This window comes from Phytobacter sp. RSE-02, assembly GCF_040578655.1.
GTDB lineage: Bacteria > Pseudomonadota > Gammaproteobacteria > Enterobacterales > Enterobacteriaceae > Phytobacter > Phytobacter diazotrophicus.
The window spans coordinates 57672-173014 of sequence record NZ_JBEULY010000001.1; the positions used below are offsets into that span (position 1 = coordinate 57672).

Genomic DNA, 115343 nt, shown 5'->3' on the forward strand with positions numbered 1-115343 from the left:
TGCGTATTGAGGTATCCAATACCGGTACGCCGATTCCTGAGGCGGAACGCAGTATGATTTTTGAACCCTTTTTCCAGGGGAGCCATCAGCGAAAAGGCGCGGTGAAGGGGAGTGGCCTGGGGTTAAGCATCGCCAGAGACTGTGTTCGCCGTATGCACGGCGAGTTGCATCTGGTGGACGTTGATCATGCAGATGTCTGTTTTCGCATTGAGCTACCGCTTAATGCGTCGGAAAAATCCAACAAATGAAGCGAAATCAGGTGAGTATGTTGCACGTTTTTTCCCGCGTGGCTGGCGCGGTGTTGTTGCCTAAGAAAATGCTTCGTGCATTACCCTGCCTGCTGCTGGCAGGTTGTGTATCCCAGACGCCTGAGCATGCTGTACATGAACAATTCGAAGAGCAGCTTCCGGAACATCAACTGGCCGATTTCCTGCTGACGGACTGCGGTAATATCTGGTCATTAACCGGCCAGGCTTTCGATACCAACCCGTTATTCTGGCTGCGCAGTATGGATTGCGCCGGGCGCCTGGCGCCAGCAGAAGCGCGTGCTGAGGCGCGCGTCTGGCCCGACGATACGTGGCAGGACGCCTTTAAGCGCGGCATTTTACTGTCGAGTGCGAAAATTACCCCACTGGAACGGCGTGAGAATATCACGCGTCTTGATGTGTTAAGCCCGCAAATTCCCGCACCTGTGCGTCCGCTTTATCAGCTCTGGCGCGATGGTCAGACATCACAGCTCCAGCTTGCAGAAGAGCGTGGTCGTTATGGCAAGCTCCAGCAGTCGACGGATGCCGAGCTGGATACCTTACGCCAGCAGCAACAATTTCTGCGTGAGCAACTGGACACGACCACGCGCAAACTGGAAAACCTGACCGATATAGAACGTCGACTCTCCAGTCGCAAACCGGCGGGCAATGATCTACCGGATAGCGCGCGCCCCGCAAGGACCGAAACGAAACAAGAGGACGCGAAACCATGACCAGCCGAAAACCTGCCCATCTGCTGCTGGTGGATGACGATCCGGGCCTGCTAAAACTGCTCGGTTTGCGTCTGACCAGTGAAGGCTACAGCATTGTCACTGCCGAGAGCGGGCAGGAGGGGCTTCGCGTGCTGGCTCGCGAGAAAGTTGACCTGGTCATCAGCGACCTGCGTATGGATGAGATGGACGGTATGCAACTGTTCACGGAGATCCAGAAGGTGCAGCCGGGTATGCCCGTCATTATTCTCACCGCGCATGGTTCCATTCCGGATGCGGTCGCCGCAACGCAGCAGGGGGTATTCAGCTTCCTGACCAAGCCGGTCGATAAAGACGCATTGTACAAGGCGATTGATGATGCGCTGGAGCATTCTGCACCCGCCTCAGACGATCAGTGGCGCGATACGATCATTACCCGCAGCCCGGTCATGCTGCGCCTGCTTGAGCAGGCGAGAATGGTGGCGCAGTCTGATGTCAGCGTGCTGATTAACGGCCAGAGCGGCACCGGGAAAGAGATCCTGGCGCAGGCGATCCACAATGCCAGTCCGCGCAGCAAAAATGCCTTTATCGCCATCAACTGTGGTGCGTTACCGGAGCAGTTGCTGGAATCTGAACTCTTTGGTCACGCGCGCGGTGCCTTTACCGGCGCGGTCAGCAGCCGTGAGGGGCTCTTCCAGGCGGCAGAAGGCGGTACGCTGTTTCTTGATGAAATCGGCGATATGCCCATTCCGCTACAGGTTAAACTGCTGCGTGTGTTGCAGGAACGCAAAGTCCGGCCGCTCGGCAGCAACCGTGATATCGACATCAATGTGCGGATTATCTCCGCGACCCACCGCGACTTACCTAAAGCGATGGCGCGCGGCGAATTTCGTGAAGACCTGTTTTATCGCCTGAATGTGGTTAACCTCAAAATCCCGGCGCTGGCGGAACGTGCGGAGGATATCCCGCTGCTGGCCAACCATCTGTTGCGTCAGGCGGCTGACAGACATAAACCCTTTGTGCGCGCTTTTTCCACCGATGCGATGAAACGGCTGATGACCGCAGGCTGGCCGGGTAACGTGCGCCAACTGGTCAACGTCATTGAGCAATGTGTCGCGCTGACCTCATCGCCGGTCATCAGCGACGCGCTGGTTGAGCAGGCGCTGGAAGGTGAGAACACGGCCCTGCCCACGTTTGTGGAGGCGCGGAATCAGTTTGAGCTCAATTACCTGCGCAAGCTGCTGCAAATCACCAAAGGTAACGTCACCCACGCGGCGAGGATGGCCGGGCGCAACCGTACTGAATTTTACAAATTGCTCTCGCGCCATGAGCTGGATGCCAACGACTTTAAAGAGTAATGGCGTAGTGAATATGGTAGTGTGAGCAACCGATTACGAAGTAGCTTACTGGCAAGCGTTTTTAAGGACCAACCATGAAAAAGATTGATGCAATTATTAAACCTTTCAAACTGGATGACGTGCGTGAAGCGCTGGCCGAAGTCGGCATTACCGGGATGACGGTGACCGAAGTGAAAGGGTTTGGTCGCCAGAAAGGCCATACCGAACTGTACCGTGGTGCAGAGTACATGGTGGACTTTCTGCCGAAAGTAAAAATCGAAATCGTTGTCACCGATGATATCGTTGAGACCTGCGTAGATACCATTATCCGCACGGCCCAGACCGGTAAAATCGGCGACGGTAAGATTTTTGTCTTTGATGTTGCCCGCGTGGTACGTATCCGTACCGGCGAAGAAGACGACGCGGCTATCTGATCCTCTCCCTCACCCTGTCGGGTGAGGGCTATTCCTCCTGCTCTTACAGCACCTTGTGGGGGCCAAAACATTCGTAATGAATGTTCTCTGCCTTTATCCCCAGCCCGACCAGTTGCTTCGCGGCAAACTGCATAAACGCCACCGGGCCACAAAGATAAAACTGCATGGCCGGATCGCTGAATGCTGACTCGTGCTTACTCAGATCCATCAACCCTTCGCTATCAAAGGCCTGCGCCTGCTTATCAAAATGGGTAGGCGCGCGGTACCAGACATGAGACGTCACGCGAGGCAGTTTGCTGCTCAGTGTTTTCACCTCATCGGCAAAGGCGTGAACATCGCCATTTTCTGCTGCATGGAACCAGTTTACCTGGGCTTTATGTCCAGCCCGGGCGAGTGTATCGAGCATTGCCAGCATGGGTGTCTGGCCGACGCCTGCGGAGATGAACGTAACCGGGGTGTTGCCCTCGACATTCATAAAGAAGTCGCCTGCCGGGGCCGCCAGATGTACCACGTCGCCGACCTGCGCGCGCTGATGCAGCCAGGTTGAGACCTGCCCACCTTCTTCACGTTTAACCGCAATACGGTAATGTTTACCGTCAGGGGCGCGTGTCAGGGAGTACTGGCGGATTTCCTGATAAGCAAATTCTTCCGGTTTGAGCCAGATGCCGATGTATTGTCCCGGACGGAAATCAGCAACGGGTTGCCCATCAACAGGGGCGAATTCAAAACTGGTGATTAACGTGCTTTGCCCGGTTTTTTCCACCAGACGAAATGGGCGCGTTCCTTCCCAGCCGCCGGTTTTGCTCGCATTTTCATCATACAGTTGCGCTTCTCGCTGAATAAAGACGCCAGCCAATACCCCGTAAGCTTTACCCCATGCGTCGAGGACTTCCTGGCCTGGGTTGAACATCTCATCAAGGGTCGCCAGCAGATGATGGCCGACAATATCGTATTGCGCAGGCTGGATCTGAAAACTGGTGTGTTTTTGGGCAATCTTTTCCACCGCAGGGAGTAACGCGGCGAGGTTATCAAGGTTGCTGGCATAGGCCGCAATAGCGTTGAACAACGCTTCGCGCTGATCGCCGTTACGCTGATTGCTCATGTTGAAAATGTCTTTGAGCTCGGGATTGTGCGTAAACATCCGGTCATAAAAATGGGCGGTCAGTTTTGGACCGGTTTCCAGCAGCAGAGGAATGGTGGCTTTCACTGTCGCGATGGTTTGAACGTCAAGCATAGTCGCTTCCTGTCAGGTGATTTATAAGATGTATTTAAAATGCATCTTATAGGCGAGGCTGCGGGGTTGTAAAGAGGAAAGCGGCTGTGGCGATGAATTTCAACGTGAAAAAGTTGCATCACAAACGTGAAAAGAATTCCGTTGCAAAGGCAAAGTGCATTATCTCTCAAACCCTTGTCTGGCGCGCAGCCAATCGTTTGCGTAAAAACCTTTGTCAAGACCTGTTATCGCGATATGAATCAGTTATACTGTGAGCCGTTCCCCAAAACGGGCCCTCAAATTTGAGTTGCTTTATTGTTAGCTGAGCAGGAGATGCGGATGTTAAAACGTGAAATGAACATTGCCGATTATGATGCCGAACTGTGGCAGGCTATGGAGCAGGAAAAAGTACGTCAGGAAGAACACATTGAACTGATCGCCTCCGAGAACTACACCAGCCCGCGTGTAATGCAGGCGCAGGGCTCTCAGCTGACCAACAAATATGCCGAAGGTTATCCGGGCAAACGCTACTACGGCGGTTGCGAGTATGTCGATATCGTTGAACAACTGGCTATCGACCGTGCAAAAGAGCTGTTCGGCGCTGACTATGCAAACGTACAGCCGCACTCCGGTTCTCAGGCTAACTTTGCGGTCTACACCGCGCTGCTGCAGCCGGGCGATACCGTGCTGGGTATGAACCTGGCGCAAGGTGGCCACCTGACTCACGGCTCCCCGGTTAACTTCTCCGGTAAACTGTACAACATCATCCCTTACGGTATCGATGAGTCCGGTAAAATTGACTATGAAGACATGGCGAAGCAGGCTCAGGAACACAAACCGAAGATGATCATCGGTGGTTTCTCTGCTTACTCCGGTATCGTTGACTGGGCAAAAATGCGTGAAATCGCAGACAGCATCGGCGCATACCTGTTCGTTGATATGGCGCACGTTGCCGGTCTGATTGCGGCAGGCGTTTACCCGAACCCGGTTCCACACGCTCACGTCGTCACGACGACCACGCACAAAACCCTGGCGGGTCCGCGCGGTGGCCTGATCCTGGCGAAAGGCGGTAACGAAGAGCTGTACAAAAAACTGAACTCCGCTGTGTTCCCAAGCGCACAGGGCGGCCCGCTGATGCACGTCATCGCCGCGAAAGCCGTCGCGCTGAAAGAAGCGATGGAGCCAGAGTTCAAAGTCTACCAGCAGCAGGTTGCTAAGAACGCGAAAGCAATGGTGGAAGTGTTCCTGAACCGTGGCTACAAAGTGGTCTCCGGTGGTACGGAAAACCACCTGTTCCTGCTGGATCTGGTGGACAAAAACCTCACCGGTAAAGAAGCTGACGCCGCGCTGGGCCGCGCCAACATCACCGTTAACAAAAACAGCGTGCCGAACGATCCGAAGAGCCCGTTCGTCACCTCCGGTATCCGTATCGGCTCCCCGGCCGTAACGCGCCGCGGCTTTAAAGAAGCGGAAGTGAAAGAGCTGGCTGGCTGGATGTGTGACGTGCTGGACAACATCAATGATGAAGCGGTTATCGAGCGCGTCAAAGGTAAAGTTCTGGATATCTGCGCACGCTTCCCGGTTTATGCATAAGCCCTGAAAGCATACAAAAATGCCCGCATCTTGCGGGCATTTTTTTACCTTATCGCAGGGTGAAATAGCCGTGAACGCCCATATAAATCCCTACCAGTGCAATCAATACGCTTGAGAAATAGGGCGCGCGCCGCGCAAGAGTATTGAATCCTGACCAGCGTTTCGCCGCATGCTGCACACTCACTGCCGCTCCCACGCCTACCGCAACCAGGGTTAATGCCAGACCGATGCTAAAACACACCACCATCGTAGCGCCCAGCGTTAACGCCTTAAGCTGAATACAGATCAGCAGCACGGTAATCGCTGCCGGGCAGGGGATGAGTCCACCTGTCAGGCCAAACAGCAGAATTTGCCCGTTGGTTACCTTTGTGCCGTTAAAGCGGCGCTCGATATCCCGGGCATGGGCCAGTTCGTGCGCGTCACGATACTCTTCTTGTTTCACCACTTTCCGCGCAGAGAGGATCACCGGCTGGCTCAGGCTGGCGGCTTGTGCAGGCTGGAAAATCAAACCTTGAACATGAGCATGAGGGTGGGGATGCGGATGATCGTGATGGTGGTCATGTTCGTGGTGATGATCATGGTGGTGACCCGCATGCCACTGGCGCTCACCTTGCCAGGTACGCCAGAACATCCATGCGGCTGTCCCCAGAATAATTACCGCTGAGATCATCTGCATCCACGGCTCAACGGCTTCGGCAGTGAACCGACGGCTGATAAACATCCCGCCCATCGCGATAAGCCAGACCACCGCCGTATGAGACAGCGTGGCCGCAAGACCGAGCATAACGGCCTGTTTTACGGTGCCTTTGATCGCCACGATAAAGGCTGCCATCATCGTTTTTGAATGCCCCGGTTCAAGGCCGTGCAGCGCGCCGAGCAGAATGGCGCTCGGAATGAAAAACCAGCCATTTCCCTGCTGAAAGAGGGTCGCAAAATCGGTCATGAGAATAATTCTCGCTAATTGTTATCTCTTTTAAATCTACTCCCCCCCAGTAAAAAATACTATCCCCCAGTAGAAAGAAACTCCCCCCCAGTTGTTCTGTGATATGATTTTTCCACTCAGCAGACGCGAAAGTGAGGCCAGTATGTCGCATACCATTCGGGATAAAAGAAAGCTCAAAGCACGGGCGAGTAAGATTGAAGGGCAAGTTGCGGCGCTGAAAAAGATGCTTGATGAACCGCATGAATGCGCACAGGTTTTGCAGCAAATCGCGGCTATTCGCGGGGCGGTTAACGGTTTGATGCGTGAGGTTATTAAAGGGCATTTGACCGATCATATCGTTCATGAAAATGACGAAGTCAAACGTGAAGCCGACCTTGATGTGGTGCTGAGTGTGCTGGATTCCTATATCCGCTAACGGTAAGGGAATAACACGCCTCTCCAACCTGTTATATAACTGTTACTTGCCAGTTTATTGATTTACCTCCAGACTATCGCCTCATTCAGGAGGGAATCATGGTTTTGCAGTCCACGCGCTGGCTGGCGCTCGCTTATTTCACCTACTTTTTTAGTTACGGCATCTTTTTGCCCTTCTGGAGCGTCTGGCTCAAAGGCACAGGACTCACGCCGGAAACCATCGGGATCTTGCTCGGTGCAGGCCTGGTAGCCCGTTTCCTCGGCAGCTTGCTTATTGCACCACGCGTCAGTAACCCCTCGCTTCTCATTAACGCCTTACGTCTCCTTGCGTTGGTTACGCTGGTATTCGCGCTCGCTTTTTGGGCCGGGACTCATGTGGCCTGGCTCATGGTGGTGATTATCGGTTTTAACCTCTTTTTCTCACCGCTGGTTCCCCTGACGGATGCGCTTGCCAACACCTGGCAGAAACAGTTTCCCATGGACTATGGTCGGGTTCGCGTTTGGGGCTCTATCGCCTTTGTGATTGGCTCGGCGGCAACCGGAAAACTGGTTAGCGAGTTTGATTATCGTGCGGTGCTGGCGATGCTGACGCTGGGGGTTGCTTCTATGCTACTGGGAATGCTGCTACGCCCGTCGATTTTACCGCAGGGAGATGCCCGCCATCAGGATGCCACCGGCTGGAAGGCATGGCGCGATCTGGTCGTAAAAAGCTGGCGTTTCCTGGTTTGCGTTTCGCTACTGCAGGGGGCGCACGCTGCCTACTATGGTTTCAGCGCCATCTATTGGCAGGAAGCGGGGTATTCCGCTTCAACGGTGGGCTATCTCTGGTCTCTTGGGGTGGTCGCAGAAGTCGTTGTCTTTACGCTCAGTAACCGGTTGTTCCGTCGCTTTAGCGCCCGCGATTTGCTTTTACTGTCTGCTGTCTGTGGGCTGGTGCGTTGGGGACTGATGGGGTGGACGACCGACCTGTCGTGGCTTATCGTCGTACAAATTCTGCACTGCGGAACTTTTACCGTCTGCCATCTGGCCGGTATGCGCTACATCGCTGCCCGCAAAGACAACGAGATAATCCGCTTGCAGGCCGTCTATTCGGCCGTCGCGATGGGCGGAAGTATTGCGGTGATGACCATGTTCTCCGGATTCTTATTCCAGCATCTGCATCAGGGGCTGTTCTGGGTGATGGCGCTACTGGCAGTGCCTGCACTGTTTTTGCGCCCGAAGATTGCTGCTCAGCCTTAAGCTTCAAGCATTTCGCGGATATGCGCCTGCTGATGACCGGTCAGCGGGCGATCCGCATGGATCAGCGGCGGTGAAAAGAGGGGGAGTGGGGTCGTGTACGGGGTCACGATCAGCGTGACATTGCGCGGAGCCCCCTGTTTCTGAAAGTCCTGTAGCGGAAGATATTTAATATTGAGCGGCAGCAGCGTGAGTTCGCGCAGTTGCAATTCAATTTCCTGTTCGCGCTCTGGCTCGTGGCCGGTAAGCAGTACGACCTGTTTTTCATGCAGGTCGCTTTCCTGCATCAGCCATGCCCCGAAGATGACCGCCACCAGTCCCGCTTCCTCATCGCTAAAACGCAGGCCATATTCTTTTTCCACCACCAATAACGCCTCGCGGGCGGTGCGCACCAGCCGTGGATAAAGACGGAAAATCTCCTCCTGCAGGCTGTCATCAATACCAATTCCAAAGAGATTACGATCCAGCGCCTGGGCCAGGTGAACATAGAGCTGTGCCGCCAGCCCTTGCTCATCGCTGAAACGCAGCCCGGCAAGCGCGCGAAAACGGCCAATCATATGCGCAATGGCTTGTTGCAGGCGTTTATCCTGTTGCTGACTGTCGTTCAGTGGGTCCGGGGTACGCAACATCATAAACAGCAGTGAGAGAAAGGCATGTTCGTTACCGGGAGGTAACGCGGTAACACGACGGCGCCAGTGACGCACGATTTCATGCGCCGCTGCGTATTCTGCGCGCATCTGTGTCCATGCCTGCTGAACCGGGTTAAACTCCGGCGTAAAACCGTAGTGGCTTTGCAACAGGCAGTACTGGAGATAGAGACGCAGAAACTGAATGTCGCGGCATTCAAATGACCGTTCTAAGCGCCGGGCGCAGAGGTTAATCAACGCGCGCAAATTTGTGTCGTCATACAGCGTGCGGGCAACCCCCTGTTGTTTAAGGGCGGCTTTGAGCGCTGGCGCATACTGCTGAGTGATAAAATGGGGACATAAGCGCAGCCCACGCCGGAGCCATTGCAACAGGCATAAACGTTGGTCGAGTGCTGTGCCTTCAATCCGGTAGCTGCCGTCCTGTCGGGACGTAATAGTCAGCCGATGAAAACGCTGGATCTCATGGTCGGTCTCGGCAATATCCTGCCGGGTGACCTCTTCATCCACGCCATTCATGGCACGTATGATTTCCGTGGTGACAGTGTGCCCTGGGAGTGCGAGCATCAAAAGCACCTGGCAGCGGCGCTGCGGACTGGAGAGCACAGATGGCGGTGTCATTTCTATAGTCATCTGTCAGGCTCCAGTAAGGTTGTTTGATAAGAATAGCTAAAGGTATGTCTGGTGAAAGCGCAGCCGCAGCCCTTTCCTTCAGGATTGCCGGAGAGCATCACAGAATTTTTCTCGTGAGGAACACATGCAAGCAGTTAAACAATGCGCTTTTGGGCTCTTTCTCGCATTTTTATCATTCAGTGCGCTGGCGCATCCGCACAGTTTCATCCGCATAAAAATGCAGCTTGTGGTGGATAGCGGGCAATGGACCGGGCTGAATATGCGCTGGACGATGGATGAAATTACCTCCGCAGATCTCCTCTATGATGCGGGTGATGCCAAACCGGGTGACGAGATCTGGAAAAAGCTGGCGGCGGAAGTGATGGCCAATGTACTGGGGCAGCATTACTTCACCGAAGTCTGGCATAACGGGCAAAAAGTGAAATTTCAAAATCGACCCTTAAGCTATGGCCTTGCGAGAGAAGGGCATAAGGCAGTGTTAACCTTTGTGTTGCCGCTGGCAGAACCACAGCCGCTGAGCGGGCAGACGTATACTTTTTCCACCTATGATCCGACCTATTTTGTCGACATGAGTTACGCCAGTGAGAGCGATGCTACGCTGCCGGATGTCGTACAGAAGACATGCAAACTTACAGTTAAAACACCGAAGCCGGGGGAAGATGTGCTGAACTATGCACAATCGCTGGATAAAGCGGATGCGCCGGAGGAAGACATGCAGTTGGGTAAACAGTTCGCGCAGACGGTGACGGTACAATGTCCGTAATTAACACAACACGCCGACCGCTGCGGCGCTGGCGGCAGTGGTGGCCTCTGGCCCTCTTTATCGTGCTCGCGCTGGCGAGTGTCTTCTGGCTCTGGCACGTCTGGCCTCAGGTACTGCGTGAAAGTGTCGGCTGGCAGCGTGCGTTTAATCGGCAAATGAGCGCCCTGATTCAGGCCGTGGCAGAAAACCCGACCACTGCGGGTGGCTCTCTGCTGATGGTGAGCTTTATGTATGGCGTACTGCATGCGCTTGGGCCGGGGCATGGCAAAGTGGTGATCACCACCTGGCTTGCAACGCATCCTTCACGCCTGAAATCCAGTATTGGGCTGACGCTGGCTTCTTCCCTACTGCAAGGGCTGGTGGCGGTGACGCTGGTGTTTGTCGTATTGAGCGTACTGGCGCTACCGGCCCGTCAGCTTCATTTAAGCAGCTTCTGGCTGGAGAAATGTAGCTACGCGCTGGTGGGGGTACTGGGCCTGTTGCTCTGCTGGCGTGCTGTCAATAAACTCCGCAGCCTGCTACGCAAACCTACGTTTACCGCATTCACGCCACATCATGAGCATCATGAACACTGCGGGTGTGGACATCAGCATCTGCCCACGGCGGAGCAGCTACAGCAGGGCGACGACTGGCGCGCGCGTTTGATGATCATTCTCTCGATGGGGATGCGACCCTGTTCCGGGGCCATTATGGTACTGCTGTTCAGTAAGGTGATTGGCGTTTTCGGCTGGGGGGTTGCCTCGGCGATGGCGATGGCGGCCGGGACATCATTGACTATCTCGACGCTGGCGCTACTGGTGCACAGTTTTCGTCAACTGGCGGTGAAATTGAGTGCGAATAAAGCCCCCGCCTTATGGAAGCAGGTTGGCTGGACGACGCTCGCGCTGGCGGGTGGGGCGATTCTTGTCACCGCATCGGTTGTGATGTGGCTCAGTGCGGAAATAATGGGAAGAGGGCTTCGGCCTTTTTGATTCGCCGAAAGAGAGTACCGCTTGCAGCCAGGCCGCAAGCGGTTATCAGACATTAACGCTTGAGCGCGTCGCTCAGCTCTTCGCGCATGTTTGCCAGCATCGCTTTCACGACGCGTGGGTTACCTGCAACGATGTTGCCGGTTGTCATATAGTTATGACCACCGGTGAAATCGCACACCAGACCACCTGCTTCACGAACCAGCAGTTCGCCTGCCGCAAAATCCCACGGTTTGAGGGCGATTTCGAAGAAACCGTCGACGCGGCCCGCAGCCACATAGGCCAGGTCCAGCGCAGCAGAACCGGTACGACGGAAATCCGCGCACTCAGTAAACAGTTTGCCAACGATGTTGATGTAGGTCGCCGCGTGTTGCTTGGCTTTGAACGGGAAGCCGGTCGCCAGAATGGTGCCGTCCAGGTCGCGCGCAGTGCTGCCACGCAGACGATAGCCGTTCAATTGCGCGCCCTGACCACGGGTCGCCGTGAAGAGTTCATTACGCATTGGATCGTAAACGACCGCGACTTCGGTGCGGCCTTTAATGCGCACAGCGATAGAAACGGAGAAGTGTGGCAGACGTTTGATGAAGTTGGTGGTGCCATCCAGTGGATCGATAACCCATTGAACATCCTGATCTGTGCCTTCATGCTCACCGCTTTCTTCGGTGATAATGGTGTGTTGCGGGTAAGATTTACGGATAGTGTCGATAATCACTGCTTCTGCAGCTTTATCTACGTTAGTCACGAAATCGTTACTGCCTTTCTGGCTCGCTTCTACAGCGTCCGGGGTTTCATAGTGTTTGGCAATTACATTACCCGCCTTGCGCGCAGCACGCACGGCGATGGTCAGCATCGGATGCATCGGTTTCTCTCACTGGATGTTAAAGAACGGAAAACGGCGCGTATGATAGCAGCGAATTCGGATTATGTCTTCGCTTTATGATAATATGCGCGAATATTCTTTAGCCGTTGAAAAAATATGCTGCAAAATATTCGAATTGTGCTGGTTGAAACCTCTCACACTGGCAACATGGGCTCCGTCGCCCGCGCAATGAAAACGATGGGCTTAACCAACCTCTGGCTGGTGAACCCGCTGGTTAAACCGGACTCCCAGGCAATCGCGCTGGCCGCAGGTGCCAGCGATGTGATTGGCAATGCGCAAATCGTCGATACCCTCGATGAGGCGCTGGCTGGCTGTAGCCTCGTTGTCGGCACCAGCGCCCGCTCGCGTACGCTGCCGTGGCCGATGCTCGACCCGCGTGAGTGTGGCTTAAAAAGTGTTTCCGAGGCACAGCATGCGCCAGTGGCGCTGGTATTTGGTCGCGAACGCGTTGGCCTGACCAATGACGAACTCCAGAAATGCCATTATCACGTCGCCATTGCGGCCAACCCGGAATACAGCTCGCTGAACCTGGCGATGGCGGTTCAGGTGATTGCTTATGAAGTCCGTATGGCGTGGCTGGCGACGCAGGAAAACGACAGCACGGAAGAACATGAAGAGACGCCGTATCCGCTTGTGGATGATCTGGAGCGTTTCTATGGTCACCTGGAAAAGACGCTGCTCTCCACCGGGTTTATCCGTGAAAGCCATCCGGGACAGGTCATGAACAAGTTGCGCCGCCTCTTTACCCGTGCGCGTCCGGAAAGCCAGGAGCTAAATATCCTGCGCGGAATTCTGGCGTCAATTGAGCAGAAAACGCAGGAAAAACAGTAGGGTTACTGTATTTTTTCATGCGTGTGTCCCGACTGCTTTAGCGGGCGAAAAATGCCCCTAAGCAAAACGGCACGTAAAGCCAAATACCTGACTAAAACAGTCAAGTAAATAGTTGACCAATTTAGTCAGGAATGTCAGACTTGCCCCTGCTATGCGACATTATTTTAAATTTTAATAAAAACCCCGGGCAGGGGCGAGTCTGAGGCTAAGTTAAGACATGAGACTGACATCTAAAGGGCGTTATGCCGTGACCGCAATGCTGGACGTTGCGCTCAACTCCGAAACGGGCCCGGTACCGTTGGCTGATATTTCCGAACGTCAGGGAATCTCCCTCTCTTATCTGGAACAACTGTTCTCTCGCTTGCGCAAAAATGGCCTCGTGGCCAGCGTGCGTGGCCCGGGCGGCGGTTATCTGCTGGGTAAAGATGCAGGCAGTATCGCTGTTGGTGAAGTGATCAGCGCCGTTGACGAATCTGTTGATGCAACCCGTTGCCAGGGTAAAAGCGGCTGCCAGGGCGGCGACAAATGCCTGACCCATGCGCTGTGGCGTGACCTGAGCGATCGTCTGACCGGATTCCTGAACAACATCACCCTGGGTGAGTTGGTCAATAACCAGGAAATCCTCGATGTGTCCGATCGTCAGCATACGCACGAATCCCATCGCACGACCCGCGGTCAGGATGCCATCGACGTTAAGCTGCGCGCATAATTTACCCGTCCTGTTTCGGGGCGCTGCTGCGTTGGCCGCACTTGTTTAACCCAGGCGCTTACTTATGTAAGCTCCTGGGCATTCACAAGCTTGCCGCCTTGCTGCACCGCAAAACAGTTAGGTTAAAACACTATAAGAATTCAGAATCAGGCCGGGGTGATCCGTCACCCCGTATAAACGGTCGTACATCCAGCCGGTAGCCTGATTCATTGCATTGAGTGATGTACGGAGTTTATAGAGCAATGAAATTACCGATCTATCTCGATTACTCCGCAACGACGCCGGTGGATCCGCGTGTTGCTGAGAAAATGATGCAGTGTCTGACTCTGGACGGGACTTTTGGTAACCCAGCTTCTCGTTCTCACCGTTTTGGCTGGCAAGCTGAGGAGGCGGTTGATATCGCCCGTAATCAGATTGCTGAGCTGGTTGGTGCCGATCCGCGTGAAATTGTTTTCACCTCTGGCGCGACCGAATCTGATAACCTGGCGATCAAAGGTGCGGCCAACTTCTATCAGAAAAAAGGCAAGCACATCATCACCAGCAAAACCGAACACAAAGCCGTGCTGGACACCTGCCGTCAGCTCGAGCGTGAAGGTTTCGACGTGACCTATCTGGCGCCTCAGCGCAACGGCATCATCGACCTGAAAGAGCTCGAAGCGGCCATGCGTGACGACACCATCCTCGTCTCCATTATGCACGTGAACAACGAAATCGGTGTGGTACAGGATATCGCGACCATCGGCGAAATGTGCCGTGCGCGCGGCATTATCTACCACGTTGATGCGACCCAGAGCGTGGGCAAACTGCCTATCGACCTGAGCCAGTTGAAAGTGGATCTGATGTCCTTCTCCGGCCACAAAATCTATGGCCCGAAAGGGATTGGCGCGCTGTACGTGCGTCGTAAACCGCGTATCCGTATCGAAGCACAGATGCACGGCGGCGGTCACGAGCGCGGCATGCGTTCCGGTACCCTGCCAGTACACCAGATTGTCGGCATGGGTGAAGCCTACCGTATCGCCAAAGAAGAGATGGAAACCGAGATGGCGCGTCTGCGCGGTCTGCGTAACCGTCTGTGGGACGGCGTGAAAGATATGGAAGAGGTCTACCTGAACGGCGATCTCGACCAGGGCGCACCGAACATCCTCAACGTCAGCTTTAACTACGTTGAAGGCGAGTCGCTGATCATGGCGCTCAAAGACCTGGCGGTTTCCTCTGGTTCTGCCTGTACTTCGGCGAGCCTGGAGCCCTCTTACGTGCTGCGTGCGCTGGGTATGACTGACGAGCTGGCACACAGCTCTATTCGTTTCTCTTTAGGTCGTTTCACTACCGAAGAAGAGATTGACTACGCCATCAAGCTGGTTCGCAACTCCATTGGTCGTCTGCGCGAACTTTCTCCACTGTGGGAAATGTTCAAACAGGGCGTGGATTTGAACACCATTGAATGGTCACATCACTAATCGGTAGCGGAATCAGGAGAACAGAACATGGCTTACAGCGAAAAAGTAATCGATCACTACGAAAACCCGCGCAATGTCGGCTCTTTCGACAACAGCGATGAGAGCGTTGGTAGTGGTATGGTGGGTGCGCCAGCCTGTGGCGACGTAATGAAGTTGCAGATCAAAGTCAACAATGAAGGTATCATTGAGGACGCGCGCTTCAAGACCTACGGTTGCGGTTCGGCAATCGCCTCCAGTTCACTCGTCACCGAGTGGGTAAAAGGCAAGTCCCTGGATGAAGCGCAGGCAATTAAAAACACTGACATTGCCGAAGAGCTGGAATTGCCGCCGGTAAAAATCCACTGCTCTATTCTGGCGGAAGATGCGATTAAGGCCGCAATTGCGGACTACAAAAGTAAACGTGAAGCAAAATAATTGAGGGCATTGTATGTCGATTACCCTGAGCGACAGTGCTGCAACGCGAGTGAATAACTTTTTGGCCAACCGCGGTAAAGGGTTTGGCCTGCGTCTGGGGGTCAGAACCTCTGGTTGTTCTGGCATGGCCTACGTACTGGAATTTGTTGACGAACCCTCGGCGGAAGACACCGTGTTCGAAGATAAAGGTGTGAAGGTCGTTATCGACGGCAAGAGCCTGCAATTCCTTGATGGCACGCAACTGGATTTCGTTAAAGAAGGCCTGAACGAAGGGTTTAAGTTCACCAACCCGAACGTCAAAGACGAGTGCGGTTGCGGCGAAAGCTTTAACGTGTAATTGCATTTCACCGATAAGCCCCACCATAGAACAGACTCACATCCTTCGCGCTGAGACAGCGTGAAGGACGCAGAGTATGACTGTGCGTGGGGTTTGTTTTAGCAGGCTATTCCGAGATTGCTATGGATTACTTCACGCTCTTTGGGTTATCCGCCCACTATCAGATTGACATTCAGGCGCTGGCGTCACGTTACCAGGATCTGCAGCGTCAATACCATCCGGATAAATTCGCCAGCGGAACCCAGGCAGAACAACTGGCTGCGCTGCAGCAGTCTGCAACCATCAATCAGGCATGGCAGACGCTGCGTAGCCCGCTGAACCGCGCGGAATATCTCCTTTCACTGCATGGCTTCGATCTCGCCAGCGAACAGCACACGGTGCGCGATACCGCTTTTCTGATGGAACAACTGGAATTGCGTGAAGAGCTTGATGAGATTGAACAGGCGCGGGATCAGGCGCGTCTGGAAAGCTTTAGCAAACGCGTGAAAGGTATGTTTGATTCCCGCCATCAGCAATTGATTGAACAACTGAATACTGAAACGTGGGATGTCGCGGCGGATACCGTGCGTAAACTGCGTTTTCTCGATAAACTGCGCAGCTCAATAGAACAACTCGAAGAAAAACTGCTCGGTTTTTAATTTTTCTGGAAGCACAAGATGGCCTTATTACAAATTAGTGAGCCTGGTTTGAGTGCCGCGCCGCATCAGCGTCGTCTGGCGGCAGGTATCGATTTAGGCACCACCAATTCTCTGGTTGCTACTGTACGCAGCGGCCAGGCCGAGACCCTTGCCGATAGCGCCGGGCGTCATCTGTTACCTTCGGTTGTGCACTATTCAGCCACCGAACATACCGTGGGTTATGACGCGCGTGCCAACGCCGCACAGGATCCGGTTAATACCATCAGTTCCGTAAAACGTATGCTGGGCCGCGCGTTGAGCGACATTCAGGCACGTTACCCACATCTGCCGTATCAATTGCAGGCAAGCGAGAACGGTCTGCCGATGATCGCCACCAGCGCGGGGCTGATAAACCCGATCCGCGTCTCTGCCGATATCCTGAAATCCCTTGCGCTGCGCGCGCAGGAATCCCTGTCCGGCGAGTTGGACGGTGTGGTTATCACCGTTCCGGCATATTTTGATGATGCACAGCGTCAGGGCACCAAAGATGCCGCGCGCCTTGCGGGCCTGCATGTTCTGCGTTTGCTCAACGAACCGACCGCAGCGGCGATAGCCTATGGCCTGGACTCCGGGAAAGAGGGGGTAATTGCCGTTTACGATCTGGGCGGCGGTACCTTTGATATTTCCATTCTGCGCTTAAGTCGCGGGGTGTTTGAAGTGCTGGCCACCGGCGGTGATTCCGCGCTGGGCGGCGATGACTTTGATCATCTGCTGGCAGATTTTATCCGCGAGCAGGCGAACCTGCCTCAGCATGGCGACAACCGTCTGCAGCGTGAACTGCTTGACGCCGCCATTGCCGCAAAAATTGCGCTGAGCGATGCCGCGTCCGTCACCGTTGAGGTGGCTGGCTGGCAGGGCACAGTGACCCGTGAACAGTTCGAAGCGCTGATTTCGACGCTGGTCAAACGTACCTTACTTTCTTGCCGTCGCGCGCTGAAAGACGCGGGCGTTGAGCCGAACGAAGTGCTGGAAGTGGTCATGGTGGGCGGCTCCACGCGTGTACCTCTGGTTCGCGAGCAAGTGGGTGAGTTTTTTGGTCGTACGCCGCTGACCTCCATCGACCCGGATAAAGTTGTCGCGATTGGCGCGGCGATCCAGGCCGATATTCTGGTGGGCAATAAGCCAGACAGCGACATGCTGCTGCTGGATGTGATCCCGCTGTCGCTTGGCCTGGAGACCATGGGTGGGCTGGTGGAAAAAGTTATCCCGCGTAATACCACCATTCCGGTGGCGCGTGCGCAGGAGTTCACCACCTTCAAAGATGGTCAAACGGCCATGTCTATCCACGTAATGCAGGGCGAGCGCGAACTGGTGCAGGATTGCCGTTCGCTGGCGCGTTTTGCGCTGCGTGGTATCCCGGCGATGCCAGCGGGTGGCGCCCATATCCGTGTTACTTTCCAGGTGGATGCGGACGGCCTGCTCAGCGTGACGGCGATGGAGAAATCCACCGGCGTTGAAGCGGCTATCCAGGTCAAGCCCTCCTACGGTCTGACCGACAACGAAATCGCCACCATGATTAAAGATTCCATGAGCTTCGCTGAGCAGGACGTGAAAGCGCGTATGCTGGCCGAACAAAAAGTGGAAGCTGCCCGCGTACTGGAAAGCCTGAACGGTGCGCTGGCGACAGATGCCGCGCTGTTAAGCGCCGCAGAGCGGACGGTTATCGACGAGGCTATCGCACAGTTAAGTGCGGTTGCTAACGGCGATGATACTGATGCCATCGAACAAGCCATTAAAAATCTAGACAAACAAACCCAGGAATTCGCCGCGCGCCGCATGGATCAATCCGTGCGCACCGCGTTAAAAGGCCATTCCGTCGACGAGGTTTAACATGCCAAAGATCGTTTTTCTGCCTCATCAGGACCTCTGTCCCGATGGCGCAGTTCTGGAAGCTAAGAGCGGCGAGACCATTCTTGATGTAGCCCTGCGTGGCGGTATTGAGATTGAACACGCCTGTGAGAAATCCTGCGCCTGCACCACCTGCCACTGTGTCGTGCGTGAAGGGTTTGATTCGTTGCCGGAAAGCAGCGAAGACGAAGACGACATGCTGGATAAAGCCTGGGGTCTGGAGCCGGAAAGTCGCCTGGGCTGCCAGGCGCGCGTCACCGACGAAGATCTGGTTGTGGAGATCCCGCGTTACACTATCAACCACGCCCGGGAGCATTAATATGGCACTGAAATGGACCGACAGTCGCGAGATCGGCGAGGCGCTGTATGACGCTAATCCGGATCTCGATCCGAGAACTGTCCGCTTCACCGATATGCACCAGTGGATTTGCGATCTGGAAGATTTTGATGACGATCCGAACGCATCGAACGAAAAGATTCTCGAAGCAATTCTGCTAGTCTGGTTAGATGAAGCATCTTGATATCGACGGGCTGCCTTCTGGCGGCCCGTTTTCATATCCCATGCGCTAAAGGACAAAACAATGACAACAGAAGCGATGAAAATTACGCTGACGACCCAGGGCGCAGACGCTCGTTGGGGCGAAAAAGCGCTCTACAGTATTAATAACGACGGCATCACCCTGCACCTGACCGGTAAAGATGACACGGGCTTAATCCAGCGCGCCGCGCGCAAAATTGATGGCATGGGCATAAAGCATGTCGCGCTGAGCGGTGAAGGCTGGAACGCGGATCGCAGTTGGGCGTTCTGGGCTGGTTACAAAGGGCCGAAAGGGACGCGCAATGTTGAGTGGCCGACCTTATCAGAGTCAGATCAAAAAGAGCTCGACAGCCGTCTGAAAACTATCGACTGGGTGCGTGACATCATCAATGCGCCGGCAGAAGATCTCGGGCCGGAACAACTGGCGCAACGCGCTGTGGATCTGCTCAATGACGTGGGCGGCGAGGCGGTCTCTTACCGGATCGTGAAAGGTGAAGATCTGCGCGAAAAAGGGTATATGGGTATCCATACTGTCGGGCGCGGTTCTGAACGTCCCCCGGTACTGCTGTCGCTGGATTATAACCCGACGGGCGATGCAGAAGCGCCAATCTATGCCTGCCTGGTCGGTAAAGGCATTACCTTCGATTCCGGTGGTTATAGCATCAAGCAGACCGCGTTTATGGATTCGATGAAATCCGATATGGGCGGTGCTGCGCTGGTGACCGGCGCACTGGCATTTGCGATTACGCGCGGCCTGAAAAAGCGTGTGAAACTTTACCTGTGCTGCGCGGATAACATGGTCAGCGGCAACGCCTTCAAACTGGGCGATATCATCCGCTACCGCAACGGCAAAACCGTAGAAGTCATGAACACCGATGCGGAAGGGCGTCTGGTGCTGGCAGACGGTCTGATTAATGCCTCTGCGCAGAAACCGCAATTTATCATTGATGCCGCGACCCTGACCGGGGCTGCCAAAACCGCATTGGGTAATGACTATCATGCGCTGTTTAGCTTCGATGACAAACTGGCAAACCGTTTACTGGCCAGCGCTGCGGCGGAAAACGAGCCGTTCTGGCGTTTGCCGCTGGCGGAATTCCACCGTAATCAGCTACCGTCAAACTTTGCCGAGTTGAATAACACCGCTGGCGCGGCGTTCCCGGCAGGGGCAAGCACGGCGGCAGGTTTCCTGTCGCACTTTGTGGAAAATTATCAGCAGGGCTGGCTGCATATCGACTGCTCTGCGACCTATCGTAAAGCGGCGGTGGAGCAGTGGGCTGCGGGTGCGACGGGCCTTGGCGTGCGTGCCATCGCGAATCTGTTGACCGCGAAGTAATTTTCCCCTCATCCTGACCTTCTCCCCAAAGGGGGGAGGGGGTTGTACGGTGCAGGCCGTCCCCCTCTCTGTGGGAGAGGGCCGGGGTGAGGGCATCAAACAGCTTAAACGAACAGTAAAATTTATGTCTCATTCAGACCACGATCACGACCATCATCACGAGCCTGAAACTCTCGATAGCCTGCTGGAAAAAGCGGCGACCGAGCCGGCTTACCGCCCGGCATTTTTCCGCAAACTGCTGGAATCCACTGTTTGGGTGCCAGGCACTGCCGCGGAAGATGAAGCCATTGTTGAAGACAGCGCGTTGGATCTACAGCACTGGGAAAAAGACGACGGCCAGTCGGTGATCCCCTTTTTCACCTCCCTCGAAGCCCTGCAGCAGGCGGTGGAAACGGAGCAAGCTTTTGTGGTGATGCCTGCGCGAACGCTATTTGAAATGACGCTCGGTGAGATGCTGTTCCTCAATGCGAAGTTACCGACCGGTAAAGAGCTCACGCCGCGTGAAATCAGCCATCTGGTGGGTAAAGATGACAGTCCGTTAAGCCAGCAGGAAGTGCTGGAAGGCGGCATGTCGCTGCTTTTGTCCGAAGTGGCAGAGCCGCCTGCGCAAATGATCGATTCGTTGACCAAATTGTTCTCGACCTTCAACCATGTGAAATGTGCATACCTTTGCTCTATCAAAGAGAAAAATGATGCTCAGCCGAACCTGCTGATTGGTATTGAAGCCGAAGGCGACATTGAGAGTGTGATTGAGGCGGCAGGCAGTGTGGCAATGGATACCTTACCGGGTGATGAGCCGGTGGATATTTGTCAGGTAGTAAAAGGGGAACACGGGGTCAGCCATTTTATGATTGCCCATATCACCCCCTTCTATGAGCGCCGCTGGGGCAGTTTCCTGCGAGACCTGAAGAACAACCGCATTATCTGATACGTCGACGGGCTTAGCCCGTCGCTTCCAGCAGCAGTAAATCCATCAGTAACACCAGATTCGACTCAAACGACGTTACCCCGGCCGCTTCGGCGGCAAAATGCACCGCTTCGTCATACAACGCAAAATGCAAATCCGCGAGGTTTGCCAGCGTATTCGCCGAGGCGCGAGTAAAGGCGATTACCGTCATACCAACATTCTGTGCAATGCGCGCTTTATCCAGAACCTGTTCCGTTTCGCCGCTACGTGAGACGGCAATAAACACCTGGTAACGCGCCGCGTTGCTGAGGAAGATATTACGGCTGTCGCCGGGGCCAGAGATAAATGCCGTCTTGCCCAGCACCTGCAATTTTTTTGTCAGGTATTCCGCAAACAGATATGAAAACCCGGCGCCATAAAGAAAAAAACTCTCTTTCTCGCGCAGTAGTGTGACGAACTGTCGGCGCTTTTCATCGGTCACCCACTGAAAGGTCTGCTGGTAGTTCGCCATAAACTGATGAAAAAGCGCGGGCAGGGTATTGCCGTTTCCCGTAACCTGCTCTGGAATATGAGGGGTATCGGCCAGAAGCTGTTTGCAGTGCCAGATAAACTCGCTGTAGCCGCTAAACCCCAGTTTCTGGCATAGCCGCATAATGGTGGCAGTAGAGACAAATGTCGCCGTCGCCAGATCGCGGACGGTGATATTGCCCACCAGCAGCGGGTGATCCGTGAGGTGGGCGAGGACCCGGTATTCGGCGCGGGTAAGAGACTCCCCGCGCGTTAAAAGGGGCGCTAAACGGTTATCCATTTACGCAGGTTCAATCGGCAAGTCGTCGCGCGCGCCCCATTCACTCCAGGAACCATCGTACAACTTCACGTTATTTGCGCCGAGCGTGGTGAGCGCCAGGATGACGACAGTGGCGGTGACACCAGAGCCGCAACTGACAATAATCGGCTCCTGCAGATTAACGCCCTGACGTGTGAAAATGGCCTCCAGCTCGTCTGTCGTTTTCAGCTCACCGTTAACCACCAGATCGCCCCACGGCACATTCAGCGCGCCGGGAATATGGCCGCGTTTCAGGCCTGCACGCGGTTCATCCACCTCGGCGTTGAAACGGGCAGCCGGGCGGGCATCCACAAGCTGTGCGGTACGCTCGTGGCTGACCAGCAGCACATCAGTCAGGCGTTTAACCAGTGATGGGTCAACTTTCACCTCGAAATCAGATTGCGGCAAGTTGGCGTCACCCTGCTCAAGCGGCAGTTCATCGCGCTGCCAGCCTGCGAATCCGCCTGCCAGAATTGAAACCCGCTCGACACCGAAATAACGTAGCATCCACCAGGCGCGCGGGGCGGAGAAGAGATTACCTTCGTCATAGACCACCAGATGTTTGTCGTGGCTTACGCCCAGCTCACGCATGGCGACGGCAAAGGCTTCCGGGCGCGGTAACATGTGCGGCAGCGAAGTGGTGTGGTCAGAAAGGGCTTCGATATCAAAAAATACCGCCCCGGGGATGTGCCCGGCGCGGTATTCAGCCGTCATATTACGGGTGTGTTCCTGGCCTGCAGGTGCCATTCGGGCATCGATGACCTGAACCTCGGGGTCATCGGCGTGTTCAATCAGCCAGTCGGCTGAGACAAAAAAAGAGGTGGACATGGTTGCCTCCGTGTCATCAACAAGAAACCCGCCATGCTTCAGGCTGCAGGTGTATTGGCTGGATTCGTTCATCCCGGTCACTTACATCAGTAAGCTTCGGGGATTCTCTCATCTGCCGCCTGCCTGCAACTTGAATTATTCAGGGTATATCCTGAATTGTTAACGTTTTTTCCTGCCCCGACAAGCAACCATCGCAAAAGGCGCGAGTATCCTCGTTATTTTTTTATCGCCCGCCCATTTTCCCAGGCTTTTTGCAGCGCGGGCCAGTATTCGCGATTCGCCGCGATCATTTCATCAAGAATCGCTTTAGCGTGTTGCATGGTGGGCACTGTGCGGTTGAGCGTAAAGGCCTGCAGGGCTTTTTCGTAACTGCCTTCAATGGTGGCTTCAACCAGCAGTTGTTCCGAAGCCAGTTGCTGCATCAATAACGTTTGATGAAACAACGGCACCGCCCCCATGCGCACCGGCTCCGGTCCGTTTGCCGTGATGTACGCCGGCACTTCTACCATTGCATCGTAGGGGAGGTTCGCAATCGCCCCTTTATTTTCGACGATCACCAGATGGCGCTGACGTAAATCAAAGGCCAGCGAGCAGGCGACATCAACGATAAACGCGCCGTGAACCCCGACATGAAACGCATCCGGTAAGACGCCGGTACGTTGATACTCCTGGGCTGCGGCAAACAGCTTTTTCTCCCTGCCGTTCATCACCTCATTGGCGCGGGTATAGTTGGGATCCTGATGTTCAACAATCTCATTGGGCATCAGGTAGTACTGGAGATAGGGGTTCGGCAGATATTCCGGGAAATGATCCATCAGCGGTTTAATATTGCGCCATGTCTTCACCCACGACGGATCCGAGTGTTGCGGATCGGTCTGCGCGGCATCTTCGGTGAGCAGGCCAAAGCGGGCAATGTGTTCACGCAGTTGAGGCAGTCTGTCTTCGCCATCAACAAGCACGCGGGTAAACCAGCCAAAATGGTTCAGGCCGAAGTAATCCACCTCCAGTTTGTGGCGATCAACGCCGAGGATCGCCCCCATATTGCGCATCGCCGCCACCGGCATATCGCAAATATTGAGCACGCGGGCGTCCGGACGCAGACGACGTACCCCTTCGGCAACAATTGCAGCGGGGTTGGAATAATTCACAATCCACGCGCGTTTATCGGCGTAGCGCTCGACCAGGTCAATGAGTTCCACCATTGGCAGAATGGTGCGCAGACCGTACGCCAGACCGCCAGGTCCACAGGTTTCCTGACCCACCACACCATGACGCAGCGGGATTTTCTCATCCTGCTCGCGCATTTTGTACTGGCCGACACGCATCTGGGCGAAGACGAAGTGGGCACCGCTAAAGGCCGCTTCCGGGTCGCTGGTGACGGTAAACTTGATGCTCTGGCTGTGGTCACGAATCACTTTTTCCACCACTGGCGCAATGGTACTCTGTCGGGCTTCGTCAATGTCGTAGAGGCGAATTTCCGCCAGCGGGAAATCCTCCAGACGCACCATCAGGCTTTTGACAATCCCTGGCGTGTAGGTGCTGCCGCCACCGGCGATAGAGAGAATAAATGGGGGTTTCAACATCTTTAGTCTCCTTTAGAGAAACGCCTCAACGGCTTCTCGCATTTTTTTGACATGCAGCCCGTAGACCACCTGAACGTTATTGCCTTGTTTGATGACCGCTTTCGCGCCTGTTGCTTTCAGGCGTGGTTCATCAATGGTGGCGACATCTTTCACCGTGACGCGCAGACGGGTATAGCAGTTGTCTACCACCTCGATGTTGCCGCGTCCGCCAAGTCCTTCGATAATTGCCTCGCCCAGTCCGTCGTTGTTACCTTTGGCCTGGTAATCCTGCTTGCTGTACAAACGCGTCTCTTCGTCTTCAGTTTCCCGGCCTGGCGTCTTCATGTCGAAACGCAAAATCAGGAAACGGAAAATAACGAAGTAGAGGGCGAACATAATCAGCCCGACCACGATGTACATCGGCCAGTTCGACTTCTCAGTGCCGAGCGGCAGGTTATAGAGAATGAAATCAATGATGCCGTTTGCGCCGATGGCATGGACGCCAAGCAGGGAGAAAAGCATCATGCCGATGCCGGTCAGCACCGCGTGCACCACGAACAGCAGTGGAGCGACGAACAGAAAAGAAAATTCAAGCGGTTCGGTCACCCCAACCAGAAGGGAGGTGAGCGCTGCGGGGATAAGAATCGCTTTCGCCGCCGCTTTGCGTTCGGGCGTTGCGGTCAAATACATGGCCAGTGCGGCGGCGGGCAGGCCGAACATTTTACTGATGCCACGCGCATCCCAGACCACTGTGCTGCTTAGTTGTTTCACGTCCGGGCAGGCCATTTCGGCAAAATAGATATTGCGCGCGCCCTGGTACATCGAGCCGCACACCTCCTGCGTACCGCCCAGTTCGGTATATAAAAATGGCGTGTAGACCAGGTGATGCAGGCCCGTGGGAACCAGAATGCGCTCCAGGAAGCCATAAATGGCCACGCCGAATGGCCCGGCACCTTTGATGGCCATTGCCAGTGTGCTGATGCCATGCTGGGCGAAAGGCCACAGCTCGCTCATGACAACGCCCAGCACCATAGAGACAGGGAGCATGATGATGGCGACAAAGCAGTGGCCGGAATAGATAGCCATCGCCCCGGAAAACTGTACGCCGGAATACTTGTTGTACAGATATCCCGATAGCGCGCCGGTGAGGATCCCGGCGAAGACGCCCATCTCCAGCACCTGTACACCCAGCACCATACTTTGGCCCGCGGCTTTCATCTGATCGGCCGCTGCCAGCCCGCCCTGCATCTGCAAGGTGACATTCATGGCATTGATAAACACGATAAAGGTGACCAGACCAATGAGCGCGGCATAGCCTTTATCACGTGCGGCGAGACCAACGGGAATGCCGACTGCAAAGACCAGCGCCAGATTTGCCAACACCGAGACGGCGGATTTAGCAATCAGTTGCCCGGTATGTTGAATCAGCGGATGACCGAGGAACGGCAGGTACTCTGCCAGGTTGCCGTTGCCGAAAATATTTCCGAAGGCGATAAACAAGCCGACAATCGGCAAAATCAGCACCGGACCAAAGAGGGACTTACCGAAATTTTGTAGGGCGTTAACGGCTCTGCTCATAACGTTCTCTCTTATATGAACCGCGAAAAAGGGGTGAAGATGCACTAACGTTAGCAGGTGCACGCAAAAGTAAGCTATCTATCTTATTGTTTTAAAAACAAATGACCTGAAAAGTAACATGTAACGTTACGACCTGTGATCGCGATAACATGACTGATCGAACCGGCTAAACGCAGCGAAGCGCTTTCCAGATTCTGGGAGGCTGTTTGTAATCGGCAAAGTCACGCATAATACTTACGCTTAACGAATTAACAGGCTTTGTGGGCCAGGGATAAAGGATGAAACTGAAACGTTCGACGGCGATCGCTATCGCCTTCTTTAGTGCGTTCATATTGGCAGGTTGTGATAACAACGATAAACCTCAGGAAGCGCAGGCCGCCCCGGCGGCAGCCTCGCCAGCCGCGAGTCAAACGCCACCCGCGACAAAACCGGATGGCGAAAAACTCAAACAACTGGCGGCGAACAGTGAAGGCAAGCCGTTAACGCTGGTAGATGCCTCTGAGGTCCAGCTTGAGGGCGCGGCCGCCCTGGTATTGACCTTTTCCGTTCCGCTCGACCCGGATCAGAACTTTGCCCAGGCTGTCCACGTGGTGGATAAAAAGAATGGCAAAGTCGACGGGGCATGGGAACTCTCCACAAACCTGAAAGAACTTCGCCTGCGTCACCTTGAACCCAACCGCGAACTGTTGGTATCCGTTGACCGCGGGCTGGTGGCGCTTAATAAAGCCACTTTTGGTATTGATTACGAAAAGGCGATTACCACCCGTGATATTCAGCCTACCGTTGGCTTTGCCAGCCGCGGTTCTTTACTGCCCGGAAAAGTGGTGGAAGGGCTGCCGGTTATGGCGCTTAACGTCAATAATGTGGATGTTAACTTCTACCGCGTGAAGCCGGAATCGCTGGCGGCTTTCGTTAGTCAGTGGGAATACCGCAACGCGCTGACCAACTGGGAGTCGGACAATTTGCTGAAAATGGCCGATCTGGTTTACACCGGTCGGTTTGACCTCAATCCGGCACGTAACACCCGCGAAAAACTTCTGCTTCCGCTGGGGGAAATCAAGCCCCTACAGCAGGCCGGAGTCTATATCGCCGTTATGAACCAGGCGGGGCACTATAGCTATAGCAATGCGGCGACCCTTTTTACGCTGAGTAATATTGGCCTGTCCGCCCACCGTTACCATAATCGGTTAGATATTTTTACCCAGGGCCTCGAAAACGGTGCGGCGCAATCGGGCGTCGATGTTGTGCTGCTGAACGATAAAGGTCAGACGCTGGCGCAGGCGACCAGCGATGCACAGGGGCATGCCACGCTGACCACGGACAAAGAAGCGGCACTGATTCTGGCGCGTAAAAACGGCGAAACAACCTTGCTCGACTTGCAGCTTCCTGCCCTCGATCTGGCGGAATTTGCGATTGCCGGTGATCCGGGTTACAGCAAGCAATTCTTTATGTTTGGTCCGCGCGATCTCTACCGCCCCGGCGAAACCGTGATCGTAAATGCTCTGCTGCGTGACAGCGACGGTAAACCGCTCGCCGATCAGCCCGTGAAGCTTGAGGTGGTCAAACCGGATGGTCAGGTGATGCGTACCGTGGTAAGCCAGCCGACAAACGGTCTGTACCATTTTACCTACGCTCTGGATGCCAGTGCGCAGACCGGTACATGGTCGATTCGCGCCAATACCGGGGATAACCAACTGCGTAGCTGGTCTTTCCATGTAGAAGATTTTATGCCGGAACGGATGGCGCTGAATCTGAGCCCTCAACCGACACCGCTCAAGGCCGATGAAGATGTGGATTTCAACGTCGCTGGCTATTACCTGTACGGTGCGCCGGCCAATGGCAATACCCTGCAGGGCCAGCTCTATTTGCGCCCTTTACGTGAAGCGGTAAAAGCCCTGCCAGGTTTTCAGTTTGGCGACATTGCCGATGAAAATCTGACGCGTACCCTGGATGAAGTGCATCTGACCCTGGATGAAAAAGGCCATGGCCAGGTTACAGCCCCCAGCCAGTGGCAGGAAACTCACTCACCGTTGCAGGTTATTTTGCAGGCAAGCCTGCTTGAATCGGGCGGTCGTCCGGTCACGCGTCGTGCTGAACAGGCTATCTGGCCTGCGCCTGTGCTGCCGGGTATCCGTCCGCAGTTTGCCTCGAAGGCGGTTTACGATTACCGCACCGATACCACCGTCAACCAGCCGATTGTTGATGAAAATGGTAATGCCGGTTTTGACATTGTCTACGCCGATGCGCAGGGCGTGAAAAAAGCGGTCTCTGGCCTGCAGGTACGATTGATTCGCGAACGTCGCGACTACTACTGGAACTGGTCGGAAAGCGAAGGCTGGCAGTCACAGTTTGATCAAAAAGATCTGGTAGAGAATGAGCAGACGCTGGATCTCGCCGCTGACGAAACCGGGAAAATTACCGTACCGGTAGAGTGGGGCTCATATCGCCTGGAAGTCAAAGCGCCTGATGAAAGCGTCAGTAGCGTCCGTTTCTGGGCCGGTTATAGCTGGCAGGATAACAGCGACGGCACCGGGGCCGCACGCCCTGACCGCGTCACCATGAAGCTGGACAAACCTGCCTATCAGCCGGGCGATACCATTAAGCTGCACATCACCGCACCTGCGGCAGGCAAAGGCTACGCCATGATTGAGTCCAGCGAAGGGCCGTTGTGGTGGCAGGAAATCGACGTGCCCGCGACAGGGCTGGATCTTTCTATTCCGGTGGATCAGAAATGGCGTCGCCATGACCTCTACCTGAGCACGCTGGTAGTGCGTCCGGGGGATAAGTCCAAATCGGCAACGCCGAAACGCGCCGTGGGCTTGCTCCATCTGCCGATGGGGGATGAAAACCGCCGCCTCTCCGTGGCCCTGGAAAGTCCGCAAAAAATGCGTCCGAACCAGCCGCTGACGGTCAAGGTGAAGGCCAGCCTGAAAAACGGCACCGTGCCAAAACAGGTCAACGTGCTGGTCTCCGCAGTGGATAGCGGGGTGCTGAATATCACGGATTATGTCACGCCAGATCCGTGGGAAGCCTTCTTTGGGCAAAAACGCTATGGCGCTGATATCTATGATATCTATGGTCAGGTGATTGAAGGGCAGGGGCGTCTTGCTGCGTTACGTTTTGGTGGTGATGGCGACGAGCTCAACCGTGGCGGCAAGCCACCGGTTAACCATGTCACCATCATTGCCCAACAGGCGCAGCCGGTTACGCTGGACGACAAGGGTGAAGGCACGGTTACGCTGCCTATTGGCGACTTTAACGGTGAACTGCGCGTGATGGCGCAGGCCTGGACCGCGGAAGACTTCGGTAACAGCGAAAGCAAAGTGATTGTCGCAGCGCCGGTGATTACCGAGCTCAACACGCCTCGCTTCCTGGCCGGCGGTGATACCAGCCGCCTGACGCTCGATATTACCAACCTCACCGATAAGCCGCAGACGCTGAATGTTGCGCTGGCGGCAAAAGGCTTACTGGCGCTGGAAAGCGAGCAACCGAAGCCGGTGAACGTAGCGCCAGGGGCGCGGATGACGCTCTTTATTCCGGTACGTGCGCTGGACGGTTATGGCGATGGCGAAGTGACGGCTGCCATTTCAGGCCTGACGCTGCCGGGGGAAACCTTCGCGACGCAGACTAAATCGTGGAAAATCGGTGTGCGTCCGGCTTACCCGGCACAGACCATCAGCAGCGATGTCATGCTCTATCCGCATGAGACCTGGAATGCACCGGCTGAGCACACAAAACGTATTTCGCCAGTGGCCCTGCAGGGGCAGTTGTTGTTGAGCGGACGTCCTTCACTCAACATCGCCCGTTACATTCAGGAGCTGAAAGCCTACCCGTACGGATGCCTTGAGCAGACGGCGAGCGGGCTATTCCCGTCGTTGTATACCAATGCGGCTCAGCTTAAGGCGATGGGTATCAAGGGTGACAGCGATGAACAGCGCCGTGCGGCAGTGGAGATCGGTATTGCCCGCTTACTGCAAATGCAACGTGATGACGGTGGCTTCTCGTTATGGGATAAAAACGGGCCGGAAGAGTACTGGTTGTCCGCCTATGTGACTGACTTCCTGGTCCGCGCCTCAGAGCAGGGTTACAGCGTGCCGGTGGAGGCGCTGAATAATGCCAATAGCCGTCTGCTGCGTTACTTGCAGGACCCGGCGGTGATGGCTGTGCGTTACAGCGACGATGTCCAGGCGACAAAATTTGCGGCGCAAAGCTATGCGGCGCTGGTGCTTGCACGTCAGCAGAAAGCTCCACTCGGCGCGCTGCGCGAACTGTGGCAGCGTCATGCGCAGGCGAAAGCTGGCCTGCCTCTGCTGCAACTGGGGGTGGCACTCAAGCTGATGGGCGATGCTCCGCGCAGTGAACAGGCACTGGCGCTGGCGTTAACCACACCGCGTGCGAAAGCGCAGCGCTGGATGGCGGATTACGGCAGCGAATTGCGTGATAACGCGCTGATGCTGTCGCTGCTGGAAGAAAACTCACTGTTGCCGGATGCGCAGAACAAGTTGCTGACCACCTTGTCTGAACAGGCCTATGGCCAACGCTGGCTCTCCACCCAGGAAAGCAATGCACTCTATCTGGCGGGTCGTCATTTGCAGAACTTGCCGGGGACATGGCAGGCACAGACCTCCCTGACCAGTGAAGAGCTGAAAGGCGACAAACCGCAAACCCGTGAACTCAATGCGGACCAGATGACGGCGCTGACGGTGACAAACACCGGTGAAAGCCCGATGTGGCTGCGTCTCGACAGTACAGGGTATCCGGAGTACACCCCGGCACCGGCCAGCAATGTCCTGAATATCGAACGGCAGATCCTCGGTACCGATGGGCAGACAAAATCACTGGCCTCGCTGAAAAGCGGCGAACTGGTGCTGGTCTGGCTTGAAGTACGCGCCAGCCACAACGTGCCAGATGCGCTGGTAGTTGACCTTCTGCCAGCCGGACTGGAACTGGAAAACCAGAATCTGGCCAGCAGCAGCGCGAGCCTGCAGGATAGCGGCAGCGAAGTGCAGGAACTCCTTAACCGTATGCAGCAGGCAGATATTGCCCATATGGAATTCCGCGATGATCGCTTTGTCGCCGCCGTCTCCGTTAGCGAAGGGCAGCCAGTCACGCTGGTTTACCTTGCGCGTGCGGTAACGCCGGGAACCTATCAACTGCCGATGCCGCAGGTGGAGTCTATGTATGTGCCGCAGTGGCGGGCAACAGGGGCCGCAAGCGGTCCGTTGATCGTTCGCCCATAGCATGAATAAAGGGCGCACCTGGCGCTCCCGCGGGCTTTGGCTTGCGGGAGCGTTTCTTCTTATTCCGTTGGTTCTTTTTATCGCCGACAAACTCTGGCCGCTGCCTCTAAAAGAGGTCAACCCGGCGCGCGTCGTTGTGGCGGAGGATGGCACGCCGCTCTGGCGCTTCGCTGATGCCGAGGGGATCTGGCGCTATCCGGTGGCGATAGAAGATGTCTCTCCGCGTTATTTACAGGCGCTTATCGAATACGAGGACCGCTGGTTCTGGAAACACCCTGGCGTAAACCCGCTTTCGGTCGCCCGTGCTGCATGGCAGGATCTGCTGGCTGGCAGAGTTATTTCTGGCGGCAGTACGCTCACTATGCAGGTTGCGCGTCTGCTCGATCCCCATCCGCGTACCTTTGGCGGTAAAGTCCGCCAGCTATGGCGGGCGTTGCAACTCGAGTGGCATCTCTCCAAGCGCGACATTCTGACGCTCTATCTCAACCGTGCCCCGTTTGGCGGTACGTTGCAGGGCGTTGGGGCGGCAAGCTGGGTTTATCTGGGTAAATCCCCCGCGCAGCTCAGCTATGCAGAGGCGGCACTGCTGGCCGTCTTGCCACAGGCACCGAGTCGCCTGCGCCCTGACCGCTGGTCGGAGCGTGCCCAGGCGGCGCGGGATAAAGTACTGGATCGCATGGTTTCGCAGGGTGTGTGGAGCCAAAAACAGGTAGCGGAGTCGCGCGAAGAGCCGGTCTGGCTGGCACCGCGTCAGATGCCACAACTCGCGCCCCTCTTCTCCCGTTATATGTTGAGCAAAGACCCGGGCCTCAAAATTACCACCACACTTGATGCCAGCCTCCAGCGTCAGCTTGAAGACCTGGCCGCTGGTGTGAAATCTCGTCTGCCCCAGCGTAGCTCGCTGGCGATCATCGTTGTCGACCATACGGACATGAAAGTCCGCGGCTGGGTGGGGTCGGTGGACATTAATGACGACAACCATTTTGGCCATGTCGATATGGTCAGTGCCATCCGCTCGCCGGGTTCAGTGTTAAAACCCTTCATTTATGGCCTGGCGATGGATGACGGTCTGATTCATCCCGCCTCGTTACTACAGGATGTGCCACGGCGAACGGGGGACTATCGTCCCGGTAATTTTGACAGCGGTTTTCACGGACCGGTCAGCATGAACGAGGCGCTGGTTCGCTCACTTAACCTTCCGGCGGTACAGGTTCTGGAGGCCTACGGGCCGAAGAAATTTGCCGCCACGCTGCGCAATGCCGGGTTGCCGCTTAAATTGCCGGAAGGCGCGGAGCCGAACCTGTCACTTATTCTGGGTGGGGCAGGCGCCCGTCTGGCGGATATCACCGCAGCGTATAGTGCCTTTGCGCGCCACGGCAAGGCCGGGCAATTACGCTTTCAGCCAGACGATCCGTTAATGGAGAGAACGCTGATGTCGCCGGGCGCGGCGTGGATTATTCGCCGCATTCTTGCCGGAGAAGCGCAGCCGTTACCGGACAGCGCGCTCCCGCAAGTGGTGCCGCTGGCCTGGAAAACCGGCACCAGCTACGGTTATCGTGACGCCTGGGCCATTGGGCTGAATAGCCGCTATGTGATTGGCGTCTGGACGGGCAGGCCGGACGGCACCCCGGTTGCGGGCCAGTTTGGTTTCGCCAGCGCAGTGCCATTGCTCAATCAGGTGAACAATATGCTACAGCCCCGTTCCGCGCTGGAGCTGGCGCGTTTACCGCAGGATCCGCGCCCGGAATCGGTCAGCCGCGATGTCATCTGCTGGCCTGGCGGGCAGAGCTTACCGGAAGGTGACAGCAATTGTCGCCGCCGTCTGGCGACCTGGCTTCTGGATAACAGCCAGCCACCCACGATGTTGATGGCGGAGCAAGAAGGGGCGCGCGGCATTCGTTTCCCGGTGTGGGTTAACGCGCAGGGACAACGTGTCGCGGCAGATTGCCCCGATGCGCAACAACGCACAATCATCGTCTGGCCTTTACCGCTGGAACCCTGGTTACCTGATGGCGAGCGCCGGGCGGCAAGATTACCTCCGCGCTCGAAAACCTGTCCTCCGCGCGATGAGAACGCGCCGCCGCCGCTGTTGCTTTCGGGGATCCGCGATGGCGCAGTGATCAAACGGTTACCGGGGCGCTCGCAGGCAACATTGCCGCTACAGGCCACCGGTGGCGAAGGGCGACGCTGGTGGTTTTTAAACGGAGAGCCGCTGGACGGTCATGATCAACTATTAAGCCTTAACCTTGATAAAAGCGGTCAGTATCAGTTACTGGTGATGGATGACGCCGGGCAGGTCGCGGCGGTAGAGTTCGCGGTGCAATAACGCAACACATATACGCATCTTTTTTCACGCTGCCTTTGTGTTGGTTGCACGTGTACGCCCCGGTGACTGATTTATGTAAGTACCGGGGATGCCTGCGCTTGCCGCCTTGATGTAACCTGAATAATGTGGTGAAGAGACGTTTTGGTGAATGGTGTTGCTGAAACTCGTCTTATTTTAAAAAAATGTTACCTTTATCCATAGGCAATGCCCGCGTTGCTCTTTATAATCCGCGCCAGGTCATACGTATGTATGTACGACAACAGAACAACTTACAGGGGTTAACATGGCTATTGAACGTACTTTTTCCATCATCAAGCCGAACGCGGTGGCAAAAAACGTTATTGGTAGTATTTTCGCGCGTTTTGAATCTGCTGGTTTCAAGATTGTTGGCACGAAAATGCTGCATCTGTCCGTTGAGCAGGCTCGTGGTTTCTACGCTGAGCACGAAGGCAAACCGTTCTTCGACGGCCTGGTTGAGTTCATGACCTCCGGCCCGATCGTGGTCTCCGTACTGGAAAGCGAAAACGCGGTGCAGCGTCACCGTGACCTGCTGGGCGCTACCAACCCGGCTAACGCGCTGGCAGGTACTCTGCGCGCTGATTATGCTGACAGCTTCACCGAGAACGGCACCCACGGTTCCGATTCTCTGGAATCTGCGGCGCGCGAAATCGCCTATTTCTTCGGCGAAGGCGAAGTTTGCCCACGCACTCGCTAATTTCCGCGGCCTTACGCACCCTGTTGTGCGAAGCCCATCGGAAATTGTAAGCAGATTTACACTTTATTTTGCCGATGCCGCGCGCAGTCGTGGCATCTGCACAGCAGAATTTGTACAATGCAGCGCCCCGTGAATTGCAAAACGCATTCCCGGGGCGCTTCTTTTCTCAACCCTCCAGGGGCCATAACGTGTAATAACGAGGCCGGAATAAACAACTATGTCTGAACAGATTGTCACGCCTGAGAACGTCGCACTGACGGTTCCCAATAAAGATGCAAAAATCAACCTGCTGGATCTGAATCGTCAGCAGATGCGCGAGTTTTTCAAAAACTTAGGCGAAAAACCCTTCCGCGCCGATCAGGTGATGAAGTGGATGTACCACTATTGCAGCGACGATTTTGATGAGATGACCGACATCAATAAAGTGCTGCGTAATAAGCTCAAAGAGGTCGCGGTAATCCGCGCTCCTGAAGTCGTGGAAGAGCAACGTTCCTCCGATGGCACCATCAAATGGGCGATTGCCGTAGGCGATCAGCGCGTTGAAACGGTATACATTCCGGAAGACGATCGCGCCACGCTGTGCGTTTCCTCACAGGTTGGCTGTGCGCTGGAGTGTAAATTCTGCTCCACGGCGCAACAGGGCTTCAACCGTAACCTGAAAGTGTCAGAGATTATTGGCCAGGTCTGGCGCGCGGCGAAAATTATCGGTGCGGTTAAAACGACCGGCGTACGTCCTATCACTAACGTGGTAATGATGGGCATGGGCGAACCGCTGCTGAACCTGACTAACGTGGTGCCGGCAATGGAAATCATGCTGGATGACTTTGGTTTTGGCTTGTCCAAACGTCGCGTTACGCTGTCGACTTCTGGCGTGGTTCCTGCGCTGGATAAGCTGGGTGACATGATTGATGTTGCGCTGGCTATTTCACTGCATGCGCCGAACGATACCATTCGTGACGAAATTGTGCCGATCAACAAAAAGTACAATATTGCGACTTTCCTCGAATCGGTTCGCGGCTACATTTCGAAGTCCAATGCCAACCAGGGGCGCGTGACCATTGAATACGTCATGCTCGACCATGTGAACGATGGCACTGAGCATGCGCACGAGCTGGCGGCCTTGCTGAAAGACACGCCGTGCAAGATCAACCTGATTCCGTGGAACCCGTTCCCGGGTGCACCGTACGGCCGCAGCTCGAACAGCCGTATCGACCGTTTCTGTAAAGTGCTGATGAGCTATGGTTTCACCACTATCGTGCGTAAAACACGCGGTGATGACATTGACGCGGCATGTGGTCAGTTGGCTGGTGACGTTATTGACCGTACGAAACGGACGATGCGTAAACGTATGCAGGGTGAGCCGATTTCGATTAAAGCGGTTTAGTGTTCTGGCGTCGCGGCAGGCTTCTGTGTCGCGACGCATAAATATGCTGATTTAATCGCCTGATTATAGTTGTGCAATCAATAATTACTGTGCGTTTCTCTCGACTTTAAGGCAGTATGTAGCGATGGAACAACAGCTTAGCAAAAGTACGAAAAGCTGTTCTGTTATGACCGGCCTGACAGTCTTATACTGTCGGTCTAAATTTAACTGACCCTGACATTTCGCGGCGCGCCCAGGCAATGCTTACTACGCGCCTGAATCTTAAATTTTCACGTACCAGCAGTTGTAGCGAATGAATACTGAAGCCACTCACGACCAAAACGAAGCACAAACCACGGGCGTTCGTCTGCGCAATGCCCGTGAACAACTCGGACTTAGCCAGCAGGCGGTAGCTGAGCGCCTCTGTCTCAAAGTTTCCACGGTACGCGATATTGAAGACGATAAGGCTCCTGCCGAATTGGCTTCAACATTCCTGCGTGGTTACATCCGCTCGTATGCGCGTTTGGTGCATATCCCGGAAGAAGAATTGCTGCCGATGATTGAGAAACAGGCTCCGATTCGGGCGGCGAAAGTCGCGCCGATGCAGACCTTTTCTCTGGGTAAACGTCGTAAAAAACGTGACGGCTGGTTAATGAGCTTTACCTGGCTGGTGCTGTTTGTGGTTGTTGGCCTGACGGGCGCATGGTGGTGGCAAAACCACAAAGCGCAGCAGCAAGAGATCACCACAATGGCCGATCAGTCATCTGCAGAGCTGAACGCCAGTGGTAGCAGCGAAGGGCAGAACGTTCCGCTGAATAACGATGCAGTCAGCACTGCGCCAGAAACACCAAATACGACGGCTGCGACTACGCCAGTTGAGCCAACGGCGCCGACAACAGCAGCGCCTGCAACGGCCGCGCAAACGCCTGCGGCAACCGCGCATTCCAACGCCGTTGTCTCGCCTTCTCAGGCACCTGTTACTCAATCCCCTGCCGCTCAGCCATCGGCTAACGCGAATAACGCGCCACTGCCGACTGACCAGGCGGGTGTCGCCTCTCCGGACGCCGCACATGCGCTGGTCATGAACTTCAACGCCGACTGCTGGTTAGAAGTGAGCGATGCAAGCGGTAAAAAATTATTCAGCGGCATCCAGCGTAAAGACGCGACGCTGAATTTGACCGGCCAGGCGCCTTACAAGCTCAAAATCGGTGCACCTGCTGCGGTACAGATTCAATATCAGGGTAAACCTGTCGATCTGAGCCGCTTTATCAGAACTAACCAGGTTGCACGCCTGACCCTCAATGCCGAACAATCAGCAGTACAGTAACAGACGGGCAACGCGGGAGATTTTTCATGCATAACCAGGCTCCGATTCAACGTCGGAAATCGAAACGGATTTACGTTGGTAATGTGCCGATTGGCGATGGCGCCCCCATCGCCGTGCAGTCAATGACAAACACCCGCACCACTGACGTGGACGCGACGGTTGCGCAGATTAAAGCGCTTGAGCGCGTTGGCGCTGACATAGTTCGTGTTTCCGTTCCTACCATGGACGCGGCAGAAGCCTTCAAACTGATTAAGCAACAGGTGAGCGTACCGCTGGTCGCGGATATTCACTTTGACTACCGCATTGCGCTGAAAGTCGCGGAATACGGCGTCGATTGTCTGCGTATCAACCCAGGCAATATCGGTAATGAAGAACGTATTCGCATGGTTGTTGACTGTGCGCGCGACAAAAATATCCCTATCCGTATTGGCGTTAACGCCGGATCGCTGGAAAAGGATCTGCAGGAAAAATATGGTGAGCCCACGCCGCAAGCGCTGCTGGAATCTGCCATGCGCCATGTCGATCACCTCGACAGACTCAATTTCGATCAATTCAAAGTCAGCGTAAAAGCCTCCGATGTATTCCTGGCGGTGGAGTCATACCGTCTGCTGGCAAAACAGATCGATCAACCGTTACACCTTGGCATCACCGAAGCGGGCGGGGCGCGCAGTGGCGCGGTCAAGTCAGCGATCGGCCTGGGCTTACTGCTGTCAGAAGGGATCGGCGATACACTGCGTGTCTCGCTGGCGGCGGATCCGGTTGAAGAGATCAAAGTTGGCTTCGATATCCTGAAATCACTGCGCATCCGTTCGCGTGGCATCAACTTTATCGCCTGTCCTACCTGCTCACGTCAGGAGTTTGACGTGATCGGCACCGTAAATGCCCTTGAACAGCGCCTGGAAGATATCATCACGCCGATGGATGTTTCTATCATCGGTTGCGTGGTGAACGGCCCTGGCGAAGCGCTGGTTTCTACGCTTGGCGTGACCGGTGGCAACAAGAAAAGCGGCCTTTACGAAGATGGCGTACGCAAGGACAGACTGGATAACGACGATATGATTACCCAGCTTGAAGCCCGCATCCGTGCGAAAGCATCAATCCTGGATGAAGCTAATCGTATTGCTGTGCAACAGGTAGAAAAATAACGTGATGGGAAGCGGCTGGCTTCCCGTGTATGATGAACCCGCAAGGCGCAAGCCCTGAGGGTTCATTTTTTGTATTCAAAAAGAGAATAAACGTGGCAAAGAATATTCAAGCCATTCGCGGCATGAACGATTATCTGCCTGGCGAAACCGCCATCTGGCAGCGCATTGAAGGCACACTCAAAAACGTGCTCGGCAGCTACGGTTACAATGAAATCCGTTTGCCGATTGTAGAGCAGACCCCGTTATTCAAACGCGCGATCGGTGAAGTTACCGACGTGGTTGAAAAAGAGATGTACACCTTTGACGATCGCAACGGCGATAGCCTGACGCTGCGTCCAGAAGGTACAGCGGGCTGTGTACGCGCCGGCATCGAGCATGGTCTTCTGTACAATCAGGAACAGCGCCTGTGGTATGTCGGTCCGATGTTCCGCTATGAGCGCCCACAAAAAGGTCGCTACCGCCAGTTCCATCAGTTGGGTGTCGAAGTGTTTGGCCTGCAGGGCCCGGACATTGATGCCGAACTGATTATGCTCACTGCACGCTGGTGGCGTGCGCTGGGTATCTTCGATCACGTTAGCCTCGAACTGAACTCTATTGGCTCGCTGGAAGCACGTGCAAACTATCGCGATGCGCTGGTGGCGTTTCTTGAGCAGCATAAAGAGCAACTGGACGAAGACTGCAAACGCCGTATGTACAGCAATCCGCTGCGCGTACTGGATTCCAAAAACCCAGACATTCAGGCGCTTCTGAACGCGGCGCCAGCCCTGGGCGATTATCTGGATGAAGAGTCTCGTGAACACTTCGCGGGCCTGTGCAAACTGCTGGAAGCTGCGGGTATTGCCTACACGGTCAACCAGCGTCTGGTGCGCGGTCTTGATTATTACAACCGCACCGTTTTCGAGTGGGTGACCACCAGCCTGGGTTCCCAGGGAACGGTCTGTGCAGGTGGTCGTTACGACGGTCTGGTCGAGCAGCTTGGCGGGCGCGCAACGCCGGCGGTTGGCTTCGCGATGGGTCTTGAACGACTTGTTTTGTTGGTTCAGGCAGTTAATCCGGAATTTAAAGCAGAATCCGTTGTCGATATATACCTGGTAGCGTCAGGCGAAAACGTACAGTCCGCTGCAATGCAACTGGCTGAACAGGTACGCGATGCGTTACCTGACGTTAAGCTCATGACGAACCACGGCGGCGGTAATTTCAAAAAGCAATTTGCCCGTGCCGATAAGTGGGGCGCTAAGCTCGCATTGGTGCTGGGTGAGTCTGAAATCGCTGACGGTAACGTTGTAGTGAAGGATTTACGCTCTGGTGAGCAAAATACGGTAACGCAGGACAGCGTTGCGGCGCATTTGCGCACACTACTGGGCTAATCTCCCCGGTGAATTATCGTTAAGGAGAAGGACTGCGTGGAAATTTACGAGAACGACAACGAACAGGTAGACGCGCTCAAACGCTTTTTTGCTGAAAACGGCAAAGCGCTGGCTGTTGGTGTCATTTTAGGTATTGGTGCGTTAGTTGGCTGGCGCTACTGGACAAGCCACCAAACCGAAACAGCGAGATCGGCTTCACAAGGCTATGAAAACGCCATTACCGCGATTCGTGCTGATAAACCTGAAACGCTGACGGCGGCGGAGAAATTCGCGGCTGAGAATAAGAATACCTATGGCGCGCTGGCATCACTGGAACTGGCACAGCAGTATGTTCAACGCGATGAGCTGGAAAAGGCTTCCGCGCAACTGCAACAAGGTCTTGCCGCCACCAGCGATGACAACCTTAAGGGCATGATTAATATTCGTCTCGCCCGTATTCAGGTGCAGCTTAAGCAGCAAGATGCTGCGCTGAAAACGCTTGATAGCGTGAAAGGCGACGGCTGGGCGGCCATAGTTGCCGACCTGCGTGGCGAAGCGCTGCTTAGCAAAGGCGACAAACAAGGTGCACGCACCGCCTGGGAAAATGGCGTTAAAAACAACGCATCCCCGGCGCTGAGTGAAATGATGCAGATGAAAATCAACAATTTGTCCATCTAAGAGGGACCCGATGCAATTGCGTAAATTACTTCTGCCAGGACTGCTGTCCGTCACCTTACTGAGCGGTTGTTCCCTGTTTAACAGCGAAGAAGACGTTGTCAAAATGTCCCCTCTGCCGACGGTGACTAACCAGTTTAACCCGTCTACCGCGTGGAGTACCTCCGTGGGCAGCGGTATTGGCGATTTTCATTCTAATTTGCATCCGGCGCTGGACAGTGGCGTGGTCTACGCTGCTGACCGTCGCGGTACGGTAAAAGCGGTTAGTGCGAGTGACGGCAAAGAAGTCTGGTCCGTTAACCTGGCAGAAAAATCTGGCTGGTTCTCCAGCAGCCCGGCGCTGTTGTCCGGTGGTGTGACCGTCGCAGGCGGCCATGTCTACGTGGGCAGCGAAAAAGCGAAGGTCTATGCGCTGAATACGAACGACGGTTCCCAGGCATGGAAAACCAACGTTGCCGGTGAAGCGTTATCCCGCCCTGTTGTCAGCGACGGCCTGGTGCTGATTCATACCAGTAACGGCCAGTTGCAGGCGCTTAATGAGAGCGACGGTGCGGTGAAATGGACGGTTAACCTTGATATGCCGTCGCTGTCCCTGCGTGGTGAATCCGCACCGGCTACTGCCTACGGCGCAGCCATTGTGGGCGGCGACAACGGTCGCGTAAGCGCCGTGTTGATGCAGCAGGGCCAGATGATTTGGCAGCAGCGTATTTCTCAGGCAACGGGTCCGACTGAAATCGACCGTCTGAGCGATGTCGATACAACGCCGGTGATTGTAAACGGCGTGGTTTATGCGCTGGCTTACAACGGTAACCTGACGGCGCTGGATTTGCGTAGCGGCCAGATCATGTGGAAACGTGAACTGGGTTCAGTGAGCAATTTCATTGTCGATGGTAACCGCATCTACATGATTGACCAGAATGACCGCGTTCTGGCGCTGACCACCGACGGTGGTGTGACGCTGTGGACACAAAGCGATCTTCTGCACCGTAACCTTACCGCTCCGGCGTTGTATAATGGTTACATCGTGACCGGTGACAGCGAAGGCTATATGCACTGGATTAACGTCGAAGACGGGCGTTTTGTCGCGCAGCAGAAAGTGGACGGCTCCGGTTTCCTGACCGATCCTGTTGCTGCGGAAGGCAAACTGCTTATCCAGGCTAAAGACGGTACGCTGTACGCCATCACGCGTTAATCGCGCGGAGGTGGTCGTTCGTCAGAAGACGGCTCCTGTTGCAGGGGCCGTTTTACTGTTTTTAAAACGTCGCCAGCGTTGCGACGTTTTGATTTTGAATTCTAAGTAATGAGGCTTTAAACATGATACCTGTGGTCGCGCTGGTCGGGCGCCCTAACGTTGGAAAATCCACGCTTTTTAACCGTTTAACACGCACCCGTGATGCGCTGGTAGCGGATTTTCCGGGGCTGACCCGTGACCGTAAGTACGGTCGTGCTGAAGTCGAAGGTCGTGAATTTATCTGTATCGATACGGGCGGTATTGATGGTACGGAAGATGGCGTAGAAACACGTATGGCGGAGCAGTCGCTGCTGGCGATTGAAGAAGCCGATGTGGTGCTGTTTATGGTGGATGCGCGCGCCGGGCTGATGCCGGCTGACGAAGCCATTGCCAAACACCTGCGCTCGCGTGAAAAACCGACATTCCTCGTCGCGAACAAAACGGACGGTCTGGATCCGGATCAGGCGGTTGTCGACTTCTACTCGCTTGGCCTGGGTGAGATTCACCCGATTGCCGCCTCGCATGGCCGTGGTGTTGTCAGCCTGCTGGAACACGTTCTGCTGCCGTGGATGGATGAAATCGATCCGCCGGAAGAGCTGGATGAGGACGCTGCCTACTGGGCGCAGTTCGACGACGGTAAAGATGAAGACGGCGAAGAGGAAGAGCCGGAAGACGACTTCAACCCGCAGGACCTGCCTATCAAGCTGGCGATCGTCGGGCGTCCTAATGTCGGTAAGTCCACACTGACTAACCGTATCCTCGGGGAAGAGCGTGTTGTGGTTTATGACATGCCGGGCACCACGCGTGACAGTATTTATATCCCGATGGAGCGTGATGGACGCGAGTATGTTCTGATCGACACCGCGGGCGTGCGTAAGCGCGGCAAAATCACCGATGCGGTGGAAAAATTCTCGGTAATCAAAACGCTGCAGGCGATTGAAGACGCTAACGTCGTGATGTTGGTTATTGATGCCCGTGAAGGTATCTCTGACCAGGACCTCTCACTGCTTGGCTTCATCCTCAATAGTGGGCGCTCACTGGTTATCGTGGTCAACAAATGGGATGGCCTCAGCCAGGAAGTGAAAGAGCAGGTCAAAGAGACGCTGGACTTCCGTCTGGGCTTTATCGACTTTGCTCGCGTGCACTTCATCTCCGCACTGCATGGCAGCGGCGTAGGTAATCTGTTTGAATCCGTGCGTGAAGCCTATGACAGCTCGACCCGTCGCCAGAGCACCGCGATGCTGACCCGTATCATGAATATGGCGTCCGAAGATCACCAGCCGCCGTTGGTTCGTGGTCGTCGCGTGAAGTTGAAATACGCGCATGCCGGTGGTTATAACCCGCCGATTGTGGTGATTCACGGCAACCAGGTAAAAGACCTGCCGGACTCCTACAAGCGTTATCTGATGAACTACTTCCGTAAATCGCTGGATGTGATGGGCACACCTATCCGTATTCAGTTTAAGGAAGGGGAAAACCCGTATGCAGATAAACGTAATACGCTGACGCCAAACCAGATGCGTAAACGTAAGCGCTTGATTAAGCATATCAAGAAAAGTAAGTAAGGTCGGAAACACCGGTGGCATTATCGCCACCGGTTGACATTCTGGGAGGATATTTATGGATCTTAAATGCCCAACCTGCCACAACCCGCTGGAATTGATTGGCACACATGGTCACTGTCATGGCTGTGATAAAGATTACGCACTCAACGCGTTATGCCCGGAGTGCCAGCAGCCGCTGGACGTGCTCAAAGCCTGCGGAGCGGTGGACTATTTCTGCCAGCAGGGCCATGGCCTGATCTCCAAAAAGCGGGTGGTCTTCGCCCTGCAGGACGCTTAATCACAGACGCCGCTTTCGCCCTTTTTCCACAAATCCACCAGCGAGGGCGGTGCCTCCTGTTCCGGCACCAGCAAGATGATATCGGTATAGTGCGCCTGGTTGTGGTGGGTCCAGATTATCTGAATGCGGAAATAACGCTGGTCGCCGCGCCCCGGAGAGTCCGTCTGCCCCGGCGGAAAGCCACGAGGCAGTGCTTGCTGCAACACATCAATCACCCGCGCTCGCTGCTCTGGTGTGAGAGCGGAAAGGGCGATTCTGCGCAGGCCGCTCAACTGTGGGATAAACGCCACCCCCCCTTCGCGGGCAAGCTCAATGACCGCGTCCTCAGTGAGCTCGGGAATATTCATCACAGCACCCCTGTCTCAATCCAGGCCTGTTTAATGGCTTCTGCGGTCTCTTTTCCCGACCGTTTTTCGCCGTGGGCGACGGTCAGACGGGCAAACGCCGCAAAATCCGCGTTCTGCGCCAGCGCCCGATCGCAGACGGTGTCATACCACGCGTAGCCTGCTTTCTCCCAGGCGTGGCCGCCGAGCGCGGTGGCGGCGAGATAGAACGCACGGTTAGGGATGCCGGAGTTAAGATGCACGCCGCCATTATCCTCGCGGGTTTTTATAAAGTCCTTCATATGCGCGGGCTGGGGGTCTTTGCCAAGCAGCGGGTCGTCATAGGCGGTGCCAGGTTCTGCCATAGAGCGCAATCCCTTACCGTTGATGCCTGCGACCAACAGCCCTTCACCAATAAGCCAGTCCGCTTCTTGTGCGGTTTGTTTATGCAGATATTGTTTCACTAGCGAGCCGAAGACATCGGATAACGATTCATTAAGCGCTCCGGACTGTTCGAAATAAATCAGCCCGGCTTCGGTCTCCGTTACGCCGTGGCTAAGTTCGTGGGCGACAATATCCGGCGCGATAGTGAAACGGTTAAAGATCTCGCCGTCGCCATCGCCAAATACCATCTGCTGACCGTTCCAGAACGCATTCTGGTATTCACGTCCATAGTGAACGGTACCGATAAGCGTCAGGCCCTTATTATCCAGTGAATCGCGATGATAAAATTTCCAGAAAAAATCGTGCGTCACACCCAGATATACCCATGCTTCATCTACGGCGATATCGCCATTTGATGACTGCCCCTCGAAGCGCACCTGCGTGCCAGGCAGCTCCTGAGTCTGTTTCGCATCGTAAATGTCCCGCTGCAACTGGCCCGCTTTCGCGACATGCGGCGCGGCAGGTTTGCCCGGCATATGCGCCATGAGCGTCTGGACATGGGTTAGGGTCTGGCGGGCGCACTTTTGCTGTACGTCGGAGCCGTTATCAATAATGCGGCGCAGGATGTAGGGCGGGATAACACTGTGAAGTCGTGTCGCTGTCATGCTGCTCTCCTGATGGTTGGCAAGGCTGACTACAAGTTTATGTGACATTCGGCTTTTTTACCCCTTACGCGGCAAAACTGTCGGTTTCGACCATCATTAACTGCTCAATCAGAAAAGAGGGCCGGGTGTGGCTAAAACGATTTCACCACTTGCGTTAACCGGGTTTTTGCTCATCGCCGTGACGTATGGCATGGCGCGTTTTGCCTGGGGGCTGATGCTGCCATCGGTAGGGCAGGATATTGCGCTGAGCCCACGGTCGGCGGGTGTTATCGCAGCCTGTAGCTATATCGCCTACTGTTTTTCTTCGCTCTGGGCCGCCCCGGTAACCGGGCGTTACGGCGCCCGTACCACCGCGATCGTCTCGGCACTCTGCGCTGCGCTTGGGCTACTGATCCTGGCGTTGTCTTCGGGTGTACTACACCTTGCGCTGGGGCTGTTTATCGCCGGTCTGAGTTCGGGACTGGCATCGCCGTCACTGGCTGCGGCGGTCAGCCAGGCGGTGGCAGAGCGTCGGCAGTCCACCACTAACACCTTTATCAATGCCGGTACTGGCGGCGGCATTATCCTTTCCGTACCGGTACTGCTTTTTATCCCCTTTGGGTGGCGTGGAGCCTGCGTAGCTTTCGCGGTGCTTGCTCTGCTTTGCCTGCTTCCGGTGATGCGCTATTTGCCCGCCGCCCGAGCGCCGGGGGTTAAAAATGAACAATTCTGGCGGCAGGTCTTACAGTGCCAGGCACTGCGGCGGCTGGCGCTGATTGCGTTTATCTGTGGGATAGCGAGTGCGGCGTGGTGGAACTTTGGGCCCGATATTTTGCAAAAACATCTGCACCTTGAAAAAGAGACCACTAGCATGTTGTGGCTGGTGAGCGGCGGGGCGGGAATTGCTGGCGTCTTTACTGGCGCGCTGGCCGCCCGGACAGGCTGGAACCCGGTTTACTGGCTGTCGCTGCTTTTTATGGCCGCGCCGCTGGTGCTACTGGCGGTAAGTCATGGTTATAGCGGGTGGCTTATTCCGGCGGCGGCCCTCTGTGGCGTGGGTTATATCACGCTTTCCGGCGTGCTGCTGGTGTGCGGTGCGTCCGCAACGGCAAATGCTCCCGCCGCCGGCGTAGGCATCGTCTTTTTTATGCTGGCGGTGGGGCAGGTGGCGGGGGCGATAATTTTTGGGCAACTCTATGCATTACTGGGGGCGGCCTGGTCGCTTTTAATTTTTGCCGGACTGGCGTTTTTTGTTATGTTGCTGACCCCGACGAAGCCGTGAATTAGTCTGCGTTGCGGGGTTTAGACGCCCGCGTTTTTTTCACAGGCTGGACGCTTTTCACTTCACTTTCTATCCAGCCATCGGCGAGGCGGGTGGTAAGCGTATCGCCCGTTTTGACCTGTTTCGCCTGTTTCAGCACCTTGCCATCGGCGGCCGTGGTGACGCTATACCCGCGTGCCAGCGTCGATAACGGGCTGACCGCCTCCAGGTGCGTCACCGCCTTGCCGAAACGCTCTCGCGTTACGCTTAACTGTGCGCGCAGGCTTTCCGCCAGCCGGTATTCCAGTTGCTGAATACGCGTCTGCGCACGCCAGATCCGCGGCTGCGGGTTTTGCTGATTCAGACGCTGGGCGACGCGGCGTTGTCGCTGGCTAGCCTGTTTAAGCTGGCTATCCAGGGCGACACGCATCCGCTGGCGGAGTTTTTCCAGCACGGTTTGCTGACGGGCGAGGCGCAACTGCGGATGCTGCTGTTGCAGCCTGTGATTAAGTTGGGTAAAGCGTCGGGTGCGGTTAGCAATGAAAAAGTCCATCGCCATCTCAAGACGTTGTTGAGCAGACTGGATCTGGCGCAGCAGTTCCGTCTGGTTGCGACTGACGATTTCCGCGGCGGCAGAGGGGGTAGGGGCGCGTAAATCCGCCACAAAATCCGCAATGGTCACATCGGTTTCGTGGCCGACGGCGCTGACCACCGGAATGCGGCTGGCAAAAATGGCGCGCGCCACGCGTTCGTCGTTAAAGCTCCATAAATCTTCCAGCGAGCCACCGCCACGGCCAACAATCAGCACATCACATTCCTGACGCGCGTTCGCCAGTTCAATGGCGCGCACAATCTGCCCCGGCGCATCGTCACCTTGTACCGCCGTGGGGTAAATGACCACCGGCAGAGAAGGATCGCGTCGCCTCAGGACGTGAAGAATGTCATGCAGCGCTGCGCCGGTTTTCGAGGTGATAACGCCAATACAGTGGGCCGGTGCGGGGAGCGGTTGTTTGAACTGCTGATCGAAAAGCCCTTCCGCTGACAGCGCCGCTTTCAGTTGCTCATATTTCTGCTGCAGCAACCCTTCACCGGCGGGCTGCATGCTTTCAACGATTATCTGGTAATCGCCGCGCGGGTCATAGAGCGTGACGGAGGCGCGCACCAGTACCTGTTGGCCATGCTGCGGGCGGAACGTTACGCGACGGTTGCTGTTACGGAACATCGCACCGCGAACCTGCGCCGTGTCGTCTTTAAGCGTGAAATACCAGTGACCAGAGGCAGGCTGTGTGAAATTGGAGATTTCACCCGTTATCCAGACCTGGCCCATTTCGCGTTCCAGCAGGCTACGTACTGTTTGATTCAGGCGAGTAACGGTAAAAATTGCGGGGCTTTGAAGAGATGACATGTGAGCTAGATCAAATTCTAAATCAGCAGGTTATTCAGTCGATAGTAACCCGCTCAGAGATGAGTGCAAGTATTTTTAGCAAAAAAATGTGGAAGCAATCGGTTACGCTCTGTATAATGCCACGGCAATATTTAACCACCCAGGTCAGAGATATTGCCCATGCTACGTATCGCTAAAGAAGCCCTGACGTTTGACGACGTCCTCCTCGTTCCCGCTCACTCCACCGTTCTGCCGAATACTGCCGATTTGAGCACTCAGCTCACTAAGACCATTCGTCTGAATATTCCGATGCTCTCCGCAGCAATGGACACCGTTACGGAAGCGCGCCTGGCAATTGCCCTGGCACAGGAAGGCGGCATTGGCTTTATTCATAAAAACATGTCCATCGAACGCCAGGCTGAAGAAGTTCGCCGTGTTAAAAAACACGAGTCCGGCGTGGTTAAAGACCCTCAGACCGTTCTGCCAACCACTACCCTGCGCGAAGTGAAAGAACTGACCGAGCGTAACGGTTTTGCCGGTTACCCGGTGGTTGCCGAAGACAATTCACTGGTGGGTATCATTACCGGTCGTGACGTTCGCTTTGTCACCGACCTGAACCAGCCTGTTAGCGTATACATGACGCCGAAAGAGCGTCTGGTCACCGTTCGCGAAGGCGAAGCGCGTGAAGTTGTATTCGCGAAAATGCACGAAAAACGCGTTGAGAAAGCGCTGGTTGTCGACGATAAATTCCGTCTGCTCGGTATGATCACCGTGAAAGACTTCCAGAAAGCGGAACGTAAACCGAACGCCTGTAAGGACGAGCAAGGCCGTCTGCGTGTCGGTGCGGCGGTTGGCGCAGGTGCGGGCAACGAAGAGCGTGTTGATGTGCTGGTTGCGGCGGGCGTTGACGTTCTGCTGATTGACTCCTCTCATGGCCATTCCGAAGGCGTTCTGCAGCGTATTCGTGAAACCCGTGCCAAATATCCGGATCTGCAAATCATTGGCGGTAACGTAGCGACGGGCGCAGGCGCACGTGCGCTGGCTGAAGCCGGTTGCAGCGCAGTGAAAGTCGGTATCGGCCCTGGCTCTATCTGTACCACCCGTATCGTGACCGGCGTGGGTGTTCCGCAGATCACGGCTGTATCCGACGCGGTTGAAGCGCTGGAAGGCACCGGTATTCCGGTTATCGCTGACGGTGGTATCCGCTTCTCTGGCGACATCGCCAAAGCGATTGCCGCTGGCGCGGCAGCGGTGATGGTCGGCTCTATGCTGGCAGGCACCGAAGAGTCCCCGGGCGAAATCGAACTCTACCAGGGCCGTTCTTACAAATCTTATCGCGGGATGGGTTCTCTGGGCGCGATGTCCAAAGGCTCCTCTGACCGTTACTTCCAGACGGATAATGCCGCTGACAAACTGGTGCCGGAAGGTATTGAAGGTCGCGTGGCGTATAAAGGCCGCCTGAAAGAGATCATTCACCAGCAAATGGGCGGCCTGCGTTCCTGTATGGGGCTGACCGGCTGTGGTACCATCGACCTGCTGCGCACTAAAGCGGAATTCGTGCGTATCAGCGGTGCGGGCATCCAGGAAAGCCACGTCCATGATGTGACCATCACCAAGGAATCCCCGAACTACCGTATGGGCTCCTGATATTTTCCACGCCCGGCTAAATGCCGGGCGATTTTGTTTCACTTGCCTCGGAATTAGCGTCAATGACGGAAAACATTCATAAACATCGCATCCTTATCCTCGATTTCGGTTCTCAGTACACGCAACTTGTTGCCCGCCGCGTGCGTGAGCTTGGTGTCTACTGTGAACTGTGGGCATGGGATGTCACCGAAGCGCAGATTCGTGAATTTAACCCAAGCGGTATCATTCTTTCCGGTGGCCCGGAAAGTACCACTGAAGATAACAGCCCGCGCGCACCGCAGTACGTGTTCGAAGCTGGCGTGCCGGTATTTGGCGTGTGCTATGGCATGCAGACCATGGCGATGCAGTTGGGCGGCCATGTCGAAGCGTCCAGCGAGCGCGAATTCGGCTATGCACAGGTGGAAGTTCTGACCGACAGCGCCCTGATTCGTGGTATTGAAGATTCCCTGACCGCAGACGGCAAACCGTTGCTGGATGTGTGGATGAGCCATGGCGATAAAGTGACGGCTATCCCGTCTGACTTTGTTACCGTTGCCAGCACCGAAACCTGTCCGTTCGCCATTATGGCTAACGAAGAAAAACGCTTCTACGGCGTACAGTTCCATCCGGAAGTGACCCATACCCGTCAGGGCCTGCGCATGCTGGAGCGTTTCGTTATCGATATCTGCCAGTGTGAAGCCCTGTGGACCCCGGCGAAAATTATCGACGACGCTATCGAACGCATCCGCGCGCAGGTTGGCGACGACAAAGTGATCCTCGGCCTGTCCGGCGGCGTTGACTCCTCCGTGACGGCGATGCTGCTGCACCGTGCAATCGGTAAAAACCTGACCTGCGTGTTCGTCGATAACGGTCTGCTGCGTCTGAATGAAGCTGAGCAGGTAATGGATATGTTCGGCGACCACTTCGGCCTGAACATTGTTCACGTGGAAGGCGAATCACGCTTCCTGAGTGAACTGGCGGGCGAGAACGATCCGGAAGCCAAACGCAAAATCATTGGTCGCGTATTCGTTGAAATCTTCGACGAAGAAGCCCTGAAACTTGAAGACGTGAAATGGCTGGCGCAGGGCACAATTTACCCTGACGTGATCGAATCTGCCGCATCGGCGACCGGTAAAGCGCACGTGATTAAGTCTCACCACAACGTGGGCGGCCTGCCGAAAGAGATGAAGATGGGCCTCGTTGAACCGCTGCGTGAGCTGTTCAAAGACGAAGTGCGTAAGATCGGCCTGGAGCTGGGTCTGCCGTACGACATGCTTTACCGTCACCCGTTCCCGGGGCCAGGCCTTGGCGTTCGCGTTCTGGGCGAAGTGAAGAAAGAGTACTGCGACCTGCTGCGTCGTGCCGATGCCATCTTTATTGAAGAGCTGCGTAAAGCTGACCTTTACAACAAAGTTAGCCAGGCCTTTACCGTCTTCCTGCCGGTCCGCTCGGTTGGTGTGATGGGCGATGGCCGTAAGTACGACTGGGTTGTCTCTCTGCGTGCCGTTGAAACCATCGACTTTATGACCGCGCACTGGGCACACCTGCCGTACGACTTCCTCGGCCGCGTTTCCAACCGCATCATCAACGAAGTGAATGGCATCTCCCGCGTGGTGTATGACATCAGCGGTAAACCGCCTGCTACGATTGAGTGGGAATAAAATCCCCTCTATATCGATGATAAGCAGTGCCCTAAAGCCCGCTTTCCAGAGCGGGTTTTTTAATATTTTCCTTTAGTCAGCTTATTTATCTTTTTATCGAAATAATGCTTATAACCATAAAATCTAAATAGTTATTTTGGGTGAGTTGGTTAAACTTCTGTCAGTGTCGTAGTTGTAACCTACTCAATTAATGAAGGAAAATATGAAAAAGATCCTGGTGGTATGCGGAATGTTTTGTTTATCCGGTGCAGTGCATGCCGAGATGATTTCCAGCGATGCTATTGGTAATGATCCTGCAAAGGTAAAGCTTTGTGCTGCTCGAGCTAAAGCAAAGCCCGTTCCCTTTGAAATTGATTCACGCTATGTCGATATTTCTCGTTCTCAACACCCGGATTCAACATTTATCGCCATAGATGGTAGCAGTCCGCAGCTTATTGAATGTTTCTTACGTGAGGGGACAGGAAGATTTGAACCAAATTCAATGACTCCTGAACAGAAGTTCTGGCATCTGGCGGGTCTACAACAAGAAGGCATCGCCACAAGTACCTCTGATGGTATGGCGATCGCGACACGTCGCTGTCTTGATGCTGTTCCTGAAAAAATTAATCGTCCAGGTTTTGACCACGGCGTGATTACAAGTAGTGTTATTGCAGTCAAACAAGGTGCGCCTTCTTATTCTGTTGGAACAAATATTGGCGGTATAAAAGCACAACGCCACGATGCAGTGGTGACGGGACATGCGTTTTATAAATCTTCCGGACCTGATTTGGAAACAGTCAACTTTACATGTTTGCTTTCTCCTTCGGCAGATCTGAAGGCAATTCAATTCAAATAACGCGAATGTTGTATCGTACGTAATAAGGCCCTCGTAAGATGGCCTTTTATTTTTTGGATAGGCTGACCCCACCATTCCAGGCATTAGACGGGGCGGGCATTTTATGCCAACCTTCTGGCTGAGTGTTCTTTGTATGCCCTGGATTTGCTCATCGACGCTTTATCTTCATTGCGCTTGCGGCCTCATTGGATACGAGGAATGCGAGCGAAGGGCGAATCATCATCGGAACACGGACTTCGGCCCCTCTCACTTGCCACGATGCTCACTATGTTTAAAAAACTTCTCAGCGCCCTTAGTGGCAAAAAAGAACAGACCCCAGGCCCTGTGGAATCGGAACATACGCAGCCAGAACACGCCCCGGTTCCAAATGAAGAGATGATCGTGGCGTATGACGCCAACGGGCGAGAAATGCATATCGCCCGCAGCGACTGGCGAAATAATGTTTTCCTGCCCGGCCTTGAACAAAAGTGGAATAACGTGGCGGAACTTTATGATGCGATCCTGGGAGGCCTGAACGATGGTTTTGCCGCCGATCTCATTCCTGCCGCCGCGCGCCTGGTAGAGATTGATGACGATCCCGAACGCAGCCATACCATTCAGAGCATTGTGCTGATGGAAAATAAACGGCTGGTTGAGGCCGAAAACACATTGCAGGCCGGTATAGCGAAAGTCGGGGCCACGGGAATTTTGCTGACCAATCTGGCAAAAGTTTTCTCTCACAAGGGTGACGATGCCCGTGCTGATGAGCTGCTCTGGCAGGCTATCGAAGCCGATCCAAATCTGGATAACGGCTTGCTCTGGTGGGCGAGTATTAAGCAGGAACGTGAAGGGGAAGCGGGATATGTCGCGGGACTACGTACCGTCGCGGCGCTGCCCGGCTCCTGGCGCGCGCAACTCTGGCTGGCGCGCTATCACCTGGAACATAACAATGTAGCGGCCGCCCGGGCACTATATGACGAAGTTCTCGCCGGTGGGAGATATGACGGCAGTTCGCTGATGATGATCTCCGGCGATCTGGGCAGAAATGGCGAGATTGCGCTGCTTGTTGAACTTATAGCTCCCGTGTATGACGAGCAGCGCCACGATCCGATGGCCGGTATTAACCTGCTGCGAGCTTATCAGGAACTGGGTAACCCCGACGAAGGGGAAAAGCTGTTGAGCCGAATGTATGCGCTGGACTACCCACCGCTTAAACAGTATCTGGATGAGTCCGCCCGCGCCTTTCAGAAAATGCGCGAGCAGCACGCCCAGGGCACACCCACCGACCCTGGCGATGTGGAAATCAATACGCTTGCCCTTACGCAGCCTGTCTGGCAGTACGGACTGTGTAATGCCGACTGGCTTTTCGGGCAGAAACCGCAAGAGGCAAACACGGTCGGTTTCTTTGTGCTGAGTAAAATCGACGATGACCCGACACCTTCCGAATCGCAGCGTGAGGATGACCTGGGGCGCCTTACCCGTGCAATCCCACTGTATCTTGCCGAGGCAACCCACTACTGGAGTGATTATGCCGCCCGTTGTTACGTGCAGGTCGCCGCGGGCATCGGGCCGGTTGTTTCAACCCATGCATTTGATGGCAACGAGCTGTTCGACCTTGTCCCGCCAGAAATGAAATACTTTGTGACCGGGGAGATAGGTTGCTCAGGAGAAGGGGAACAGCGCCAGTGGCAGCTCAGGCTCAGCCTTTGGGATTGTACCCAACGAACCCAATGCGGTACTGAGAGCAGCACGGTAGCGCAGTCTGAGCTGGGAGCGCTGGTGCTTGAGCTGGAGCAGCGCCTGCTGGCAAAAGTGGGAGCGGTGAACCCTCAGCCGCTGGATGCGTTCTATGCGCGACCCTCTGTTGATGCGATGGATATCTATCTTGGTGAACTGGGCCAGGCCTTTATGTTAACGCTGGTGGCTAACCAGCAGGTGCCGCGTTCAGCCGTATGGGGTGAGCGGACAATGCTGGAATGGCCGCTCAACATGGCGTTGCAGTGGCCGCAGGCGGAAGTGCCGAAGCTGATGTACTTCTCCGGGCTGGGGAAAGCTTTTGATTATCAATCGGAGGTGCTGGGCGAATATAAAAAGCGTACGCTGGAACTGTTGCGCACCGCCACGCAGGAAAACAGCCCGGCGGCACAGCTTGCTCCCCTGGTCTGGAAAATATTTGGCATGCAGGATGAATTCAGCGCCGGGCAGCAAAATATGCCAGCGCACGCCAGCCCGGCTTATGCTGAGTGGCTCACGCGCGTTGCCGAAAAGTAGCCGTTCGAAGTCTGGAATCATGTGAGGAGGAGGGAGAGATGACAACGCGGAACATTGAACAACGCTTCTGGCGCTCTCCGCTTGTGCCGTGGGTCGAATGGCGTTCTACCGTACAAAGTACGCAGGCCTATAAACTGCACCAGCACCCTCAGTTGTCTATTGGCGCGATTATCGACGGCGAGACCGTCACGCGTTGCAGTGGTCATGAATATCACCTCTCTCAGGGCGATATGGTGCTGATAGCGCCCCGTGAAGCGCACAGTTGCAACCCGGCAGCCGAACGTCCACGTAGCTATCACATGTTGTACCTTGATGAGGCGTGGTGCCTGCAACAGTTGGGGTTCGCGCCAGGGGAGCATCTTCACTGCGCACAAACGGTGTTACGCAATCCTTCATTCTTCACCGCCTTTATGCACATTATCTCCCTGATGGAAGATAACCAGACTGGGGAATTACAGGAGGCGGTACGTGCGCTGCTTGTCAGCCTGCCCGGCCTGCAAACTGCGGTGAAACCGGCTGAATTCTGCAACCATATGCAGACGACGCTACTGGCCGATATTCAGCAGCCCCCGTCGCTGGATTGTCTGGCACAGCGGTACACGTTGCGTAAAGAGACGCTGATTCGCCAGTTCAAGCTGGCGACAGGGCTGACGCCAGGAGCCTGGATCAATAATGCCCGTGTGGAATTTGCTAAAGCACAGTTGCGGGCGGGCAGTGATATCGCCGATGCGGGTTATCAAAGCGGTTTTGCCGATCAAAGCCATTTTCACCGCACGTTCGTCAGTTTTACCTCTTCCACGCCCCGCCAGTATGCGCAGGGGCGATCAATATCAGACAATAATTAAGTCTGACAACGCCATAAAGTGACCTCGTCTTTTACTTATGAGGTTGCTATGTCTTTGTTACCCGAATTTATTCCCGCCGCGTTTCCACTGCTTGCGCTTTCACACTTTGTGGCGCTGGTCAGTCCTGGCCCTGATTTCTTCCTGTTGGCCGGTTACGCCATCCGTTATCGCCTGCGGGGCAGCGCCGGAATTGGACCGGGGATCGCGCTGGGAAACGCGTTTTATATTGTGCTGGCAATGTGTGGCTGGCGGCTATTACAGGATTACGGGCTGCTGTTTCGTCTGATTGAAATTGCTGGCGCGCTCTATTTAATCTGGATTGGCGGGCATCTGTTGCGCAGCCGTAAACAGGTGCTGGCGCTCAACGCCACCCGGATGGATTGCCCGTCGTGGCGAAAACAGTTTCTACTAGGGCTGGGGTCCGCGTTACTTAATCCCAAAAATGCGCTTTTTTATCTGGCACTGATGACCTCGATCCTTGGCGCGGACGTCACATTTGCACAGCAGATCTTTTCCGGCGCATGGATGAGCCTGGCGGTACTGGCGTGGAATCTTGCCATCGCGACATTGATCGGATTATCCGCCATACAGATACGTCTCACAGCCTGGGTGCATATTATTGAGCGCATAGCCGGAGCTGTCCTCGCCGGATTTGGCGTGGCGATGATCCTGACGATGGTGCGTCATGCGTTGATGTGACAAAGCCCACGTAAAGACGTGTACAAATAAAAACAGTGCGTTAGCGTTGCGCGGAGGAATCGATAGGTTGGCTTACTTGCTGAGACTGGAGTTTATCCTGATGATGATACCAGGCACCAATTGAGGAATAGATAAAACGACCAAAGAAAAAGATAAAGCTGATTAGCAGTACGATACGGGTCATGCGACTGTCAAATCGATGGCGTTTTCGCATAGGGGTTGCCTGACTCACAAAAGGTTCCTTAAGGTTTACCCCATAAAAAGGGCGACCTTGACATTAAGGCACAGAGTGCGGGCGAGGTCAATTCTTAACCATGCAAAATTTCACCGGCGGAAAATATTAATCGATTTTATATAAAATAAATTAAGTATTTAAGTCATGAATGCTAATCTGCGTCTCTTTTTAAAAAGCGTAAAAATTAATTAATTCGGCGAGTTTTATTTGATGTGCATCAATCATTAGTTGCCCTACAGAACTAAAATTCACGCTCATTTGCTATTTACGCGCTTACAGTCAGGTTGGATGCCTGCCTGAAATACCCATTGGGAAGCTGGGTTTTTTGTCGAGCATCTATGACTTCGTTAAAAAAATATCATCAGCACAAAGACAAATGGTGGGCATTACCGCTCGTGTTGCCTTGTCTTTTACTGCCACTGTTTAACCTGGCGAATACCTATACGCATGTCGCGGGTGAAACGGTTGTCCTCTTCTCCCTGCCAATGGCGCTGATGTTCAGTCTGATGGTGGTCTTTGGCTGGGCAGCGCTACCCGGCATGGTTCTCGCACTGGTCCTGAATATCGGCATGCACGATATCTCTGAACTTGTCGCGCAAATTTTTCATTTGCTTATTCCCGTGGTCATCAGTTGGGGCGGCTATCGCGTTTTTGTTACGCGTCGGCAAAATATTTCCTATGGAAACGCCGCCTTTATTGCCCAGCGAATTTTCTGGCAGGTCTTTTGCCCGGCAACGATTTATTTGATTATTCTTGAGTTCGTTATCTGGCTGGCGCTGTATGACACGGATTTTAGTAAGACCGATATATTATCGTTAAATATTCATTTACTGATTGATTATCAGGCGTTACTGGTCGGGACCATGACCGGTATTCCGCTCTGCTATTTGGTTATTCGTATCGTTCGCCATCCGCGTTATCTGCGAAGCTGGTTATCGCAACTGCGCCATGAATTCGACCCGAAAGTGACCCGCTGTGAGATGGCTATCTGGCTGAGTATCCTGGCCGGATTGGTCATACTGTTGCTCATGCCGCTGAATGAAAATAGCTCCATTTTCAGCACCAACTACACGCTCTCTCTGGTATTGCCTGTCATGCTATGGGGAGCGTTACGCTATGGATACCGGTTTATATCGGTGCTCTGGACGCTGTTGTTGATTGTCTCGGTACACTATTTTTATCGTTATCTTCCCGTCTATCCGGCTTATGAAATTCAACTGGCTATCGCCTCGTCGAGTTACCTGGTTTACTCTTTTATCATTCTTTGTGTATCGGTACTGGCAACACGACAACGGCATGTTCATGCCCGGGCTCGTCGTCTTGCCTATCTTGATCCAGTCGTTCAGATACCCAATCTGCGCGCCCTCAATCGTGCGCTTGCGGGCTCACCCTGGTCTGTTCTTTGTTATTTAAGTGTGCCGGAACTGGAAGTGCTGGGGCGTAACTATGGCGTGATGCTGCGTATTCAGTACAAGCAAAAACTGTCGGACTGGCTTAAAAACAGCCTTGATGAAGACGAACGTGTCTACCATCTCTCAGGCCATGATCTTGCTATTCGTCTTAACACCCAGTCGCACCAGAACCGGATTGACGCGCTGGATGCCCAAATTAAGGCGTTTCGTTTCTTCTGGGATGATATGCCGTTGCAGCCCCAGGTGGGCATGAGCTATTGCTATGTGCGCTCACCGGTGCAGCACCTCTACTTGCTGCTTGGCGAACTGAGTACCATTGCGGACTTATCGCTGGCGACAAATCATCCGGAAAGCCTGCAGCATCGCGGGGCGGCGAACCTCCAGCGTAGCCTCAAGGACAAGGTGGATATGATGAACCGTCTGCAACTCGCGCTGGAAGAGAACCGTTTTAGTTTACTGGTGCAACCTATCGCCGGGATGCGCGGCGACAGCTACCATGAAATTCTGCTACGCATGAATGAAGAGAACGGCCAGTATATTAATCCGGATGATTTTCTGCCGGTCGCTCATGAGTTCGGCCTGTCATCACGTATCGATCTTTGGGTTGTGGAGCATGTGCTGAGTTTTATGTCTGCTCATCGCGCAACGCTACCCGCACAGCGTTTTGCCATTAATCTGTCGCCCGCCTCTGTGTGTCGGGCACAGTTTTCTCTGGAGGTGGGGCGGCTGTTGAAAAAATATGGCATCGAGGCGTGGCAGTTGATCTTCGAGATTACCGAGAGTAACTCGTTAACTAATCTGGAGCAGGCAAATCAAACGCTCGGCCAACTGCAACAAATGGGCTGTAGCGTAGCGATTGACGATTTTGGTACTGGCTACGCCAGTTATTCCCGACTGAAAAATGTGAATGCCGATATCCTGAAAATCGACGGCAGCTTTATCCGCAATATCGTTTCTAATAGTCTGGATTACCAGATTGTCGCCTCTATTTGTCATCTGGCGAGAATGAAAAAGATGCAGGTTGTGGCGGAGTATGTCGAAAATGAAGAGATACGCAGCGCAGTGGTTGCGCTGGGTATCGATTATTTGCAGGGGTATTTGATTGGTAAACCAGAGCCGCTGGAAAATCTGCCAGGGCAGATTCAGGCGGCCTGATTTTATGCCGCTACGCCGGGCGACTGCTCTTCTTCAACTTTGAGTCGCCAGCCGGTGACGGCTTCCCAGTACTCCTGTTCCCGTTCCAGGTCGAAGAGAACCAGTGCATTCTGGCTGAACCAGTCGTGCGGGAAGCTCAGTGTCCAGTGGTTATCATCGGTCGTAAGACGCAGGGTTGGTGGCGTCGTTGTCGCCTGCCGCTGGTTATTCAGCAACACCCCAAGGCGTAAAAGCTGAATTAACGGCAGGTAGTGTTTTTTCTTGAACAACGTGAAGCGCGGTAAGTCATCCAGCTTGATCGCTTTGCGGTGATAGCGCACCAGCGTGGCCATCATTAGCTGCTGCTCCTGGTTATAGCCAGGCAGATCGCTGTTTTGCAGGATATAAGCCGAATGACGATGCATACCGCTGTGGTTAATATTTAAACCGACTTCATGCAGCATGGCTGCCCATTTCAGTAGCGCCGCCAGTTGCGGGTTAATGAGCTTCGGATTTTGCGCCTGCCACTGATCGTACATGTGCATGGTGGTTTCCAGCACGCGACGCGCCTGTTCGCGGTCGATATTGTACTGATTAGCAAGGCTCTGCGCCGTGCGGCTGCGAATATCCTGATGGCGGAAACGGCCTTCCATTTCATACAGCACGCCTTCGCGCAGCGCACCGTCTGAGAGGCGAAGTTCATTAATTGCCAGCGCGTCAAATACTCCGCAGAGAATTGCCAGACCTGGAACGAAGACCGCTTTACGTTCGTCGGACAGACCCGGCAAGCTCAGTTCGTCGAAGTTTTTGAACTTCACAACTTCGGCGACCAGTTTTTTGAGGCGCTCAGGCGTGATGATGCCGTCCTTTTCCCCTAACGCCAGTAGCACTTCATGGGCCGCTTTGATACTGCCGGACGCGCCAAGCGCGACGTCCCAGCCCTGAATACGGAACTGCCAGGCCAGCGTTTCCAGTTTCTGCGTTGCGGCAACGCGAGCGCGCTGGAAGTTTTCCGCATTGATTGTTCCGCCCGCAAAATAAAGCTGCGCGAAGCTGACGCAGCCCATACGACGGCTTTCCACCAGTTTGGGTTCAAAATCTTCGCCAATGACCAGTTCGGTAGAACCGCCGCCGATATCAATAACCAGCTTGCGGCCTTTTTCCGGCTGCGTATGTTCAACCCCCATAAAAATCAGGCGCGCTTCTTCATTACCCGCGATGATTTCGATGGGGTAGGGAATAACCTTTTCTGCCCGTTTAAGAAACTCCGGCGCGTTGAGCGCCTGGCGCAACGTGTGGGTCCCTACAATACACACGCTTGAAGGGTCAAAACCTTGCAGGCGTTCTGCGAACAGCGACAGACACGCGAGACCGCGCTCCATAGCCTCTTCACTCAGCATATTATTGCTGTCGAGGCCATCCGCCAGATGTACGCGTTGTTTCAAACGGCCAATGATCTGCATGGCGCCATCAACAACGCGGGCAATCACCATATGAAAACTGTTCGAACCCAGGTCGACCGCAGCAAATTCCTGCGGTCGTGCTGTCTTTTCATTTATCGGCATAGATTAGTCAGACTGTTCAAGTGATGTCAGATATTCATGAATCGCGAGCTGTGCGCGTACTTTGCGGCGGTTGCCGCGCGGCACATATCGATTACTGAGTTCTTTATCGACGTAGCGTGCTTTGACGGTATCACTGAACAGAAGATCAATGATATCCAGTACCTGCTGTTTAAGGCGCGGATCGAGCAACGGCGCCGCTACTTCAATACGGTAATCGATGTTTCGCGTCATCCAGTCAGCAGACGACAGATACACTTTTTTATCGCCGCCATTCTCAAAAATATAGATGCGATCGTGTTCAAGGAAACGGTCAACAATGCTAATTACGCGAATATTATCGCTGATGCCTTCCAGTTCAGGGATAAGCGAGCACATACCGCGCACCAGCAAATTCACCGGCACGCCAGAACTGGAGGCCGTATACAGGCGATCAACCAGGCCTTTATCCACCAGGTTGTTGATTTTTAGCGTAATGCCCGAAGGAATGCCTTTCTGCGCATTGGCAATTTCGGTATCGATCATTTTGTAGAGCAGATCGCGCGAGTTTTGCGGCGAAACCATCAAATAATCGAAATTCACCGGACGGTATGGGTTCTCAATAAAGTTAAAGACCCGGCGCACTTCATTGGTGATACGCGCATCGGCGGTCAGCAATGAGTAGTCGGTATAAATACGTGCGGTCTTTTCGTTAAAGTTGCCGGTGCCGATATGAGCGTAACGCACCACTTCGTCGTTTTCCATACGCGACACCAGGAACAGCTTGGCGTGGATTTTCAGCCCCGGCGCCGAGAAGATAACCTGCACACCGGCTTCGGTCAGGCGCTTCGCCCAGTGGATGTTAGCCTCTTCATCGAAACGCGCCTGCAGCTCAACCACCACGGTTACTTTCTTGCCGTTATGGGCGGCGTGGATCATGGAGTCGATGATGCGCGAGTCTTTCGCCACGCGATAAATATTGATTTTAATTGCCAGCACGCTTGGGTCAAACGACGCCTGGCGCAGCAGTTCCAGCACGTGCTCGAAGGTGTGATACGGATAATAGAGCAGTACGTCGCGCTCGCGAATGGCATCAAAACCGTTGCGGAACTTATCAAACCAGACATGGCGCAGGCGCGGTAATGGCTTGTTCACCAGGTTTGCTTTCCCGACGTTCGGGAAGCTGATGAAGTCTTTAAAGTTGTGGTAGCGACCGCCCGGAATAATGGAGTCGTAGCGGGAAATGGTCAGCTTCTCGCGCAGCATCTCAACCATGGCATCCGGCATATCACGCTGATAAACAAAGCGTACCGGCTCTGCCGTCAGACGCTGTTTCAGGCTTGAAGACATCAGCTCCATCAGACTCGATTCCATCTCGTGCACCAGATCGTATTCGGCGTCACGGGTCATTTTCATCGAGTAGGCGTTCAGCGCGTCGTAATCAAAGAAGCCTTTGAAGATATCATCCAGACAATAACGCAGAATATTATCCAACAGGATCATCGGCTTGCGACGGCGCGGCGCTTCCGGCGGCAGGTTTACAAAACGCGGCACTTTATCAGACGGAATTTCCAGCAGGGCGTAGCGGATATCATCGCCGCGGATAATTTCCACCGCCAGGTAGGTGTAGTCGTCTTTTAAGAAGCGAATCAGATTGGTTTCGCGATTAATCAGTGTCGGCGTGATGTGCTGGCGCAGATACTGTCGGAAGTAGTGGCGCAACCAGTTTTGCTGATTGGCGGAAAGCTGGCGTTCGTTAATCAAAAAGATCTGATTACGTGCCATTTCCAGCAGGAGTTCGTTATACAGGCCGTCAAATTCCTGATCGGCTTTCAGTACGCGGGCCTGTATTTTACCCAGCAGGTGGCGTGAATGGGTGTTGGTGCCTTGTCCTTGTTCTTCGCTAATAATGATGCGGCGTTTAAGTTCTGCGAAGCGAACTTTATAGAATTCATCAAGGTTGTTGGAATAAATCCCTAAAAAGCGCATGCGTTCGATGAGCGGGTTACTCTTATCCGCCGCTTCCTGCAGAACGCGCTCGTTAAAGCACAACCAACTTAGTTCTTTTTCCAGATATAGCTTTTCCTGACCCATTACAACTTACACTCCGGTTAACTCTCGGGACACGGCAATTCCTTCTCGCTATGGCTGTGTCCTCGTGTGCAGGTAAACGTGTTGGCGTTCGTTTGAGTGACACCCATATTATGGCGAGCTTTGCCATTAGATGTCCAACTGTGACAGATAAGTATGACAGTAATCCGGTTTTACCCGCAGAAAGGTGTTGCGCGCAACGATATGTTACGCGCAGGCAAAGAAAAGATTCGCTTACTCGGCCGCGTAGCCCTGTTCTGGCAGGCAAACGCCATCAAGCCAGGCTTTGTTTTCTTGCATAGCCAGACGGCCATCAACAAACCAACTCACGACCAGCGGGTAAATCGCATGCTCCTGAGTCTGGACGCGGGCGGTCACGTCTTCTTCGGTATCGCCCTCAAACACCGGCACCTGTGCCTGTAAAATCACCGGGCCGCCATCCAGTTCGTCGGTAACAAAATGCACGGTGGTGCCGTGAACGTCATCACCATTTTCCAGTACCTGGCGGTGGGTGTGTAAACCGGGATATTTAGGCAGCAGGGAAGGGTGGATATTGATAAGGCGACCGGCGTAATGTGCCACGAAGTCCGGGCTGAGGATACGCATGTAGCCAGCCAGCACAACGATATCCGGGGCGTAAGCGTCTATCTCCTGCATCAGTTCACGGTCAAACGCTTCGCGACTGGCAAACTGAGAGGCAAGAAGTGCATGGGCGGGAATGTTGGCTTCCCGCGCACGCTCAAGGCCGAATGCATCGGCCTTGTTACTGAATACTGCCCGGATGGTGCCATTGATTTTCTTCTGCTTGCAGGCATCAATTATTGCCTGCAAGTTGCTTCCGTTGCCGGAAATGAGCACCACAATGTTTTTCATTCGATGACCACGCGTTCACTGGAATCGGATGCTTTGATAATACCGATTTTCCACGCGTTTTCACCTTTGGCATTCAGGAATGCGATGGCCTTATCTGCTTCATCAGCAGGCAGGGCGATAACCATACCGACACCACAGTTAAAGGTGCGATACATCTCGTGACGGCTGACATTGCCCGCCGTTTGCAGCCAGTTAAAGACGGCCGGCCATTGCCAGGAGGACTCGTCGATCACCGCCTGGGTATTGTCTGGCAGCACGCGCGGGATGTTTTCCCAGAAGCCGCCGCCGGTCAGGTGGGCGATGGCGTGCACGTCTACGTTTTCAATCAGCTCAAGGATCGATTTCACGTAGATGCGGGTCGGAGTCAGCAGGTGATCCGCGAGGGATTTCCCTTCAAGCTGTGTCGTCTCAGGATCGCAACCGCTCACTTCGATGACTTTACGCACCAGCGAGTAGCCGTTGGAGTGCGGACCGCTGGACGCCAGCGCAATCAGCACATCACCGTCGGCCACTTTGGAACCGTCAATGATCTCGGATTTTTCAACAACGCCAACGCAGAAACCGGCAACATCGTAGTCTTCGCCGTGATACATGCCCGGCATTTCAGCGGTTTCGCCGCCAACCAGCGCACAGCCAGACTGCAGGCAGCCTTCCGCGATACCGTTAATCACGCTGGCTGCGGTGTCGACATCCAGTTTGCCGGTTGCGTAATAATCGAGGAAAAACAGCGGCTCTGCGCCCTGAACGACCAGGTCATTCACACACATGGCGACCAGGTCGATGCCGATGCTGTCATGGCGTTTCAGATCCATCGCCAGACGCAGTTTGGTACCTACGCCGTCAGTGCCGGAAACCAGTACTGGTTCACGATATTTTTGCGGCAATGCGCACAGCGCGCCGAAGCCACCCAGACCGCCCATCACTTCCGGACGACGAGTTTTCTTCACCACACCTTTGATTCGGTCAACCAGAGCATTACCTGCGTCAATATCAACACCGGCATCTTTGTAGCTAAGAGAGGTTTTATCGGTCACTGCTTGAGTCCCCACGCGTTTGCTTGCGGTTCACCCGTCATATTTCAGGCTGTTACCCGAACTAATCAGGTTTTGGAAATAAAATTCGGCGCAATTCTAACAGTGAAGGCAAACGTTTGCGAGTCCATTATTTCAGGCCGCCGGGGATTCTTACGGTATACTCTTTTCCAGTCTGTTTGATCCGGATCAACGCCGCACCTGTAGCGTGGCGGAGAAAAAGCGGTATAATCCGGCGATTTTTTTTGTGGCTGCCACCGTTTTGGGGAAGGAGAAGAGTATGAAGGTCGTGGAAGTAAAACACCCACTCGTCAAACACAAGCTGGGCCTGATGCGTGAAAATGACATCAGCACCAAACGCTTTCGTGAACTCGCCTCGGAAGTCGGTAGTCTGCTGACCTATGAAGCGACTGCCGATCTGGAAACGGAACGTGTGACTATCGAAGGCTGGAACGGCCCGGTAGAAGTCGAACAAATCAAAGGCAAAAAAATCACCGTAGTCCCTATTCTGCGTGCCGGTCTGGGCATGATGGAAGGGGTGCTGGAACACGTTCCGAGCGCGCGCATCAGCGTGGTGGGTATCTATCGTAATGAAGAGACCCTGGAGCCGGTGCCGTATTTCCAGAAACTGGTTTCTAACATCGACGAGCGTATGGCGCTGGTCGTTGACCCGATGCTGGCAACGGGCGGTTCTATGATTGCCACCATCGACCTGCTGAAAAACGCAGGCTGCCACAGCATCAAAGTGCTGGTGCTGGTTGCTGCCCCGGAAGGCCTCGCCGCGCTGGAGAAAGCGCACCCGGACGTTGAGCTGTATACCGCGTCCATCGACAAGGGCCTCAATGAGCACGGATACATTATTCCGGGCCTCGGCGATGCCGGCGACAAAATCTTTGGTACGAAATAAATGCTTTAAAAATCAAAAGCCGACTTTGAAAGTCGGCTTTTTTTTGGCGTAAACCAGAACAGAATCCGCCTGATTTCATCACGCAGTCCACAACACTGCGGGATGGGTGATGAGCGGAACATATACCCTAACCACGTCGAGTTGCCGGCAAGGACAAGCGAGCGAATCCTGATGATCTTACGTCGATAAGTGATTCGGGTGAACGAGTACGGCCAACGCTCCAGCGTCTTGACGTGTGAAGGGGATAAACAACAACACTCAGAGGAAAACACTATGACGCGCCGTGCTATCGGGGTGAGTGAAAGACCGCCGCTTTTACAGACAATCCCGCTTAGTTTGCAGCACTTGTTCGCTATGTTTGGCGCAACCGTGCTGGTGCCAATCCTGTTTCATATTAACCCGGCCACCGTACTGTTATTTAACGGTATCGGAACGCTGCTTTATCTCTTTATCTGTAAGGGCAAAATCCCGGCTTATCTGGGATCGAGCTTTGCGTTTATTTCGCCGGTACTGCTGCTTCTGCCGCTGGGCTACGAAGTGGCGCTGGGTGGTTTTATTATGTGCGGCGTGCTGTTCTGCATTGTTTCCTTCATCGTGAAGAAAGCAGGCACCGGCTGGCTGGACGTGATGTTCCCGCCTGCGGCAATGGGCGCAATCGTTGCCGTCATCGGTCTGGAGCTGGCCGGTGTTGCGGCCAATATGGCCGGTCTGCTGCCTGCGGATGGTCAGTCTGCGGATTCCAGAACCGTGCTCATCTCGCTGGTCACGCTGGGTGTGACCGTGTTTGGTTCCGTATTGTTCCGTGGTTTTATGGCGATAATCCCGATTCTGATCGGCGTGCTGGCCGGTTATGCGTTGTCGTTTGCAATGGGTGTTGTTGATACCACGCCGATTGCCAATGCGCACTGGTTCGCGCTGCCAACCTTCTACACGCCGCGTTTCGAATGGTTTGCTATCTTCACCATTCTGCCTGCGGCGCTGGTGGTTATTGCTGAGCATGTGGGCCATCTGGTCGTTACCGCCAATATCGTGAAACGCGATTTGATCCGTGACCCTGGCCTGCACCGTTCCATGTTTGCCAATGGCTTCTCAACCATTATTTCCGGTTTCTTCGGCTCAACGCCGAACACCACCTATGGTGAGAACATTGGCGTTATGGCGATCACCCGCGTCTACAGTACCTGGGTTATCGGTGGCGCGGCAATCATCGCGATTCTGCTCTCCTGCGTAGGTAAACTGGCAGCGGCAATTCAGATTATCCCGGTACCGGTGATGGGCGGTGTCTCTCTGCTGCTGTACGGGGTGATCGGCGCATCCGGTATTCGCGTGCTGATCGAATCCAAAGTGGATTACAGCAAAGCGCAAAACTTGATCCTGACCTCCGTCATTCTGATCATCGGCGTCAGCGGCGCGAAAGTGCATATTGGCGCGGCTGAACTGAAAGGGATGGCGCTGGCGACCATCGTGGGTGTTGCGCTGAGCCTGATCTTCAAATTGATCAGTGTTCTGCGTCCGGAAGAAGTGGTACTGGACGCCGAAGACAGCGAAGCAAATCAGCATTAATTGTTGCTCTGCAAACCGGGTGTCATGCCCGGTTCAAACGCGGTAAAGTTTTATGATAAACTTACCGCGTTTTTTAAAGCCCTGTTGAGGTACGTCTGAACACACCGGCGCAGCTTTCCCTGCCACTCTATCTTCCTGACGATGAAACTTTTGCGAGTTTCTGGCCGGGCGATAACCCTTCTTTGCTGGCGGCGTTGCAAAATGTCCTACGCCAGGATCATAGCGGATACATCTATTTCTGGTCGCGTGAAGGGGCAGGACGTAGCCATCTGCTTCATGCTGCCTGTGCTGAACTCTCTCAGCGTGGTGATGCGGTCGGCTATGTGCCGCTTGATAAGCGCACCTGGTTTGTACCGGAAGTGCTTGAAGGAATGGAACATCTCTCGCTGGTCTGTATCGATAATATCGAGTGTGTCGCAGGCGATGAACCCTGGGAGATGGCCATCTTCAATCTCTATAACCGTATTCTGGAATCAGGCAAAACGCGGTTACTGATCACCGGCGATCGTCCGCCACGGCAGTTGAATCTGGGGTTGCCCGACCTGGCGTCGCGCCTGGACTGGGGGCAAATCTACAAGCTGCAACCGCTCTCTGATGAAGACAAACTGCAGGCGCTCCAACTGCGTGCAAGGCTGCGCGGGTTTGAGTTGCCGGAAGATGTGGGACGTTTTCTGCTCAAGCGACTGGATCGCGAAATGCGCACGCTCTTTGACACGCTCGATCAGCTCGATCGCGCGTCTATTACCGCTCAGCGTAAGTTGACCATTCCCTTCGTAAAAGAGATCCTGAAACTGTAGGCCCGGTAAGTATCGCACCTGCGGGCCCGTGGTATTAATAGACGATCTCAAGGACCTGCTCTGGCGGGCGACCAATGCGCGCCTTACCGTTCGCCACAACGATCGGACGCTCCATTAGCCTGGGATTATCAAGCAGCGCCTGCAACAGCGCCTCTTCTGAGAGATGGCTATCCCCCAGTCCCAGTGATTTATAGAGATCTTCTTTCTGGCGCATCAGCTCCCGCGCGCTGGTCATTCCCAGCATTTTCAACAGCGCTTTAAGCGTGTCGGCATCCGGCGGCGTTTCCAGATACAGAACAACCTGCGGATCAATGCCGTTGGCTTTCAGCAGGCTGAGGGTATCGCGGCTCTTGGAGCAGCGAGGGTTGTGGTAAATCTTCACCGCGTCTGTCATCGGTTCTCCTTGTTACATCTTCTGATACGGGCGGAACGTTTTCTGCAACTGACGAAGCTGATCGATACGCGCATCGTAACGGGCCTGCTGCAGACTGCCCAATTTGACCTGCGAACTGGCGCTCCCCAGCAGCGTAATGGCCTGATCCAGCTTACCCGTCAGCGCCAGCCCTTCGGCACGCGCCGCCAGCTCTTCATCGCGATGGCCTAATGTGGCTTCCGCTTGTGCCAGCAGCTCCCAGCCGTTTACATCGTCCTTCCAGTTAAAGGTGTAACGATTGAGTATCGCCTCTGCCGCGGCAGCCTGACCGCTGCTCAGATAGGCGTTTGCCAGGTTGAGCTGCAATACCGGGTTGGTTTTAATTTCCGCCGCATTTTTCAGGCGGTTAATCGCTTCGTTGTTTTTGTTCTGCCCTAAATCAATGTCGGTCGCCAGGTCGATATACCAGGCATTTGTCGGATTGGCACTCAGCAGAGGTTGCAGCGTTTTAGCGGCGTCGGCGAAGTTCTTCGCCTCCATTGCCTGCAGGGCGCGACCATATTGCGCGGCATGCTGCTCGCGCACATTGCCTTTTGCCCAGGCATCTAACATATCGCTGGTGAGCTGATTACGCCCGGAGTTATACATCCCCAGGGCCCTGGCTTTGGCCAGGTAAAACTCTTCGGAGGATTGCACGACCACCGGGCGCATCTGGTTGGCGCGGTTACGCGCATCGGCAAGACGGCTTTCCGGTAAGGGGTGGGTCAGCAAAATTTCCGGTGGACGAGAGGCGTAACGTGATTGATCAAGCAGCTTTTCCAGGAAGGTTGGCATTGCCTGCGGATCAAAACCGGAGCGTTGCAAAACCTGAATCCCGATGCGGTCCGCTTCCTGTTCGTTCTGCTGCGTAAAGGTGATCATGCCCTGCTGCGTACCGGCCAGTGTACCGGTGAGCGCCGCCATCCCGGCCTGCGGGCTTGCCATGGCTAACAGAATGGAGCCCAGTGCGCCAGCCCAGGTCAGGGGGGCGCTACGCTTCTGATCTTCCATGGCACGCGCCAGATGGCGCTGGGTCACGTGGGAAATTTCGTGCGCCATCACCGACGCCAGTTGGCTTTCGTTATCCGCATAGCGAAACAGCGCTGAATGCAGCACCACGTTGCCGCCAAAGAAAGCAAAGGCGTTAATTTCGTCATTATTGACTAAGTAGAAATGAAACGGGGTCTTTACCGAGTTTGCATGTGAGACCAGGCGCATGCCCAGTCCGTTGATGTACTGAACCAGTAAAGGGTCGTTGATCAGCGGCGCACTGCCGCGCAGCTGGCGAACATAATAGTCGCCCATCTGCATTTCCTGACCAATGGACAGGGTGCTTCCTGCGGAGGTTCCCATATCGGGCAGACTGTCTGCAGAATCCGCAAACGCGGGCATCATCTGGCCGAGCGTCAGCGTGGCGATAAGGGTTGCGACCAGCGTTTTTTTCAACTGCCTGAACATAACCTCAATCCTGTAATTTTTGGGGTAATCATTTGACCTGACGAGCCGGGGTTCGTTCCGGCGAAATAAAACAGAGAGTTTATCCCCCCTGATGGGGGAATAACACCTTTTTGCCCGCTCATCATGTTTCCTGTAAAGGCGACGAAAAGCGAAGTCTTTTTTGTGACATTTCGATACAATTCCTGAACTCACACCGGTCAATCCGGCTCCTGGAAGGAACATATGCTTGAATTGTTGATGCAGTGGTATCGCCGTCGCTTTAGCGACCCGGAAGCGATCGCGCTGCTGGTCATTTTGCTGGCAGGTTTTGTCATTCTCTTCTTTTTTAGCGGTCTTCTTGCGCCGCTGCTGGTTGCCATCGTGCTGGCCTATCTTCTCGAATGGCCAACCGTCCGTCTGGAAAGAGTCGGTTTCTCCCGCCGCTGGGCCGCCACGATGGTGCTGCTGCTGTTTGTCGGCATTCTGATGATTATGGCATTTGTTGTGATGCCGGTTGCCTGGCAGCAGGGGATGAATCTGATTCGCGACATGCCGGGTATGCTCAATAAACTTTCCGATTATGCCGCCACGCTGCCACGACGTTATCCGATGTTAATGGATGCGGGCATCATCGATGCAATGGCGGAAAATATGCGTGCCCGGATGCTGGGCATGGGCGATTCGGTGGTGAAATACTCCCTTGCATCGCTGGTCGGGCTGCTGACGCTGGCGGTCTATCTGGTCCTGGTGCCTCTGATGGTCTTCTTCCTGGTGAAGGATAAAGAACAGATGCTCAATGCGGTGCGCCGCGTCTTACCGCGTAACCGTGGGCTGGCAGGGCAGGTCTGGAAAGAGATGAACCAGCAGATAACCAACTACATTCGCGGCAAAGTGCTGGAGATGGTTGTCGTCGGTGTTGCCACCTGGTTAGGTTTTCAGCTCTTTGGCCTTAACTATTCATTGCTGCTGGCGGTGCTGGTGGGGGTCTCGGTGCTGATTCCTTACATCGGCGCGTTTGTGGTCACCATTCCGGTGATTGGCGTGGCGCTGTTTCAGTTTGGTGCGGGCACCGAGTTCTGGAGCTGTTTTGCCGTCTACCTGATAATCCAGGGGCTGGATGGCAACCTGCTTGTGCCATTACTGTTTTCCGAAGCGGTTAACCTGCACCCGTTGGTCATTATCCTGTCGGTAATTATCTTTGGTGGCCTGTGGGGGTTCTGGGGAGTGTTCTTCGCCATCCCGCTGGCGACGCTGGTGCAGGCAGTGATTCACGCATGGCCAGATACCGTGGTGGTTGACGACCATCACCTCTGACGTGATGTCTTCCCCGCTGGCGCGGTGCTTAGCGGGGCTACCAATCGTAGATACTGTGAACGCCTTCAACCTTTTTAGCCATGTCTGATCCGTTTTCCCGCATGACAACTACAGCAACATCTTTGTGCCCCCCTGGCGCAGAGCGTGCAGCGAGGGGGTTGAGTCCCCGCTGAAATCGGTGAGACGAAGACCCGATGACAAGGACAGGCCGCCAGGGATGGCGGACTGAGATTTGTCGAGACAGGCCGTCGAGTCAAACCGACCGCAGGCAGCGGGGCGGGAGGCGAACGCAGTGCGAAGCACCGATTTTTTGCGGGGCCGCGGGGATTGTAAAGGGGAACGCGGTGTTCCCCTTTACCCGTTCACGTGTCCGGAGGTGACATTTCGCCATGAACATAAGGGGAACGGAACCCACCACCTGAGCCGCATATTCCCCTCACCCCAATCCTCTCCCCAGGGGAGAGGGAGAAAACCGGTCGTAGCCCTGATAAGTGCTGCGCCATCAGGGACGCGGTTAGTGCCCGTTATTTTGGTTACGCAAATAGATAATCCAGTAAGTAATCCCTACCAGCAACCCGCCGCCGATAATATTACCTATCGTCACCGGGATCAGATTAGCCGTGATAAAATTGCTGACCGTTAATGCCGGATAATTTTCCGGGCTGGCGTGAATGCTGGTCCAGAATCCTTCGGGCGCAAAATAACGAATAACAATAGAAAGCGGGATCAAAAACATATTCGCGATGCTGTGTTCGAAGCCGCTGGCGACAAACATACCGATAGGCAACAGCATCGCCATAATTTTATCGGTTAGTGTATGCCCGGAATAACTCATCCACACAGCCAGGCATACCATTAAATTACATAGCGTCCCCAGGCAAACGGCTTCAATGAAGGTATGATGCATTTTATGGTCGGCGGTTTGTAATACATTTAATCCCCAAAGACCATTGCCACTCATATATTGCCCGGCAAACCAAATCAGCGCGACAAAAAACAGGGCGCCGACAAGGTTACCGAAATAGACAATTATCCAGTTGATAATTAACTGTCGCCAGCTTATTAGCCCGCTGGCTTTTGCCATCACCGTCAATACTGTCGAGGTGAACAAATCTGCGCCACAGACAACCACCAGGATGAGGCCCAGCGAGAAGCACACGCCGCCGGCCAGTTTTGCCAGGGCGGTTGCAGGGGCAGGCCCGGTTGTGACGGTAATATAGAAAACGAATGCAATGGAAATAAATACACCAGCCGTGACCGCGAGAAAGAATGACAGCTCTTTCTTCTTGCTGACTTTATATAACCCTGCCTGTTCGGCGACCTTTGCCATTTCTGCGGGAAGTCGCAGATCAAAAGCATTGCTGGTATCCATCAGAATCTCCTGAGTCTATGCATTAATGAGGGAGCAATATCGACACCCGCATTTATATGCATAGGGCGTACCAGCCATATAGCCGGTATCGCCTCTAAAGCGTTAATTCGCTCACACTTAAACTCAGAAACTCAATTACAATACTTCCCGAACGGTAATACCCAGCCGCTGCATACGTGATAACAGCGTGGTACGTTTCATTCCTAATTTTGACGCCGCACCGCGCGGCCCGGCAACAATACCGTTTGTTTCCCGCAGCACCTGAATAATACGCTGACGTTCCTCTTCATCGTTTTCCGGCGGCTCGGTGTGCATCATTTCCGCCACGCGGGGCAGGGGGAAAGGAAAAGGATCATGGGCCACAGGCTGTACCATGCTGCTGGGTTGCGCATTCAAATGCAGGCTCAGCGTATTATCGCGTGAGAGCAGGACCGCACGTTCGAGAATATTTTCCAGTTCGCGCACGTTGCCAGGCCATTCGTAGCGCATCAACTGGCGCATTGCATCGGCAGGAATGGTGTCGATTTGGCGGTTTAAACGGCGCGCCAGTTTTTGTGTGAAGTACCTGACCAGCAACGGGATATCGTCCGGGCGATCGCGCAGCGGCGGCAACACCAGCGGGAACACATTCAGGCGATAGAACAGGTCGTTGCGAAACTCCCGGTCAATGACCATCTGTTTCAGGTCGCGATTAGTCGCGGCAATGACCCGAACGTTAACGGGAATGGTGCGGGTGCCGCCAATGCGCTCAATCTCCCTTTCCTGTAGTACACGCAATAATTTAGGCTGCAGTTCAATCGGCATATCGCCGATTTCATCGAGGAACAGCGTCCCCCCATCCGCCATTTCAAAGCGTCCACGGTGGGTGTTGATAGCGCCGGTAAATGCCCCTTTATCGTGACCAAACAGTTCGCTTTCCAGCAGGGTCGACGGAATGGCGGCACAGTTGATTTTCACCAGCGGTTTATCTTTGCGCAGACTCATCTGGTGAATGGCACGGGCAATAATCTCTTTCCCTGTACCGGTTTCGCCAAGAATCAGCACTGTACTGTCACTCAGGGCAACAATATTGACCTGCTGGAGCACATCGCGCATGGCGTCGCTCTGATAAATAATGTCGCCAAAGCTCTGGCTGGAAAGAATTTGCTCGTTAAGTTTGTTGTTCTCGTTTTTGAGGTTTTCTTTCAGATGTGTCACTTTGCGATAGGCATCGGCATTATCGACAGCAATGCCAATTCTGTCGGCAATCTGTCGAAGTAATCGACAGTTTTGTGCGTTAAAAATCGACAAATCCCGGTGGGCCAGGACCAGTACGCCGGTGGACTGATGGCTAAAAGCCAGCGGCAGAATAAAGACCGTCTCCAGACCTTGCGCCTCCAACTGTTGTAGCAAGGGATCATTTAGCCACATTTGCGGCTCGTCCCTTTTTTGCAACAGGGTCGCATGATTTTCATTGAGCGCCGTATGCAGCAACTGGCTATCGCTGCGTAGCGGGTATTGCTGGCTTGTTGGCGGCTGAACCGTGAAATCCGTCGAGTTCCACATAAGCTGGCGCGAGCGCAGGGCATCACGGAGCACCATTGCGACCGTATCCACGCCAAAGAAGCGGTGGATTTCACGCGAGACATCCGCCACCAGTTCATCAATATCAAGGTGAGACAGTACCGAGTTGGTGATATCGACCAGAACCCGGTCATGGTCAAGCTCCTGGCGCAACAGCGAAACGGATTGCTCCAGCTTGTCGCGCTCAATATCACCCTCTAAACCTTGCGCCGCGAGGCGTGCCAGCCAGGCAAACATGGTGCTGTCTTTTTCGCAAAATTTACCGCCATCGGTGCGCACAAAGCGCAGCTCAGCCATGGTTTCTCCGGCAAGTAAAATCACCTGTTTTAAGCTATCGCTAATTGAACCGGCATATTCACTGGTGCAGAACTCAACGCTTCCGTCATCAAAACAGCGGTAGAATCGCGAATTACTGAGGCGAAGTTCGACAAACTGAATGGGGCTGAACGGAGGTGGTAGGGGAATGAACGCCCGCAGGACGGACGCCTTATCTTTCTGTTCCAGCAAATGCTGTAAAATCATGGATACTGCATCCTTCCAGAATCAATTGTACAGAAAAGCAGAAAAAAAACAGTCATAAATCAACATAATGTGACTTCCTTATCCGTTTTTTCATATCAAGTGATTGTTCTTCGGTAAGAGAGCGGGCCACCCGGTATACTACTATACCCCCTTATTTTGTAGTGTTACCCGCTTCACGTATAGCTAATTGTCATACGAATTGACGTTTTATTGATATCACTAATGGTTAATCCAGCCGCCGCACCATCAGATAAATCGCCGGCTCACCGGCAATGTCTTTCAATTGTTGCAAGATGATCTGGCTCCAGCTACGCCAGGGATCATCCGCTTCTTCTGCCAGTTTAGCAAAGGCGGGGGCCAGTTTATTGACGTGACTGGCATCAATGATGATTTCGCCAAACGTGAGCAGCCCCTGCATTTTTTTACGTGCGCCCTCTTCCAGTAGCGCAAGCCAGCGCTCGTAGTCGGCAAGTGGACATTCCAGCACCACGTTGAGGCAGTCGATTACCCCCACGTGGTGACCAATAGCCAGCGAGTAGTACATCACCTGGCGGCTTTTTTCCTCGACATTGACGCTGTCATCGACAAATTTCTGGCGCAGCGTCCAGAACATCACTTTGCTGCCCTTCTCAGACATGCTTTCCCTCCATCTCGGCGCGCAGTTGCTGCACGATGGTGTCCAGACGCGGATCGGCCGCCTGCTGCAACCAGGCATTAATGCGCGCGGAACTTTCGCGTGGATCGCCTTCGGTCAACAGCGCGAAGAAGTGATCGGCAATTTCACGTCCCTGGCGATAGCCTGCCAGTCGACGCGCCAGACGCTCGATATTAACGCGCATGGCCAGCGGTACGGCAGGCCAACGGACGGTCGCCGTTTCATTTTCAGCCTGGTGATGATCTTCGGCGTGCAGTTTCTGCTCCAGCAGGCCGAGCGCGACAGCGAAACCGTGCACCGTTGCCGCCGGGGTCGGCGGGCAGCCGGGGATCCATACATCAATGGGGACGATGGTATCGCTGCCGCCCCAGACGCTGTAGAGATCGTGAAAAATACCGCCGCCGACGCCGCATGCGCCATAGGAGATCGCGATTTTGTGGTCAGGCGCGGAATGCCAGGCACGCAGCGCGGGCATACGCATGGCGCGGGTGACCGCGCCGGTAAACAGTAAAATGTCGGCGTGACGCGGCGACGCAACGACTTTAATGCCGAAGCGTTCGGCATCGAACAGCGGGGTGATCGCGGCGAAGATCTCAATTTCACAGCCGTTACATCCCCCGCAGTCCACGCGGTAAACATAAGCAGAACGTTGAATATCGCGAAGCAGCACTTGCTTGAGTTTTTGCGCTTGTTCATCCAGCGTTATGGGCTGACTGACATGCTGCTTTAACGTCAGGGAATCGGCGCTCATGCTTGCTCCTCAATATAATAATGAACGTTGGTGCTGCCGCGATGCTCCAGTGCCGCCCGACGTTTACATGCCGGGCAGACATTCGCCTGGGCGCGCAGGGTTTCCACCAGCGCCGGGTTCGATTGATGAAGCGCCAGCAATTCAGCCGCCAGGGCGACGGATTTTTCCGGCGCAAAGGGGGCGTGGCATTCGCTGCAATGCTGCAGCCGAAAGGTCGCGCGCACATAGAGGTCTTCTTTGCGAGTCACTGCCAGCTCAAACTCCTCTGACAGGCGAATGGCGTGCGTTGGGCACACCTCTTCGCAGCGGCCACAGTAGATGCAGCGGCCGATAAACAGTTGCCAGATGCGGGCGTTGTCATCCGGATGGGTTTCCATCGTCAGCGCGTTGGCAGGGCAGGCGGTGGTGCAGGCGCCGCAGGCGATACACTGCTCAGGATTAAGCTCGGGTTTGCCGCGAAATCCGGGGCAGACCTCCAGCGGCGCAAACGGGTATTTCACCGTGACTTCGCCCGCTCTGATAATGGTTTTCCACAATTTAAGCATCGTATCTTCCTTATCTCAGCGGCGAATTGCGACGTTCAATACTGTAACGCTCGATCTCTTTGTACGGCACGGTGGTGGACTTGCGCTTACGTACATCCACCAGCGTGACGCGGTCCGTACAGGAATAGCAGGGATCGAGACTCCCGATAATCAACGGCGCATCGGAAACGGTATTGCCGCGCAGCATATAGCGCAGCACCGGCCAGTTGGCATAGGTCGCCGCACGGCAGCGCCAGCGGAACAGCTTCTGGTTGTCGCCGAGCATGCTCCAGTGCACATCCTCGCCGCGCGGTGCTTCCACATAACCCAGTGCGAATTTATGCGGCTTGTAGCTGAACCCTTCGGTTAACAGCGCGGTGTCTGGCATATTGTCGAGGGCAAACTCAATCATCGAGAGGGAATCAAGCGTCTCTTTGATACGCACCATCACGCGCGAGAAAACATCCCCGGCAGGCCAGCTAAACAAGGTTTTTGGCAGATTGCCGTAGTCGGCATACGGATGGTCAAAGCGCAGATCACGGTTAAAGCCACTGCCGCGAATCAGCGGGCCGACCGGGCTATAGTCGCGCGCAATCTGACGGTCCAGCACCCCAACCCCCTGGGTACGCTGTGCCATATTCGGCGTTGAGAGCAGCATATCCACCAGTTGGATCACTTCCGCGCGCATCTCCTTCACCAGTTGGATAGTTTTAATGCGCTGCTCTTTCAGGATGTCGCGCCGCACGCCGCCAATCAGATTCAGGCCATACGTTTTACGCGAGCCGGTCAGCAGTTCTGCCATGGTCATCGATTTTTCGCGGATGCGGAAAAATTGCATAAAGCCAGTATCGAAGCCGACGAAGTGGCTGGAAAGCCCAATGTTTAACAGATGGCTGTGCAGACGTTCCACTTCCAGCAGCACCGAGCGGATAGTGTGAGCGCGTTGCGGCACCACAATGCCCAGGGCGTTTTCTACCGAGGTGGTGTAGGCCACGCTGTGGGCGAAGCCGCATATCCCGCAGACGCGGTCTGACAGGAACGTCACTTCGTTATAACCCATGCGGGTTTCCGCCAGTTTTTCCATACCGCGGTGAACATAGAACAGGCGGTAATCGGCATCGACAATGCGTTCGCCATCAACAAACAGACGGAAGTGGCCGGGTTCGTCCGACGTGATGTGCAGCGGGCCGATGGGCACAATACGCGCCGAGCTATCGCCATCGTTGATAAACGGATAGTTTTCCGTATCGGTGGTCGGCTCCGGGCGCAGACGGTAATCCATGGTGTCTTTACGCAGCGGATGCAAATCGTCCGGCCAGTCGTCCGGCAGCACCAGACGGCGCTGATCCGGCAGGCCTACCGGGATCAGACCGTACATGTCGCGGATTTCACGCTCGCCCCAGACGGCGGCGGGCACCTTCGGAGTGACGGAGGGGAATTCACGCGTGTTGGCATCCACCAGCGCTTTTACCACAATCCAGCATTTTTCCGCCCCTTCCATAGAAAGGGCGTAGTAGACCGCGTAATGACCATTCAGCGTACGTTCATCGTTACCGAATAACACCGGTAACCAGCCGTCATGCTGATAATAAAGATAATGCACAATATCCGGCAGCAGATTGAGTTTTACCGTAATGGTGGTCTGCTCAAAAGTTTGCCGCTCTTCTTCAAGAATGGCACCGGGAAATTGCGCGTTCAACGCCGCAAGACAGGCACCGCCACGAGGGGCATCGAGACTGATACTCTCTAAATAACTCACTTTAACTCTCCCTGAACCCGCGCGGGTGTTGCAGTTGCGGCGGTGGTATCAAACGACGCCCACAGCCAACTAAATTGTGTTGATTGTTCATCATTACCGGACATCACAATGGCAGAGGCGTTTGCCAGCATTTTGCTTACCGGTTGCGGAATATGGGTCCCCATCACCAGCATCATCACCAGCAAAATGACCATCGGCACTGTGGTGAGCCAGCCGAGCTCACCGCTGGCGACTTCCTGAGGCGGTGCGGCAAACAGCGCTTTGGCGATCATGCGCACCAGCCCGCCAAGCACAATCGTCAGCAACAGCAGCAGTACGATAGTCACCAGCAGATGATCGGCCGCCAGCCCGGCGGTGACGGTCATAAACTCGCTGAGGAAAATATTGAACGGGGGCATGCCGCCCAGTGCCAGCGCGCCGCCGCCGAGCAGGACTGCGGTAAACGGCATAACTTTCAGCATGCCGCATACCACGTCCAGATTGCGGGTGCCGTATTTCAGTAGCACGTTGCCGGAACCGCAGAACAACAGCGTTTTGGCCAGGCTATGGTTCAGCGTGTGCAGCAGCGCGGCGAGAATACCCAACGGGCCGCCGATACCGAGCGCCACCGCCACCAGCCCCATGTTTTCCACGCTCGAGTAGGCGAGCAGGCGTTTCATATCCTGTTGAACGAGGATAAAGAACGCCGCCACCGCCACCGAGAGCAGGCCGAAAATCATCAGTAAGGTATTGGGGAACGTGCTGCCGATGGCATGGCAGATAATGATGTAGTAGCGAATCAGCACCAGCAACGCGCAGTTCAGCAGCACCGCTGAGAGCAGGGCGCTGACCGGGCTTGGCGCTTCACTGTGGGCATCCGGCAGCCAGGCGTGCATCGGGAACAAGCCGGTTTTGGTCCCAAAACCGATCAGCACGAAGACAAATGCCAGCACCATCAGCGTGGGGTCGAGCTTACTGCTCTCTTTAAGGACTTCGGTCCAGAAAATCGCATGGTCAGGCTCTACCATAAAGCTGGCGGCATTGGCATAAACCAGTACCGTACCGAACAGGCCAAACGCGACGCCAACGGTACAGATAATGATGTATTTCCACGCGGCTTCCAGCGAAGAACGCTGACCGTAAATCCCCACCAAAAACGCTGAGCTTAGTGTGGTGGCCTCAATGGCTGCCCACATGACAATCAGGTTGTTACTGGTGACCACCAACAGCATGGTGAAGAGAAACAGATGGAAGAAACCGTAGTAGTTGCACAGGGTGCCGACGGTAATTTCCCCGTGATCGACCTCATGGCGCATATAGCCAATGGAGTACAACCCGGTGATAAAACCGATGATCCCAAGAAGCGACAAGAACAACCCGCTTAAGCTGTCGATATGTAGCCAGCGATGGGCGGCGAATATCTCGCCCTCAGTTACAGCTTCTGCAACTGTCCACAGCGCCACGACCATCAGCACGACGATACCGACGAAATGCACGGTGGTGACCAGAGCGCGCGCGGCATTTCCTCGCAGACGGCACAGGAAGCAGAGTGCGGAGATGACCAGCGGCGTGAGCAACAGCAAGGTGAACATCAATGCGTGACTCATGTTGTTATCCTTTCAGCGCCGTAAGGTTATTAACGTCCAGTGTGCCGTGGGTACGCCAGATTTTTCGCGCCAGTATTGTCATGACGATCACCGCGAAAATGGCGTCGGTGGCGATGCCGATTTCAACCAACTCCGGCGCACGCCATGCCAGCAGTGCCAGCACCAGATGCGAACCGTTTTCCATCAGGCAGTAGCCAAACACCTGGCGCAGGATATTACGTTGGCTGACGATGCACAGTAGCCCCAGTAGGAAGTGGCCGAGCGCCACCGCCAGCGCGGGTTTAAGTTGCGCGACCAGCGGCAACTGCACCGGACGCACCACAAACCAGCACAGCAGCACGATGCCTGCGGCCATCAGCACCAGTGCGGCAGGGCCAAACAGGCGTTCTCCCTGACCCTCTGGCGCCATTTTGCGAAACGCATAACCCATGATGAGCGGCACCATCAGAACCTTGGTGAAGAAGGCGCTGATGGACCACATCCGCAATTGTTCTGCATCCAGCAGTTGTGAGAGGGTGAAAAATATCGACACCAGCACCAGTGATTGCAGGGCGTACAACCAGCAGGAGACGGTGTAGCGTCTGGCGCAAGTGACCAATAACGAGGTGAACATCATCAGCCCCGCCAGATTGTTAACTACCAATGTTCCCGTCATCTTCGACTCCCTTTATCCAATCCACGCTGCGGCAATGAGACTTGAGCACAGCGACATCACCACCAGAATCCCCAGCACCAGTTTCATGGCATACGGTAGCGGTGCCGCCTGTGCCACCTCTTCGCTGGGTTCACCCGGCACCACGCGCCCGAACCAGTAGATAAACCAGCCGAAGCTGGCGACCGATTCCACCAGCGCCAGGATCATCACCGCGAGCAGAATGGGGTGCTGATCGGAGAGGGCGAACCCGGCGGCAAACAGGGGGAACTTGCTGAAAAAACCGTTGAACGGCGGCACACCGGTAATGGCGAGCGCCGCAACGCAAAAGCCGATCCCGGCGATAGGGAGCGTGCGCATCACGCCACGAAGACGCGGCAGCATACGCGTACCGCAGCTATAGCTGAGTGCCCCGGCGACCAGGAAGAACAGGCTCTTGGCGAAGGCGTGGTTAAAGATGTAAACAATCCCCGCGTTGAAGGCCATTTTCGAACCGAAAATCGACATCGACAGGGCGAGGAAAATCCACGCCAGTTGGGAAATGGTCGACCAGGCAAGCAGGCGCTTCATGTCTTTTTGCGGCAGATACATCAGGAAACCGTACACCAGGGTGATGGTCGCCATGGTGACGCCGACCCAGCCAATGACTTCCGGGATCTGCCCACCTTCGGAAATAGCGCGGGCAAAAATGTAAACGCCCACTTTCACCATCGACGCGGCGTGCAGGTATGCACTGACTGGCGTCGGCGCTTCCATCGCATCCGGCAGCCAGGCCTGCAACGGCAGTTGCGCCGATTTCCCCCAGGCGGCAAACAAAATCCCACCGTAGACGATTAAGGCGCCGCTGCCGTTTAACTGGCTTAAGGCGCTCAGCGCGAAGGTGCCGGTTTGCAGAAACAGCGTGGCCGCCGCCAGATACAAGCCCAGCGAACCGACGTGGGTGATCAGCAGCGCTTTCATCGCCGAGCGTTGGGATTTCTCGGACTGGTAATAGCTGATGAGCGCCCAGGAGCAGCCGCCGGTGATTTCAAAAAACAGCAACTGGCCCAGCAGCGTGGAGGAGAGCACCAGGCCGGACATCGCGCCGATAAAAATCAGCAAGAATGCGTAGTAGCGATTGCTGCCATCGTGCGGGTGTTCCTTATTGCCACGGGTCAGATATCCCGTGGAGTAGAGCGCCACCAGCAGACCGAGGAAGACCACCACAAACAGAATCAGGGTGCTGATTTTGTCTACCGTCATCCCGAACAACGCTATCTGTCCGGCGCTAAGCAGCGGGATATCTACAACCTCGCTGCCTGCGGCATGAAAGCCCACCGCCAGCGCGACCGTGGCGATAGTTGCCAGCAGCGCGAACACGGTGGACAGCATGGGGGCGGTCTGTCTGGGGGCCAAAGAGACGACCAGCGCGCCGATAAACGGCAGGAGCAGGGTCGTCAGGGCAATTGTTTCCATAGTAATTCAGCGCTCCTTACAGACCGGTTAACCAAAGAACATATGACAGCGCGGCGAGACTAAAACCGAGCCAGGTAAGGTGGTGCGTCAGTAAAAACCGCCCGCGAGCGAGCGAGTTTTCCACCACTGACGCAATGACAAACACCACCAGTAATTTGACCAGCGTGATGACCAGCGAAAGCAGCATGGCTCCGACAGTCAACGAGCCGGCATTGCCGAATGGGAAGAAGAGCGCCAGGAACAGCGAGGCCATCACCACCTGTTTCAGGCCGATCCCCCATTTCACCAGCGCCAGTCCTGCCCCGGAGTATTCGGTCAGCGGCCCTTCCTGTAACTCTTGTTCCGCCTCTGCAACATCGAAGGGGATTTTGCCCATCTCAATAAAACAGGCGAATCCACAGGCGAGCATCGCCAGCAGCGTAGCAACAGGGGAGACCCAACCGGCCGCCAGCGTGGTGCTGATCGCGCCGATATTGGTCGACCCGGCCAGCAGCGCCAGCACCAGCAGCGAGAGAATCAGCATCGGTTCCACCAGGATGCCGAGCGTCAGTTCGCGGCTGGCGCCAATCCCGGAAAACGGACTGCCGGTATCAAGGCCGGAGAGCGCAAAGAAGAAGCGGAACAGGGCGAACAGGTAAATCAGGGTGATTAAGTCACCCGCACCGGCGAAAGGCGAGGTGCGCACAAACAGCGGCAATGTCATCGCCACCACCAGCATGCTGCTCAGCAGCACCCAGGGCATGACGCGGAACATCATGCCGGACGAGGCCGGAGCCACCTCCTGGCGCTTAAGCAGTTTTTGCAGATCGCGATAGTCCTGTAAGACGCCAGGACCCTGGCGAGAGTGCATCCGTGCGCGAATCTGCCGGGAGATGCCGGTAAATAATGGCGTTAATGCCAGCAGAAACGCCGCCTGGCAGAGGGCAAACAGACCCAGTGACCAGTCAGGGGTTGGTTGTATCATCTTCTCTCCCTCCTTAGACGGCGATAGTCAGCAGCAGGATCACCAGCGCGGCGATCACATACAGGCAATAGAGACGGAAATCGCCGCTTTGCAGATACTGCACCGCACGGGCAATGCGTTTGGTTATCCCGACCAGCGGCAGGATGATTTTGTCGTCCCAGAACGGCTCTGTGCGGGTGGCAGCAATAGTCACGCCCCCCAGGCTGCGCTGTAACGGCTGGGCAGGATCGAGCTGTTTACGCATGCGATAAAGCGGGCCAAATACCACACGCAGGGGCTGTGTAAAGCTGCCGGCAGACGGGGCCATCCCTTTTTCCCAGGCATAGCCGCATGCCCATGCATCACCGGTGCGCCGGAAGTTGCCACGGGTGTGACGGTTGATGTACCAGAACAGGCCCGGCAGTATGGGCATCGCGATAAGCAGCAGGAAGACCACCGAGGGCGTCAGCACTGCCTGCTGCGCGTCACCCGGCATCAGCGTTGCGCCTTGCGCCACGGCCAGCGTTTGCTGGGAGGAAAGCGACTGGGCAATGTGCAGCAGGTGTGGCGCAACCAGATTCGCCCCGACACCTGCCAGTATGCAGAACAGCGCCAGCAGACACATGGCAATCACCATCGGCCAGGGGACTTCCCGCGCATGGTCGGCTTTTTCGCTGCGCGCGTTACCGCAGAAACTCACACCGTAAACTTTGACGAAGCACATCGCGGCCAGTGCGCCGGTGATAGCCAGCATGACGATGGCGATGGGGCCTGCCAGCCGGGGAATAATGGCGTCCACGCGGGTGAGGGAGAACAGCGACTGGTAGGTATACCATTCACTGATAAAGCCATTGAGCGGCGGCATGGCGGAAATGGCCAGACAGCCAATCAGAAACGCGCCTGCGGTCCACGGCATCCGTTTGGCCAGCGCGCCCATTTTTTCCATATCCCGTGTGTGCAGACGAAAGATAATCGCCCCGGCGCCGAGGAATAGCAGCCCTTTAAACAACGCGTGGTTGAGCAGATGGAAAAGCGCGCCGAGCAGACCGACGGCGGCGATCACCGGATGGTGGAGCGCAATGCCAGCCATGCCGACGCCGACGCCCATTAAAATGATGCCGATGTTTTCAACCGTGTGCCAGGCAAGCAGGCGTTTGATGTCATGCTCTGCCAGCGCGTAGAGCACGCCAAGCACCGACGACACTGCGCCGAAGGCCAGCACCACCACGCCCCACCACAGCGGAATACCGCTATGTCCGAGCAGATCGATACCGACTTTGATGATCCCGAAGATACCAATTTTGACCATCACCCCCGACATTAATGCCGACGCGTGTGACGGCGCGGCCGGGTGTGCGCGCGGTAGCCAACTGTGCAGTGGCAGCATCCCCGCTTTGGCGCCAAAACCGAAGAACGCCAGCAGGAAGACGGCGGAGGCGACGCCCGGTGATAGCGACAACTCACGGAAGCTGGCGAAATCCAGGCTGCTGCTCTGGCGCCACATCAGGAAGAAGGCAACCATGATCAGTACCGACCCGGCGTGGGCGATAAAGAAGTAGAGCAGACCGGCGTGAATGGATTCGTCGTCCTGATCGGTGATGACCAAAAACCAGGAGGCCAGCGACATCATTTCAAACAGCACGATGAACCAGAACGCGTTGTCCATCACTACCAGACCGACCATCGATGCGATGAACAGGTTCATAAAGAAGCCCATCGCGCCGACACCTTTGCCGACATATTCGCGCACGTAGGAGAGCGAATAGAGGCCGCAGACGGTCACCAGCAGGGAAATCACCAGCACCATAAAGGCCGCCAGACTGTCCATCCGCACGATAAAATGGGCAAACGCGAAGGGGCCGACGGCCTGCCAGTGCAGCGTCTGCGCCCCCGTTAACGCGCTGACGGCGCTCGCCAGACCGAGTAATCCGCCCGCCATCGCCGACAGACCGGCGACCTTAATCGCCAACTCCTCCTGGCGGGCCAGTAACAGTGACGCGACGCCGCCAGCGACATATAACAAGATTGACCACATCAATAATTGCAGGGCATCCATTAGCGTTGCTCCGGCGTGGGTGAAGAAGAGTCGAAGTTCATGTCCGTCGTGTTGAGCGCGGCCAGCAGCCGGCGCGCTTTCAACTGTTTATTGAGCGCGTCTTCCTGCACCAGATGCAGCGCATGTGTTGGACAGGATCTGATGCAGGCGGGACCTTCCGGCAGGAAGTGACAGAGGTCGCATTTGACGGCGATAGTCTGTACACCCGCATTCCAGCGTAAAAACGGCTGCATGGTTGGCGGGCTGGCGGGAACATCCCGGAGTTGTTCTTCCGGAACGAAGTTTTCGTAGCGTGCAGGGATGTTGAGTGGACGGCTGCCTGACGGGGTAATCGCACCGAACGGACAGACCAGACCGCAGAGTTTGCAGCCGATACAGAGCGTTTCGTTGAGATAGACCGCGTCATCCTTGAAGGAAATCGCGTTCACCGGGCAAACCTGTTTACAGGGAGCATCGTCACAGTGTCGGCACATGACCGGCGCGGTTTTGGTGTCCGTTTTAACCAGCGTTAATCGTGGGTGGTACTGCAACCCTTCAATTTTATGAACATCCGAACACGCGGCAAGGCAGGTATTGCATCCTATACACCACTCGGGATCTGCAATCACAAAGCGGTTCATGTCGGCTCCTTGAGAAGAAAGCGAGAAAATCGTTGAGCCTTCTTAAGCACAAGTCATGCCAGATGTTAAAAACAATATTTATCAGTGAGTTGTGTGGTTTTGTGGTGGTGAACAAACAAAAGTGATGGTCAGGGGCGAGCGATAAGTCGCCATTGTCGGCACTAGTGTCGAAATGAGTGATAAAGTGTGATCAACTTCAAATAATTGACGGGAGAGGCAAAAACAGAAAATAAGGGCGGCCTTAGACGGGACGCCCGGAAGAGGGGTGATGCAATTTGAGCCCGCTTAGGCGTTCTCTTTCAGCCAGTTGAGCACGATGTCGTGATGATTGCTGGTTTTGAAATCATCAAAAACATGCTCGACTTTGCCATCGGCGTCGACAAGGAAACTAATGCGGTGAATGCCGTCGTAGGTTTTGCCCATAAAGGTCTTTTCACCCCAGACGCCAAATTGCTCGCAAATTTGGTGATCTTCATCGGACAGCAGCGTGAAGTTCAGCAGCTCTTTTTCGGCAAAACGGGAAAGTTTTTCCGGTTTGTCAGTGCTGATACCCAACACTTCAACGCCCGCTTTCTTTAAATCATCCATGTTATCGCGCAGGCCGCATGCCTGGACGGTACAGCCTGGCGTCATCGCTTTCGGGTAGAAATACACCAGAACACGCTGTCCCTGGAAGTCGGCCAAATTTACTTGTTCTCCGTCTTGATCCGGCAAGCTAAATTTCGGTGCGATATCACCGGCTTTCAGTGGATTCATTACTTAACTCCATCCTGTTCATCATGCTGTGAATAGTTGACCACGTTTATACTGCCTTGTGCATTCAATTCTGTACATAGGGCTTTGAATGCCTGGTCAATATTTGATGCGTCCTGCGAGGCAGGACTGTGAGCGGTTATCTGAATAAAAAGCTGCGCGGCCCTGGTGGCGTCGCCCGGTTGTGTGCGGGAGACCAGCTCAGCGATATTCATCTGAAAGGTGTCGAACAAGGCAGTAAAACGCTCAATCAGATGCGGCGAGTCAGGGACTTCAACCTGAACCCAGACGGTGGCAGGCATGGCAGGGCGAGGACGCGCGGCGGTACGCTTCATCACGATCAATAAATCCAGCTCTGCGCCCTTAAGTGGCAACGTTGATTCAATCAGCGTAATAGCGTTCCATGAGCCGGAGAGCAGCATAATAAACGTGAACTCTTCTCCCAGCATAGCCAGACGACTGTCTTCAATGTTGCAACCGCAACTGCTGACGTGGCGCGTGATGGTATTAACGATACCTGGCCTGTCGGCACCCAGCGCAGTAATAACCAGAAAATGTTGTGATGAGGCAGTCAAACCTGTGCTTCCTGTCAAACCTGAGATAATCATAAGGAAAGCATAAAAAAAACCGGCATACAACCGCCGGAACGCCTCACGTCACTTGCTTTTATTACAGCACCACACGTACCATTGAGATTCTTGTTTGCACAGAGGATGGCCCATGTTCACGGGAAGTATAGTCGCGCTTGTTACGCCAATGGATGATAACGGTAAAGTCTGTCGGCCAAGCCTGAAAAAACTGATTGATTACCATGTCGCCAGTGGAACATCGGCGATTGTTTCTGTAGGAACGACCGGGGAATCCGCCACGCTCAGCCATGAAGAACATGGGGATGTGGTGATGATGACGCTGGAACTGGCAGACGGGCGTATTCCTGTCATCGCAGGGACTGGCGCAAACGCCACCGCGGAGGCCATCAGCCTGACGCAACGTTTCAATGACAGCGGCATCGTGGGCTGTCTGACAGTAACCCCTTATTACAACCGTCCGACACAGGAAGGCCTGTTCCAGCATTTCAAAGCCATCGCTGGACACACCGATCTGCCCCAGATTCTGTATAATGTGCCATCGCGCACCGGCTGCGATTTGCTGCCGGAAACCGTGGGTCGTCTGGCGGAAATTAAAAATATTATCGGTATTAAAGAAGCGACCGGGAACTTAAGTCGCGTTCATCAGATCAAAGAGCTGGTTTCAGATGACTTTCTGCTGCTCAGCGGCGACGATGCAACCGCGATGGACTTTATGCAACTCGGTGGTCACGGCGTTATTTCCGTTACCTCGAACGTGGCGGCACGTGATATGGCCGACATGTGCAAACTGGCAGCGGAAGGGCAGTTCGCCGAAGCGCGTGTGATCAACAAGCGCCTGATGCCGTTACACAACAAACTATTTGTCGAACCCAATCCTATCCCGGTGAAATGGGCATGTAAGGAGTTGGGGCTTGTGGCAACCGATACGCTGCGCCTGCCGATGACACCGATCACCGATCACGGTCGTGAAGTGGTTCGCTCCGCGCTTAAGCATGCCGGATTGCTGTAAAGTTTAGGGAGATTTGATGGCTTACTCAGTACAGAAGTCGCGCCTGGCGAAGGTGGCGGGAGTTTCATTTGTAATGTTACTCGCTGCCTGCAGTTCGGATTCACGCTACAAACGTCAGGTCAGTGGTGACGAGTCCTATCTGGATGCCGCGCCGCTTGCGGAACTTCATGCGCCAGCCGGCATGATCCTGCCGGTGCAGAATGGCGAATATAACATTCCTGCCACTAACGGCAGTGGTGCTGTGGGTAAAGAGCTGGATATCCGTCCGCCGGCGCAGCCGCTGGCACTGGTAACGGGTGCGCGCACTCAGTTTACTGGCGATACGGCAACCCTGTTGGTTGAAAATGGCCGCAACACAAACCTGTGGCCGCAGGTTGTCAGCATTATCCAGGCGAAAAACTACGCCATCGCGAAGCGTGACGACGCCAGTCAGACGTTAACGACCGACTGGGTTGACTGGAACCGCCTCGATGAAGATCAGCAGTATCGTGGCCGTTATCAAATCTCGGTGAAACCGCAGGGTTATCAGCAGGCGGTGACCGTTAAACTCGTAAATCTGGAGCAGGCGGGTAAGCCGGTTGCAGATAGCGCATCGTTACAGCGCTACAGCACGGAAATGCTGAACGTTATCTCCCAGAGCCTGGATAAAACATCCACTGACGCTCAGGCTGCCGCCGAAAACCGCAGCGTGAAGTCGCTTGATGTTCAGTCCGGCGCGGATGATACCGGTCTGCCGATGCTGGTGGTGCGTGGTCCGTTTAACGTAGTGTGGCAGCGCCTGCCGACAGTGCTGGAAAAAGTGGGCATGAAAGTGACCGACAGCACCCGTTCTACTGGTAGCATGGCCGTCACCTACAAACCGTTGTCCGATAGCGCATGGCGCGATCTGGGCGCGCGTGACCCGGGCCTGGCGTCTGGCGACTATAAACTGCAGGTCGGTGATTTAGATAACCGCAGTAGCCTCCAGTTTATTGACCCGAAAGGTCATACGTTAACGCAGTCGCAAAACGACGCCCTGGTGGCAGCGTTTGAGGCCGCGTTTAACAAGTAATAATAAGGGCCGGATACCTCCGGCCTTTTTTTATTTGGCTGACGCAAACGTGTGCGTCGGTGTAAAATAGCTTTTTTAGTTAAATCATCACACCTGGAGTGACAAAGATGCAAAAGCAAGCTGAGTTGTATCGTGGCAAAGCGAAGACCGTATACAGCACGGAAAACCCGGACCTGTTGGTGCTCGAATTCCGCAATGATACGTCAGCAGGGGACGGCGCGCGTATTGAGCAGTTCGAGCGTAAGGGTATGGTTAACAACAAATTCAACCATTTCATTATGAGCAAACTGGCAGAAGCGGGTATCCCAACTCAGATGGAAGCGTTGTTGTCCGATACCGAATGCCTGGTGAAAAAGCTGGACATGGTACCGGTAGAGTGTGTGGTGCGTAACCGTGCTGCGGGTTCACTGGTAAAACGTTTAGGAATTGAAGAAGGCATCGAGCTGAATCCGCCGCTGTTCGATCTGTTCCTGAAAAACGATGCCATGCATGACCCGATGGTGAACGACTCCTACTGTGAAACGTTTGGCTGGGTAAGCAAAGAGAACCTGGCGCGCATGAAAGAGCTGACTTACAAAGCGAACGATGTACTGAAAAAACTGTTTGATGACGCAGGCCTGATCCTGGTCGACTTCAAACTGGAGTTCGGTCTGTTCAAAGGTGAAGTGGTTCTGGGCGATGAATTCTCACCGGACGGTAGCCGTCTGTGGGATAAAGAAACGTTGGCAAAAATGGACAAAGACCGTTTCCGCCAGAGCCTGGGCGGCGTGATTGAAGCGTACGAAGCCGTTGCCCATCGCCTGGGTGTTAAGCTGGACTAAGCGATAATCCGCAGCAAACCGGGGGATGCGCGCATCCTCTGGTTCCTTGCCTCTTTTTTCTTATGGTAATCCTCCCCGCAACCGCCTACGATCATTATTAATACGTTAGATAATGAGGTGGTTATGCGCTGGCAAGGGCGTCGTGAAAGCAACAATATTGAAGACCGGCGCGATGAATCGGGCGGACCCGTTATTCGGGGGCCAGGATTTCGCCTGCCGGGCGGTAAGGGCGGCATCATTCTGCTGGTGGTGGTGATTTTCGCCAGTTACTACGGTGTGGATTTAACGGGCCTTATCACCGGGGAACCGGTCGACAACAGTTCTCAGCAGCGCTCCATCAGCCCTCAGGAAGATGAAGCGGCGAAATTCACCAGTGTTATCTTCGCCACGACCGAAGACACCTGGGGGCAACTTTTCGAAAAAATGGGGCGCCATTACCAGCAACCTAAACTGGTGATGTACCGTAACCGGGTGACAACAGGCTGCGGTACCGGGCAATCCGTTATGGGGCCGTTTTATTGCCCGGTGGACAGTAAAGTCTATATTGATCTCTCCTTTTATGACGACATGAAGCATAAGCTTGGGGCGAACGGTGATTTCGCTCAGGGGTATGTCATTGCTCATGAAGTCGGCCATCACGTGCAAAAATTACTCGGTACCGAGGCTAAAGTACGCCAGCTCCAGCAAGATGCGTCACAAACCGAAGCCAATGCGCTGTCGGTACGTCTGGAATTGCAGGCCGACTGCTATGCCGGGGTCTGGGGACACAGCATGCAACAACAAGGCGTGTTGGATGCAGGCGATCTGGAAGAGGCGCTGAACGCCGCGACAGCAATGGGCGACGATCGATTGCAGAAACGTAGCCAGGGGCTGGTTATCCCCGATACGTTTACCCATGGCACCTCCGAACAGCGTTATAACTGGTTCAAACGCGGAATGGATAGCGGCGACCCAGCCCAGTGCAATACGTTTAGCGGTACGCTTTAGTGTTCGGTACCGGGACATCTGAATGTCATTAGCTGCATTGAGTGCCCAAATGGCGGATCAGGGGATCCGCCGTTTGCTGGTTATCGCGGGTGAAGGTGAGGTGTGCCTGCAACAGGCCAATCACCTTCGCGTCTCATTACCCGGCGACTGGCTGTGGGTAGGTGAATCAACAGACTGGCCGCTACACTGCGCGCCGCGTGCGCTCACCACCTTGCTTGGCCGCGAATTCACCCATGCCGTGCTGGATGCCCGTTACGGTTTTGATGTCGCCGCGCTCGCGGCGCTCAGCGGCACGCTGAAACCGGGCAGTTTTCTGGTCCTCCTTACGCCGCCGCTTGATGCATGGGCGCAACGGCCTGATAACGACAGTTGTCGCTGGAGTGACACCGCCGAGCCGATTGCCACGCCGCGCTTTGTTGAACACTTTTACCGGGCGCTGCGGCAAGACGAAAACGTGATGCTCTGGTCGCACGCACACCCATTCCGTCCCCCTGACTTTTCTGCGCGCCCCGCCTGGCATGCCGCGACAGGCGCGCCCGAAGAGGAACAGAGAGCGATTCTGGCTGAACTTGCCGCGATGCCGCCGGGTGTCATGGTGGTGACGGCACCGCGCGGGCGAGGGAAGTCAGCCCTGGCGGGTATGCATATTGCGCATCTGGCGACGTCGGCCATTGTTACCGCACCGGGACGTTCTGCAACGGATGTGCTGGCACACTATGCCGGAGAAATGACTTTTATTGCCCCGGATGCGTTACTCGCACGCATTGCCCAGGGGGAGCTGCTGTCAGAGTGGTTAGTCGTGGATGAAGCGGCAGCCATTCCGGGGCCGCTGTTGACGACGCTCGTCTCGGCGTTCCGTTATGTATTGTTGACCACCACGGTACAAGGTTACGAAGGGACCGGTCAGGGCTTCTTATTAAAATTCTGTGCCGGTTTTCCCCATCTCATACACCGCCAGTTGCACACTCCCTTGCGCTGGGCGGAAGGCTGTCCGCTGGAAGCGTTTATCAACAGGGTATTGTTGTTTGACGATGCGTCGGCACTGACGAAACCGACGGGCGAGGCGACAATCCTTTCGCTTGACCAATCCGCATGGTCCACGGACCCCTCACTTCCGTCTGCACTCTATCGGCTGCTTGCCAGCGCCCATTACCGCACCTCTCCTCTGGATTTGCGTCGTATGATGGATGCGCCGGGGCAACATTTCTGGCTCACGAAAACGCCGGATGCATTACTGGCAGCGCTCTGGCTGGTGGAGGAGGGGGGATTGTCAGCCGGACTCAGCCAGGCTGTCTGGGCGGGATTTCGTCGCCCTCGTGGGAATCTGGTGGCGCAGTCGCTGGCGGCCCACGGTGGCAGCCCGCTTGCTGCGACGCTGCGCGGTTTACGTGTGAGCCGCATTGCCGTCCATCCGTCACGTCAGCGGGAAGGGCTTGGACAGGCGTTAATTGCGCACGCCCGCCAGCATGTGACGGGCTGCGATTACCTCTCGGTGAGTTTCGGCTATACGGCTTCGCTGTGGCATTTCTGGCAGCGATGTGGGTTCCAGTTGGTCAGGCTTGGCAGCCACCGGGAGGCGAGTAGTGGCTGCTATACCGCCATGGCAGTATTGCCGCTGACGGCGGCAGGACAGGCGCTTGCCGCCAATGAGCAGCGCAGGCTGGCGCGAGATTTACCCTGGCTTGATGCCTGGAAAGGGGAAAAGTTACCCCTTTCCTTCAGTCCAGAGACTACCCTTAATGATGATGACTGGCAGGAACTGGCCGGGTTTGCTTTTGCCCATCGCCCGCTCTCTTCGGCAACGGGGGCGTTGCAAAGGTTGCTGATGCAGGTCGATTTACCCCTGAATGCATTACGGATGCAGCTCACAGAGAAGCGCAATGAGGCAGATATTTGCCACGCACGGGCGCTTTCGGGACGCAAAGCGCTGCTGGTAGCACAGCGCCAGGAGGCCGCATCGGCACTGTCCTTAATCAATCCTGAACGCACGATTTTGCTGAAAGAGCAGGTGCGCCAACTGCAATTTTTTTAACTAACTCATTCAGTTAAATGGCATGGTGATTATTCCTCCCCGGCGTAAACTGCAGGCAACGAATTAAGGAGACCGCCATGAAACATGACCATTTTGTTGTTCAACAACCGGCAGGCGCCGCGAAACAGTTACTGCTTTTCTTTCATGGCGTTGGCGATAACCCGGCGAACATGGGGCAGATCGGTAGCTACTTCGCACCGCTGTTTCCTGAGGCGATGATTGTCAGCATCGGGGGCGTGGAACCCTGCGGTCCAACGGGGCGTCAGTGGTTCTCCGTGCAGGGTGTTACCGAAGAAAACCGCCAGGCACGCATTGATGCCATTATGCCGGTATTTATTGAAACGGTTCGCTACTGGCAGCAGCAAAGCGGCGTAAACGCACAGGCCACCGCCCTGATTGGTTTTTCGCAAGGCTCCATCATGGCGCTGGAGGGCGTGAAAGCGCAGCCCGATTTGGCATCCCGCGTGATAGCCTTTAATGGACGTTACGCCAGTCTGCCGCAGACGGCCTCGACGGCATCAACCATTCACCTGATTCACGGCGGTGAAGATCGCGTCATTGATTTGGCCCATGCGGTTGCGGCACAGGAAGCGTTGCTGCGTGCAGGTGGCGATGTAACGCTCGATATTGTGGAGGATTTGGGGCATGCGATTGATGATCGCAGTTTGCAGTTCGCCCTCGATCACCTGCGTTATACCGTACCGAAGCACTATTTCGATGAAGCGCTGAGTGGCGGTAAACCGGACGACGATGACATTATTGAATTGATCTAACAAAAACGTGCCCGGCTCATGACGCAGCCGGGCAGATCGGGCGGGATTACTTCTTCTGGTCTTTCTTCGGCCAGTCGTCCTCATCATCCCACTTATCGTTAAAATCACGATGCGGTGGCAGGTCCGGTTTGTTAGCCAGAAATTTTTTGTGATCGACGCGTTTAAGGTCTTTGATCACATTCAGCAGTACGCCGAGTAAAAAAACCAGCACCAGAATCCACCAGTATTTCGCGAACCATTCCATGCGTTCCTCCCCGTCAGGCGATGAGTTGTTCCATAATGCGTTGATACATGCGGGCGAGTAGCTGCAAATCCGCCGCATTCACACATTCATTGATTTTATGAATGGTGGCGTTAACCGGCCCCAGTTCCACGACCTGCGCGCCCATACGCGCAATAAAGCGACCATCTGATGTGCCGCCAGTGGTTAACAACTGCGGTTTAATCTCATTATAGTGCTCAACGGCATTAACCACCGCATCAACCAGCTTACCCCGACCGGTCAGGAACGGCTGACCAGAGAGCCACCAGTCAATGGTGTAGCGCAACTGATGTTTCTCCAGCAGTGCGGCAACGCGTTCTTTGATCATCCCATCGGTAAGTTCGGTGCTAAAGCGGAAATTGAACTGTAGATAGAGATCGCCTGGGATCACGTTGTTACTGCCAGTGCCTGCCTGAATGTTCGCCACCTGCATGCTGGTCGGTGGGAAATATTCATTACCCTGATCCCATTCGATCGCCACCAGCTCATTGAGCATGGGCGCCGCGCGGTGTACCGGGTTATCGGCCAGATGCGGATAAGCAACATGCCCCTGCACGCCGTGAATGGTTAAATTGCAGGTCAGCGAACCGCGACGACCATTTTTGACCACATCGCCCACCACTTCGGTACTTGAGGGTTCACCCACCAGGCAGTAGTCCAGGCGTTCGTTGCGCGCCATTAAGGCTTCAACGACTTTCACTGTACCGTTGGCGGCGCTGGCCTCTTCGTCAGAGGTGATCAGAAACGCCAGACGGCCTTTGTGCCTGGGGTGAGTCGCTACAAAACGTTCAGCGGCGACAACCATGGCCGCCAGCGAGCCTTTCATGTCGGCCGCGCCGCGACCAAACAGCATGCCATCGCGGATAGTGGGTTCAAACGGCGGGTTGATCCAGCGGTCAGCATCCCCGGAAGGCACAACGTCAGTGTGTCCGGCGAAGGCCAATGTTTCACCCTGTCCACGCCATGCCCAGAAATTCTGTGTGTCGCCAAAATTCATCGGCTCAATGGTAAAACCGATGGCGCGAAGACGTTCGATCATTAACGCCTGACACCCTGCATCATCGGGGCTCAGAGAAGGGCGACGAATAAGCTGTTGCGTCAGCTCAATAACCGGGCACGACATAAACTACACCTCGTTGATAAACGTCTCATAACTGGATTCATTGAAACCCAGCAGCATAGGCTTACCGGGCGCGCAGAGCAATGGGCGTTTGATAATTGCCGGCATTTCTAACATCAGCGCGGCTGCGGAATCCGCGTTTGTGATGGTTGCGCGCAGCGATTCATCCAGTTTGCGCCAGGTGGTGCCCCGGGTATTGAGCAGCGCTTCCCACCCCAGTTCTGCAATAAATTGCTGCAACAGATCGGCATCAAGACCGTCTACGCGGTAATCGTGAAAACGATAATCAACCTGATGGGCTTCCAGCCAGCGGCGGGCTTTTTTGATGGTGTCGCAGTTTTTGATGCCAAACAGAGTAAGCATGGTGAATCCTTTTGTCTTATCTTTGGTTAATTGCCCAAAAAATTAGAATAATAATGGGCGAATAAACATATAATATCATTTCATTCGCAGGGTAATCATACTTCCTGTTATTAAATTTACCTGCCAGGGTTTGCCATCAGCAATATGTACTAGTTTAAAGAAATACTAAGGGTGATAATTAATAATGTGAAAATGATGTCATTTACGAGCCAGGCCAGCTTGTTAAATAAACAAAAATTTCACCTGATGGCAAAAAATCATCTTATTAGCTACTTCAAAGATACGTTCTGACTACACCTTGATGACGCTACAGGCCGGGGTACATCAGGGTTTGCATTAAATGTTTCCGAATATTGCTATCGCTCACATTAAATAGCCAAATTCTGGAGCATAGTTATTTCGTCAATGCAAATACTATGAGAGACCAATCAAAGCAATTGGTTGAAATATCTTCACAGCGATGTCGGATTCTCGTAGAATAAGCACAATAATAAGAGAGGTAGTTATGATTGAACATGAACTGGGGAACTGGAAAGACTTTATCGAAGGCATGCTTCGTAAATAATTCCAGAAGAATCATAAAAGCAGTGATTGCTTAAAACGATAAAAGTGTGAAATTAATCACGCAATAAAAGGCGACCTTAACAGGCCGCCTTTTTGTTTGCTCATTATTCCTGACGTTCTTTCAGCGGGAAGCGCCGTCTGACCAGCACAAAGAACAGAGGAACAAAAAAGATTGCCAGCACGGTTGCTGAAATCATCCCGCCCATTACCCCGGTACCCACCGCATGTTGGCTTCCGGAGCCTGCGCCGGTACTGGTTGCCATCGGCAAAACGCCAAAGACAAAGGCAAGAGAGGTCATCAGAATCGGGCGCAGACGCTGACGGCAGGCGTGCAATGTGGCCGACAGCAGATCCTGACCCTTCTGGTTCATTTCGTTGGCGAACTCGACAATCAGGATGGCGTTCTTCGCCGATAGCCCGATAACCGTCAGCAGACCTACCTGAAAGTAGACGTCATTTTCCAGCCCGCGCATCCAGGTGGCGAGCAGCGCGCCAATCACCCCGAGCGGTACGACCAGCATCACCGAGAACGGCACTGACCAGCTTTCATATAGCGCGGCCAGGCAGAGGAACACCACCAGCAGAGAAATCGCATAAAGCGCCGGTGCCTGTGAGCCTGATAAGCGCTCCTGATAGGACATGGCTGTCCACTCCAGACCGAAACCGCCGGGAATCTGGCTAACCAGTTTTTCCATGGTATCCATGGCGGTACCGGTACTGATGCCCGGTGCCGCTTCACCGACAATCTCTACTGCCGCATAGCCGTTATAACGTTCCAGACGCGGGGAGCCGGTTTCCCAGTGCGAGGTGGCAAAGGCGGAGAAGGGCACCATGCCGCCGCTGCTGTTACGCACATACCAAAGATTAATGTCGCTCGGCAGCATACGGTATTTTGCCGCTGACTGAACGTAGACTTTCTTCACGCGGCCGCGATCCATAAAGTCATTCACATAACTCGAACCCCAGGCAGTTTGCAGCGTGTCGTTGATATCATCAATTGAGACCCCCAGCGCCTGAGCTTTACGCTGATCGATATCGACCTGTAATTGCGGGCTGTCATCGAGGCCGTTGTGACGCACGCGCGTCAGCATCTTATTGCTGTCGGTCATTTGAATCAGTTTGTCGCGCGCCGCCATCAGTGCGTCGTGCCCGGCCCCCGCGTGATCCTGCAGTTCCATATCGAAACCGGCGGAGCTGCCCAGGCCACTGATTGCCGGCGGACTGCTGGCAATAACGCGGGCTTCATTGATATGGCGAAACGCTTTGGTGGCACGCTCAATGATGGCAAAGGAACTGCCGGTTTTCGGATCGCGTTCGCCCCAGTCTTTCAGACGTACAAACATACGTGCGACGTTCTGGCCATTCCCGCCGGGGCCGGAACCAACGGTGGCGAAGACGGACGCGACATTGTTTTTCTCGTTTTTGAAGAAGTAATCTTCAACCTTTTGCACCACTTTCAGCGTCTGCTGCTGCGTCGCGCCGCTTGGCAGTTGTACCGACGCCAGAAACATCCCGCGATCTTCAAGCGGTAAAAAAGACGTTGGCAGGCGCAGGAATAAAAACACCATACCGCCCAGTAACAAAACGTAGAGCAGGATCCAGCGCAGGCTGCGGTGCAGAATTTTCGCCACGCCATTTTCGTAACGGTCGGCGTTGCGGTTAAACATGCGGTTAAACGCGCCGAAGAAACCTTTTTCCCCGTGGTGCTCGCCTTTATGCAGAGGTTTAAGCAGCGTGGCGCACAGGGCTGGTGTGAGGATCATCGCCACCAGCACGGATAACACCATAGCGGAAACGATAGTGATGGAGAACTGACGATAAATCGCCCCGGTGGTACCACCAAAAAATGCCATCGGGACAAATACCGCCGAAAGCACCATCGCGATACCCACCAGCGCCCCCTGGATTTGTGCCATCGATTTTCGCGTCGCTTCTCTGGGCGAAAGGCCTTCCTCGCTCATGATACGTTCGACGTTTTCCACCACGACAATCGCGTCGTCCACCAAAAGGCCGATGGCGAGGACCATCGCAAACATGGTGAGGGTGTTGATGCTATAGCCAAAGGCGTAGAGAACGGCGAAGGTCCCCATTAATACCACCGGCACGGCAATCGTCGGGATGAGCGTCGCGCGGAAATTCTGCAAAAAGAGATACATCACGAGGAAGACCAGCGCGATAGCTTCCAGCAGCGTTTTCACCACATCGATAATGGATTCTTTAACGAAAGACGTTGTCTCGTAGGCGACCCGATATTCCAGACCATGCGGAAAATATTGCGACAGCTCATCCAGGCGTTTTAGCACTAATTCCGAGGTCGCCATCTCATTCGCACCGGAGGCCAGCTTAATCCCAAGCCCGGAGGCGGCAAGACCGTTAAAGCGGCTCAGGAAGTCATATTTCTCGGCACCCAGTTCAACCTCGGCGACATCGCCAAGGCGCACTTCCGAACCATCCTGATTAACCCGCAGGGTGATATTACGAAACTGCTGCGGTGTCTGGAGTAGCGATTGTGAGTTAATCGAGGCGTTCAGCGCCTGACGGTCTACCGAAGGTGATCCGCCGAGCTGACCAACGGCGACCTGGGCGTTCTGGGATTTAATCGCGCTGGTCACATCGTCAGTGGTCATCTGGTAGCTGTTAAGCTTCGCCGGGTCGAGCCAGATACGCATAGCATACTGTGAACCGTAGGCATCGATATCGCCAACACCATTCACGCGGCTTATGGGATCCTGAATATTACTGGCGACATAGTCGGCGATATCTTGTTTATCCATCGAGCCGTCGGTAGAGACAAACGCCAGCGTCAGGATGTTGGTGTCACCGGTTTTTCTTACCGTTACCCCCTGGTTCTGAACGGCCTGGGGGAGTTTACGCAGGGCAGACTGTAGCTGGTTTTGTACCTGCTGCACGGCCTCGTCGGGGTCCGTACCGGCGGTGAAACTGAGTGTAATTGTGGCCTGCCCGGCACTGCTGCTTTGTGATGACATGTACATCAGATTATCGAGGCCGGTCATGTTCTGCTCAATAACCTGCGTCACGGTATTTTCCAGCGTCTGTGCAGATGCGCCTGGGTAGTTGGCGGTAATACGGACATTGGGTGGAGCCAGATTAGGGTATTGCTCCACTGGCAGAGAAATAATGGCAAGGGTTCCGGTTAAACAGATCAGGATCGCCAGTACCCACGCAAAAATGGGGCGATCAATAAAAAAATTCGCCATCAGAAACAAGACCTCGTTGTTTTGCTGCGCATTGTTATTTTGACATTGCTGAAATCAATGAATGTGTGCTCAATGTAGCGGGAACAGATAAAGCAAACGTGGAGAAAAAAAGGAGATAATGTAAATTATCATGCTTTTTCAAGGCACAATTATGCTGAGTCTCCTTTATCCCTGTTTTGCTGCGCCCGTTTCAGAAATTCTTTTCTTTTCCTTACGTTTGCTGGCTTTTAAGCGTGCGTGGCGCCGGGAAACGCAGTTCGACTAATGTCCCACCGCCGGGCGGGCGCGCAAAGTTCAGCGTGCCGCCAAGACGGCTTGCTCGTTCGCGCATAATATTCAATCCGTAATGTCCCTGCGGTTCATCGGTCGTGCCGATGCCTTTTCCGTTATCGCGAATATAAACCGAATACTGATCGTCCGGGTCCGTAACGCAACTGACGGTGATGGTACTGGCGTCGGCATGTTTAATTGCGTTGATCACCGCCTCGCGCACTATCTGCAAGATGTTTACCTGCTGCTGTGCATCCAGCATAAGCGTTGGCAGGCGGCAATCCAGCTCGAGCTTCGCGGTCGTCTGGCTCTGGAGAAGCGCCATGGCTTCATTCAGAACGGCGGGCAGATCGCTTTGGGAAACCGTCAGACGGAAGGTCGCCAGTAATTCCCGCAACTGACGCCAGGCATCGTTCAGGGCGCGGGAAAAATCGGTGATGATGGTCTGGGCGGGCGCGTTGTCCTCGGGCACTGCTCGTTTGAGCAATGCCAGTTGGATACGCAGATAAGAAAGCACCTGGGCCAGCGAATCATGAAGTTCCATGGCGATGGTGGCGCGTTCTTCCATCAGAATAAGTTGCTGGTGCTGTTTTTGCGCCTGATTAAAATAGAACCCGCGCCCCATAATCGTGGCCACGCTTTGCAGTAATGGCGTGGAGGCCTGGGCATTGACGCTTTGCCAGCGTAATTCGCCAAAAACGCTCTCTTGCATGCTAACGGGTAACACGTTAACCGGAAAGTCTTCCTGCGCCTCACCGTGATGAATGGACCAGTGATCGCCCATTGTTAACTCCAGATAGCTTGCCGCTTCGTGCTCATAGACTATCTGCAGAATGTGACGAAAACACATAACGTCGATCTGGCTGGTGTTGAGCGCCTGCGAACATTGATACAACACTTCGAGGCGACGGTGGGCTTCCTGCAGGTCATACGTCTTCTCTGCGACCTGGGCTTCGAGTGTGCGGTAGAGTTTGTGCAATTCACCAGACATTCGGTCAAACGTGGACGCCAGTAGTCCCAATTCGTTATCCAGATGGGTATTGAGCGACGGATAGGTAAAATGTCCTTGCTGAATCTCCTGGCTGGCCACCATCAGTTGCGCAAGGGGTTTAACGACCTGCTGGCGAATGCGCCGTAGCGTAAAAAAGACCAGCAGGAAAATCCCCACCGCGCCGATGAGCGAGATACCCAACACCAGCAACATTTTCCGTTCCGAATAGTGTTGTAGCGCCAGAACAAACTGGTCGATGTTATCGACATATTGCTGAATATTATGCTGATACCAGACCGTGTCGGCTGTGCCTAATCGGGCATTCATCTCCTGCCAGCTTTCCTGTAATTGCGCATAGCGCTGCCCAACAATTTCAGGCACATACCAGCGGTTTAACGTGCGTAAAACCGGTGAGTTCAGCGATTGCTGATAGATTTGGCGATGTGCATTTAATTCCGCGGAACCGCGTTCCAGGTCATACCCCAGACGATAGCTTTGCATACGCAGAGAACCGGCGATATTAACGGCTTCCGCATCGCGCAAGCTGCTGGCAAGCGTCATTAGCGCCGCGCCCGTTGAGAGCAGCGAAAGCAAGACGATATAAAAAAAGGCTCTGGCAAGGCTGGATGAAACAGGTCGTTTTACAGTCACAACAGCAATTCCCGCTATCCAAGGGTGGCGGACGAAATGGCATCGCCGGACGGCTCATCAAATGAGATTAATTTTTATTTATGCCACGATAAATTGATCTGCAACATGCGCGTGACAATTAAGTAACGCTTCTGGGCAAATGTACATTGCCTGCACTGAATAGCCCAGGTAAATACATTGTTCATATAAAAAATAAGGTTTATTAAACCAGAAAAGAAGATTGCCATGAATCGTTTTATTATGGCTAACAGCCAACAATGTATAGGGTGTCGCGCCTGTGAAGTGGCCTGCGTAATGGCACATAACCAGGAACAACACGTTTTAAGTCACGAACATTTTCACCCCCGAATTACTGTCGTAAAGAATAAACGCCAGCGCAGCGCGGTAACATGTCACCATTGTGAAGCCGCCCCTTGTGCCCGCAGTTGTCCGAACGGCGCAATTAGTCGTGTAAATGATTCGGTGCAAGTTAACCAGGATAAATGCATCGGTTGTAAGTCCTGTGTGGTGGCGTGCCCCTTCGGCACCATGCAGATCCTTGTCACGCCGGTCGGTAATGGCATGGTAAAGGCCACGGCACACAAATGTGATCTCTGTGTCGATCGCGCTGAAGGCCCGGCCTGTGCGCAAAACTGCCCGGCAGACGCTATTCAGGTCGTAAGCCGTGATGATCTGGCAGACCTGGCGAAGGCGCGCCGTTTACGTGCGGCCAGCCAGGAAGCTCAACCGTGGCACAGTATGGCGGCGCTGGTCCCGGCATTTAACGATCGTAAGGTCAAACAGATGCTCAAAACGTCGCCGCGTGGAGAGCCCGATAAGCTGGCGCTGGCGGCCCGCAAAACCGGCTTTGCTGAAATCTATCTGCCGTTCCGCGCCGATCAGGCTCAGCGGGAAGCGGAGCGTTGCCTGAAATGCGGTGAGCACAGCGTCTGTGAGTGGACCTGCCCGCTGCACAACCATATTCCCCAGTGGATTGAACGTGTAAAAGCCGGGGATATCAGCGCAGCCGTTGAGTTATCGCACCAGACGAACTGCTTACCGGAAATCACCGGGCGCGTCTGTCCGCAGGATCGTCTGTGCGAGGGGGCGTGTACCGTTCGCGACGACTACGGCTCGGTCACTATCGGCAATATTGAACGTTACATTTCCGACCAGGCGCTGGCAAAAGGCTGGCGGCCTGACCTTAAGCATGTGACAGCGGTAGATAAACGCATTGCGATCATTGGCGCGGGGCCTGCCGGTCTGGCATGCGCCGACGTGCTGGCGCGCAACGGCGTGAGTACCACTGTGTTTGATCGTCACCCGGAAATCGGCGGCCTGCTGACCTTCGGTATTCCGGCCTTCAAACTGGATAAATCACTGCTTGCGCGCCGTCGGGAAATTTTCAGCGCGATGGGCATTCGCTTCGAACTGAATTGTGAAATTGGCCGGGATATTACCCTGGACACATTGCTTGAAGAGTACGATGCCGTGTTTGTCGGCGTCGGTACGTACCGGTCGATGAAAGCGAATTTACCGAATGAAGATGCGCCTGGCGTCTATGACGCGCTGCCGTTCCTCATCGCTAACACCAAACAACTGATGGGGCTACCGGATTCGCCGGAAGAACCCTTTATCAACACCGCCGGGTTGAATGTGGTGGTGCTGGGTGGCGGTGATACGGCGATGGACTGTGTACGGACATCGCTGCGTCACGGGGCCAGCAAAGTGACCTGTGCCTATCGTCGCGATGAGGCCAATATGCCGGGCTCGAAAAAAGAGGTAAAAAACGCGAAGGAAGAGGGGGCTGAATTCGAGTTTAACGTCCAGCCAGTCAACCTTGAGCTGGATGAATCGGGCAGTGTCACGGGGGTTCGCCTGCTACGCACACAGTTGGGTGAAGCGGATGCGAAAGGGCGTCGCCGTCCGGTACCAATAGAGGGCAGCGAGTTTGTGATGCCAGCAGATGCCGTCATCATGGCTTTTGGTTTCAATCCGCACTCCATGCCGTGGCTGGAAACGCACGGCGTGGAGGTTGATGACTGGGGCCGTATCGCGGCGAACGTCAACAGCGCATACCGTTACCAGACCAGCAACCCGAAAATCTTCGCCGGTGGCGATGCGGTTCGCGGTGCAGATTTGGTGGTGACAGCCATGGCGGAAGGTCGTCATGCTGCACAGGGGATGATGGACTGGCTGGGCGTTACAGCGCCGAAAGGTCACTGATTACCCGTCGCGACAAAACAGACTTCGCAGCGTAATATGAGAGTGACCGTATTACGTTGTGGAGTCGGTATGTCGTTCAACATAGAAGTCATTAAAGATAAAGTCCTTTCAGATAACTATTTCATTCTTCGTAATATTACCTATGATTTGACCCGCAAAAATGGTGACGTGATTCGCCATAAACGCGAGGTTTATGACAGGGGAAATGGCGCCACTATTCTGCTGTATAACCCGGATAAAAAGAGCGTGGTCCTGATTCGCCAGTTCCGCGTCGCGACCTGGGTTAACGGTAACGAAGACGGTCGCCTGATTGAAACCTGCGCCGGTCTGCTGGACGACGATGAACCGGAAGTGTGCATTCGCAAAGAGGCCGTTGAAGAGACGGGATATGCGGTGAGTGAGGTTCGTAAGGTATTCGAGCTTTATATGTCCCCCGGTGGTGTCACCGAAATCGTCCATTTCTTTATCGCCCGCTATGACGATAGCATCCGGGCAAATAATGGCGGCGGTGTCGAAGATGAAGACATTGAAGTGCTGGAACTCCCCTTTGCACAGGCCCTTGAGATGATGAAAAGCGGCGAGATACGAGACGGCAAGGCGGTGATTTTACTGCAATATTTGCAATCGTCAGGTCTAATGGATTGATTTTCTTGGGATTAAAAAATAAATTTTAGATAAAGCTATCCGACAAATCCGATTGAGCGGCAGGCGCGGGAACACGAAGATACGCGGGTTGTGTGTTGCGATTCTCTTCCGGGGCTGTTTTATTCATGCGTTACCGCGTTTTGCTTGCTTTCATTCTGGGTGTGTGCCCGATGACCTTCCTGTGGGCTGCACCCGCGCAACAGGCTTTTTCCGACTGGCAAGTAACCTGTAATAATCAAAATTTCTGCGTGGCACGAAATACGGGTGAGCACCATGGCCTTGTCATGACCCTGGGGCGCAGCGCCGGGGCGCAGACCAGTGCCGCTTTGCGCATCGATCTGGGCGGCAAAGAACTTCCCCCCTTAAAAGAGGCGCCCATTGCGCCACGCCTGCGCCTGGACGACAAACCGCTCGGGCTGGTCGGCCAACGCTGGCAAATTACCCCCTGGCATTTAATGACCGATAACGCACAGACCATTACGGAGTTTTTGCAAACTATTCAGGAAGCCCAGGCGATCACTTTGCAAGACGGGAAGGGGACGATTTCCCTGGTTGGCCTAAAAGCGGCATTACTGTTTATTGATGCCCAGCAAAAACGCGTCGGTAGCGAAACGGCGTGGATCAAAAAAGGGGACGATCCACCGCTGAGTGTACCGCCGGCCCCGGCCCTTAAAGAAGTCGCGCTGACTGACTCCAGCCCCTCCCCGCTAACGCAGCAAGAACTCAATGACTTACTGGATTATGGCAACTGGCGGATGAATAACAGCCAGTGCTCGCTTGACCCCATGCGCCGGGAGGTCCGGGTCACGGCGTTAACGGATGATAAAGCCCTGCTGATTATTGACTGCGAAGCAGGCGCGTACAACACGGTGGATTTAGCCTGGATGGTCTCACGGGAAAAACCGTTCTCTTCACGCCCGCTACGTTTACACCTGCCATTTACCCCTTCGCGTGGCACCAACGAACTGGAATTGATGAACGCCAGGTTTGATGAGAAAACGCGCGAGTTGACGACGCTTGCCAAAGGTCGTGGATTAGCCGATTGCGGCGTAATGACACGCTGGCGTTTTGATGGTCAGCGCTTTCGCCTGACGCGTTACGCCGAAGAGCCTGAATGTGATAACTGGCATGGACCAGATGCCTGGCCCACCCTGTGGATCACGCGTTAAAAAAGCAAAACGCCAACAAACGTTGGCGTTTTAGTGTTTGTACCCTGAGCGCCATGAGAGAGAGTATCAGGCGGCACAGTCGGGCAGGGCGCTTACAGCAGGCGCTTTGCCTTTTCGACAATATTCTCGACGGTGAAGCCGAAGTACGGGAAGAGCTTATCCGCAGGCGCGGATTCGCCGTAGCCAGTCATACCGACAATCGCGCCTTTCAGCCCGACATATTTGTACCAGTAGTCGGCAATACCTGCTTCAACGGCAACGCGGGCGCTGACATCCGAAGGCAGGACCGACTCTCGGTATTGCTCATCCTGAGCATCAAAAATATCGGTTGAAGGCAGCGATACCACGCGGACTTTATGCCCCTCCTGAGTCAGTTTTTCCGCCGCTTTTACCGTGATTTCAACCTCAGAGCCAGTGGCGATCAGGATGATATCCGGCTTACCATCGGCATCTTTGAGGATATAGCCGCCTTTGGCGATTGCTTTAACCTGCTCGGGTGTCCTGTCCATTTGCGCCAGGTTTTGTCGGGACAGAATTAAGGCCGTCGGGCCGGTGTGGCGTTCCACCGCCAGTTTCCAGCCAACCGCAGCTTCGACCTGATCGCAGGGGCGCCAGGTACTGAAATTCGGTGTCAGGCGCAGGCTGGCCAGTTGTTCCACCGCCTGGTGAGTTGGGCCATCCTCCCCCAGACCGATAGAGTCATGGGTATAGACCATGATTTGTCGGGCTTTCATCAGCGCCGCCATACGTGCCGCGTTGCGCGCATACTCCACAAACATCAGGAAGGTGGCGGTGTACGGCACAAAGCCGCCGTGATGGGCGATGCCATTGGCGATGGCGGTCATTCCGAATTCACGCACGCCGTAGTGGATGTAATTCCCGGCTGGATCTTCTTTTAATGAGTGGGAGCCCGACCAGATCGTCAGGTTACTGGGGGCAAGGTCGGCGGAACCACCGAGCAGTTCCGGCAGAACCGGACCAATCGTATTCAGGGCATTTTGTGACGCTTTACGGGTAGCAATTTTTGCCGGTTCCGCCTGCAGTTTCTCAATATACGCCTGGGTGGTTTGTTCCCAGTTTTCGGGCAGGCCACCGCTCAGGCGACGTTTAAATTCCGCAGCCAGTTCCGGGTATGCCTTTTCATAGGCCGCGAATTTTTCCTTCCATGCCTGCTGCGCTTTCTCGCCGCTTTCACGCGCATCCCATGCTTTATAGATTTCTTTTGGGATCTCAAAGGTCGGGTATTTCCAGCCCAGTTTCTGACGGGTTAAGGCGACTTCTTCTTCCCCAAGTGCAGCGCCATGGGACTCTTCTTTCCCGGCCTTATTGGGAGATCCGAAACCAATGACCGTGCGACAGATAATCAGTGACGGTTTATCTTTAACGCTTTGCGCTTCCAGAATGGCCTTTTTCACCGCCTCGGGATCGTGGCCGTCGATTTCATGTACCACATGCCAGTGGTAGGCTTCGAAACGTTTGGCCGTATCGTCGGTAAACCAGCCTTCGGTTTCGCCATCAATTGAGATGCCGTTGTGATCGTAAAAGCCGATCAGTTTGCCGAGCCCTAGTGTGCCCGCCAGCGAACTGACTTCATGCGAGATCCCTTCCATCAGGCAGCCATCGCCCATAAACACATAGGTGTAGTGGTCGACAATCTCATGATCAGGGCGGTTGAACTGTGCGGCGAGCGTCCGTTCAGCAATTGCCAGCCCGACAGCGTTCGCCAACCCCTGCCCAAGCGGACCGGTGGTGGTTTCGACACCTGGCGTATAGCCAATCTCCGGGTGACCCGGGGTTTTCGAATGTAGCTGGCGGAAGTTTTTTAACTCATCCAGCGACAGGTCATAACCGCTTAAGTGCAGCAGGCTATAGAGCAGCATGGAGGCGTGGCCGTTAGACAGAATAAAACGGTCACGGTCGTACCAGGTCGGGTCTGTCGGATTATGTTTTAAGAAGTCGTTCCACAGGACTTCGGCAATATCCGCCATCCCCATCGGGGCGCCAGGGTGGCCGGAATTCGCTTTCTGTACCGCATCCATACTCAGGGCGCGAATCGCATTGGCGAGCTCTTTACGAGACATAACTCTCTCCTTGCTAAGGGTTAAAATTTGGCGGCGATCAGATCTTCGAGTTTGCGCTGGTCAACGGCGAACTGGCGGATACCGTCCGACAGTTTCTCCACCGCCATTGCGTCCTGGTTGTGTTCCCAGCGGAACTGAGCTTCGGTCAGAGGTTCAGGGCGCGGGAAGGTTTGTGACGGCGGAACCAGTTTGCGTTCAACAACGCCTTCCTCGCCGTGCAGGGCTTTGAGCAGGTCGGGCGAAATAGTCAGTCTGTCGCAGCCTGCCAGCGCCAGGACCTGTTCCGTACGACGGAAGCTTGCGCCCATGACGATGGTCTCGTAGCGATGCTGTTTAAAATAATCGTAGATATTCCGCACGGATTTCACGCCAGGATCTTCATCCACCACGTACGGGTCCATGGGTTTACGTTGCTGATACCAGTCGTAGATACGTCCAACAAATGGGGAGATTAAAAATACCCCGGCTTCGGCACAGGCACGCGCCTGGGCAAAGGAAAACAACAGCGTCAGGTTGCATTTGATCCCCTCTTTTTCGAGGATTTCCGCCGCGCGGATCCCTTCCCAGGTTGAAGCCAGTTTGATCAGGATGCGTGATTTATCGATGCCTGACTCCTCATAGAGCTGCACCAGCTTGCGGGCTTTAGCGACGCTTTTTTCTTTATCGTAGGAGAGGCGGGCATCCACTTCGGTTGAAACACGTCCGGGGATACTTTTCAGAATTTCTTGACCGAAATTTACCGCCAGCTTGTCGCAGGCTTCTGCTACCTGCTGCTCCTGGGTTTTGCCGTGGCTTTTGCCATAGACAATTGCGTCTTCAATCAAGTGCTTAAAGTGGTCCAGCGCGGCTGCTTTCAGTAGTAGCGAGGGGTTGGTGGTTGCATCTTCGGGTTGATAATGTCGAATGGACTCAATATCGCCGCTATCGGCTACCACGGTAGTGAACTGTTTGATGCCGTCTAAATAATTCATAGAAAAATACTCCTTAAAAAGCAAGGTGTTATATGAATGATTTCGAGAGTGTTGTTATCGGAATCGTGTTGTGCATAACAAAAAAGCATAGCAGACGAGGAGTGTCTTGCTTTCAACGGGTTGTAACATTGGTGTTATGAATTGATAGCAATTTTTGTTATGGGTTGGTCAGAGTTTGGTTGTGTTCAAAGTTTGCGGGCGTGGCTGGGGGCATACTATGCGGCGCATCAGGACGGTTATCACGCTTCAATTATCTGAAAGATACGCGTTAAGGAACAGCAAATGGACGACCAACTCAAACAAAGTGCCCTCGATTTCCACGAGTTCCCGCATCCTGGGAAAATTCAGGTGTCTCCAACGAAGCCCCTGGCCACACAGCGCGATCTGGCGCTGGCTTACTCGCCGGGTGTTGCGGCTCCGTGTCTTGAAATCGAGAAAGATCCGCTGGCAGCTTACAAGTATACGGCGCGTGGCAACCTGGTTGCCGTCGTCTCAAACGGTACCGCCGTGCTTGGGCTGGGTAACATTGGCGCCCTCGCCGGGAAGCCGGTGATGGAAGGCAAGGGCGTTCTGTTTAAGAAATTCGCCGGCATTGATGTTTTTGATATCGAAGTCGACGAGCATGATCCGGACAAGCTGATCGATGTGGTGGCGGCGCTGGAGCCGACCTTCGGTGGCATCAACCTGGAAGATATCAAAGCGCCAGAGTGCTTCTATATTGAGGCAAAACTGCGCGAACGCATGAACATTCCCGTTTTTCACGATGACCAGCACGGGACGGCCATCATCAGTACCGCAGCCATTCTGAACGGCCTGCGCGTGGTAGAGAAAAATCTGTCTGACGTGCGTATGGTGGTCTCCGGGGCAGGGGCGGCGGCAATCGCCTGTATGAACCTGCTGGTGGCGCTGGGCATGCAGAAACACAACATTGTGGTATGCGACTCCAAAGGGGTTATCTACAAAGGCCGTGAAGCCAACATGGCGGAAACCAAAGCGGCTTATGCCGTGGAGGATGACGGTAAACGCACGCTGGCAGATGTGGTTGACGGCGCGGATATTTTCCTCGGCTGTTCCGGTCCGAAAGTGCTGACGCCGGAGATGGTCAAAAAAATGGCGCGTCAGCCGCTGATTCTGGCGCTGGCAAACCCGGAACCGGAAATTCTGCCGCCGCTGGCGAAAGAGGTTCGTCCGGATGCGATCATCTGTACTGGCCGTTCCGATTACCCTAACCAGGTCAACAACGTACTCTGTTTCCCGTTTATCTTCCGTGGTGCGCTGGATGTGGGTGCGACGGCGATTAACGAAGAGATGAAGCTGGCGGCGGTACATGCGATTGCCGAGCTGGCGCATGCCGAGCAGAGTGAGGTGGTGGCCTCCGCCTATGGCGATCAGGATCTGAGCTTTGGCCCGGATTATCTGATCCCGAAACCGTTCGATCCGCGTTTGATTGTGAAGATCGCCCCCGCGGTGGCGAAAGCGGCGATGGATTCCGGCGTCGCAACCCGTCCGATCGCTGATTTTGACGCCTATGTCGATAAGCTCACCGAGTTTGTCTACAAAACAAACCTGTTTATGAAGCCTATCTTCTCGCAGGCACGTAAAGAGCCAAAACGCGTTGTGTTGACCGAAGGGGAAGAGCCGCGCGTGCTGCATGCGACGCAGGAGCTGATCACTCTGGGGCTGGCGAAGCCGATTCTGGTGGGCCGTCCGGGCGTGATCGAAATGCGTATCCAAAAACTGGGGCTGCAAATTCGACCCAACGTTGACTTTGAGATCGTCAACAATGAATCGGATCCTCGCTTCAAAGAGTACTGGGGTGAGTATTACAGCATCATGAAACGGCGCGGTATCTCTCAAGAACAGGCGCAGCGTGCGGTGATTAGCGATACCACGGTGATTGGCGCGATCATGGTTCACCGCGGTGAAGCGGATGCAATGATCTGCGGCACCATCGGTGATTATCATGAACACTTTAGCGTTGTGCAGGAGATCTTCGGCTACCGCGAAGGCGTGCATGCGGCCGGGGCGATGAACGCGTTGTTGCTGCCCAGCGGGAACACCTTTATCGCCGATACCTATGTGAATGAGAACCCCAGCGCTGAACAACTGGCGGAGATTACCTTGCTGGCGGCAGAAACTGTGCGCCGTTTTGGTATCGAGCCGAGAGTGGCGCTGTTATCCCATTCGCAGTTTGGTTCCTCGAAATCGCTGGCTGCGCTGAAAATGCGTGAAACGCTGGAACTGGTGCGCGAGCGTGCACCTGAGCTGATGATCGACGGGGAGATGCACGGGGACGCCGCACTGGTGGAGAGTATCCGCCATGAACGTATGCCGGACAGTCCGCTGAAAGGCTCGGCGAATATCCTGATTATGCCAAACGTTGAGGCAGCCCGTATTAGTTACAACTTACTACGGGTGTCAAGCTCCGAAGGGGTGACGGTGGGGCCGGTGCTCATGGGCGTGTCGAAACCGGTGCATGTCCTGACGCCTATTGCCTCCGTAAGGCGTATCGTTAACATGGTAGCGCTGGCGGTGGTAGAGGCACAGACACAGCCGCTGTAAGCTGGTTGTCGGGGATGTCCCGGATGCGGCGGCTGCTTTGTCCGGGCTACGCGGTAATCCAGTCCCGAGGTTTTATAAACGCACTTAAGGCAGCTTCCGGGCTGCCTTCTTCTGGCTGGTAGTTGTATTCCCAACGCACCAGTGGCGGCATCGACATTAAAATCGACTCTGTACGCCCGCCGGTTTGCAGGCCGAACAGTGTGCCGCGATCCCACACCAGATTAAACTCCACATAACGCCCGCGACGATAGAGCTGAAACTCACGCTCACGCTCGCCCCATGGCATCCCCTTGCGCCGCTCGACAATCGGCAGCCAGGCATCGGTATAACCTTTGCCCACGGCCTGCATAAAAGCGAAGCAGGTGTCAAAATCCGGTGTGTTCAAATCGTCGAAAAACAGCCCGCCAATCCCGCGCTGCTCGTTACGGTGCTTAAGATAGAAATAGTCATCGCACCACTTTTTATAACGCGGATAGACCTCTTCCCCGAACGGCTGGCACAGGTCATGCGCCGTCTGGTGCCAGTGAATGGCATCTTCCTCAAAACCGTAGAATGGCGTCATATCAAAGCCGCCGCCAAACCACCAGACCGGGTCGGCGCCGGGTTTTTCAGCAATAAAAAAGCGCACATTGGCATGGCTGGTTGGTACATACGGGTTGCGCGGATGTACCACCAGTGAAACCCCCATGGCTTCGAAACTGCGCCCGGCCAGCTCAGGGCGATGCGCTGTTGCCGATGCGGGCATTGCACTACCGGTGACATGAGAAAAGTTAACCCCCGCCTGCTCGAAAATCGCGCCATCACGCAAGACCCGGCTACGGCCACCGCCGCCGGCATCGCGCTGCCAGTTATCTTCAACGAACGCGGTGCCATCCAGCGCGGAAAGCTGTTGGCAAATGTCGTCCTGCAGTGACAGCAGAAAGGATTTTACATCGTGGGTATCCGGTATGGTCATCAGCGTTTCTTCGAATGGGCCTTGTGATTATCGAACCAGTTAAAGTAACTGATAATACCGTCAGCAATCGCGTTGGCTATCTTTTGGCGAAATGCGGTGGTGCCAAGCAGCTTCTCTTCCTGCGGGTTGGTGATAAACGACGTTTCCACCAGTACCGAAGGGATGGACGGCGATTTCAGCACCACGAACGCCGCCTGTTCCGTGTTCCGGCTGTGCAGGCGGTGCACCGGTTTAATCTGGCGCAGAATATGTGAGCCGAGCGTCAGGCTATTTTTGATGGTATCGGTTTGAACGAGATCAAACAGCACCTGCTGTAGCAAATGATCTTTATCTTTCGCTTTCTTACCCGCGAGATCATCAGCGGCGTTCTCGCGATCGGAGAGGTACTTCGCCATGGCGCTACTGGCCCCACGGTTGGACAACGCAAAGACCGATGCCCCTGCCGCGCTGGGATTGGTAAAACCGTCAGCATGAATGGACATAAACAGATCGGCACCGTGCTGATGGGCAATCTCTACGCGGTCGTAAAGTGGGATAAAGGTATCGCCGGTGCGCGTTAAGCGCGCGTCAATACCCCGGTTACGCAGAATGGTGCGGACAATTTTGGCAATCGCCAGCACAACATGTTTCTCTTTCGAACCGTTGCCGCCTATTGCGCCGGTATCAATGCCGCCGTGGCCTGGATCCAGCATCACGATACGCCGTGAACCGGCTTTCTTTGCTTTCGGCTGGCTATGCCCATTGCTGGTTTTAAGGGATGAATCGTCTTTTGCGATGGCCCGCGACATGCCTGAGAGCGTTAAAGCGGCAAGGCCGGCTTTCAGAACCTGACGACGCGAGGTGAATATTTTTAAGGGTTTGAAAGTGCTCATACAGCCTGTTCTTTTTATCCGTAGTCCCTGGAGTTATATCGTATTGGGTTTGCCGTTACGACAGTCCTTACTAAGAAATGTTTTACTTTTCATTTCAATACGTGACAGAGTGACATTATGCCATTTTCCTGCTGCGATTTCGCCGCATATTGGCTACGGCGGCTGGTCGCGCGATAATCTCTCTTTGACCGTAAAAAAGGGCAGGTAACACCATGGAAATACGTGTTTTTCGCCAGGAAGACTTCGAAGAAGTGATCACCCTGTGGGAGCGCTGCGAACTGCTGCGCCCGTGGAACGATCCGGAAATGGACATCGAACGTAAGATCAATCACGACGTCAGCCTGTTCCTGGTCGCCGAGGTCAACGGTGAAGTCGTCGGCACCGTGATGGGGGGCTATGACGGACACCGTGGTTCAGCCTACTACCTGGGGGTCCATCCGGAATTTCGTGGTCGTGGTATTGCCAACGCGTTATTAAGCCGCCTGGAGAAAAAGCTGATTGCCCGCGGCTGTCCCAAAATCAACATCATGGTACGTGAAGACAATGACGTGGTTTTGGGAATGTATGAACGCCTGGGCTATGAGCATTCAGACTCTCTGAGTTTAGGTAAGCGCCTGATAGAAGATGAAGAATATTGAGTTAACGCCTGCTGATTTTGACAGCCATGGCCGTTTGCGGCTGCCGTTTTTATTCTGGTGTGTATTGTTATTACAGGCGCGAACCTGGGTTTTATTTGTGATTGCGGCAGCGTCGCGGGGGCAGGGCGATGCGCTGTTGACCTTGTTTTATCCCGATCATGATACTTTCTGGCTGGGCCTGTTGCCCGGTGTCCCGGCCGTTTTCACGTTTTTACTGAGTGGCCGCAGGCACCTCTTGCCGCGTCTCTGGCGTCTGATGCGCCTGTTGCTGATTCTCGCGCAGGCCACGTTATTATTCTGGCAGCCGCTGCTGTGGCTGTACGGAGAGGCTATCACTGGCGTAGGCCTGGGGCTTGTCGTGGCTGATATCATAGCGCTGGTATGGCTGCTGAGTAATCCGCGCTGTCAGGCCTGTTTTCACCCGGATCATCATTAACGGGCACTTTTTACTGTTCCGGCACTCCAATAGCCGTCAAGTTAACAAGAAAGGATGTAAAGATGAAATCCCTGCGTATAAGCGTCTGCGCGCTGGCACTGGCACTGTCCGGTTGTTCAACGCTCTCTTCGGTCAACTGGTCTGCAGCCTTGCCCTGGAACTGGTTTGGCTCATCCATCGAGGTGAGTGAACAGGGCGTCGGGGGGATCGCAGCGACTACTGCGCTTGATGAAAAAGCGATCAATGATGCGCTGAACGGCAATTATCACCTGCGCAGCGGGATGAAAACCGAGAAAGGCAAAATCGTCCGTTACTTTGAAGCATTGAAAGATGACAAAGTGGCGCTGGTGGTGAACGGCGAGAATGGTACCGTAAGCCAGGTGGATGTCCTCGACAGCAGCATTGAAACGGCTAATGGGGTTAAAACCGGCACCGCGTTTAGTGGGCTTTACGATAAAGCATTTGGTAACTGTGTTGCTGCAACGGGTGACGATGTCAAAGGCGTTGAATGTAAGGCACCGGGCAGTGCGCATATTAGCTATGTGTTCACCGGCAACTGGAATGGGCCAGAAGGGTTAATGCCGTCTGACGATGCGCTCAAGACCTGGACATTGCACAAAATTATCTGGCGCCGCTAATTTGATCCTACGCGCCGCGTCCTGAACAAAAAACGGGTACAATACGCCCATCAATGCCACGGTTGCGTGGCATCTTTTTTTCAGGAGGAATGATGTCTCAGGTTCAGAGCGGCATATTGCCAGAACATTGCCGTGCGGCGATTTGGATTGAAGCGAATGTAGTGGGTGACAAAAACGCCCTGCGTGAAGGCTGCCGGGTGTTTATCGACAAACTGGCGACCCTGCAGGCGAAATTCCCCGATGCGGCCCTCGGTGCAGTTGTTGCCTTTGGGCATGATATCTGGCGTGAGCTGAGCGGTGGCGAAGGCGCGCAAGAGATGAAGAATTTTACACCGCTGGGTAAAGGTCTGGCGCCTGCCACACAGTTCGACGTGCTTATCCATATCCTCTCTGTGCGTCACGACGTCAATTTCTCCGTCGCGCAGGCGGCGCTGGCCGCGTTTGGCGACACCCTTGACGTGAAAGAAGAGACTCACGGTTTCCGCTGGGTTGAAGACCGCGATCTGAGTGGCTTCGTTGATGGGACTGAAAACCCGGCAGGCGATGAAATTCGTCGCGATGTCGCCGTCATCAAAGACGGTGTGGATGCAGGCGGCAGCTATGTGCTGGTACAGCGCTGGGAACACAACCTCAAACAGCTTAATCGCATGAGCGTGGGCGATCAGGAGATGATGATTGGCCGCACCAAAGAGGCGAACGAGGAGATTGATGGCGACGATCGTCCGGTCACTTCGCATCTGACCCGCGTCGATTTAAAAGAAGACGGCAAGGGTTTGAAAATTGTACGTCAGAGCCTGCCATATGGCACTGCCAGTGGAACGCATGGCCTCTATTTCTGTGCCTACTGCGCGCGCTTATATAACATTGAGCAGCAGTTGCTGAGTATGTTTGGCGACGCTGACGGTAAACGTGATGCGATGTTGCGCTTCACCAAACCGGTCACCGGCGGCTACTACTTCGCCCCTTCTGTAGAACGTTTGCTATCGTTGTAATTTCTTCACCCTCCCTCTGTTGCTCACCGGAATGCGGGTAGCGTGGGGGGAGGGCAATCTACCCCGCATTGCTTATTCCCTTTTCAACTTCCAAAGCACCAAACGGTATATAAAACCGTTACTGGTTTCACACGCGTTATAAATAAACTGATGCTTGTATCGTCATCATCTTATAAGGGTGCGCAATGGCCGTTAACTTAATGAAAAAAGGATATCTGACGCTGGCAGCGATGACCTTACTGGTCTCCCAGGCGCAGGCAACGGAGTTGTTAAACAGTTCCTATGATGTCTCTCGCGAGCTGTTTGCCGCCCTCAATACCCCGTTTGAACAGCAATGGGCGAAGGATAACGCGGGCGACACGCTGACGATTAAACAATCTCACGCGGGTTCCTCTAAGCAGGCGCTGGCGATTTTACAGGGCCTGAAAGCCGACGTCGTCACCTACAACCAGGTAACTGACGTGCAGATCCTGCATGATAAAGGCAACCTGATCCCGGCGGACTGGCAGAGCCGTTTGCCGAACAACAGCTCACCGTTTTACTCCACCATGGGTTTCCTGGTACGCAAGGGCAACCCGAAAAACATTCACGACTGGAGCGATCTGGTGCGTCCGGATGTGAAGCTGATTTTCCCGAACCCGAAAACCTCCGGTAACGCCCGTTATACCTATTTAGGCGCCTGGGGCGCGGCGGACAAGGCGGACGGCGGCGATAAAGCCAAAACTGAACAGTTCATGACCCAGTTTCTGAAAAACGTCGAAGTGTTTGATACCGGCGGTCGTGGCGCGACCACCACCTTTGCCGAACGTGGCCTGGGTGATGTGCTGATAAGCTTTGAATCGGAAGTAAACAACATTCGTAAGCAATATGAAGATCAGGGCTTTGAGGTGGTGATTCCGAAGACCAACATTCTGGCGGAATTCCCGGTGGCATGGGTCGACAAAAACGTCGAAGCGAATGGTACTGAGAAGGCCGCGAAAGCCTACCTTAACTATCTTTACAGCCCGCAGGCACAGACTATTATCACGGACTTCTACTACCGCGTGAATAACCCGCAGGTAATGGACAAACTGAAAGATAAATTCCCGCAGACTGAGCTATTCCGCGTGGAAGACAAATTTGGCAGTTGGCCTGATGTGATGAAAACACATTTCGCCAGCGGCGGTGAGTTAGACAAACTGTTGGCGGCGGGGCGTAAGTAATGTTTGCAGTCTCCTCCAGACGTGTGCTGCCCGGTTTTACCTTAAGTCTCGGGACCAGCCTGCTGTTCGTCTGTCTGATTTTGCTGTTGCCCTTAAGCGCGCTGGTGATGCAACTGGCGCAAATGAGCTGGTCGCAGTACTGGGAGGTCGTCACTAATCCGCAGGTGGTGGCCGCCTACAAAGTGACGCTCCTGTCGGCATTTGTGGCATCGCTTTTTAACGGCGTGTTTGGCCTGCTGATGGCATGGATCTTGACCCGTTACCGCTTTCCGGGACGCACGCTGCTGGATGCGCTGATGGACTTACCGTTCGCGTTGCCCACGGCCGTTGCGGGCCT

At 54.6% G+C, this 115343-nt stretch carries 101 protein-coding genes (2 of these 101 cut by a window edge); 60 read left to right on the plus strand and 41 right to left on the minus strand.

Features of this window, described 5'->3' with window-relative positions:
- The 4 genes from qseE to glnB all read left to right on the plus strand — a co-directional run.
- Window positions 1-248: the 3' portion of a two component system sensor histidine kinase QseE/GlrK gene (gene qseE, locus ABU190_RS00255; protein WP_193794108.1), read on the plus strand. Its footprint begins 1189 nt before the window's first position; only the last 248 of its 1437 coding nucleotides appear in the window; the start codon falls outside the window, past its left edge; its stop codon occupies window positions 246-248.
- On the plus strand, window positions 245-979 hold the full coding sequence (gene qseG / locus ABU190_RS00260; protein ID WP_354690068.1) for a two-component system QseEF-associated lipoprotein QseG: 735 nt from the start codon (window positions 245-247) through the stop codon (window positions 977-979). The genes qseE and qseG overlap by 4 nt, the downstream gene beginning before the upstream one ends.
- On the plus strand, window positions 976-2313 hold the full coding sequence (gene glrR, locus ABU190_RS00265; protein ID WP_039079641.1) for a two-component system response regulator GlrR: 1338 nt from the start codon (window positions 976-978) through the stop codon (window positions 2311-2313). The genes qseG and glrR overlap by 4 nt, the downstream gene beginning before the upstream one ends.
- A gap of 74 nt (window positions 2314-2387) precedes the next feature.
- The gene (gene glnB / locus ABU190_RS00270; RefSeq protein WP_024549981.1) at window positions 2388-2726 is read left to right on the plus strand and encodes a nitrogen regulatory protein P-II; all 339 of its coding nucleotides are present in this window, start codon (window positions 2388-2390) and stop codon (window positions 2724-2726) included.
- A gap of 43 nt (window positions 2727-2769) precedes the next feature.
- On the opposite strand, the gene hmpA is transcribed toward glnB, so the two are convergent.
- Window positions 2770-3960, minus strand: coding sequence for an NO-inducible flavohemoprotein (gene hmpA / locus ABU190_RS00275; RefSeq protein ID WP_354690069.1), 1191 nt, complete (start codon window positions 3958-3960; stop codon window positions 2770-2772).
- Window positions 3961-4278: 318 nt separating this feature from the next.
- Between hmpA and glyA the strand changes: the two genes are divergently transcribed.
- Window positions 4279-5532: a serine hydroxymethyltransferase gene (gene glyA / locus ABU190_RS00280; RefSeq protein ID WP_039079643.1), complete on the plus strand. Its 1254-nt coding sequence runs from the start codon at window positions 4279-4281 to the stop codon at window positions 5530-5532.
- Window positions 5533-5581: 49 nt separating this feature from the next.
- Here glyA and ABU190_RS00285 read toward each other — a convergent pair whose 3' ends face one another.
- Window positions 5582-6475 carry a nickel/cobalt efflux protein RcnA gene (locus tag ABU190_RS00285; protein WP_354690070.1) on the minus strand — a complete coding sequence of 298 codons (894 nt, stop codon included), beginning with the start codon at window positions 6473-6475 and terminating at the stop codon, window positions 5582-5584.
- 142 nt (window positions 6476-6617) lie between these two features.
- Between ABU190_RS00285 and rcnR the strand changes: the two genes are divergently transcribed.
- Both rcnR and ABU190_RS00295 read left to right on the plus strand, forming a co-directional pair.
- Window positions 6618-6890: a Ni(II)/Co(II)-binding transcriptional repressor RcnR gene (rcnR, locus tag ABU190_RS00290; protein ID WP_039079645.1), complete on the plus strand. Its 273-nt coding sequence runs from the start codon at window positions 6618-6620 to the stop codon at window positions 6888-6890.
- Between the two features lie 98 nt (window positions 6891-6988).
- Window positions 6989-8128, plus strand: a complete 1140-nt coding sequence (locus ABU190_RS00295) for a 3-phenylpropionate MFS transporter (protein WP_354690071.1) — start codon at window positions 6989-6991, stop codon at window positions 8126-8128.
- Here ABU190_RS00295 and csiE read toward each other — a convergent pair.
- Complete coding sequence (gene csiE, locus ABU190_RS00300) at window positions 8125-9402, minus strand: stationary phase inducible protein CsiE (RefSeq protein WP_354690072.1); 1278 nt, start codon at window positions 9400-9402, stop codon at window positions 8125-8127. The genes ABU190_RS00295 and csiE overlap by 4 nt on opposite strands.
- Window positions 9403-9526: 124 nt before the next feature.
- On the opposite strand from csiE, the gene ABU190_RS00305 reads away from it, so the two are divergent.
- Window positions 9527-10165, plus strand: coding sequence for a DUF1007 family protein (locus ABU190_RS00305; protein ID WP_354690073.1), 639 nt, complete (start codon window positions 9527-9529; stop codon window positions 10163-10165).
- A complete protein-coding gene (locus tag ABU190_RS00310; RefSeq protein ID WP_354690074.1) occupies window positions 10156-11136 on the plus strand; it encodes a nickel/cobalt transporter in 981 nt (326 codons plus the stop codon). The genes ABU190_RS00305 and ABU190_RS00310 overlap by 10 nt, the downstream gene beginning before the upstream one ends.
- A 52-nt stretch (window positions 11137-11188) precedes the next feature.
- On the opposite strand, the gene suhB is transcribed toward ABU190_RS00310, so the two are convergent.
- The gene (gene suhB, locus ABU190_RS00315) at window positions 11189-11992 is read right to left on the minus strand and encodes an inositol-1-monophosphatase (protein ID WP_039079650.1); all 804 of its coding nucleotides are present in this window, start codon (window positions 11990-11992) and stop codon (window positions 11189-11191) included.
- A gap of 117 nt (window positions 11993-12109) precedes the next feature.
- On the opposite strand from suhB, the gene trmJ reads away from it, so the two are divergent.
- From trmJ to sseB, 11 genes are all read left to right on the plus strand, one after another.
- The gene (gene trmJ, locus ABU190_RS00320; RefSeq protein ID WP_108700834.1) at window positions 12110-12844 is read left to right on the plus strand and encodes a tRNA (cytosine(32)/uridine(32)-2'-O)-methyltransferase TrmJ; all 735 of its coding nucleotides are present in this window, start codon (window positions 12110-12112) and stop codon (window positions 12842-12844) included.
- A gap of 217 nt (window positions 12845-13061) precedes the next feature.
- Window positions 13062-13553 carry a Fe-S cluster assembly transcriptional regulator IscR gene (gene iscR / locus ABU190_RS00325; RefSeq protein WP_039079652.1) on the plus strand — a complete coding sequence of 164 codons (492 nt, stop codon included), beginning with the start codon at window positions 13062-13064 and terminating at the stop codon, window positions 13551-13553.
- A 242-nt stretch (window positions 13554-13795) separates the two neighbouring features.
- On the plus strand, window positions 13796-15010 hold the full coding sequence (gene iscS / locus ABU190_RS00330; protein WP_039079653.1) for a cysteine desulfurase: 1215 nt from the start codon (window positions 13796-13798) through the stop codon (window positions 15008-15010).
- A gap of 27 nt (window positions 15011-15037) precedes the next feature.
- Window positions 15038-15424, plus strand: coding sequence for a Fe-S cluster assembly scaffold IscU (gene iscU, locus ABU190_RS00335; protein WP_003860661.1), 387 nt, complete (start codon window positions 15038-15040; stop codon window positions 15422-15424).
- A 13-nt stretch (window positions 15425-15437) separates the two neighbouring features.
- Window positions 15438-15761, plus strand: a complete 324-nt coding sequence (gene iscA / locus ABU190_RS00340) for an iron-sulfur cluster assembly protein IscA (protein ID WP_039079654.1) — start codon at window positions 15438-15440, stop codon at window positions 15759-15761.
- Window positions 15762-15883: 122 nt separating this feature from the next.
- The gene (hscB, locus tag ABU190_RS00345) at window positions 15884-16399 is read left to right on the plus strand and encodes a co-chaperone HscB (RefSeq protein WP_039079655.1); all 516 of its coding nucleotides are present in this window, start codon (window positions 15884-15886) and stop codon (window positions 16397-16399) included.
- 18 nt (window positions 16400-16417) lie between these two features.
- A complete protein-coding gene (gene hscA / locus ABU190_RS00350; RefSeq protein ID WP_079496155.1) occupies window positions 16418-18268 on the plus strand; it encodes a Fe-S protein assembly chaperone HscA in 1851 nt (616 codons plus the stop codon).
- A gap of 1 nt (window position 18269) precedes the next feature.
- Window positions 18270-18605: an ISC system 2Fe-2S type ferredoxin gene (gene fdx / locus ABU190_RS00355; RefSeq protein ID WP_039079657.1), complete on the plus strand. Its 336-nt coding sequence runs from the start codon at window positions 18270-18272 to the stop codon at window positions 18603-18605.
- A 1-nt stretch (window position 18606) separates the two neighbouring features.
- Window positions 18607-18807 (plus strand): Fe-S cluster assembly protein IscX, encoded by a 201-nt coding sequence (iscX, locus tag ABU190_RS00360; protein ID WP_039079658.1) that lies wholly within the window; start codon window positions 18607-18609, stop codon window positions 18805-18807.
- A gap of 60 nt (window positions 18808-18867) precedes the next feature.
- Window positions 18868-20157 (plus strand): aminopeptidase PepB, encoded by a 1290-nt coding sequence (gene pepB / locus ABU190_RS00365; protein WP_039079659.1) that lies wholly within the window; start codon window positions 18868-18870, stop codon window positions 20155-20157.
- Window positions 20158-20281: 124 nt separating this feature from the next.
- Window positions 20282-21085, plus strand: coding sequence for an enhanced serine sensitivity protein SseB (gene sseB / locus ABU190_RS00370; protein ID WP_354690075.1), 804 nt, complete (start codon window positions 20282-20284; stop codon window positions 21083-21085).
- A gap of 13 nt (window positions 21086-21098) precedes the next feature.
- Here the strand turns inward: sseB and ABU190_RS00375 are convergent, their stop codons facing one another.
- The 4 genes from ABU190_RS00375 to ABU190_RS00390 form a co-directional block, all read right to left on the minus strand.
- Window positions 21099-21872 carry a MurR/RpiR family transcriptional regulator gene (locus ABU190_RS00375; protein ID WP_354690076.1) on the minus strand — a complete coding sequence of 258 codons (774 nt, stop codon included), beginning with the start codon at window positions 21870-21872 and terminating at the stop codon, window positions 21099-21101.
- The gene (sseA, locus tag ABU190_RS00380; protein WP_039079789.1) at window positions 21873-22718 is read right to left on the minus strand and encodes a 3-mercaptopyruvate sulfurtransferase; all 846 of its coding nucleotides are present in this window, start codon (window positions 22716-22718) and stop codon (window positions 21873-21875) included. It abuts the gene before it with no gap.
- Window positions 22719-22933: 215 nt separating this feature from the next.
- A complete protein-coding gene (locus ABU190_RS00385) occupies window positions 22934-24301 on the minus strand; it encodes a 6-phospho-alpha-glucosidase (protein WP_132439067.1) in 1368 nt (455 codons plus the stop codon).
- Between the two features lie 12 nt (window positions 24302-24313).
- Window positions 24314-25858, minus strand: coding sequence for a PTS transporter subunit EIIC (locus ABU190_RS00390; RefSeq protein WP_354690077.1), 1545 nt, complete (start codon window positions 25856-25858; stop codon window positions 24314-24316).
- A 278-nt stretch (window positions 25859-26136) separates the two neighbouring features.
- Between ABU190_RS00390 and ABU190_RS00395 the strand changes: the two genes are divergently transcribed.
- The 11 genes from ABU190_RS00395 (at window position 26137) to ABU190_RS00445 (ending at window position 43068) form a co-directional block, all read left to right on the plus strand.
- Window positions 26137-31098 carry an alpha-2-macroglobulin gene (locus ABU190_RS00395; protein ID WP_354690078.1) on the plus strand — a complete coding sequence of 1654 codons (4962 nt, stop codon included), beginning with the start codon at window positions 26137-26139 and terminating at the stop codon, window positions 31096-31098.
- A 1-nt stretch (window position 31099) separates the two neighbouring features.
- The gene (pbpC, locus tag ABU190_RS00400) at window positions 31100-33424 is read left to right on the plus strand and encodes a peptidoglycan glycosyltransferase PbpC (RefSeq protein ID WP_354690079.1); all 2325 of its coding nucleotides are present in this window, start codon (window positions 31100-31102) and stop codon (window positions 33422-33424) included.
- Between the two features lie 283 nt (window positions 33425-33707).
- Entirely contained in the window at window positions 33708-34139 is a 432-nt protein-coding gene (gene ndk, locus ABU190_RS00405) for a nucleoside-diphosphate kinase (RefSeq protein ID WP_039079665.1), read from the plus strand.
- A gap of 217 nt (window positions 34140-34356) precedes the next feature.
- Window positions 34357-35523, plus strand: a complete 1167-nt coding sequence (locus ABU190_RS00410; RefSeq protein ID WP_039079666.1) for a bifunctional tRNA (adenosine(37)-C2)-methyltransferase TrmG/ribosomal RNA large subunit methyltransferase RlmN — start codon at window positions 34357-34359, stop codon at window positions 35521-35523.
- A gap of 292 nt (window positions 35524-35815) precedes the next feature.
- Entirely contained in the window at window positions 35816-36829 is a 1014-nt protein-coding gene (rodZ, locus tag ABU190_RS00415; RefSeq protein WP_125124074.1) for a cytoskeleton protein RodZ, read from the plus strand.
- Between the two features lie 26 nt (window positions 36830-36855).
- Window positions 36856-37974: a flavodoxin-dependent (E)-4-hydroxy-3-methylbut-2-enyl-diphosphate synthase gene (gene ispG, locus ABU190_RS00420; RefSeq protein WP_039079668.1), complete on the plus strand. Its 1119-nt coding sequence runs from the start codon at window positions 36856-36858 to the stop codon at window positions 37972-37974.
- A gap of 92 nt (window positions 37975-38066) precedes the next feature.
- Window positions 38067-39341: a histidine--tRNA ligase gene (gene hisS / locus ABU190_RS00425; RefSeq protein WP_039079790.1), complete on the plus strand. Its 1275-nt coding sequence runs from the start codon at window positions 38067-38069 to the stop codon at window positions 39339-39341.
- Window positions 39342-39377: 36 nt separating this feature from the next.
- A complete protein-coding gene (locus ABU190_RS00430; RefSeq protein WP_193794089.1) occupies window positions 39378-39998 on the plus strand; it encodes a YfgM family protein in 621 nt (206 codons plus the stop codon).
- Between the two features lie 10 nt (window positions 39999-40008).
- Window positions 40009-41187 (plus strand): outer membrane protein assembly factor BamB, encoded by a 1179-nt coding sequence (gene bamB, locus ABU190_RS00435; RefSeq protein WP_193794088.1) that lies wholly within the window; start codon window positions 40009-40011, stop codon window positions 41185-41187.
- Window positions 41188-41309: 122 nt separating this feature from the next.
- Window positions 41310-42791: a ribosome biogenesis GTPase Der gene (gene der / locus ABU190_RS00440; RefSeq protein WP_193794087.1), complete on the plus strand. Its 1482-nt coding sequence runs from the start codon at window positions 41310-41312 to the stop codon at window positions 42789-42791.
- 55 nt (window positions 42792-42846) lie between these two features.
- The gene (locus ABU190_RS00445; RefSeq protein ID WP_071193419.1) at window positions 42847-43068 is read left to right on the plus strand and encodes a zinc ribbon domain-containing protein; all 222 of its coding nucleotides are present in this window, start codon (window positions 42847-42849) and stop codon (window positions 43066-43068) included.
- Here ABU190_RS00445 and ABU190_RS00450 read toward each other — a convergent pair.
- Together ABU190_RS00450 and ABU190_RS00455 are read right to left on the minus strand one after the other, a co-directional pair.
- A complete protein-coding gene (locus tag ABU190_RS00450) occupies window positions 43065-43415 on the minus strand; it encodes a protealysin inhibitor emfourin (RefSeq protein ID WP_039079673.1) in 351 nt (116 codons plus the stop codon). The genes ABU190_RS00445 and ABU190_RS00450 overlap by 4 nt on opposite strands.
- A complete protein-coding gene (locus tag ABU190_RS00455; RefSeq protein WP_354690080.1) occupies window positions 43415-44440 on the minus strand; it encodes a M4 family metallopeptidase in 1026 nt (341 codons plus the stop codon). The genes ABU190_RS00450 and ABU190_RS00455 overlap by 1 nt, the downstream gene beginning before the upstream one ends.
- Before the next feature lie 127 nt (window positions 44441-44567).
- Between ABU190_RS00455 and ABU190_RS00460 the strand changes: the two genes are divergently transcribed.
- A complete protein-coding gene (locus tag ABU190_RS00460) occupies window positions 44568-45701 on the plus strand; it encodes an MFS transporter (RefSeq protein WP_354690081.1) in 1134 nt (377 codons plus the stop codon).
- Between the two features lies 1 nt (window position 45702).
- Here ABU190_RS00460 and xseA read toward each other — a convergent pair whose 3' ends face one another.
- Window positions 45703-47085 (minus strand): exodeoxyribonuclease VII large subunit, encoded by a 1383-nt coding sequence (xseA, locus tag ABU190_RS00465; protein WP_354690082.1) that lies wholly within the window; start codon window positions 47083-47085, stop codon window positions 45703-45705.
- A gap of 159 nt (window positions 47086-47244) precedes the next feature.
- On the opposite strand from xseA, the gene guaB reads away from it, so the two are divergent.
- From guaB to ABU190_RS00495, 6 genes are all read left to right on the plus strand, one after another.
- A complete protein-coding gene (guaB, locus tag ABU190_RS00470; RefSeq protein WP_354690083.1) occupies window positions 47245-48711 on the plus strand; it encodes an IMP dehydrogenase in 1467 nt (488 codons plus the stop codon).
- 62 nt (window positions 48712-48773) lie between these two features.
- Window positions 48774-50351: a glutamine-hydrolyzing GMP synthase gene (guaA, locus tag ABU190_RS00475; protein WP_039079792.1), complete on the plus strand. Its 1578-nt coding sequence runs from the start codon at window positions 48774-48776 to the stop codon at window positions 50349-50351.
- A gap of 202 nt (window positions 50352-50553) precedes the next feature.
- Window positions 50554-51186 (plus strand): hypothetical protein, encoded by a 633-nt coding sequence (locus ABU190_RS00480; protein ID WP_143348886.1) that lies wholly within the window; start codon window positions 50554-50556, stop codon window positions 51184-51186.
- Window positions 51187-51453: 267 nt separating this feature from the next.
- Entirely contained in the window at window positions 51454-53436 is a 1983-nt protein-coding gene (locus ABU190_RS00485) for a tetratricopeptide repeat protein (protein WP_354690084.1), read from the plus strand.
- Window positions 53437-53474: 38 nt separating this feature from the next.
- Complete coding sequence (locus tag ABU190_RS00490; RefSeq protein ID WP_071193414.1) at window positions 53475-54281, plus strand: AraC family transcriptional regulator; 807 nt, start codon at window positions 53475-53477, stop codon at window positions 54279-54281.
- 48 nt (window positions 54282-54329) lie between these two features.
- The gene (locus ABU190_RS00495; RefSeq protein ID WP_354690085.1) at window positions 54330-54980 is read left to right on the plus strand and encodes a LysE family transporter; all 651 of its coding nucleotides are present in this window, start codon (window positions 54330-54332) and stop codon (window positions 54978-54980) included.
- A gap of 40 nt (window positions 54981-55020) precedes the next feature.
- On the opposite strand, the gene ABU190_RS00500 is transcribed toward ABU190_RS00495, so the two are convergent.
- Entirely contained in the window at window positions 55021-55212 is a 192-nt protein-coding gene (locus ABU190_RS00500; RefSeq protein ID WP_064572410.1) for a YfgG family protein, read from the minus strand.
- Between the two features lie 341 nt (window positions 55213-55553).
- On the opposite strand from ABU190_RS00500, the gene ABU190_RS00505 reads away from it, so the two are divergent.
- Window positions 55554-57782 carry an EAL domain-containing protein gene (locus ABU190_RS00505; protein WP_354690086.1) on the plus strand — a complete coding sequence of 743 codons (2229 nt, stop codon included), beginning with the start codon at window positions 55554-55556 and terminating at the stop codon, window positions 57780-57782.
- A 2-nt stretch (window positions 57783-57784) separates the two neighbouring features.
- Here the strand turns inward: ABU190_RS00505 and ppx are convergent, their stop codons facing one another.
- From ppx to purM, 4 genes are all read right to left on the minus strand, one after another.
- On the minus strand, window positions 57785-59326 hold the full coding sequence (ppx, locus tag ABU190_RS00510; protein WP_039079684.1) for an exopolyphosphatase: 1542 nt from the start codon (window positions 59324-59326) through the stop codon (window positions 57785-57787).
- Window positions 59327-59329: 3 nt separating this feature from the next.
- Window positions 59330-61396, minus strand: coding sequence for a polyphosphate kinase 1 (gene ppk1 / locus ABU190_RS00515; protein ID WP_039079685.1), 2067 nt, complete (start codon window positions 61394-61396; stop codon window positions 59330-59332).
- A gap of 231 nt (window positions 61397-61627) precedes the next feature.
- Window positions 61628-62266 (minus strand): phosphoribosylglycinamide formyltransferase, encoded by a 639-nt coding sequence (gene purN, locus ABU190_RS00520; RefSeq protein ID WP_071193410.1) that lies wholly within the window; start codon window positions 62264-62266, stop codon window positions 61628-61630.
- Window positions 62263-63300 (minus strand): phosphoribosylformylglycinamidine cyclo-ligase, encoded by a 1038-nt coding sequence (gene purM / locus ABU190_RS00525; RefSeq protein ID WP_039079687.1) that lies wholly within the window; start codon window positions 63298-63300, stop codon window positions 62263-62265. The genes purN and purM overlap by 4 nt, the downstream gene beginning before the upstream one ends.
- Window positions 63301-63577: 277 nt before the next feature.
- Between purM and upp the strand changes: the two genes are divergently transcribed.
- From upp to ABU190_RS00540, 3 genes are all read left to right on the plus strand, one after another.
- Window positions 63578-64204: a uracil phosphoribosyltransferase gene (upp, locus tag ABU190_RS00530; RefSeq protein ID WP_039079688.1), complete on the plus strand. Its 627-nt coding sequence runs from the start codon at window positions 63578-63580 to the stop codon at window positions 64202-64204.
- 273 nt (window positions 64205-64477) lie between these two features.
- The gene (gene uraA / locus ABU190_RS00535) at window positions 64478-65767 is read left to right on the plus strand and encodes a uracil permease (RefSeq protein WP_039079689.1); all 1290 of its coding nucleotides are present in this window, start codon (window positions 64478-64480) and stop codon (window positions 65765-65767) included.
- Window positions 65768-65862: 95 nt separating this feature from the next.
- Window positions 65863-66564 carry a DnaA inactivator Hda gene (locus ABU190_RS00540; protein ID WP_354690412.1) on the plus strand — a complete coding sequence of 234 codons (702 nt, stop codon included), beginning with the start codon at window positions 65863-65865 and terminating at the stop codon, window positions 66562-66564.
- Window positions 66565-66598: 34 nt separating this feature from the next.
- On the opposite strand, the gene arsC is transcribed toward ABU190_RS00540, so the two are convergent.
- Both arsC and bepA read right to left on the minus strand, forming a co-directional pair.
- A complete protein-coding gene (gene arsC / locus ABU190_RS00545; RefSeq protein WP_354690087.1) occupies window positions 66599-66958 on the minus strand; it encodes an arsenate reductase (glutaredoxin) in 360 nt (119 codons plus the stop codon).
- A gap of 12 nt (window positions 66959-66970) precedes the next feature.
- Entirely contained in the window at window positions 66971-68434 is a 1464-nt protein-coding gene (gene bepA / locus ABU190_RS00550) for a beta-barrel assembly-enhancing protease (RefSeq protein WP_039079692.1), read from the minus strand.
- A gap of 222 nt (window positions 68435-68656) precedes the next feature.
- On the opposite strand from bepA, the gene ABU190_RS00555 reads away from it, so the two are divergent.
- Window positions 68657-69727 (plus strand): AI-2E family transporter, encoded by a 1071-nt coding sequence (locus ABU190_RS00555; protein ID WP_354690088.1) that lies wholly within the window; start codon window positions 68657-68659, stop codon window positions 69725-69727.
- A gap of 514 nt (window positions 69728-70241) precedes the next feature.
- Here ABU190_RS00555 and focA read toward each other — a convergent pair.
- From focA to ABU190_RS00625, 14 genes are all read right to left on the minus strand, one after another.
- Window positions 70242-71099 carry a formate transporter FocA gene (gene focA / locus ABU190_RS00560; RefSeq protein WP_110294614.1) on the minus strand — a complete coding sequence of 286 codons (858 nt, stop codon included), beginning with the start codon at window positions 71097-71099 and terminating at the stop codon, window positions 70242-70244.
- Window positions 71100-71234: 135 nt separating this feature from the next.
- Window positions 71235-73184 (minus strand): sigma 54-interacting transcriptional regulator, encoded by a 1950-nt coding sequence (locus tag ABU190_RS00565; protein ID WP_354690089.1) that lies wholly within the window; start codon window positions 73182-73184, stop codon window positions 71235-71237.
- A 226-nt stretch (window positions 73185-73410) separates the two neighbouring features.
- Window positions 73411-73821 carry a formate hydrogenlyase maturation HycH family protein gene (locus ABU190_RS00570; protein WP_354690090.1) on the minus strand — a complete coding sequence of 137 codons (411 nt, stop codon included), beginning with the start codon at window positions 73819-73821 and terminating at the stop codon, window positions 73411-73413.
- The gene (locus ABU190_RS00575) at window positions 73814-74590 is read right to left on the minus strand and encodes an NADH-quinone oxidoreductase subunit B family protein (protein ID WP_071193407.1); all 777 of its coding nucleotides are present in this window, start codon (window positions 74588-74590) and stop codon (window positions 73814-73816) included. Before ABU190_RS00575 ends, ABU190_RS00570 begins: the two co-directional genes overlap by 8 nt.
- Entirely contained in the window at window positions 74587-75135 is a 549-nt protein-coding gene (hyfH, locus tag ABU190_RS00580; RefSeq protein ID WP_039079698.1) for a hydrogenase 4 subunit H, read from the minus strand. Before hyfH ends, ABU190_RS00575 begins: the two co-directional genes overlap by 4 nt.
- Before the next feature lie 10 nt (window positions 75136-75145).
- Window positions 75146-76873, minus strand: a complete 1728-nt coding sequence (locus ABU190_RS00585) for a hydrogenase large subunit (protein WP_271849609.1) — start codon at window positions 76871-76873, stop codon at window positions 75146-75148.
- Window positions 76870-78459, minus strand: coding sequence for a hydrogenase 4 subunit F (locus ABU190_RS00590; RefSeq protein WP_354690091.1), 1590 nt, complete (start codon window positions 78457-78459; stop codon window positions 76870-76872). Before ABU190_RS00590 ends, ABU190_RS00585 begins: the two co-directional genes overlap by 4 nt.
- A gap of 4 nt (window positions 78460-78463) precedes the next feature.
- Window positions 78464-79114, minus strand: coding sequence for a hydrogenase 4 membrane subunit (gene hyfE, locus ABU190_RS00595; protein WP_039079701.1), 651 nt, complete (start codon window positions 79112-79114; stop codon window positions 78464-78466).
- A gap of 12 nt (window positions 79115-79126) precedes the next feature.
- Window positions 79127-80566, minus strand: coding sequence for a hydrogenase 4 subunit D (locus tag ABU190_RS00600; RefSeq protein WP_354690092.1), 1440 nt, complete (start codon window positions 80564-80566; stop codon window positions 79127-79129).
- A 16-nt stretch (window positions 80567-80582) separates the two neighbouring features.
- Window positions 80583-81530, minus strand: coding sequence for a respiratory chain complex I subunit 1 family protein (locus tag ABU190_RS00605; RefSeq protein ID WP_039079703.1), 948 nt, complete (start codon window positions 81528-81530; stop codon window positions 80583-80585).
- 13 nt (window positions 81531-81543) lie between these two features.
- Entirely contained in the window at window positions 81544-83565 is a 2022-nt protein-coding gene (hyfB, locus tag ABU190_RS00610) for a hydrogenase 4 subunit B (protein WP_354690093.1), read from the minus strand.
- Window positions 83565-84185: a 4Fe-4S dicluster domain-containing protein gene (locus ABU190_RS00615; RefSeq protein ID WP_354690094.1), complete on the minus strand. Its 621-nt coding sequence runs from the start codon at window positions 84183-84185 to the stop codon at window positions 83565-83567. Before ABU190_RS00615 ends, hyfB begins: the two co-directional genes overlap by 1 nt.
- Window positions 84186-84470: 285 nt before the next feature.
- Window positions 84471-84941: a thioredoxin-dependent thiol peroxidase gene (gene bcp / locus ABU190_RS00620; RefSeq protein WP_039079706.1), complete on the minus strand. Its 471-nt coding sequence runs from the start codon at window positions 84939-84941 to the stop codon at window positions 84471-84473.
- Entirely contained in the window at window positions 84941-85513 is a 573-nt protein-coding gene (locus ABU190_RS00625; RefSeq protein ID WP_197687997.1) for a glycine cleavage system transcriptional repressor, read from the minus strand. Before ABU190_RS00625 ends, bcp begins: the two co-directional genes overlap by 1 nt.
- A gap of 145 nt (window positions 85514-85658) precedes the next feature.
- On the opposite strand from ABU190_RS00625, the gene dapA reads away from it, so the two are divergent.
- From dapA to ypfH, 6 genes are all read left to right on the plus strand, one after another.
- The gene (gene dapA / locus ABU190_RS00630) at window positions 85659-86537 is read left to right on the plus strand and encodes a 4-hydroxy-tetrahydrodipicolinate synthase (RefSeq protein ID WP_071193403.1); all 879 of its coding nucleotides are present in this window, start codon (window positions 85659-85661) and stop codon (window positions 86535-86537) included.
- A 16-nt stretch (window positions 86538-86553) separates the two neighbouring features.
- Complete coding sequence (bamC, locus tag ABU190_RS00635; protein WP_039079708.1) at window positions 86554-87588, plus strand: outer membrane protein assembly factor BamC; 1035 nt, start codon at window positions 86554-86556, stop codon at window positions 87586-87588.
- A gap of 107 nt (window positions 87589-87695) precedes the next feature.
- Complete coding sequence (purC, locus tag ABU190_RS00640) at window positions 87696-88409, plus strand: phosphoribosylaminoimidazolesuccinocarboxamide synthase (protein WP_039079709.1); 714 nt, start codon at window positions 87696-87698, stop codon at window positions 88407-88409.
- Between the two features lie 123 nt (window positions 88410-88532).
- On the plus strand, window positions 88533-89396 hold the full coding sequence (locus ABU190_RS00645; protein ID WP_354690095.1) for a neutral zinc metallopeptidase: 864 nt from the start codon (window positions 88533-88535) through the stop codon (window positions 89394-89396).
- Window positions 89397-89418: 22 nt separating this feature from the next.
- Complete coding sequence (locus ABU190_RS00650) at window positions 89419-91428, plus strand: GNAT family N-acetyltransferase (protein ID WP_354690096.1); 2010 nt, start codon at window positions 89419-89421, stop codon at window positions 91426-91428.
- Window positions 91429-91505: 77 nt separating this feature from the next.
- On the plus strand, window positions 91506-92201 hold the full coding sequence (ypfH, locus tag ABU190_RS00655; RefSeq protein ID WP_107223197.1) for an esterase: 696 nt from the start codon (window positions 91506-91508) through the stop codon (window positions 92199-92201).
- A gap of 46 nt (window positions 92202-92247) precedes the next feature.
- On the opposite strand, the gene ABU190_RS00660 is transcribed toward ypfH, so the two are convergent.
- From ABU190_RS00660 to ABU190_RS00670, 3 genes are read right to left on the minus strand one after another with little or no spacing between them, the layout of a single operon-like run.
- Window positions 92248-92445, minus strand: a complete 198-nt coding sequence (locus tag ABU190_RS00660; RefSeq protein ID WP_039079713.1) for a YpfN family protein — start codon at window positions 92443-92445, stop codon at window positions 92248-92250.
- A 13-nt stretch (window positions 92446-92458) separates the two neighbouring features.
- Window positions 92459-93586 carry a succinyl-diaminopimelate desuccinylase gene (dapE, locus tag ABU190_RS00665; protein ID WP_039079714.1) on the minus strand — a complete coding sequence of 376 codons (1128 nt, stop codon included), beginning with the start codon at window positions 93584-93586 and terminating at the stop codon, window positions 92459-92461.
- A 3-nt stretch (window positions 93587-93589) separates the two neighbouring features.
- Window positions 93590-93946 carry an ArsC family reductase gene (locus tag ABU190_RS00670; protein WP_039079715.1) on the minus strand — a complete coding sequence of 119 codons (357 nt, stop codon included), beginning with the start codon at window positions 93944-93946 and terminating at the stop codon, window positions 93590-93592.
- 505 nt (window positions 93947-94451) lie between these two features.
- Here ABU190_RS00670 and ypfM point away from each other — a divergent pair.
- Complete coding sequence (gene ypfM / locus ABU190_RS00675; protein ID WP_100181659.1) at window positions 94452-94511, plus strand: protein YpfM; 60 nt, start codon at window positions 94452-94454, stop codon at window positions 94509-94511.
- A gap of 103 nt (window positions 94512-94614) precedes the next feature.
- Here the strand turns inward: ypfM and acrD are convergent, their stop codons facing one another.
- Together acrD and narQ are read right to left on the minus strand one after the other, a co-directional pair.
- Complete coding sequence (gene acrD, locus ABU190_RS00680) at window positions 94615-97728, minus strand: multidrug efflux RND transporter permease AcrD (RefSeq protein WP_354690097.1); 3114 nt, start codon at window positions 97726-97728, stop codon at window positions 94615-94617.
- A 211-nt stretch (window positions 97729-97939) separates the two neighbouring features.
- The gene (gene narQ / locus ABU190_RS00685; RefSeq protein ID WP_354690098.1) at window positions 97940-99640 is read right to left on the minus strand and encodes a nitrate/nitrite two-component system sensor histidine kinase NarQ; all 1701 of its coding nucleotides are present in this window, start codon (window positions 99638-99640) and stop codon (window positions 97940-97942) included.
- 225 nt (window positions 99641-99865) lie between these two features.
- Between narQ and aegA the strand changes: the two genes are divergently transcribed.
- The 3 genes from aegA to ABU190_RS00700 all read left to right on the plus strand — a co-directional run bounded on the left by aegA (window position 99866) and on the right by ABU190_RS00700 (window position 103659).
- The gene (gene aegA, locus ABU190_RS00690) at window positions 99866-101845 is read left to right on the plus strand and encodes a formate-dependent uric acid utilization protein AegA (protein ID WP_354690099.1); all 1980 of its coding nucleotides are present in this window, start codon (window positions 99866-99868) and stop codon (window positions 101843-101845) included.
- 69 nt (window positions 101846-101914) lie between these two features.
- Window positions 101915-102490, plus strand: coding sequence for a GDP-mannose pyrophosphatase NudK (nudK, locus tag ABU190_RS00695; protein ID WP_039079719.1), 576 nt, complete (start codon window positions 101915-101917; stop codon window positions 102488-102490).
- A gap of 125 nt (window positions 102491-102615) precedes the next feature.
- A complete protein-coding gene (locus ABU190_RS00700) occupies window positions 102616-103659 on the plus strand; it encodes a DUF1176 domain-containing protein (RefSeq protein WP_354690100.1) in 1044 nt (347 codons plus the stop codon).
- Window positions 103660-103751: 92 nt separating this feature from the next.
- Here the strand turns inward: ABU190_RS00700 and tkt are convergent, their stop codons facing one another.
- Both tkt and tal read right to left on the minus strand, forming a co-directional pair.
- Window positions 103752-105740 carry a transketolase gene (gene tkt / locus ABU190_RS00705; RefSeq protein ID WP_354690101.1) on the minus strand — a complete coding sequence of 663 codons (1989 nt, stop codon included), beginning with the start codon at window positions 105738-105740 and terminating at the stop codon, window positions 103752-103754.
- A 20-nt stretch (window positions 105741-105760) separates the two neighbouring features.
- The gene (gene tal, locus ABU190_RS00710) at window positions 105761-106711 is read right to left on the minus strand and encodes a transaldolase (protein ID WP_193794058.1); all 951 of its coding nucleotides are present in this window, start codon (window positions 106709-106711) and stop codon (window positions 105761-105763) included.
- A gap of 282 nt (window positions 106712-106993) precedes the next feature.
- On the opposite strand from tal, the gene maeB reads away from it, so the two are divergent.
- Window positions 106994-109273 (plus strand): NADP-dependent oxaloacetate-decarboxylating malate dehydrogenase, encoded by a 2280-nt coding sequence (gene maeB, locus ABU190_RS00715; protein WP_354690102.1) that lies wholly within the window; start codon window positions 106994-106996, stop codon window positions 109271-109273.
- Window positions 109274-109319: 46 nt separating this feature from the next.
- Here maeB and hemF read toward each other — a convergent pair whose 3' ends face one another.
- Both hemF and amiA read right to left on the minus strand, forming a co-directional pair.
- On the minus strand, window positions 109320-110228 hold the full coding sequence (hemF, locus tag ABU190_RS00720) for an oxygen-dependent coproporphyrinogen oxidase (protein WP_354690103.1): 909 nt from the start codon (window positions 110226-110228) through the stop codon (window positions 109320-109322).
- Window positions 110228-111100, minus strand: coding sequence for an N-acetylmuramoyl-L-alanine amidase AmiA (gene amiA, locus ABU190_RS00725; RefSeq protein WP_039079725.1), 873 nt, complete (start codon window positions 111098-111100; stop codon window positions 110228-110230). Before amiA ends, hemF begins: the two co-directional genes overlap by 1 nt.
- A 212-nt stretch (window positions 111101-111312) precedes the next feature.
- Between amiA and ABU190_RS00730 the strand changes: the two genes are divergently transcribed.
- The 6 genes from ABU190_RS00730 to cysT all read left to right on the plus strand — a co-directional run.
- Window positions 111313-111738, plus strand: coding sequence for a GNAT family acetyltransferase (locus tag ABU190_RS00730; protein ID WP_039079726.1), 426 nt, complete (start codon window positions 111313-111315; stop codon window positions 111736-111738).
- Window positions 111725-112174: a DUF2919 domain-containing protein gene (locus ABU190_RS00735; protein ID WP_354690104.1), complete on the plus strand. Its 450-nt coding sequence runs from the start codon at window positions 111725-111727 to the stop codon at window positions 112172-112174. The genes ABU190_RS00730 and ABU190_RS00735 overlap by 14 nt, the downstream gene beginning before the upstream one ends.
- Window positions 112175-112236: 62 nt before the next feature.
- A complete protein-coding gene (locus ABU190_RS00740) occupies window positions 112237-112812 on the plus strand; it encodes an RpoE-regulated lipoprotein (RefSeq protein ID WP_354690105.1) in 576 nt (191 codons plus the stop codon).
- Window positions 112813-112904: 92 nt separating this feature from the next.
- Complete coding sequence (locus ABU190_RS00745) at window positions 112905-113804, plus strand: Dyp-type peroxidase (RefSeq protein ID WP_354690413.1); 900 nt, start codon at window positions 112905-112907, stop codon at window positions 113802-113804.
- Between the two features lie 185 nt (window positions 113805-113989).
- A complete protein-coding gene (locus ABU190_RS00750; RefSeq protein ID WP_354690106.1) occupies window positions 113990-115006 on the plus strand; it encodes a sulfate ABC transporter substrate-binding protein in 1017 nt (338 codons plus the stop codon).
- Window positions 115006-115343, plus strand: partial view of a sulfate/thiosulfate ABC transporter permease CysT gene (gene cysT / locus ABU190_RS00755; protein WP_079496187.1) — the 5' portion only. The gene runs 496 nt beyond the window's last position; 338 of the gene's 834 nt are visible here — the first part of the coding sequence; its start codon is at window positions 115006-115008; the stop codon falls past the right edge of the window. Before ABU190_RS00750 ends, cysT begins: the two co-directional genes overlap by 1 nt.

Excerpts from the sequence above, each read along its gene's own strand:
- qseG (WP_354690068.1), top strand. The coding sequence starts at position 245 with ATGAAGCGAAATCAGGTGAGTATGTTGCACGTTTTTTCCCGCGTGGCT.
- glrR (WP_039079641.1), top strand. The coding sequence starts at position 976 with ATGACCAGCCGAAAACCTGCCCATCTGCTGCTGGTGGATGACGATCCG.
- glnB (WP_024549981.1), top strand. The coding sequence starts at position 2,388 with ATGAAAAAGATTGATGCAATTATTAAACCTTTCAAACTGGATGACGTG.
- hmpA (WP_354690069.1), bottom strand. The coding sequence starts at position 3,960 with ATGCTTGACGTTCAAACCATCGCGACAGTGAAAGCCACCATTCCTCTG.
- glyA (WP_039079643.1), top strand. The coding sequence starts at position 4,279 with ATGTTAAAACGTGAAATGAACATTGCCGATTATGATGCCGAACTGTGG.
- ABU190_RS00285 (WP_354690070.1), bottom strand. The coding sequence starts at position 6,475 with ATGACCGATTTTGCGACCCTCTTTCAGCAGGGAAATGGCTGGTTTTTC.
- rcnR (WP_039079645.1), top strand. The coding sequence starts at position 6,618 with ATGTCGCATACCATTCGGGATAAAAGAAAGCTCAAAGCACGGGCGAGT.
- ABU190_RS00295 (WP_354690071.1), top strand. The coding sequence starts at position 6,989 with ATGGTTTTGCAGTCCACGCGCTGGCTGGCGCTCGCTTATTTCACCTAC.
- csiE (WP_354690072.1), bottom strand. The coding sequence starts at position 9,402 with ATGACTATAGAAATGACACCGCCATCTGTGCTCTCCAGTCCGCAGCGC.
- ABU190_RS00305 (WP_354690073.1), top strand. The coding sequence starts at position 9,527 with ATGCAAGCAGTTAAACAATGCGCTTTTGGGCTCTTTCTCGCATTTTTA.
- ABU190_RS00310 (WP_354690074.1), top strand. The coding sequence starts at position 10,156 with ATGTCCGTAATTAACACAACACGCCGACCGCTGCGGCGCTGGCGGCAG.
- suhB (WP_039079650.1), bottom strand. The coding sequence starts at position 11,992 with ATGCATCCGATGCTGACCATCGCCGTGCGTGCTGCGCGCAAGGCGGGT.
- trmJ (WP_108700834.1), top strand. The coding sequence starts at position 12,110 with ATGCTGCAAAATATTCGAATTGTGCTGGTTGAAACCTCTCACACTGGC.
- iscR (WP_039079652.1), top strand. The coding sequence starts at position 13,062 with ATGAGACTGACATCTAAAGGGCGTTATGCCGTGACCGCAATGCTGGAC.
- iscS (WP_039079653.1), top strand. The coding sequence starts at position 13,796 with ATGAAATTACCGATCTATCTCGATTACTCCGCAACGACGCCGGTGGAT.
- iscU (WP_003860661.1), top strand. The coding sequence starts at position 15,038 with ATGGCTTACAGCGAAAAAGTAATCGATCACTACGAAAACCCGCGCAAT.
- iscA (WP_039079654.1), top strand. The coding sequence starts at position 15,438 with ATGTCGATTACCCTGAGCGACAGTGCTGCAACGCGAGTGAATAACTTT.
- hscB (WP_039079655.1), top strand. The coding sequence starts at position 15,884 with ATGGATTACTTCACGCTCTTTGGGTTATCCGCCCACTATCAGATTGAC.
- hscA (WP_079496155.1), top strand. The coding sequence starts at position 16,418 with ATGGCCTTATTACAAATTAGTGAGCCTGGTTTGAGTGCCGCGCCGCAT.
- fdx (WP_039079657.1), top strand. The coding sequence starts at position 18,270 with ATGCCAAAGATCGTTTTTCTGCCTCATCAGGACCTCTGTCCCGATGGC.
- iscX (WP_039079658.1), top strand. The coding sequence starts at position 18,607 with ATGGCACTGAAATGGACCGACAGTCGCGAGATCGGCGAGGCGCTGTAT.
- pepB (WP_039079659.1), top strand. The coding sequence starts at position 18,868 with ATGACAACAGAAGCGATGAAAATTACGCTGACGACCCAGGGCGCAGAC.
- sseB (WP_354690075.1), top strand. The coding sequence starts at position 20,282 with ATGTCTCATTCAGACCACGATCACGACCATCATCACGAGCCTGAAACT.
- ABU190_RS00375 (WP_354690076.1), bottom strand. The coding sequence starts at position 21,872 with ATGGATAACCGTTTAGCGCCCCTTTTAACGCGCGGGGAGTCTCTTACC.
- sseA (WP_039079789.1), bottom strand. The coding sequence starts at position 22,718 with ATGTCCACCTCTTTTTTTGTCTCAGCCGACTGGCTGATTGAACACGCC.
- ABU190_RS00385 (WP_132439067.1), bottom strand. The coding sequence starts at position 24,301 with ATGTTGAAACCCCCATTTATTCTCTCTATCGCCGGTGGCGGCAGCACC.
- ABU190_RS00390 (WP_354690077.1), bottom strand. The coding sequence starts at position 25,858 with ATGAGCAGAGCCGTTAACGCCCTACAAAATTTCGGTAAGTCCCTCTTT.
- ABU190_RS00395 (WP_354690078.1), top strand. The coding sequence starts at position 26,137 with ATGAAACTGAAACGTTCGACGGCGATCGCTATCGCCTTCTTTAGTGCG.
- pbpC (WP_354690079.1), top strand. The coding sequence starts at position 31,100 with ATGAATAAAGGGCGCACCTGGCGCTCCCGCGGGCTTTGGCTTGCGGGA.
- ndk (WP_039079665.1), top strand. The coding sequence starts at position 33,708 with ATGGCTATTGAACGTACTTTTTCCATCATCAAGCCGAACGCGGTGGCA.
- ABU190_RS00410 (WP_039079666.1), top strand. The coding sequence starts at position 34,357 with ATGTCTGAACAGATTGTCACGCCTGAGAACGTCGCACTGACGGTTCCC.
- rodZ (WP_125124074.1), top strand. The coding sequence starts at position 35,816 with ATGAATACTGAAGCCACTCACGACCAAAACGAAGCACAAACCACGGGC.
- ispG (WP_039079668.1), top strand. The coding sequence starts at position 36,856 with ATGCATAACCAGGCTCCGATTCAACGTCGGAAATCGAAACGGATTTAC.
- bamB (WP_193794088.1), top strand. The coding sequence starts at position 40,009 with ATGCAATTGCGTAAATTACTTCTGCCAGGACTGCTGTCCGTCACCTTA.
- der (WP_193794087.1), top strand. The coding sequence starts at position 41,310 with ATGATACCTGTGGTCGCGCTGGTCGGGCGCCCTAACGTTGGAAAATCC.
- ABU190_RS00445 (WP_071193419.1), top strand. The coding sequence starts at position 42,847 with ATGGATCTTAAATGCCCAACCTGCCACAACCCGCTGGAATTGATTGGC.
- ABU190_RS00450 (WP_039079673.1), bottom strand. The coding sequence starts at position 43,415 with ATGAATATTCCCGAGCTCACTGAGGACGCGGTCATTGAGCTTGCCCGC.
- ABU190_RS00455 (WP_354690080.1), bottom strand. The coding sequence starts at position 44,440 with ATGACAGCGACACGACTTCACAGTGTTATCCCGCCCTACATCCTGCGC.
- xseA (WP_354690082.1), bottom strand. The coding sequence starts at position 47,085 with ATGTCATCTCTTCAAAGCCCCGCAATTTTTACCGTTACTCGCCTGAAT.
- guaB (WP_354690083.1), top strand. The coding sequence starts at position 47,245 with ATGCTACGTATCGCTAAAGAAGCCCTGACGTTTGACGACGTCCTCCTC.
- guaA (WP_039079792.1), top strand. The coding sequence starts at position 48,774 with ATGACGGAAAACATTCATAAACATCGCATCCTTATCCTCGATTTCGGT.
- ABU190_RS00480 (WP_143348886.1), top strand. The coding sequence starts at position 50,554 with ATGAAAAAGATCCTGGTGGTATGCGGAATGTTTTGTTTATCCGGTGCA.
- ABU190_RS00485 (WP_354690084.1), top strand. The coding sequence starts at position 51,454 with ATGTTTAAAAAACTTCTCAGCGCCCTTAGTGGCAAAAAAGAACAGACC.
- ABU190_RS00490 (WP_071193414.1), top strand. The coding sequence starts at position 53,475 with ATGACAACGCGGAACATTGAACAACGCTTCTGGCGCTCTCCGCTTGTG.
- ABU190_RS00495 (WP_354690085.1), top strand. The coding sequence starts at position 54,330 with ATGTCTTTGTTACCCGAATTTATTCCCGCCGCGTTTCCACTGCTTGCG.
- ABU190_RS00505 (WP_354690086.1), top strand. The coding sequence starts at position 55,554 with ATGACTTCGTTAAAAAAATATCATCAGCACAAAGACAAATGGTGGGCA.
- ppx (WP_039079684.1), bottom strand. The coding sequence starts at position 59,326 with ATGCCGATAAATGAAAAGACAGCACGACCGCAGGAATTTGCTGCGGTC.
- ppk1 (WP_039079685.1), bottom strand. The coding sequence starts at position 61,396 with ATGGGTCAGGAAAAGCTATATCTGGAAAAAGAACTAAGTTGGTTGTGC.
- purN (WP_071193410.1), bottom strand. The coding sequence starts at position 62,266 with ATGAAAAACATTGTGGTGCTCATTTCCGGCAACGGAAGCAACTTGCAG.
- upp (WP_039079688.1), top strand. The coding sequence starts at position 63,578 with ATGAAGGTCGTGGAAGTAAAACACCCACTCGTCAAACACAAGCTGGGC.
- uraA (WP_039079689.1), top strand. The coding sequence starts at position 64,478 with ATGACGCGCCGTGCTATCGGGGTGAGTGAAAGACCGCCGCTTTTACAG.
- arsC (WP_354690087.1), bottom strand. The coding sequence starts at position 66,958 with ATGACAGACGCGGTGAAGATTTACCACAACCCTCGCTGCTCCAAGAGC.
- bepA (WP_039079692.1), bottom strand. The coding sequence starts at position 68,434 with ATGTTCAGGCAGTTGAAAAAAACGCTGGTCGCAACCCTTATCGCCACG.
- ABU190_RS00555 (WP_354690088.1), top strand. The coding sequence starts at position 68,657 with ATGCTTGAATTGTTGATGCAGTGGTATCGCCGTCGCTTTAGCGACCCG.
- focA (WP_110294614.1), bottom strand. The coding sequence starts at position 71,099 with ATGGATACCAGCAATGCTTTTGATCTGCGACTTCCCGCAGAAATGGCA.
- ABU190_RS00565 (WP_354690089.1), bottom strand. The coding sequence starts at position 73,184 with ATGATTTTACAGCATTTGCTGGAACAGAAAGATAAGGCGTCCGTCCTG.
- ABU190_RS00570 (WP_354690090.1), bottom strand. The coding sequence starts at position 73,821 with ATGTCTGAGAAGGGCAGCAAAGTGATGTTCTGGACGCTGCGCCAGAAA.
- ABU190_RS00575 (WP_071193407.1), bottom strand. The coding sequence starts at position 74,590 with ATGAGCGCCGATTCCCTGACGTTAAAGCAGCATGTCAGTCAGCCCATA.
- hyfH (WP_039079698.1), bottom strand. The coding sequence starts at position 75,135 with ATGCTTAAATTGTGGAAAACCATTATCAGAGCGGGCGAAGTCACGGTG.
- ABU190_RS00590 (WP_354690091.1), bottom strand. The coding sequence starts at position 78,459 with ATGAGTCACGCATTGATGTTCACCTTGCTGTTGCTCACGCCGCTGGTC.
- hyfE (WP_039079701.1), bottom strand. The coding sequence starts at position 79,114 with ATGACGGGAACATTGGTAGTTAACAATCTGGCGGGGCTGATGATGTTC.
- ABU190_RS00600 (WP_354690092.1), bottom strand. The coding sequence starts at position 80,566 with ATGGAAACAATTGCCCTGACGACCCTGCTCCTGCCGTTTATCGGCGCG.
- ABU190_RS00605 (WP_039079703.1), bottom strand. The coding sequence starts at position 81,530 with ATGATACAACCAACCCCTGACTGGTCACTGGGTCTGTTTGCCCTCTGC.
- hyfB (WP_354690093.1), bottom strand. The coding sequence starts at position 83,565 with ATGGATGCCCTGCAATTATTGATGTGGTCAATCTTGTTATATGTCGCT.
- ABU190_RS00615 (WP_354690094.1), bottom strand. The coding sequence starts at position 84,185 with ATGAACCGCTTTGTGATTGCAGATCCCGAGTGGTGTATAGGATGCAAT.
- bcp (WP_039079706.1), bottom strand. The coding sequence starts at position 84,941 with ATGAATCCACTGAAAGCCGGTGATATCGCACCGAAATTTAGCTTGCCG.
- dapA (WP_071193403.1), top strand. The coding sequence starts at position 85,659 with ATGTTCACGGGAAGTATAGTCGCGCTTGTTACGCCAATGGATGATAAC.
- bamC (WP_039079708.1), top strand. The coding sequence starts at position 86,554 with ATGGCTTACTCAGTACAGAAGTCGCGCCTGGCGAAGGTGGCGGGAGTT.
- purC (WP_039079709.1), top strand. The coding sequence starts at position 87,696 with ATGCAAAAGCAAGCTGAGTTGTATCGTGGCAAAGCGAAGACCGTATAC.
- ABU190_RS00645 (WP_354690095.1), top strand. The coding sequence starts at position 88,533 with ATGCGCTGGCAAGGGCGTCGTGAAAGCAACAATATTGAAGACCGGCGC.
- ABU190_RS00650 (WP_354690096.1), top strand. The coding sequence starts at position 89,419 with ATGTCATTAGCTGCATTGAGTGCCCAAATGGCGGATCAGGGGATCCGC.
- ypfH (WP_107223197.1), top strand. The coding sequence starts at position 91,506 with ATGAAACATGACCATTTTGTTGTTCAACAACCGGCAGGCGCCGCGAAA.
- ABU190_RS00660 (WP_039079713.1), bottom strand. The coding sequence starts at position 92,445 with ATGGAATGGTTCGCGAAATACTGGTGGATTCTGGTGCTGGTTTTTTTA.
- dapE (WP_039079714.1), bottom strand. The coding sequence starts at position 93,586 with ATGTCGTGCCCGGTTATTGAGCTGACGCAACAGCTTATTCGTCGCCCT.
- ABU190_RS00670 (WP_039079715.1), bottom strand. The coding sequence starts at position 93,946 with ATGCTTACTCTGTTTGGCATCAAAAACTGCGACACCATCAAAAAAGCC.
- acrD (WP_354690097.1), bottom strand. The coding sequence starts at position 97,728 with ATGGCGAATTTTTTTATTGATCGCCCCATTTTTGCGTGGGTACTGGCG.
- aegA (WP_354690099.1), top strand. The coding sequence starts at position 99,866 with ATGAATCGTTTTATTATGGCTAACAGCCAACAATGTATAGGGTGTCGC.
- nudK (WP_039079719.1), top strand. The coding sequence starts at position 101,915 with ATGTCGTTCAACATAGAAGTCATTAAAGATAAAGTCCTTTCAGATAAC.
- ABU190_RS00700 (WP_354690100.1), top strand. The coding sequence starts at position 102,616 with ATGCGTTACCGCGTTTTGCTTGCTTTCATTCTGGGTGTGTGCCCGATG.
- tkt (WP_354690101.1), bottom strand. The coding sequence starts at position 105,740 with ATGTCTCGTAAAGAGCTCGCCAATGCGATTCGCGCCCTGAGTATGGAT.
- tal (WP_193794058.1), bottom strand. The coding sequence starts at position 106,711 with ATGAATTATTTAGACGGCATCAAACAGTTCACTACCGTGGTAGCCGAT.
- maeB (WP_354690102.1), top strand. The coding sequence starts at position 106,994 with ATGGACGACCAACTCAAACAAAGTGCCCTCGATTTCCACGAGTTCCCG.
- hemF (WP_354690103.1), bottom strand. The coding sequence starts at position 110,228 with ATGACCATACCGGATACCCACGATGTAAAATCCTTTCTGCTGTCACTG.
- amiA (WP_039079725.1), bottom strand. The coding sequence starts at position 111,100 with ATGAGCACTTTCAAACCCTTAAAAATATTCACCTCGCGTCGTCAGGTT.
- ABU190_RS00730 (WP_039079726.1), top strand. The coding sequence starts at position 111,313 with ATGGAAATACGTGTTTTTCGCCAGGAAGACTTCGAAGAAGTGATCACC.
- ABU190_RS00735 (WP_354690104.1), top strand. The coding sequence starts at position 111,725 with ATGAAGAATATTGAGTTAACGCCTGCTGATTTTGACAGCCATGGCCGT.
- ABU190_RS00740 (WP_354690105.1), top strand. The coding sequence starts at position 112,237 with ATGAAATCCCTGCGTATAAGCGTCTGCGCGCTGGCACTGGCACTGTCC.
- ABU190_RS00745 (WP_354690413.1), top strand. The coding sequence starts at position 112,905 with ATGTCTCAGGTTCAGAGCGGCATATTGCCAGAACATTGCCGTGCGGCG.
- ABU190_RS00750 (WP_354690106.1), top strand. The coding sequence starts at position 113,990 with ATGGCCGTTAACTTAATGAAAAAAGGATATCTGACGCTGGCAGCGATG.